Below are 108,868 nucleotides of genomic sequence, written 5' to 3' on the forward strand. Positions count from 1 at the left end.
GCGGCGCGCAGCGCGTCGTAGGTGCGCAGCATCACGTCGCGGTCGCCGTAGCGACCGATCTTGCTGATGGTGGGTTGCGGAATGCCGGTCCGTTTCTGGATCTGCTTCTGCGTAAGTCCCATGGCGCGAAGCGCCAGTACGAGCTCTTGTGGCTTCATGGCTGACTCCCTTTCGCCCATTCTAGAGTTGAGAGTGAATATTCCCTCACGCTTAAATTCGCGCCCATGGAAGATCCACTCGCGGCACGGGCGCTGGCGGCTCGCAAATACGCCAAATTGACTCAACGGCAAGCCGAGGAACTCTCGGGCGTGCGGCAATCCGACATCTCGAAGATCGAACGCGGAGAGACCGTACGGCCCTCGGGTCTGGTGCAACTCGCGCGAGCCTACGGCTGCGATCCGATCTGGCTGGTCACCGGCGAGTGCAGCGCGCCCTGGGAAGAAGCAGCCCTGCCGCGCTCGAACTACACCGCGAGCGAACGCGACGGCCCCTACCGCGTGACGCGCGTGCCGCCGCCGATCCCGTTCTACCGTCCCGGCACGCCCGGCACCGTGCCGTTGATCACCTGGGAGCAGGCCGCCACCTGGACCGGCCCGACCATCCCCGAACCGCCACCGCCGGCCCCGCCGCCGCTGCCACTGAACGTGCGCGAGCTGCGCAAGGGCAAGCTGCCGCCCGCGCCGCCGCCGCAACCGGTGCCGGCCGAGATGTGGATTCCCTGCGTGAGCCGCCACAGCGAGCTGGCCTATGCGGTTCGCGTGCGCGGCGACAGCATGACCGCGCCCAGCGGCCACCTCAAGAGCTATCCGGTCGACGCGATCATCTTCGTCGACCCGCAGCGCGTGCAGCCCATGGATGGCGAACGCATCGTCGCCAGGCTCGACGCCAGCGGCGAGGTCACCTTCAAGGCCTTCAAGCAGGAGGACGGCCGGCGCTGGCTGCAGCCGCTCAATCCCGCGCACGAGCCGATCCGGCTCGCCTTCACCGTGCTGGGCACGGTCATCGGCAAATGGGAAGACGAGGACTGAACCGGGCGCCGTCGCCACGAAGAATGAGCCCAGAATGAGCGCGCGCCTCAAAGGGCCAAACGGCGCGTACGGTCAGGTTGCATGCAGGTTCGGAGCGCACATTAAGGGCTCTCCCTGTGACCTGTACCTCTGATCCTCCCTCCTCCGCAGGTCACCTTCCAGCCCGCCTCGTGCGGGCTGTTTTTTTTGTGGCGCGACCCGATGCGAAATGCCAGGGCGCATCGCCCTACGCGCATGCGCGCCGCGTCGCCGCATACTCGGCGCATGAACGCAGCTTCCGACCGCGTGCGGCGCGTCTACCTCGCCGGCCCCGATGTCTTTCGCGCCGATGCCACCGAACGCCTGCAGCGCCTGGTCGAGGCCTGCGCGGCGCGCGGCTTCGAGGCGCTGCCGCCGGCCGAGGACGCGAGCGGCCCGGCCACGCCGCCGGCCGAGGTGGCGCAGGCGATCTACGACACCAACATGGCGCTCTTGCGCCGCGCCTCGGGCGTGATCGCGGACCTGTCGCCGTTCCGCGGCACCGAGCCCGATTCGGGCACGGTGTTCGAGGTCGGCGTGGCGATCGCGCTGGGCCTGCCGGTGGTGGGCTACGGCATTCCCGAGGGCAGCTACGCGGCACGCGTCGAAGCCGCGTTGCCCACGCGGCGCGATGCGAACGGCACGCTGCGCGACGCGAACGGCATGGCGGTCGAGGGCTTCGAGCTGCCGCTCAACCTGATGCTGGCCTGCTCGATCCGCATCGCGCGCACGGCCGAAGAAGCGCTCGAGCTGCTGCGCGAGCGGCTGGGCTGACTCAGCGCCCGCCCGCGGCGGTCGTGATCATGCGCTCCATCAGCGCGAGCAGCGGCTGCTCCATCATCGGCAGCACCAGCGCGATGCCGGCCAGGCCCGCGGTCAGCGTGACCGGGAAGCCGATGGCGTAGATGTTCATCTGCGGCGCCACGCGCGAGACGATGCCCAGCGTGAAGTTGACGAACAGCAGGAGCCCGATCATCGGCAGCGCGATCCACATCGCGCTCGCGAACAGGTCGGTGCCCAGCTCGTGCATGCGCGTGCGCGCCAGCGCCTGCAGCAGGCTGCCGCCGACCGGGAAGGCCTCGAAGCTGCGGATCACCGCCATCAGCACCGTGAGGTGGCCGTTGATCACCACGAAGAACAGCACCGCGATGTTGCCGAAGAAGCGCGACACGGCGCTGGTCTGGCCGCTGCTCACGGGGTCGAAGAAGGAGGCGAAGTTCAGCCCCATCTGCAGCCCGACCAGCTCGCCCGCGAACTCGACCGCCGCGAACACCATGCGCACCGAGAAGCCGATCGCCATGCCGATGCCCACCTGCTGCACCAGCGTGCCGAGCATCGCGGCATCGTTGAGGCCGATCATCGGCGGCGTGTCCAGCGTGGCCTGCGCGCACAGCGCGACCATGAAGGCCAGCCCGATGCGCGCGCGCACCGGAAAGGCACGCGAGGAGAAGACCGGTGCCGTGGTGAACACGCCCAGCACGCGCAGGAAGGGCCACAGCACGGGCGTGACCCAAGCCATGAGCTGGGCTTCGGTGAAGGTCAGCACGGCAACGGAAGAAGGCGCGCTACAGCACCATCTGCGGAATCGACTCGATCACGCGGCGGATGTAGTCGACCAGCGTGGCAAGCATCCACGGCCCGGCCAGCGCGAACACCGCCACGGCCGCCACCAGCTTGGGCACGAAGGCCAGCGTGGCCTCGTTGATCTGCGTGATGGCCTGGAAGATGCTCACCACCAGGCCCACGACCAGCACCACCAGCAGCACGGGCAGCGACACGGTCAGGAGCATGACCAGCGCCTCCTGCCCCATGGTCAGGACCATCTGCGCGTTCATGTGGCGAAGCTCGCGGCGAGCGAGCCGATCAGGAGGTTCCAGCCGTCCGCGAGCACGAACAGCATGAGCTTGAACGGCAGCGCGACCAGCACCGGCGACAGCATCATCATGCCGAGCGACATCAGCACGCTCGAGACCACGATGTCGATCACCAGGAACGGGATGAAGATCATGAAGCCGATCTGGAACGCCGACTTGAGCTCGCTGGTGGCGAAGGCCGGGATCAGCACGCGCATCGGCGCGGTCTCGGCCTTCACGTCGGCCGGCAGCTTGGCCAGCCGCGCGAACAGCGCGAAGTCGCTCTGGCGCGTCTGCTTGAGCATGAACTGGCGCATCGGCGTCTCGGCGCGCTTGAGCGCCTCCTCGAAGCCGATCGCATTGGTGCTGTAGGGCTTGTAGGCCTCGTCGTAGACGCGGTCCAGTGTGGGGCCCATCACGAACACCGTGAGGAACAGCGACAGGCCGATGATCACCTGGTTGGGCGGCGCCGATTGCGTGCCCAGCGCCTGGCGCAGCAGCGACAGCACGATCACGATGCGCGTGAAGCCGGTCATCATCAGCACGATGGCCGGCAGGAACGACAGCGCGGTGAAGAACAGCAAGGTCTGCACCGGCACCGAGAAGCTGGTGCCGCCGCTGCCCGAGCCCACCAGCAGCGGCAGCTGGCCGCCGGCCTCCTGCGCGAAGGCGAACGCGGGCGCGAGCAGCGCGACGGCCGCGAAGGCCTTAGCGCGGCAGTTGCGCATGCGGCACCTCGGAAGACGCGGCCGGCAGCGTGTGCAGGCAGGTGATCGACTGGCCGGTCACGCCCAGCACCAGCCAGGTCCGCGCGCCCTCGGGGCCGACCTCGACCGTCACCACGCGCTGCTGCGGCCCGACCGCCACCGCCGACAGCAGGCGCGAGGCGGAACCGCCCGCGCCGGCCGCACCGAGCCCGCGGCGCTGCTGCAGGCGGCGCAGCACGAAGGGCACGGCGCAGATCAGGCCGATGAAGACGACGATGGTGAGCAGGCTCTGCGTCATGGAGACAAACGGAGGGAAGGCCGCCTCAGACCCGGTTGAGCCGGCGCAGCCGCTCGGCCGGCGCGACCACGTCGGTCAGCCGGATGCCGAACTTGTTGTTGACCACCACCACCTCGCCCTGGGCGACCAGGTAGCCGTTGACCAGCACGTCCATCGGCTCGCTCGCGAGCGTGTCGAGCTCCACGATCGAGCCCTGGCCCAGCTGCAGGATCTGCTTGATCGGCACCTTCTTGCGGCCCAGCTCCACCGAGAGCTGCACCGGGATGTCGAGCACGCGCTGGATGTCCTGCAGCGGTGCCGCGCCCGCAGCGGCGGCGCCCGCGGGCACTTCCTCGAGCGCCTCGGCCCAGCCGCCGGCGGCGTTGTCGGGGGTGGCTTGATCAGTGGACATGTGAACCTCCAAGCCAGTGCGGGTCGTCGCCGCGCAGGCATTCGTCGATGCGCAAGGCGTAGCGCGCGTTGTGGGTGCCGTAGTGGCAGATGAAGACGGGGGCGCCCTCGACCGAGGCCACCAGCTGCGGCAGGCGGTCGAACTGGATGAAGTCGCCGGGCTTCATGCTCATGAGCTGCGCCACCGTGACCTCGGGATGGGCCAGCTCGGCCACCAGCGTGACCTCGGCGGCCTGGATCTCGCGCGTGAGCATGGTCACCCAGCGCCGGTCCTCGGCCATCTCGCGCGCCTGCTGCGCGCCGTAGAGCACCGAGCGGATCGGCTCCAGCGAGGCGTAAGGCAGGCAGACGTGGATGTGGCCCGTGACGCCCGCCACGCTGACCTTGATCAGGTTGACCAGCACCGTGTCGCCGGGCGCGGCCACGTCGACGAACTGCACGTGCGTCTCGGAGCGGTCGGGCACCAGCTTGAGCGGATACACGTCCTGCCAGGCGGTGTTGTAGGCCTGGCAGATCGCGCCGAGCGCGCGCTGGATCACGCGTTGCTCGGTCGGCGAGAAGTCGCGGCCCTCGATCGGCGCATGCACCGTGCCCGAGCCGCCGTACAGCGCATCGACCAGCGCCGAGATCAGCGTGGACTCGCAGACCACCAGCGCGCGGCCGCGCAGCGGCGGCATCGCCACGATGTTGAAGTTGGACGGCAGCGGCAAGGCACCGAGGAAATCGGAGAAGCGCAGCAGCTGCACCGGCTCGATGGCGATGTCGGCGCTGCGGCTCACGAGCTGGAACAGGCCCTGGCGCAGGTTGCGCGCGAAGCGGTCGTGCACCACGTCGAGCGTGGGCATGGGACGGCGCACCAGCCGCTCCTCGCCGGCCGTGATGTCGTAGTCGCGCGCGGCCGCGTCGGCCATGCGCTCGGCGGTGTCGGCGGGGGCCGCCGCCTCGGGCGCGGCCTCGGTGTCCTGTTCGCTGCTGCTCATGGGCGCGTCGGGCTCACTGCACGATGAAGCTGGAGAACAGCACGCCGCGCACCGGGCCGTTCGCGCGCGGCTTCCTGCGGCGCGGCGCCTCGTCGTCGTCGCCGCGTGCCGACTCGGGGTTGAGCACGCGCGTCACCTCGAGCATCACGTCCTCGGCCAGCTTCTCCTTGCCGTCGCGCTTGAGCAGTTCCTCGGAGGTGCGCTGCGACACCAGCATCAGCATCTTGCTGCGCACCACGGGCATCAGCGTCTTCAGGCGCGCGGCGGTCTTCTCGTCCTTCACGTCGAGCGTCATGCCGATCTGCGCCACGCGCTCGCCGCCCGGGTCGGCCAGGTTCACGATCAGGTTCTCGAGCGCCAGGTAGGTGGCATCGGCATGCTTGGCCTCGGGCTCGGGTTCCGCATCGGCGGCGGCGGCCGGTGCCGCGGCGCCGTTCTTGTTGAGGAAGAACCAGGTGCCGCCCGCGGCGGCGCCGCCGGCCAGCAGCACGGCGACGACGATGCCGAGCATGAGCTTCATCCTGCCCTTGGGCGGCGGCGCGGCATTGGCCATGGCGGGGTCGGCGGCTTTGGCGGACACGGTGGATTTCCTTGGGGGCACGGACGGCGGCCATCGCCATCCTCGTGCGGTCGATTATTCGATCGCGAGGGCCGCGGGAAGGGGCGGAAAAAAGGGGGGAAAACCGCTCAGACGTACAGATCGAGCGCACGCCCCGCCGGCAGCGGCGCACGCACGACCGCTGGCGCGGGCGCCGAGGCGGAGGCCGCACCGAGCCGCGCGACCCCGCGCACCACGCCACGCGCATCGGGCCGCCCTTCGCCCTCGCCGCGCTGCTGCGTGCCCGCGGACTGCGCATCCACGGTCACGCCCGACAGCAGCAGCCCCTCCTGCCCGAACAGGTCCTTGAGCTGCGCCGCGGCCTGGCCCAGCATCTGGCGCACCTCGGGCTGGTCGCTGCGGAACGCGATCTGCGCCTCGTTGCCCTGCACCTGCACGCTGAACGACACGGTCTGGCCCGGCGCGAGCTCGAGCGAGACATCGGCGCCCTGCGACTTCTGCGCCAGCCACCAGCTGACCTGCTCGGTCATGCGGTCGGCGAGCATGGCGCCGCCGGCCGAGGCGGCGGCGGAGGCCGCATCGACGGGCGCCATCCAGGCCGACGGTGCCGGGGCGGAGGAGGACGTGCCCGCCGTCGCGCTGCCGGGATCGGCGAGCGTGCCGGTGGAGCTGCCGCGCTCGGTGCTTTTCTCGGCGCGGCGCGGCGCGGCCACGGTGGCGACGGTTTCCGTCACCGCGGCCTGGATCGTTCGCGCCTGCGCGGACAACGAGGCGGCGGCGAGTTCCTCCTTCGGCGGCAGGGGCTGCGACGGCGCGGTGCGTGGCGGCGCGGCCGCGGCATCGGCCGCCGCCAGGTTCGCCAGGCGCTGCGCCGTGCCGCGCACGGTCGCCGTTGCATTCGGCTTGGCGGCGGGCGCGGCGAGCACATCGGCAGCGGCGTCCTGCGTGGTGCCAGGCGTCGTCGGCAACGCGGGCGTTCCCTTGGCGGGCTTCGGCCCCGCTCCGGCGCCGTCCACGGCATCGACAGCGGCCTCGGCCGTGGCGACGTGCACGTCCCCCGCCTTGCCCTCGCGGCTCACGAAGGCGCCCTGCGCCAGCAGCATCCAGGGCTCGACGGCCGGCTGCGTGGTTGCGGGCACGGGTGCGCCGGCAAGCACCTCGTCGGCCTTCTCGTCCTCTTTCGCCGTACCCGCGGCGGCTGTCTTCGCGGGCCTCGAAGCGCCCTCCTCGCCGGCCGCTTCCGCCGCCTCCGAGGCCTGTGATTCATTCGCGCCCTCGAGCGCCCGGTCGAAGGCATCGGCCGCGCCGCCTGGCCCGCGCGCTGCCGGCGCACGCGCGGGCAGCAAGGGATCGACGCTCGTGCGCGCGACTTCGACGCTCATCGCCATTCCTCCGACCGTTCGCCGTGCCGCCGATGCTGCAAGGCCGCCTGCTCGTCCGTCTGCTTCTGCGCGCGCCGATCGGCCTGCAGCTGGAGCTCGCGTTCGCGCGCCTGCACGAGTTGGCGCAGGCTCTCGAGCCGCGCCTCGGCCTCGCGCACCGGCACGGCCGCGCGCTCCACGCCCTGGCCGAGCTCGCGCACGATGCCGGTCTGCAGCGCGATCGCGTGATCGAGCCGCTCCATGAACTGGTAGTGGTGCCGCATCAGCTCGGGCGTGCAGTTGAGCGAGCGCGTGGCCCAGCGCGCGGTGCATTCCTGCGCGTAGCTCTCGAGCTGGTCGAGCTGCACCTGGCCCGCGAGCCACTTCTGGCGCGCCTGCGCGAGCACCTGTACCGCGGCGTCACGCCGGTCGCGCGCCATGTCGGCGGCTATCTCTAGGCCGCTCATGGCTGCCGTCCCTCGAGCACGTCGGCCATGCCGCCGAGGCTGACATCGAAGGGCGCGCTCTCGTGCATGCGCTGCTGCAGGAACGCGGTCATCGCGGGCTGCAGCCGGATGGCCTGATCAAGCGCCGGGTCGCTGCCCGCGGCATAGGCGCCCACGCGCACCAGGTCGCGGCTCTTGCGGTAGCGCGAATAGATGGCGCGGAAGTGGCGCGCGCATTCGAGGTGGCCGGCCGAGGCCACGTTGTGCATCACGCGCGAGGCCGACTGCTCGATGTCGATGGCCGGGAAATGCGCCTCCTCGGCCAGCGCGCGCGACAGCACGATGTGGCCGTCGAGGATGGCGCGCGCGGCGTCGGCGATCGGGTCCTGCTGGTCGTCGCCCTCCGACAGCACGGTGTAGAAGGCGGTGATCGAGCCCACGCCGTTGAGACCGTTGCCGCTGCGCTCCACCAGCCGCGGCAGCTTGGCGAAGCACGAGGGCGGATAGCCCTTGGTGGCCGGCGCCTCGCCGATCGCCAGCGCGATCTCGCGCTGCGCCATCGCATAGCGCGTGAGCGAGTCCATCAGCAGCAGCACGTGCAGCCCCTGGTCGCGGAAATGCTCGGCCACAGCGGTGGCATAGCTCGCGCCCTGCATGCGCAAGAGCGGCGGCGAATCGGCCGGCGCGGCCACCACCACCGAGCGCGCGCGGCCCTCGGGGCCGAGGATGTCCTCGATGAATTCCTTCACCTCGCGGCCGCGCTCGCCGATCAGGCCGACCACGATCACGTCGGCGGCGGTGTAGCGCGCCATCATCCCGAGCAGCACGCTCTTGCCCACGCCCGAGCCGGCGAACAGGCCGATGCGCTGGCCACGGCCGACGGTCAGCAAGGCATTGATCGCGCGCACGCCGGTATCGAGCGGCTCGCGCACCGGGTCGCGGTCCATCGCGTTGATCGGCGCGCGTTCCAGCGGCTCGGCGCTGACCTCCGTCAGCGGGCCCAGGTCGTCGAGCACATGGCCCTGCGGGTCGACCACGCGGCCCAGCAGGCCATCGCCCAGCGGCAGGCGCAGCGCGCCCACGCGCGGCGCGATGCCGGGATCGGCCTCGCCGAGCCGCGGCACCGGCACATAGGGGGCGGCGGGCACCACGCTGGCGCCGCTCGACAGGCCCTGCACCTCGCCGGCCGGCATCAGGAAGGCGCGGTCGTTCGAGAAACCCACCACCTCGGCCAGCACCGCGGGCTGGCTGCCCATGCGCACCAGGCACTGCGAGCCCACGGGCGCGCGGATGCCCGAGGCCTCGAGCACCAGGCCGGTGAGCCGGGTCAGCGTGCCGCGCGCCTCGAGGCCGGCGTCGTGCGCCAGCCGCGCCTGCGCGTCGGCCATGAACTGACGCCAGTCGAGCGGGTCAGCCAGCCGCATCCGGGTCCTTCGGCGCCGCGTCGTCCTGCCACGGCATCGCCAGGCCCAGCGCCGCGACCGCGCGCGACCAGCGCGTGGCCACGCCGCCATCGATGACGGTGCCAGCCGATTCGACCAGGCAGTCGCCGGGCGCGATGCCCGCGTCGGCCACCACGCTCACGGGCTGGCCCTCGAACTCGGCGCGCAGGGCAACGCCCAGCCTCTCGAAATCGGTGGGTGACAGCCGCACGGCGCTGGCCTTGCCATCGACCGCGAGCATCGCGAGCGCCTCGCGCACCACGGGCTCGAGCACGGCCGGCCGCGTCGCGATCTCCTGGCGCAGCACCTGGCGCGCGAGCGCGCAGGCGATCTCGAGCGTGCCGCGCGCGAGCTCCTGCTGCACCTCGGCCAGTTGCGCCTCGGCGCTTGCGAGCAAGGCGGCCACGCGCTGCGCGGCCTCCAGGCCCTCGTTGGCCTGGTAGGCCTCCATCTGTTCGCGCGCCTCGGCCTGCGCGGCGGCGCGGCCGGCCGCATAGCCTTCGTCGCGGCCCTGCTGGCGCGCCTCCTCGATCGCCTCGGGATCGACCACGCCGCCGAGCACGTTGCCCTCGGCACCGACGGCGGCGAACTGCCAGCGCGCGAAGCGCGCGACGTCCTCGCCGCGGATGAAGGCACCGCGGCTCACGCCCGGACCTCCGTCGTTTCAGCAAGCGTCATGCGCGCGCCCATCAGACGAACCCGCCATCGCCGCCGCCCAGCATGATCTGGCCTTCGTCGGCGAGCCGGCGCAGCGCCTTGAGGATTTCCTTCTGCTGCGCCTCGACCTCCGACAGCCGCAGCGGCCCGCGCGCCTCGAGGTCCTCGCGCAGCGCCTCGGCCGCGCGCGAGGACATGTTCGAGAGGAACTTGTCGCGCAGCGGCGGCGCCGCGCCCTTGAGCGCGACGATCAGCGTCTCGGACGCGATCTCCTTCATCACCAGCTGCAGCGACTTGTCGTCGAGCTTCATCACGTCGTCGAAGACGAAGGTCAGGTCGGCGATCTGCTGCGCCAGCTCGGCATCGTGGTTGCGGATCGCCGCGATGGCCTGCGCATCGGCGCCGCTGCCCAGCAGGTTGATCATGCCGGCGGCCGTGCGCGGGCCGCCCAGCGAAGGCTTGCGCACCTTGGCACCGCCCGAGAGCACGCGGAACATCACCTCGTTGAGGTCTTCGAGCGCGGCCGGCTGGATGCCCTCGAGCGTGGCGACGCGCAGCAGCACCTCGGCGCGCTGCAGGTCGGGCAGCTGCAGCAGGATCGCCGAGGCGTGCTCGGGCTCCAGGTGCACCAGGATCGCGGCCACGATCTGCGGATGCTCGAGCTTGAGCACCTCGGCCACCGAGGGCGCGTCCATCCACTTGAGGTTCTCGATGCCGCTGAGGTCGGCGGTCTGCAGGATGCGGTCGACCAGGATCGAGGCCTTCTCCTCGCCGAGCGCGTGGCGCATCACCGAGCGCACGTAGTCGCCCGTGTCGGCCGCGAACAGGCTCTGGCCCGCGGTGGCGGTGATGAAGCGGTCGGCCACCTCGCCGAGGCGCTCGCGCGACACCGCGCGGGTCTTGGCGATGGTCTCGCCGATCTTCTGCACCTCGCGCGGCGACAGGTGCCGCAGCACCTCGCCGGCTTCCTGTTCGCCGAGCGACATCAGCAGGATCGCCGCGTCGTTGAGTCCCTGTTCGTCCATCTGTCTGGTTTCCGCTCAGCCGTGGACCCAGGTCTTGACGATGTTCGCCACCGCCACCGGGTTCTGCCGCGCCATCTGGCGCGCGCCCTCCAGGCGCATCTGCTCGGGCACCTGTTCCTGCGGCGAGGGCACGGCCACCGCCTCGGGCGCGCCGAGCGCGGGCCGCTCGGGCGTGTCGGCCACCATCGCGTTGAGCTGGCTGCCGGTGGCGGGACCGCCGAGCGCCGGCGTGATGCTGCCGGGCAGCGGCTTGGCCGCGGCCATGGCCTTGAGGCCGGGGCGCACCATGCCCAGGAGCACGATCGCGCCGATCAGCACCAGCCCCACGGGCCAGGCGAAGCTGCGCGCCAGCTCGAGCGTTTCGGGGCGCTTCCACAGCGGCAGTTCGACCTGCACCGGCGCGTCGACCAGGAACGGCGTGTTCATCAGGTTCACCGAGTCGCCGCGTTCCTTGTTGAAGCCGATGCTCTCGCGCACCAGCGCCGTCATCTGCTCGACCTGCTGCGCCGACAGCGCGGTCGGCACCACCTTGCCCGCGGCATCGGCCACGCCCTGGTAGTTGACGACCACCGCCGCGCTGAGCCGGCGGATCTGGCCGGTGGCGCTGCGCACGGTCTTCACGGTCTTGTCGACCTCGTAGTTGATGGTGGACTCGCGCTTGCCCGGCGGGCGCTGCGCCGCGGCTCCCGCGGCCGCCGCACCGGCCGGCGCGAGCGCCGCGGCCGGGCCGTTGACCGGCGCCGACGAGGCACCGGGCGGCTGGTTCGAGGTCGCGCCCGGCACGCCCGCGGGCGGCGTGGCGCCGGCGCCGGTGGTCTCCACCGTCTGCTGGCTGCGCACGGCGCCGGCCTCGGCCGCCTGGTTCGGGCGGTGCTCCTCCATGGTCGCCTCGCTCTGCGAGAAGTCCACGTCGGCCGTGACCTGCGCCTTCACGTTCTGGCGCCCCACCACCGGCTCGAGGATGTCGAGGATGCGGCGCATGTACTGCTGCTCGATCTGCTGCACGTACTGCAGCTGCTGGCCCTCGCCGGCGCCCGCGCCGCCGGTGGCGCCGTCGCCGGTCTGCGACAGCAGCTTGCCGCTGTCGTCGACCACGCTCACGGCCGAGGGCGCGAGCTCGGGCACGCTGGAAGCCACCAGGTGCACGATGCCCGCGATCTGGCTGCGCTCGAGCGTGCGGCCCGGATGCAGCGTCAGCAACACCGAGGCCGAGGGCTTCTGCTGCTCGCGGAAGAAGCCGTTCTGGTTCGGCAGCGCCAGGTGCACGCGCGCGCTCTGCACCGAGGCCAGGCCCTGGATCGAGCGCGTGAGCTCGCCCTCGAGGCCGCGCTGGAAGCTCAGCTTCTCCTGGAACTGGGTCATGCCGAAGCGGTTGTTCTCCATCAGCTCGAAGCCGGCCACCGAGCCCTTGGGCAGGCCCAGCGAGGCCAGGCGCAGGCGCACGTCGTGCACCTTGTCGGCCGGCACCATCACGGCGCCGCCGCCCTCGGTGTACTTGTAGGGCACGTTCATCTGGGCGAGCTGGGCGACGATCGCGCCGCCGTCCTTGTCGCCGAGGTTGGCGTAGAGCACGCGCCAGTCGGCCTGGCGGCCCATCACGATGGCGGCCACGGCCAGCGCCACCAGCAGCGCGGCGCCGATCGCCAGCCGCAGGCGCTGGCGCCGGTCGAGCGACGCGAGGCGGCCCTGCCAGGCCGGGGCGGCAAGGGACGCGGACTGGGCGGCGGGAAGTTCGGCGACGGCGGTGGACATGGGCTCGGCGGTGCGGGTCGGTTCGCACGGCGCGGAAGGCGCTTCGTGCTCGCTGCGATTATTCGGGCCGCCCCCGTCCCACATAAGCCCGATAAAGGGCTGCTTTCCTGCCCATTTCCCCGCGATCGCGAACGGCCGAGCGCCCGTAGCATCGGTGCCCATGGACCTCCGACTCGCACCGCTGACTTCGCCCACCCCGGCGCAGGCCTTCGCGCGCACGGCGCGCACCGCGCCCTCGGCCGCCGAGGGCAGCGGCGGCGGCTTCGCCGGCGCGCTCTCGGGCGCGCTGCAGTCGGTGAGCGCCGCCCAGAACCAGGCCGGCGCGCTGCAGCGCGAGGTTCAGCTCGAGAACCCGAACGTCAGCCTGGAGCAGACCATGGTCGCGATCCAGAAGGCGCAGATCGGCTTCCAGGCCACGATGCACGTGCGCAACCGCATGGTGCAGGCCTACAGCGACATCATGAACATGCAGGTGTGAGGCGACGGGCGCCCTGCCCGCCTGTCTTGCCGGACCGTGCCGCCGCCTTGCCGGCGGTGTCGGACCTTCCTCTTCAGTGGATCAGCTGCAGCCGCGAATCGAACAGGTGGTCGAGGTCGGCGATCCACGGCTCGGCCAGCAGCCGGATCTCGGCGTCGTTGCGCAGGATGCGCTGCATCACGCGGGTCTTCTCGGCGCGGTCGGTGCGCGGCAGCTCGAGCGAGGTGGCCTTGAAGCGCAGCTGCTCGATCAGCACGGCGCAGGCGCCTTCGCAGCGCACCACGCCTTCCCAGTCTTCCATGCGGGCGGCCTCGAGCATCTGCTTGCTCGCGGCTTCGATCGCTTTGTAGTAGTCGAGCAGTCGCTCTTGCATGAAGGACTCCAAGGACGCCTCAGGCGGCCTGCGCGGGCTGGGACGGCCCGATCTGTTTCCAGCTCTGTGCGACCGGTGCGATCAGCGAGGCCACTTCCGCCAGGGCCGCCCCGTCGTTGCGGAGGTTGGCGACCGTCAGGCGGTTGATGCAATAGTCGTACAACGCGCGGAGTGTAACCGCGAGTTCTCCACCCCGGGCCTCGTCGAGCCCACCCTTGAGGCCCTCCTCGAGGAATCGCACCGCGCGCATGATCTGCTGGCCCTTGGCCGCGACGTCGCCGCGCGCCAGCGCGCCGCTGGCGGCATGGATGGCCTGCAGCAGGCCGTCGAACAGCAGCTCGATGAGCCGGTGCGGAGAGGTCGAGGCGTCCACGCCCGATTCGGCGCCCACTCTGGAGTAGGCCTGGGCGGCGCGGGCTGCGGGCGAGGTGTACATGGTGCGGCTTCCTGTTCCGGTGTCTATGCCTTCTTTATCGGCATTCCGGCGCGGAAGTTGAGGCCCGCGGGCCCGGCGCTTCAGCTGGTGGACTTGTTCCACTGCGCCACCTGCTGGGTGATGTAGGTGTTGAGCGCGGTCAGCGAGGCCATCTTGGTGTCCAGCGCCGTGTACTGGGCGCGCAGCCGCTTCTCGGTCAGGGTCAGCCGGTCGCTGAGGTTGTCCTGGCTCTTGTCGTTGTCCTTGCGCTGGGCCTTGAGCGACTGGGTGCGGGTGTCGAGCGTGCCGTCGGTGGCGATCGCGGCCTGGGTGAAGGCCGACAGCCGCGTGGCGAAGCCGGTGGCGCTGGAGTCCAGGGTGTTCTGCGGCGCGGCGAAGAACTGCTGCACGGCGGCCGGGTTCTTCAGTGCCGTGTCGAGCTTGGCGGTGTCGAGCGCGAGGTTGCCGGCGCCGTCCTTGGCGACCGTGATGCCGAGGTCGCTCAGGCGCTGGATCGCGCCGCCGCCCGAAGGCGCGCCGACCAGGCTGCGCAGCGCGTTCTGCAGGCTCACGGCGGTGGAATCGCCCTGCAGCAGCGCCGCGGTCTTGCTCGCCGCGTCGTAGGCGGTGGCCGAGTTCAGCGTCTGGTTCATCGTGTTGTAGGCCGTCACGAAGGCCTGGATCGTGCCGCGCAGGCCCGAGGTGTCGGTGGCCACGGCGACCTCGACCGGCGAAGTCGTCACCTGCGACAGCGTGAGGCTCACGCCGGGCACGGTGTCGGCCAGCACGTTGGTGGCCGAGCGGATCGTCACGCCGTTGATGGTGGCCTCGGCATTGCGCGCGTACTGCACCGGGTTGGCGCCCATGCCCTGCCCGGTGCCGTCGAAGGCCAGCAGGCCGAGATCGGCGCCGTCGCCCGAGCCCAGCGGCGTGGCCGTGACGCGGAAGCCCGCGGCCTCGCCGGTGCTGCTGGAGCGCAGCATCAGCCGCTCGCCCGAGAGGTCCTTGAGCACGGTGGCGCTCACGCCCGCGCCGGCCCCGTTGATCTTGGCCGCGATGGCCGAGAGGCTGTCGCCCTCGTTCACGCTGATGTCGATGGCCGGCTTGTCGCCGGCCGCGAAGTTCGGGCCGCCCGCGTCGGTGTCGTTCCAGTCGCCGAGCTGGATGCTCAGGGTGCCGAGCCCGAAGCCGGTGCCCGTGGCCACCGCGTTCGAGGACACGGCCTGCGCGCGCGCGAGCTGCGATACCTGCATGGTGAAGCTGCTGGCCACGGCGTCGCCGGCATTGGTGACGCTGGCGCTCAGCGCGGTCGCGTTCGAGCTCGAGGCGGTCTTGGCGTTCCAGGTCGCGGCGGCCGCCAGCTTGGTGGCCGCGTCGGACAGCGCCGAGAGCTGCGACTTGAGCGTGCCGAAGGCCGAGATCTTGCTGTCGAGCGTGCTCGCCGTGGTCTGCAGCGCGGTCAGCGGCTTCTTCTCGATCGCCATCAGCTGCGTGATGATGGATTCGACGTCGAGCTGGCTGCCGATGCCCGTCGATGTGATGCTGGCCATGTCTTTTCTCCGATGCTGGAATCGCTTGCCGCCCACGGAAAAAACGCGGGGCGGCGAACGGAATTGTCCGTTCGCCGCCCCGCGATGAAGCGTGCAGGAGGCCGGCCTTCGGCCCCCTGTTCCTGCCTTAGCCGCGCAGCAGCGACAGCACCGTCTGCGGCAGCTGGTTGGCCTGCGCCACCATCGCCGTGCCGGCCTGCTGCAGCACCTGGGCGCGCGACAGGTTGGCGGTTTCGGCCGCGAAGTCGGCGTCCTGGATGCGGCTGCGCGAAGCGGTCAGGTTCTCGGCCGAGGTCGAGAGGTTCGAGACCACCGATTCGAAGCGGTTCTGGATCGCGCCGAGGTCGGCGCGCGAGGAGTTCACGGCCTTCAGCGCGGCGTCCATCGCGAGGATCGCGTTGTCGGCGCCGTCCACCGTGTCCACCGTCAGGCCGGAGAAGCCGGTCTGCGCGCTGCCCGCGGCGGTGACGGTCGCGGCCGTCTGGCCGGCGGTCAGGCCGGTGTTGGTCAGCGTGCCGCCGACCGTGATGGCCGTGCTGCCGCTCGAGGTCAGCGTGATGGCGCCGCTGGCGGCGGCCGTCGCGACCACGCCGGTCTCGCTCGACTTCTTGTTGATGGCGGCCGCCACGTTGGCGCCCTGCGTCGCCGCGTCGGTGCCGGCATTGACCGCGCCGATGCCCACGCCGTTGATCGTGAAGGCGTTGGCGGTGATGCCGCCGAAGCCCGCGGGCGCCGCGCCGGTCACCGTGGCCGAGTAGGTGTCCACGCTGGTCCAGCTGCCCAGCGAGTTGATGCTGGCGTTGGCGATCGAGTCGATCGAGATGGTCTCGCCCTGGTTGGCGCCGACCTGGAACGACTGGGCGCTGAAGCTGCCGTCGAGCAGCTTGGTGCCGTTGAACGAGGTCTGCTTGGCGACGCGGTCGATTTCGCTCTTGAGCTGCGTGACTTCCTTCTGCAGCGAGGCGCGGTCCTCGGTCGAGTTGGTGGCGTTGCGCGACTGCACGGCCAGTTCGCGGATGCGCTGCAGGTTGTTGCCGATGGTGCTCAGCGCGCCTTCGGCCGTCTGCGCCAGCGAGATGCCGTCGTTGGCATTGCGGCCGGCTTGCGTCAGGCCGCGGATCTGGGCCGTCATGCGCTCGGAGATCGCGAGGCCGGCGGCGTCGTCCTTGGCGCTGTTGATGCGCAGGCCCGAGGACAGGCGCTGCATCGAGGTCGCCAGCGAGGATTGGCTGCCCGAGAGGTTGCGCTGCGCGGTGAGCGAACTGATGTTGGTGTTGATGATCGAGGCCATGAGAGCTCCTTCAAACTGATAAGTCGGGCATCGCTGCCAAAGTCGCGCCAGCGAAGCGCTGGCTGCCTGACGAACCCTGGTGCAAGGCCCGTTGCACTGGTTTTCGGTGGGTCCCCGCCGGCTCTTTAGCGATTTATTTTTGCGAGCGCACCCTCAAGATTTCCGAGCGGATGCAGACGGGTGCCACAGCGATTGCGCTGCCGGAGCCACCATGTTCCGCGTGTTACCCCCACGGAAACACGTAGCTTCCCCACCACGCAAGACAACTTCGCCCCCACGGGATTTCGTGGTCTGTGCACCACGGGCGGTCACACTCGTTAACAGCTTGTAAAGCGCGCGAGGAAAGCCATGAATGTCTTGATATCGATAGATTTATCTATCCCTGTCGAAATAAGTCTTTCGCCATGCGTGCCTTAGTATTCGTTTTGGTCGACAACGTCACAGTTTTGGGGCGCTGCGGTTGCAAGCACTTACCATCGGACAACGTCAGGCCAAAGTTTTTTTGTAGGAATCCACCTACTGCTGTACATTTTTAACAAATGTTTACTGAAGCTGACATTTGTGATTAAACTGAAAGTACACGGTCGCCAAGGGCACTTTTGCCCGCCTAGGAGGAGGCACTCATGACCAATGAACAGCTGCTCGCCGAGATCAAGGAAGCCAACCTCACCTACCTGATGCTGGCGCAGAGCCTCATCCGGGAAGACAAGGCACAGGCCCTGTTCCGGCTCGGCATTTCCGAGGAATCCGCGGACCTCATCGACACGCTGTCGCCGGCGCAGATCATGAAGCTGGCCTCCAGCAACATGCTGCTGTGCCGCTTCCGCGCCACCGACGACATGGTCTGGGGACTGCTCACCAACCACAACGTGCGCACCCGCACGGCCAACGACGAGACGCTGAAGCTGCACGCCAACATCGTCATGTCGAGCCGGTTCGCGGAAACCTCGTACTGAGGCGCCGCGTTCCGCGAGCTGACAAGGCATGGCCAATCCGAAGAGCGTGCTGGGCGAGTCCCGGCAGATCGAGCGCGCGGTCCATCTGATCGAGATGGGCGCCCGCCTGCAGGTGCTGGAGAGCGAGACCGAGCTGTCGTACGAACGGCTGCTGCGCCTCTACAAGGAAGTGGCGGGCAAGTCGCCGTCGAAGGGCCAGCTGCCCTTCTCGACCGACTGGTTCCTCACCTGGCAGCCGAACATCCACGCCTCGCTGTTCCACAACATCTACACCTACCTCCACAAGACCAGCGAGCTCGAGCCGGTCGACGCGCTGATCAAGGCCTACGGCCTGTACACCGAGCAGACCGGCGCCTGCGGCCTGGAGCCGCAGCTGTCGATCACGCGCGCCTGGCGGCTGGTGCGCTTCATGGAGAACCAGATGCTCGCCATGACGCCCTGCTCGCGCTGCGGCGGCCATTTCGTGACCGAGCCCTACGAGAACGCGCAGCACTTCGTCTGCGGCCTGTGCGAACCGCCGGCGCGCGCCGGCAAGGGTTCGGGCGCGGGCGGCATCCAGCTGCAGTGACGAACGCCGAGGCCGCCGCGGCAAACAGAAGATAAGGGCCCCCGCAGGGCCCTTTTTTCATGGAATGCGCGGGGCGTCTCCGAGGCCCAATAGGGGTTCCAGGAACTCGTCTCGCCCCATGTCCGTCATCCTCGGTTACCTCGTCGCGCTGGGCTGCATCTTCGGCGGCTACATCATCCATGGCGGCAACATCGGCGTGGTGCTGCACGCGCTGCCGATCGAGCTGATGGTGATCGGCGGCGGCGCGCTCGGCGCCTTCGTGGTGAACAACCAGCGCAAGGTGCTGATGGCCACGCTGAAGGCGCTGCCGACCGCGCTCAAGGGCTCCAAGTACACCAAGGCGCGCTACCTCGAGCTGATGGCGCTGCTCTACGACATCCTGCAGAAGGCGCGCAAGGAAGGCCTGATGTCGATCGAGAAGGACATCGAGGCGCCGCAGGATTCGCCGCTGTTCCAGAAGCACCCGAACGTGGCGAAGGACCACCACGTGGTCGAGTTCACCACCGACTACCTGCGCATGATGGCCTCGGGCAACCTCAACAGCCACGAGATCGAGTCGCTGATGGACAGCGAGATCGAGACCCACCACCAGGAATCGCATGCGCCCGTGGCCGCCATCGCGCGGCTGGCCGGCGGCCTGCCGGCCTTCGGCATCGTGGCCGCGGTGCTCGGCGTGGTGAACACCATGGGCTCGGTCGGCCAGCCGCCGGCGGTGCTCGGCGCCATGATCGGCTCGGCGCTGGTCGGCACCTTCCTGGGCATCCTGCTGGCCTACGCCATCGTCGAGCCGCTGGGCGGCCTGCTCGAGCAGAAGGCCGAGGAAGGCACCAAGGAACTGCAGTGCATCAAGACCACCCTGCTGGCGAGCATGCAGGGCTACAACCCCACGACCGCGATCGAGTTCGGCCGCAAGGTGCTGTTCTCGACCGACCGGCCGAGCTTCACCGAGCTCGAGACCCACGTGAAGAAGAAGTAGAGCGCCCAGCGCAAGAGGCAACGCCATGGCCACCACGCCCGGGACCCGCAAGCTCCAGCCGATCATCATCAAGCGGGTCAAGAAGACCACGCATGCGCACCACGGCGGCGCCTGGAAGATCGCCTACGCCGACTTCGTGACGGCCATGATGGCCTTCTTCCTGCTGATGTGGCTGCTGGGCTCGACCGCCAAGGGCGACCTGCAGGGCATCGCCTCCTACTTCAACTCGCCGATGAAGGTCGAGATGGCCGGCGGCTCGGGCGCGGGCAGCGCCTCGAGCGTGGTGCCCGGCGGCGGGCGCGACCTCACGCGCACCACCGGCGAGGTGCGGCGCACCGACGGCAGCACCATGGACCCGAAGAAGATCGGCCAGGACAACAGCCTCAAGCTCGAGCAGGCGCGCCAGGATGCGCGCCGCATGGCAGCGCTGCGCGCGCGCATCGAGGAGATGATCGAGAGCAATCCCAAGCTGCGCGAATTCCGCTCGCAGATCAAGCTCGAGGTGACCTCCGACGGCCTGGAGATCCAGATCGTCGACGCGCAGAACCGCCCGATGTTCGACACCGGCAGCGCGATCGTGAAGCCCTACATGCACGACATCCTGCGCGCGGTGGGCGGTGCGCTCAACGGCATCGAGAACCGCGTGAGCCTGGCCGGCCACACCGATGCCGCGCCCTACGGCAACGGCGACCGCGGCTACGGCAACTGGGAACTGTCGGCCGACCGCGCCAATGCCTCGCGCCGCGAGCTGGTGGCCGCCGGCATGCCCGACGACAAGCTGGTGCGCGTGGTCGGCCTGGCCGCGAGCGACCTGCTCGACAAGAAGAATGCGCTGGCCCCGCTGAACCGCCGCATCAGCATCGTGGTGCTCACGCGCGACGCCGAGTCGCGCCTGTTCGGCAACGCGCGCCTCGAGGGCAACGATGCGGTGAAGGCCATCGCCACCGAGCTCGCCAAGGAACAGAAGAAGCCCGAGGGCGCCGATGCGCCCGCCGCACCCGCCGGCGCGGCGCCCGCCGCCACCCCGGGCCGCACCCAGCCCTGAGCGAGCGCCACCGCCATGGAATCGAACAGCCAGGACCGCCAGCTCCCCGCCTCGCAGCGCAAGATCGACCAGGCGCGCCGCGACGGCCAGGTGCCGCGCTCGAAGGACCTGTCGCACCTCGCGGTGATGGGCACCGGCGCGGTCGCGCTGCTGCTGCTCGCGCCCACCGCCTTCGAGCAGATGCGCGGCACGCTCGCGCAGGCGCTGGTCTTCAACGCGGCCAGCGTGCAGGACCCGGCCGACATGCTGTCGCGGCTGTCGACCTTCGCCGGCCTGGGCCTGGTGGCCTGCGTGGTGTTCGCCGCCATCGTGCTGAGCGCGGCGGTCGCGGGCAGCCTCGCGGTCGGCGGCTGGGTCTCGAGCACCAAGGCGATCACGCCCGACCTCTCGCGCCTGAGCCCGTTCAAGGGCCTGGGCAATCTCTTCAGCCGCCAGCAGCTCGCGCAGGTGGCCAAGCTGGTGCTGCTGGCGGCCATCCTCGGTGCCATCGGCTGGTACTACGTGGCCGGCTCGATCGGCGAGGTGGTGCGCACGGTGCTGCAGCCCTCGCCTTCGGCGCTGCGCGCGCTCGGCGACTGGCTCGCCACCGGCGTGGGCCTGCTGCTGCTGGTGGTGTTCGCCACCGCCGTGATCGACGTGCCGCTGCAGCGCTTCTTCCACCTGTCGAAGCTCAAGATGTCGCACCAGGAAGTCAAGCAGGAGCACAAGGAATCCGACGGCGACCCGCATACCAAGGGCCGGCAGCGCAGCGCGGCGCGCGCGATCTCGCAGCGCGCCAGCATCACGGCCGTGCCGCGCGCCGACTTCGTGTTGATGAACCCGACCCACTACGCGGTGGCACTGCGCTACGACGAGGCCACCATGAACGCACCGCAGGTGGTGGCCAAGGGCGCCGACCTGCTCGCGATGAAGATCCGCGAGATCGCCAATGCCAACGGCATCCCGGTGGTGCAGTCGCCGATGCTCGCGCGCGCACTGTTCGCCCATGCCGAGATCGACCAGCCCATTCCCTCGAGCCTGTTCACCGCCGTGGCCCAGGTGCTGGCCTACGTCTACCGCCTGAAGGCCGCGCTGCGCGGCGAGGGCCCGATGCCGCAGGGCGTGCCCGATCCCTACGTGGCGCCCGAGCTCGACCCGCACCGCAAGCTGCCTGCAACGGCAGCCGCCGAACCCGTCGCCGGAGTGCGTCCATGAACCCGCTCGCCCTGCGCCAGTGGCTCGGCGAGCGCGGCGGCATGTTCCAGCGCGCGGCCGCGCCGCTGCTGGTGGTGGCCATCCTCGCGCTGATGGTGCTGCCGATCCCGCCCTGGCTGCTCGACGGCTTCTTCACGCTCAACATCGCGGTCGCGCTGATGGTGATGATGGTGGCGGCCTACATGGTGCGCCCGCTGGACTTCGCGGCCTTTCCCTCGGTGCTGCTCTTGACCACGCTGATGCGGCTGTCGCTCAACGTGGCCTCCACGCGCGTGGTGCTGCTCGAGGGCCACACCGGCCCGGGCGCCGCGGGCGCGGTGATCGAATCCTTCGGCCACTTCCTGATCGGCGGCAACTTCGCGGTCGGCCTGATCGTGTTCGCGATCCTGGTGGTGATCAACTTCGTGGTGGTCACCAAGGGCGCCGAGCGCATCGCCGAGGTGTCGGCGCGCTTCACGCTCGACGCCATGCCCGGCAAGCAGATGGCGGTCGACGCCGACCTCAACGCCGGCGTGATCGACGAGAAGGAAGCTCGCCGCCGCCGCGCCGAGGTGGCCGAGGAAGCCAACTTCTTCGGCTCGATGGACGGCGCCTCCAAGTTCGTGCGCGGCGATGCGATCGCCGGCATCCTGATCCTGGTGATCAGCATCGTCGGCGGCTTCGCCATCGGCGTGCTGCAGCACGGCCTGTCGGCCGGCAAGGCGGCCGACACCTACGTGCTGCTCGCGGTCGGCGACGCGCTGGTGGCGCAGGTGCCGGGCCTGCTGATCTCAGTCGCCGCGGCGATGGTGATCTCGCGCGTGGGCCGCGAGGACGACGTGGGCCGCCAGATCGTCGACCAGCTGCTGACCTCGCCGCGCGTGCTGGGCCTCACGGCCGGCATCCTGGGCCTGCTGGGCGTGATCCCGGGCATGCCGCACGTGGTGTTCCTCTCGATCGCCTCGCTGCTGGGCTGGGGCGCCTGGCGGCTGTCGCGCCGCCCGCCGCCGGCCGCGCCCGCGCCGCCGGCACCGCCCGCGCCCGATGCCGAGGCCAGCTGGGACGACCTGCAGCCGGTGGACCTGCTGGGCCTGGAACTCGGCTACCGCCTGATCGCGCTGGTCGACAAGAGCCGCCAGGGCGACCTGCTCACGCGCATCAAGGGCGTGCGCCGCAAGTTCGCGCAGGAGGTGGGCTTCCTGCCGCCCGCGGTGCACGTGCGCGACAACCTCGAGCTCAAGCCCAGCAGCTACCGCGTCACCCTGCGCGGCGTGGTGGTGGCCGAGGGCGAGGCGCATCCGGGCATGTACCTGGCGATCAATCCGGGCGGCATCACCACCCCGCTGATCGGCACGCCCACCACCGATCCGGCCTTCGGCCTGCCGGCGCACTGGATCGAGGAGCGGCAGCGGGAAGCCGCGCAAATGAGCGGTTTCACCGTCGTTGATTCGGAGACCGTGATGGCCACCCACCTGTCACATTTGATGCAGGTGCAGGCGGCGCGCCTGCTGAGCCGCACCGAAACCCAACAACTGGTCGAACACGTGAACAAACTGGCGCCCAAGCTGATCGAGGAAGTCGTGCCCAAGCTGGTGCCGCTGTCCACGTTCCAGAAGGTGCTGCAACTGCTGCTGGAAGAGTCGGTGCACATCCGCGACATCCGCACCATCGTCGAGACGCTGGCCGAACATGCCGGCAGCACCACCGACCCGGCCGAACTCGCGCGCCGCGTGCGCGTGGCGCTGGCGCCGGCCATCGTGCAGCAGATCTACGGCCCGGTGAAGGAGCTCGACGTGATCGCCATCGAGCCCGCCTTCGAGCGCCTGCTGATGCAGGCCCTGGGCAATGCCCAGGCGCCCGCGCTCGATCCGGGCGTGGTCGAGATCTTCACGCGCACCGCCGCCGAGGTCGCGCTCAAGCAGGAAGAGCAAGGCGTGCCGGCCTGCCTGCTGGTGCCCGACGCGATCCGCAACGCCATCGCGCGCATGGTGCGCCGCGCCGCGCCGCGCATGCAGGTGCTCGGCCACAGCGAAATCCCTGAAACCCACACGATCCGCATCGGCCCGATCCTGCGAGGAGCCTCCGCATGAACATCCAACGTTTCACCGCACCGACCGCCCGCGAAGCGATGGCGCTGGCGCGCAATGTCTTCGGCGACGGCACGCTGATCCTCTCGAACCGCCAGCTCGACGACGGCGTGGAAGTGGTGGCCGCGGCCGAGGACAGCCTGAGCGCGCTCGAAGCCGGCCGCGCGATCCTGCAAGGCACGCAGGGCACGCTGTCGGCGCCCGCGTGGACGCCGCCGAAGCCGGTGCCCGCGCCCGCCATCGCGCAACCGCAACCCGCCGCGCCGGCACCCGCACCGGCCCCGCTCGCGAGCGCCGAATCGCGCGCGATCGTCGAGGCCGACGTGGCCGAGCTCGGCATGAGCACGCTGTCGTTCCAGGACTACGTGCGCGAACGCATGCTGCGGCGCCAGCAGGAGGCCGCATCGCCGGCGCCCGTGCCCGCCACGCCCTCGGCAGCGCCGGCCCGCGCGGCCTTCGCGCCCACCGCCGCACCCGCCGCCACCGAAACGCCACGCCCCGCTCCCGTCGCCGCGCCGGCCCCCGTGACCGACACCGCGAGCGAAACGCAGCAGGCGCTGATGGCCGAACTGCAGGCCATGCGCACGCTGATGGAGAGCCGCTTCAACGCCCTCGCCTGGCTCGGCCCGGCGCGGCAGAACCCGGTGCATTCGAACCTGATGCTCAAGCTGCTGCGCGCCGGCTACTCGCCCGCGCTCGCGCGCAGCGTGCTCGAATCGATCGCGCTCGACAACGACGCGGCCGGCGCGGTGCGCCGCATGATGGGCGCGCTCGAGACCATGCTCGGCCTCGACCCCGCCGCGCCCACGCTGGCCGAGGAAGGCGGCGTCTACGCGCTGGTCGGCGCCACCGGCGTCGGCAAGACCACCACCGCCGCCAAGATCGCGGCCCAGTGCGTGCGACTGCACGGCCCGGCCAGCGTCGGCCTGATCACGCTCGACATGCACCGCGCGGGCGCGCACGAGCAGCTGCGCGCCCACGGCCGCGCCATGGGCGTGGTGGCGCATCTCGCGCACGACCGCGCCGCGCTGCAGGAGCTGCTCGCGCTGTTCCACGGCAAGCGCATGGTGCTGATCGACACCGCAGGCCTGGCGCCGCGCGATCCTCGCCGGCGCGACCTGCTGGACCTGCTCGACCTGCCCGGCGTGTCGCGCCTGATGGTGCTCAACGCCGGCGCGCACGGCGACACGCTCGACGAGATGGCCGCCAGCTTCAAGATCGGCGGCGCGCGCCAGGCCGTGCTGAGCAAGACCGACGAGGCCGTGAAGCTGGGCCCGGCGCTCGACACGCTGATCCGCCACCAGCTGGTGCTGCGCGGCGTGGCCCATGGCCCGCGCACCTCGCAGGACTGGAAGCCGGCGCTGGCCGCCGAGCTGGTGCGCGACTCGATGCGCGCGGCGCAGCGCTCGCCCTTCGATCCGCAGCCGGCCGACCTCGAACTGTTCTTCTCGCCCGGCGCGGGCGAACTCTGAGGAGCGTTCCGCCCCACGACACGACATGCAGGCCGCTTCCCCGCTCTCCCAGATGTACACGCCCAAGGGCCGGCTCGACCGCGATGCGCTGATCCGGCAGCACGTGCCGCTGGTGCGCCGGCTGGCGCATCACATGATCGCCAAGCTGCCGCCCAACGTCGAGCTCGACGACCTGATCCAGGTCGGAATGATCGGCCTGGCCGATGCGCTGTCGCGCTTCGAGGCCAGCCAGGGCGTGCAGTTCGAGACCTTCGCCACCCAGCGCATCCGCGGCGCCATGCTCGATGAGCTGCGCGACGGCGACTGGCTCTCGCGCGGCTCGCGCAAGAGCCAGAAGCAGATCGAGCAGGCCGTGCGCGCGCTCGAGCAGAAGCTGGGCCGCGCGCCCGCCGAGTCCGAGATCGCCGAGGCGCTCGAGATGCCGCTGGCCGACTACCAGAGCCTGCTGGGCCGCGTGCGCGGCACCCAGCTCGTGTACCTGGAGGACATGGGCGGCGGCACCGATGCCGAGGGCGAGTCGGGCTTCCTCGACCGCCACCTGGCCGATGCCGACGCCGACCCGATGAGCCTGCTCAAGGACCAACGGCTGCGCCAGGCGCTGGTGGGCGCCATCGACAGCCTGCCCGAGCGCGAGCGCCACATCATGGGCATGTACTACGAGCAGGACATGAACCTCAAGGAGATCGCGGCCGTGCTCGGCGTGACCGAGTCGCGCGTCTCGCAGCTGCACAGCCAGTCGATCGCGCGGCTGCGCGCGAAGATGCGCTCGCACTGACGCTCACCAGGCGCCGCGCCGCGGTGGTGCTTTTTTCATCGCGCGCCGAGGATCGCGGCGAGCTGGCTTTCGAGGCTTCGGCCGGGCGCCGGAAAGCACCCGTCGAGCGCCGCCGTGCCCACCGTGAAACCCGCGGCACCGCTGGCGCGGATCGCCGCGATGCGTTCGGGTGTGTCGATCGAGCCCGCCACGATCACCGGCTTGCCCGCGGCCGCGCACACCGCGCGCATCAGCCGCGGCACGTCGAGCGCGGCGCGGTAGGCCAGCAGGTCCAGCCCCGCCACGCCGGGCCGGCTCTCGATCGCGCGGGCGCTGGCCACGATCTCCTCGATCGAGCCGCCGAGCACGCTCGGATGCCCCGAGACCCGGCCCGCGAACGGGTAGTAGCGGATGCCCGTGCCCTCGAGCAGCGGCAGCACGTCGTCGACGTGCGTGCCGCCGAGCAGGTGGTCGACGCCGAGCCGGCACGCCATCTCGACCGAGGCGATCTCGCTGTCGCGGTCGAGCGAGACGACCTCGAGGTAGCTCGAGGCGCCGTGGTCGCGGATGCTTCTGTGCAGGCCCTCGAGCTCGGCCATCGGCAGCCCGATGTCCTTGAAGCCGATGTGGCGCACGCCGGCCGCGAGCGCCGTCGCCAGGTGCCGTGCCGCGTCGGCCACGGTGCGGTCGTGGCGCGTGAGCATGAAGATGAATTCGAAGCCGCTCATGGTCCGGTCTTTCTCGTGGTTCGGTGGGCAGCCGCCAGGCGCGCGGCCATGTCGAGCGCGGCCTCGAGGCTGGCGGCGTCGGCGATGCCGCACCCCGCGATGTCGAAGGCGGTGCCGTGGTCGGGGCTGGTGCGAACGAAAGGCAGGCCGAGCGTGATGTTCACGCCCTTGTCGAGCCCGAGGTACTTGACCGGGATCAACCCCTGGTCGTGGTACTGCGCCACCACCACGTCGAAGCGCCCCTGGCGCGCCTGCATGAACACCGTGTCGCCGGGCCAGGGTCCGCTGGCGTCGATGCCCTCGCGCCGCGCGGCGGCGATCGCGGGCGCGATGGTGCGTTGCTCCTCGTCGCCGAACAGACCGCCCTCGCCCGCATGCGGATTGAGCCCGGCCACCGCGATGCGCGGCGCCACGATGCCGAAGGCCCGGGCGCCCCGGTGCGCGAGCCGGATCGCCGACACCTGCGCCGCGAAGTCGGCGCGCTCGATGGCCTCGCGCAGCGCGCAATGGGCCGTCACGAGCACGGTGCGCAGTTCGTCGTTGGCCAGCATCATCGCGACCCTGCAGCCGGTGCGCTCGGCCAGGATCTCGGTGTGGCCCGGATAGCGCAGGCCGGCGGCGACCAGCGCTTCCTTGTGGATCGGCGCGGTGACGATGCCCGCGACGCGGCCCGCCTGCGCGAGATCGATCGCGGCCTCGACCGCGTCGAAAGCGGCCCGGCCACTGGCCGCATGCACGGCGCCCACGGGCGGCAGCGCCTCGAGCCGCGACGCGGCCAGCAGGTTGACCGTGCCGGGCGAGTGCGCCATGTCGTCTATCGACGCCGCCACGCGCAGCCTCGCGCCGGCATCCAGGGCCTCGAAGGCCTGGCGCATCACGCGCGGATCGCCGACCAGCACGCAGCGCCGGGCCCATTCGGCGTTCAACAAGGTACGGGCCACGATCTCGGGGCCGATGCCCGAGGGATCGCCCATCGTCAGTGCGAGCCGCTCGGGCTGGGTGAGTTGTGCTGACAGTTCCTGCATCATGGGGATCGGGTGGACGGCGGGGCCGGACGCTCAAATCTATGCAGAGACCCGCCCCAGGACAAACGATGATTGCTGACACCAACGGTGAGCCTGGCTCACAACAGAATTCCTCGCGCCTGCCTTCGCTGATGGCACTGCGCTGCTTCGCGGCCGCGGCCCGGACCCAGAACTTCAGCCAGGCGGCCGACAGCCTGCATCTGACCCATGGCGCGGTCAGCCGCGCCGTGCGCATGCTCGAGGACGACCTGGGCCTGGCCTTGTTCGAGCGGCGCAACCGCGGTGTCTTTCTCACCGAGGCCGGGCGCCGGCTCCAGCTCGCGGTGGACGAGGGCTTCGGCCTGATCGAGGAGGCCACGCGCGAGCTGCGGCACTCGGCGCGCGAGACGCCGCTCGTGCTCTCGTGCGAGCCGACCCTGCTGATGCGCTGGCTGATCCCGCGCTGGCCCGATTTCCAGGCGCGCCATCCCGAGGCCGCGGTGCATCTCGTGGCGGGTGGCGGGCCGTTCTCCTTCGACGACGGCATCGACCTCGCGATCCGGCGCAACGATTTCGCATGGCCCGCGAGCGTGCACGCGCAGCCGCTGTTCGAGGAGAAGATCGGCCCGGTGTGCAGCCCGGGCCGGGTCGACGCCTTCTTCGACACCGCCGGCGCGGGCCCCTCGCTGCGGAGCGACGCGGTGCGCCTGCACACGCGCACGCGGCCGCAGGCCTGGCCCTCGTGGACCCGGTTGCGGGGCGCCTCGGCCGGCGCCGGCGGCAGGGAACAGGTCTTCGAGCATTTCTATTTCAGCCTGCAGGCGGCGGTCGCCGGGCTCGGCGTGGCGATCGGGCCCTGGCACCTGGTTTGCGACGACCTCGAAAGCGGCGTGCTGGCGGCGCCGCTGGGCTTCGTCGCGGACGGCTCGGGCTATTTCCTGCTGTCGCCGCAGAAGCCGGCTGCGGGCCGGCAGCGCCAGTTGCTCGACTGGCTTCTCTCGGTGGTCTGAACGCTAGACTCCGCCCGCATGACCCGAGCCAGATCCCGCAAGACCCTGTTCCTGGCCATCGTGCTCGCATTCGGCGTGGCCTTCGGCTGGTACTTCAAGGTGCCCGCGCTCGGCTACTACTGGCTCAGCACCACGCTGGGCGCGGCGCAATGGGCGAACAATGCGCTGTGGCTGCCGGACTACCGCGTGGCGGTCGAGGGCTTGCCGATCCAGGGCCTGACGCGCAATGCCTCGGGCCTGACCTTCAACACCGAGACCGGCACCCTCTTCACGGTCATCAACCGCCCGCCGCAGATCGCCGAGCTCGACACCGAGGGCCGGCTGCTGCGCGTGATCGGGCTCGACGGGGTGAAGGATCCGGAGGGCATCACCTACGTGCAGGGCGACGGCTACGTGATCTCCGACGAGGACAGCCACCGCATGTACTGGGTGCGGATCGGGCGCGACACGCAGCGTGTGTCGGTGGCCGGCCGACCGAGCCTGGGCATCGGCATCGACCGGCTGCACAACAGCAGCTTCGAGGGCATCTCCTGGGACGGCGTGCACAGGCGCCTGTACGTGGTGCGCGAGAAGCTGCCGATGCGCGTGCTGGTGATCACCGGGCTCGATCCCGACGCGCCCTCCGCGAGCGGCTTCAACATCGACATCAGCGAATGGAAGTCCTCGCGCGCGGGCTCGCTGTTCATGAGCGACCTGTCCTCGGTCACGCTGCACGATGCGACCGGCCACCTGCTGCTGCTGAGCGACGAGTCGGCACTGGTGGTGGAGTACGCGAGCGATGGGCGCCCGGTCAGCATGCTGCCGCTGTGGCGCGGCTTCGGCGGCCTGCAGCGCAAGGTGCCGCAGCCCGAGGGCGTGGCGGTCGGGCCCGACGGGCGGCTCTACCTGCTGTCGGAACCCAACCTGTTCTACTGCTTCGAGCGCGCGCCGAAGCCTTCGTAGCCGTCGCGGTCAGTGCGCCGGCACGTGGGCCGAGCGCAGGCCCGCGAACATCCTGCGCTCGCCGGGCATGGTGTAGGTGGCATCGGGGCGCGGCCCCAGCAGCGAGGCCAGGCTGCGGTCGACGATGACGGTGCGGCGCGCGACGCTGTCGCGCTGGTTCGACAGCCGCTGGGCCACGGCCTCGACGCGGCGGCGGAATTCGGCGTCGAGCGCCTCGGCCGACAGCGCGGCCTCGAGGGCGCGCGCGAAACCGGTGGCGCAACGGCGCAGCTCGCCGCTGGCCTGCAGCAGGTCCGAGGGTTCGGCGCAGCGCAGGCCGGCATCGACCCGGTCGAGCTGGTCCTCGACCTCGCTCAGCAGCATCTCGGCGGAAGCACGGGTATCGGGCATGGCATCAGTTCCTTGCGCGGCTCAGGAATTCCTGGGCGTTGGCCAGGAGCTTGTCGGCGATGGCGCCGGAATCGACCTTGAAGCTGCCGTCGGCGATGGCGGCGCGCACCGCGGCCACCTTCGCCTCGTCGATGCCGTTGCCGGCCGTGGCGGCGGCCTCCAGCGTGCGGGCCGAGGCCGACACGCTGACCGGCGTGCCGGTGGCGTCGCCCGCATCGGCCACCGCGGGCGTGGCGCCCCGGCCGGTCTTCGCGGCCGCGGCCACGCCGGTGGCGGCCGCGACGGCGGGATCTTGCAACGGGTTGATCTTCATGGCGGCTCCTGGCCCCGGGCGGGGGCTTCGTCCCCAGGATTTCGACCGCCGTTCGACGGACTTGAGGACTTTTTCGAAGTTTTTTGCGCCGCGCCGGTCACATCGAGAGGCGCACGGTACGCGGATCCTGCACCACGCCGGTGGTGATGCGGCCATTCTCCATGCGGATGCGCACCATCTGGCCGACCACGCCCGGCGTCAGCGCCTGGGCCTCGGTGGCGATCTCGAAGCCCTGGCCCTGGGCCACCACGCGCACCTGGGTGCCGGCGGCGAAGGCCTGGGCCGGCTTCACCATCGACTGGCGCAGCGGCTGGCCGGCCTGCAGCGAGCGCGAGGCGACCTGCCCCACCCACTGGGTGGCGTCGGCCATCACGGGCGAGGGATCGGCGGCCCAGTCGGCCTCGGCCTCGACCGCGTCGGCCGCGCTCAGCACGGTGCCGGGCAGCACGTTGTCGCGCAGCACCCAGGCCGGCCCGAAGGCCTTGATGGTGACCGGCAGGAACACGTTCCAGCGCGCGCCACCCTCGACGCAGCGCAGCCCGAGCCGGGTGCGGCCCCACAGGCGCAGGCCGGTGGGGATGTAGGGTTCGACGCGGCTGCAGGGCGCCAGGCGCAGACGGTTGTCGAGCGCGCCGATGGCGACCTCCATGCGCAGCGGCGCGGGATTGGCCGACTGGGCCTGGGCCACGGCATCGTCGAGCCACTGGCGCGTGCTGGCGGCGAAGGCCTCGCCGGCCTCGGCGCCTTCGGACGGCGCCTGCTGGGCGAAGGCGCTGAAGGCTGTGCAGGCGGCGAGCAGCAGCGCGCCGGCGGCGAGAGGGAATGCGGGGATGGCCATGGGCTCCTCCGGGGGGTGTGCGGCAACGGAAATGCGGAACGCGCGCGCCTCGGCCCGGCGCACCGCGACCCGCACTGTAGGCAGTGCGCCCCGACCCCAAAGCCGCGATAAGGCCGAAAAAGCCGCCTTTCATCCGCGCTTCCGAAATCGGCGCGGCTCCCACAATTTCCGCACGGGCGCTCACGCCCACCCCCTTCGCGAGGACCCTGGCCCATGCTCGACAAACTGACGAACTCACTGGATTTCCAGGCGAAAGCGCTGGTGCTGCGTGCCGACCGCCAGCGCGACATCGCGAGCAACATCGCCAACGCCGACACGCCCGGCTACGCGGCGCGCGACTTCAGCTTCGCCGACGCGATGCGCGAGGCCACGGGCGGCGGCACGCCGCGCGCCGCCTCGGGTGCCAGCGCCGATGGCCGCACCGACGCACGCCACATCCCGCTGACTTCGGGCGGCGGAACCGGTGGCAGCGGCGCGAGCGGCGGCTACGCGGTCCAGACCCAGCCCTCGCTCGACGGCAACAGCGTCGACCTCGACCGCGAGCGCGCGGCCTTCGCCGACAACGCGGTGCGCTACGAAGCCACGCTGCGCTTCATCAACGGCCAGGGCAAGACGCTGCTCGCGGCCATCCAGGGGCAATAAGCCATGTCGATGTTCTCGATCTTCGGCATCTCCGGCAGCGCGGTCAGCGCGCAGTCGCAGCGCCTGAACGTGGTGGCCAGCAACCTGGCCAATGCCGACGCGGTGGCCGGCCCCGATGGCCAGCCCTACAAGGCGCGCCAGGTGGTGTTCCAGACCGTGGCGCTCGACGGCGAGACCGGCGCCGGCGTGCGCGTGGACTCGGTGACCGAGAACCAGACGCCCGGGCGCAAGGTGCACGAGCCCGCCAACCCGATGGCCGATGCCCAGGGCTACGTGACCCATTCGAACGTGAACGCGGTGGAGGAGATGGTCAACATGATCTCGGCCTCGCGCTCCTACCAGAACAACGTCGAGGTGATGAACACGGCCAAGAATCTGCTGCTCAAGACGCTGCAGATCGGCCAGTGAGCGCCACCCCACCGCACACCCTTCTTCCGGACGCCCGCGCATGACCTCCACCGCCGCCACCTCCAACCTCACCGGCACCACCTACGTGCCGAGCTCGAGCGCGGACAGCAAGTCGATCTCCGCCAGCGGCACCGCCGAGGCGCAGGACCGCTTCCTCAAGCTGCTGGTCGCCCAGCTCGCGAACCAGGATCCGATGAATCCGATGGACAACGCGCAGATGACCTCGCAGATCGCGCAGATCAACACGGTCACGGGCATCCAGCAGCTCAACGACACGATGAAGAACATGAACACCCAGATGTCGGCCATGCAGGTGCTGCAGGCCGGCAACCTGGTGGGCCGCGGCGTGCTGACCGAGGGCAACCAGCTGGCCTTCGACACCACGGCCAAGACCGCGGTGGGCGCGATCGAGCTGCCGGCCAAGGCCACCAGCGTGAAGATCCAGGTCACCACCGCCGGCGGCCAGGTCATCGACACCGTCTCGCTCGGCGAACTCGACGCGGGCCAGCACGGCTTCACGCTCGACTCCTCCACGTACCCGGCCGACACGCCGCTGCAGTTCAAGGTGATTGCCACCAACGGCAGCGACAAGGTCGACGCGGTCGCGCTGATGCGCGACAAAGTGGTGGCCGTGGGCAGCGATGCCAGCGGCGGCCTCTCGCTCACGCTGCTGACCGCGGGCAAGACGCCCTACGCCAACCTGCACGCCGTTCTCTGACAGACATCCCTTCCATCCAGCACACAGGAGCCACTCCATGAGCTTTCAACAGGCACTCTCGGGTCTCAACGCCGCCAGCCGCAGCCTCGACGTGATCGGCCACAACATCGCCAACGCGGGCACCACCGGCATGAAGTCCTCGCGCGCCGAGTTCGCCGAGATCTATGCCAGCTCGGCCGGCGCCATCGGCGGCACCAACGTGGGCCTGGGCGTGGGCGTGGCCGATGTCTCGCAGCAGTTCTCGCAGGGCTCGCTGTCGATCACCGGCAACGACCTCGACGTGGCGATCAACGGCGGCGGCTTCTTCCAGGTCAGGGCCCCCGACGGCACCACCGCCTACACCCGCGCCGGCAACTTCAAGCAGGACAAGGAAGGCAACATCATCACCAACAGCGGCGCGCAGGTGATGGGCTATGCCACCGACGCCAACGGCGTGCGCCAGAGCTACGACGCGATCCCGCTGAAGCTGCCCACCGGCGCGCCCATCCCCGCCAAGCAGACCACCAAGATGGCGGCCGAGATCACGCTCGACGCCAGCGCCGTGGTGGCTTCCACCGCCACGCCGCCGACGCCGATCCGTACCTACGGCACCTCGCTGACCGCCTACGACGCGCAGGGCCTCGAGGTGCCGGTCGGCCTGTACTTCCAGAAGACCGCCAACAACAGCTGGAACGTCTACACCAGCGTGAACGGCAGCGACCCCGCGGCCTCCACGCCGTTCCAGCTCAACTTCAACGCCGACGGCAGCCTGAACACCACCACCTCGACGGTGCCTCCGCTCACGCTGTCCTCGCCCAACGACCCGACGCGCACCTTCACCGCCTCGCTGGACCTGAGCCGGATGACCCAGGTCAACGCGCGCTTCGCGGTGTCCGACCTCACGCAGGACGGCTACACCGCCGGCCAGCTCACCGGCATCAAGATCGAGGACACCGGCGTCATCACCGCCACCTACTCGAACGGCCAGACCCAGGCCGCGGGCCAGGTCGCGCTGGTGAGCTTCCGCAACGCCCAGGGCCTGGCGCCCAGCGGCTCGGGCTACTGGGTCGAGACCGCGTCCTCGGGCCAGCCGGTGCGCGGCGCGCCCGGCGAAGGCACCTTCGGCCAGTTGCGCTCGGGCGCGCTGGAGGAATCGAACGTCGACCTCACGGCCGAACTGGTCAACATGATGAGCACGCAGCGCGCCTACCAGGCCAACGCGCAGACCATCAAGACGCAGGACCAGGTCATGTCCACGCTGATCAACCTGCGCTGATCGAACGCACCGGAAGCGACGCGCGATGGACCGCCTGATCTACACCGCCATGAGCGGCGCGAGCGCCGCAGCGCAGCGCCAGGGCGTGCTCGCCAACAACCTGGCGAACGCCTCGACCCAGGGCTTTCGCGCCGAGCTCTCGACCTTCCGCGCGGTGCCGCTGCGCGGCGACGGCGCCACCACGCGCGTGTTCGCGATGGAAGCCACCTCGGGCCACGACGACAAGCCCGGCGCGATCCAGCGCACCGGCCGCGCGCTCGACATGGTGGCGCAGGGCCGCAGCTGGTTCGCGGTGCAGGGCCTCGACGGCACCGAGGCCTACACCCGCGCCGGCGCCTTCCAGGTCTCGCCCGAAGGCACGCTGATGACCAGCTCGGGCCTGCCGCTGCTGTCCGACGGCGGCGCGCCGATCGACGTGCCGCCGGGCTCGGAGCTGTCGGTGGGCAGCGACGGCACGGTCAGCGCCAAGACCGGCGACCAGCCCTCCTCCACCCTGGGCCGCCTCAAGCTGGCCACGCCCACGGCCGACGACCCGCTGCGCCGCGGCGAGGACGGCCTGTTCCGCACCGCCTCGCAGGAGCCGCTGCCCTCGGACGCCACCGCGCGCGTGGAGACCGGCGCGCTCGAGGGCTCGAACGTGAACCCGATCGAGACCATGGTCGGAATGATCGCCGCCGCGCGCCAGTTCGACAGCCAGCTGCGCCTGCTGCAGTCCGCGCAGGACTCCGACAAGTCGGCCGCGCAGCTGCTCAACGTCCAGGGCTGATGCCCATCGCAAGAGAAAGACCCTCGCCATGATCAATTCGCTCTGGATCTCCAAGACCGGCATGGAAGCCCAGCAGACCCAGCTGGACGTGATTTCGCACAACCTCGCCAACGTCTCGACCACGGGCTACAAGCGCGCCAACGCGGTTTTCGAGGACCTGATGTACCAGAACCTGCGCCAGGTCGGCGCCAACAGCACCGAGCAGTCGCAGCTGCCCACCGGCCTGCAGCTGGGCCTGGGCGTGCGCACGGTCGCCACCAGCCGCTCGTTCTCGCAAGGCAGCATGCAGCAGACCAACAACCAGTTCGACCTCGCGATCAAGGGCAACGGCTTCTTCCAGGTCACGCAGCCCGACGGCACCATCGGCTACACGCGCGACGGCTCGTTCCAGGTCGACGCGCAGGGCCGGCTGGTCACCTCCTCGGGCCTGCCGGTGGCCAACGGCATCACGGTGCCCGCCACCGCGACCAGCGTCAGCATCTCGAGCGACGGCACGGTCTCGGCCACGCTGTCGGGCAATGCCACGCCGCAGAACATCGGCTCGCTGGCGATCGTCAACTTCATCAATCCGGCCGGCCTCGAGCCGCTGGGCGAGAACCTCTATGCCGAGACCGCCGCCTCGGGCCAGCCCAACGGCGGCACCGCGGGCACCAACGGCCTGGGCACGGTGATGCAGGGCTTCCTCGAGACCTCGAACGTGAACGTGGTGCAGGAGCTGGTCTCGATGATCCAGACGCAGCGCGCCTACGAGATGAACTCGAAGGCCATCCAGACCAGCGACCAGATGCTGCAGAAGCTGGGGCAGCTGTGAGACTTCCACTGTTTCGCGCGGCCTTCGCCGCCCTCGCCCTCGTCGTGGCCGGCGGCTGCACCACGCTGGCCAACACGCCGCAGGTCGAGATGCCCTCGACCGCGCCGCCGCCCGTGAGCGCCTCGCCGATGGCGGCCGTGCCGCGCCAGGCCACGGGCAGCCTGTTCCGCACCGCGAGCTACCGGCCGCTGTTCGAGGACCGGCGCGCGCGCATGATCGGCGACACGGTGACGATCTCGATCGTCGAGAACGTGAGCGCGAGCCAGAAGTCGACCTCGACCATCGGCAAGACCAGCAGCATCGACACCGGCATCTCGGCCCTGCCCTTCTTCGCCGCCAACTCCTTCGGCCGCGCCGGCGCCAATGCCGAGTCGGCCCACAACTTCGCGGGCAAGGGCGGCACCGAGAGCGCCAACACCTTCCAGGGCTCGATCACCGCGACGGTGATCGACGTGCAGCCCAACGGCCACCTGGTGGTGACCGGCGAGAAGCAGATCGGCGTGAACCAGAACGTGGACGTGCTGCGCTTCTCGGGCACCATCGATCCGCGCTCGATCCAGGCCGGCAGCAACGTGCTGTCGACGCAGGTGGCGAACGTGCGCATCGAGTCGCGCGGCCGCGGCGCGCAGCAGGAATCGCAGGTCATGCCCTGGCTGGGCCGCTTCTTCATGAGCGTGCTGCCGTTCTGAGGATGAACGACGCCATGTCCCTTTCACCGAAGCACCGCCTGCGCCGCCGGCTCGCCGCCTTCTCCTTCGGCGTGGCCGGCATGCTGCTGCTCGCGCTCGGTCCCGCGCAAAAGGCGCATGCGCTGCGCATCAAGGAAGTCGCCGCCGTGCAGGGCGTGCGCAGCAACCAGCTCACGGGCTACGGCCTGGTGGTCGGCCTCGACGGCACCGGCGACCAGACCACGCAGATGCCCTACACCACGCAGAGCGTGGCCAACTACCTGCAGCAGCTGGGCATCACGCTGCCCGACAACCGCGCCTCGCAGCTGCAATTGAAGAACGTGGCGGCGGTGATCGTCACGGCGCAGCTGCCGGCCTTCGCGCAGCCGGGCCAGCAGCTCGACGTCAACGTCTCCTCGATGGGCAATGCCAAGTCGCTCAAGGGCGGCACGCTGGTGGCCACGCCGCTGCGCGGCGCCGACGGCGAGATCTACGCGCTCGCGCAGGGCAACATGGTGGTCGGCGGCGCCGGCGCCGCGGCCGCGGGCAGCAAGGTGCAGATCAACCACCTGAGCGCGGGCCGGGTGCCCAACGGCGCGCAGGTGGAACGCAGCGTGCCCTCGCCGCTGCTCGACGGCGACAGCGTGAACCTCGACCTCAACGCGGTCGACTTCCAGACCGCGCGCCGCGTGGCCCAGGCCATCGACCGCAAGCTCGGCACCGGCACCGCGCGTGCCATGGACGGGCGCACGGTTCAGGTGCGCGCGCCCACCGACGCCAATGCGCGCGTGAACTTCATCGCCGAGCTCGAGGAGCTCACGCTCGAGGCCAGCACGCCCGCGGCCAAGGTGGTGATCAATGCGCGCACCGGCTCGATCGTGCTGAACCAGGCCGTGACGCTGGGCCCCTGCGCCATCGCGCACGGCAACCTGTCGGTCACGATCAGCTCGGCGCCGGTGATCAGCCAGCCCGCGCCGCTGTCGGGCGGACGCACCGTGGTGGCCGAGCAGGCCTCGATCCAGATCAAGCAGGAGCCCGGCACCATGATCCAGGTGCCGGCCGCGCCGCTGCTGGCCGACGTGGTGCGCGCCCTCAATTCGCTGGGCGCCACGCCGCAGGACCTGCTGGCGATCCTGCAGGCCATCAAGGCCTCGGGCGCGCTCAACGCGGAACTCGAGGTGATCTGATGTCGATGCAGACTTCGCTGTCCGCGATGTCCATCTCGCCGTCCACCGGCCAGGGGCTGGCGGCCGACGCGCGCTCGCTCGACGCGCTCAAGCTCGCGGCCAACGGCAACGACCCGAAGGCGGTGCGCGAGGCGGCCAAGCAGTTCGAGTCGCTGTTCATGCGCGAGCTGATCAAGAGCATGCGCGAGGCCACCATGAAATCGGGCCTGCTCGACAGCGACGGCGAGAAGCTCGGCACCGACCTGCTCGACCAGCAGTTCGCGGTGCAGCTCTCGGGCCTGCCCGGCGGCCTCACCGACGCGATCACGCGCCAGCTCACGCAGCAGATGAGCGGCGCCGCCAAGGCCCCGACCATCGCGCTGGGCGCCGAGGCCGCGCGCATCAAGCCGGCCGCCAACCAGCGCAGCTTCGTCGAGCAGCACGACGACGCGGCCGAGCGCGTGTCGCGCGAGACCGGCATTCCCGCCAGCTTCATGATCGGCCAGGCCGGCCACGAGACCGGCTGGGGCCGCAGCGAGATCCGCCACCGCGACGGCACCCCCTCCCACAACCTGTTCGGCATCAAGGCCGGCGGCAGCTGGACCGGCCCCACCGTGGCCGTGACCACCACCGAATACATCGGCGGCGAGCCGCGCAAGGTGACGGCGCGCTTTCGCGCCTACGACTCCTACGAGGAGTCGTTCCGCGACTACGCGCGCCTGATCGGCAACTCGCCGCGCTACGAGAAGGCGCGCGCCAGCGTGAGCTCGGTCAGCGCCTACGCGAGCGAGCTGCACCGCGCCGGCTATGCCACCGACCCGGCCTACGCGGCCAAGCTCAGCCGCGCGATCCACACCACGCTGAAGATCCAGCGCACCTGAAGCGCACAGGCCAGTCCTCGAGAAAGATCCCGCCATGAGTCTGCTCAACGTCGGCGCCCGCGCCCTGCTCGCGAACCAGGTCGCGCTGTCGACCACCGGCCACAACATCGCCAACGCCAGCACCGTCGGCTACTCGCGCCAGACCGCCGTGATGGGCCAGGTCGCGGGCCAATACACCGGCAGCGGCTACATCGGCAAGGGCGTCGAGGTCACGACCATCGAGCGCGCCCACAACGAGTTCCTCACGCGCCAGGCCGCGGCCGCGCAGTCGGTGCAGGCCATGGACGAGACGCGGGCGGCACGCCTGTCCTCGCTCGAGGACATCTTCAAGGGCGGCAAGACCGGCCTGGGCGCGGCCGTGTCGGACCTGCTCAACGCCTTCTCCGACATCGCGAGCACGCCGACCGACGTGACGGCGCGCAACGTGGTGATCACCCGCGCCGACGAGATGGCCGCGCGCATGCGCGACGCCCAGACCCGGCTCGACGACCTGCAGAAGGGCGTGAATTCGCAGCTCGGCGACGCGGTGCGCAGCATCAACGGCCTGGCCGCGCGGCTGGCCACGCTCAACGAGCAGATCGCGCGCGCCAGCGGCGGCGGCCAGAGCCCGAACGACCTGCTCGACCAGCGCGACCAGCTGCTGCGCGAGCTCAACCAGCAGGTGCAGACCACCACCGTGCAGGCCGACGACGGCTCGCTCAGCGTGTTCGTGGGCAGCCAGGCGCTGGTGCTGGGCAACAAGGCGGCGCAGGTCGCGATGAGCACCGACGACGCCAACCAGAGCAAGCTGACGCTGATGCGCAGCGGCTTGTCGACCACCATCGACGAGGCCACGCTCGGCGGCGGCGCGGTCGCGGGCCTGCTGCGCTTCCAGAACAGCGACCTGGCCGAGGCGCGCGACGGCCTGGGCCGCATGGCGCTCACCCTGACGACCGAGATCAATGCCCAGCACCGGCTCGGCGTGGACCTCGACGGCAACCCCGGCGGCGACTTCTTCAAGCCGATCGCGATCCCCGATGCCATGGGCGCCGCGAGCAACACGGGCAACGCGGTGATCGGCGCCACGGTATCGAACACCTCGGCGCTCTCGGCCTCGAGCTACCAGGTCAAGTTCGGCGCGGGCGGCAGCATCGAGGTGCAGCGGCTGTCGGACGGCAAGACCACCAGTTTCACGGGCCCGATGCCGATCGAGATCGACGGCCTCAAGCTCGACCTGAAGTCGGGCAGCGCGGCCGAGGGCGACAGCTTCGTGCTCAAGCCCTATGCCTCGGCCGCCGGCGACATGGCGACCGTGCTGCGCTCGGCGCGCGGGCTGGCCGCGGGCAGCCCGGTCGAGGCGCGCGTGGGCACCGGCAACACCGGCGGCATGGCGGTCGGCAGCCTGGCCGCGACCTCGGCCAATGCCAACCTCAGCCAGCCGGTCACGCTGACCTTCAACGGCGCGGGCGGCTTCGACGTGTCGGGCAACGGCACCGGCAACCCGACCAGCGTGCCCTACGTGGCGGGCCAGCCGATCAGCTACAACGGCTGGACCATCGTGCTGTCGGGCACGCCCAAGGCCGGCGACACGATCACCGTCCAGGCCGCCACCACCGCCTACGGCGGCAGCAACGCCGGCAATGCGCAGGCGCTCTTGGCCCTGCGCGACAAGACGGTGTTCGACGGCGCCCCCATGACCGACGGCTATGCCGCGCTGATGGCGCAGGTCGGCGTGCGTTCGCAGAGCGCGCAGTACGCGGCCGAGATCTCGGGCTCGATCGCCACCTCGCTCGAGACCGACCGCACCAGCCAGGCCGGCGTGAACCTCGACGAGGAAGCCGCCAAGCTGCTGCAGTACCAGCAGGCCTACCAGGCCTCGTCCAAGATGATCCAGATCGCGCAGAGCATCTTCGACTCGCTGCTGCAGAACATGAACTGACCCGGGAGACAGGAACAACCATGACAGCCACCCGCCTCGCCAGTGCCACCACCTACGACAACGCGGTGCGCCAGCTCACCACGCGCCAGTCCCAGCTCTCGAAGCTGCAGGAGCAGCTCAGCGCCAGCAAGAAGGTGCTGCGCCCCAGCGACGACCCGACCGGCGCCGCGCAGGCCGAGCGCGCCATCACGCGCATGGCGCGCGTCAGCACCGACCAGCGCGCGCTGGAGCTGCAGCGCAACGCGGTCTCGACGGCCGAGTCGACCCTGGGCAGCGCGACCGCGGCCATGGCCGAGTTCCGCACGCTGGTGGTGAACGCCGGCAATGCCACGCTGTCGGCGGCCGACCGCGCCACGATCGCGCAGCGCCTGACCACGCTGCGCGGCCAACTGCTCGGCTATGCCAATGCGCAGGACAGCAACGGCCAGTCGCTGTTCGGCGGCCTGGGCAGCACCGCGGCGCCCTTCGTCGACAACGGCAGCGGCGTGCGCTTCGACGGCATCGCGGGCCAGGCCGGCGCCGCCAGCGACACCGCCATCCCCTCGATGCTCGACGGCTACGCCACCTGGATGGACGTGCCCACCGGCAACGGCGTGTTCACCGTGGGCCAGGAAGCCGGCACGCGCAACGTCTACAGCGACGCCGGCAAGGTGGTCGATCCCTCGGCGCTGACCGGCCACGGCTACCGCGTCGCGTTCAGCGTCGCCAACGGCGTGACCACCTACGACGTGATCGACACCACCACGCAGGCCACGCTCAAATCGGGCCAGCCCTACACCGCGGGCCAGGCGATCGAGTTCGCCGGGATCTCGCTCACGGCCAGCGGCGTGCCGGCCGACGGCAATGCGCTGAGCGTCGCGCCCAGCGGCAAGACCAGCCTGTTCGGCGTGCTCGACCAGGCGATCGCGGGCGTGAAGGACGGCAGCAACAGCAGCGGCCAGCTGGCGCAGAACGTGGCGCAGTCGCTGGTGCAGATCGACGCCGCGAGCGCGCGGCTGTCGGCCTCGCGCGGCCGCGCGGGCGACCTGCTGAACCAGGTCGACAGCATCTCCGACCGCCAGTCCTCGCGCAGCCTGCAGCTCGAGGCCGACCGCTCGCGCGCCGAGGACCTCGACACGATCCAGGCGCTGTCCGACTTCAAGACCCAGCAGACCGCCTACTCCGCGGCCCTCGGCTCCTATGCCGAAATCCAGAAACTCTCGCTGTTCAACTTCATCGGCTGACGTGGCGTGACCGCCCTTTCGTTCCTTCTCTCCTTCTCGTCTTCATGTCTCAATCGGTACTCGGCAGCCTGACCTTCGGCTACCGCCCGTTCTGGAACCGTCCGCGCGCGCTCGCGGGTGTCCAGCTCTTCGTCCACGAGGACCGCCAACGCATCGACGGGCGCCACCTGCTGCGCACGCTGGCCGAGACCTGGAACGCCGATTCGCCGACCCTGCTGCTGTCGATCCAGACGCCCGAGTTCCTGCGCGACATCGCGAGCAACGCCGAGGCGGCCGGGCCGATGCTCGAGATTCCGCTCGGCTGGATGCAGGACGCCGGCCTGCGCCCCGCGGTGCGCGCCGCCGCCCGCCGCGGCGTGCGCATGGTCGCGAGCGGCGTGCCGACCCAGATCCCCGACGCCGAGGCAGCGCCCTGGTTCGAGCGCCGGCTGCTGCGGCTGGCACCGGAAGACGCGATGGACGCGCTGCGCCTGGCGCAGGTGGAGCGCGACACCACGGTGTTCGACCGCGGCATGACGCATCCCGGCGAAAGCAGCCCGGTGCGCCCCGATGCGCTGATCGACGGCGTGGCCAGCCGCGCGCTGGCCGAGCATGCGCTCGACCAGCAGAACGCCTGGGCCGTGGCCGGCTGGCCCAGCGAGGACGTGCTGCACGGCTACGGCGGCCAGCCGCTGCCGCCGACGCGGCGCGCCATCGTGCGCGTGATGAACGCGATCGACGCCGAGGAATCGCTCGAGCGCATCGACCAGCTCGTGAGCCGCGAGGCCGCGCTGGTCTACGCGCTCATGCTCTACCTGAACTCGCCGGGCCTGGGCCTGCCGAACCGCGTGGCCTCGCTGCGCCACGGCTTCATGATGATCGGCTTCCAGCGCCTGAGCACCTGGCTGTCGCAGCAGTTGCCGACCGCCAGCGAGGACGGCAACCTGCGCCCGCTCAACACCTCCATGGCGATGCGCGGCCACCTGGTCGCGCAGCTGATGGACGCCGGCATCGAGGACGACCTCAAGCGCGAGGTCTATCTGTGCGGCCTGTTCTCGCAGCTCGACCTGGTGATGGGCGAGCCGCTGCGCACCAGCTTCGGCCGCATCCCGCTGACCGACCGCATCGTGGCCGCGACCATCGCGCAGAACGGCCCTTATGCGCCCGCGCTGCAGCTCGCGACCGCGCTCGAATCGAGCAACCCGACCGCGCTGCGCAACCTGCGCCGCACCCATGCGGTCGATGCCGAGGAAGTCAACCGCGCGCTGCTGCGGATGATCGCCGCGGGCGGCTTCTAGGCCGGCCCTCCTCTATTGGGAGGAAGCCGCGCTTTTTTTGCCCGCCGGCCCCTTTTTCTCCTCAAGTCTTCCGCCGCCGCGCCGAAAAAGCGGACATGCGGTCCCGCGGGGCCGCGCCCAGGAACCGGAGAACACCATGTCGGGCATCCCGCAACGACTTTTCATCCACGGCCCCCGGGTCTGAAGGCCATCCGTGTCCAGCCTGGCACCGACTTTGGCCCGCGATTTCAACGCCCGTCCGCCGGGCTACTGCAGCGCCGCGCGCGCGCTGACCATCAACCGCCTCCAGCAGCCGGCCACCCAGGCCAGCAACGATGCCTCGGCCGTGCCCGACTTCGCCGCGAGCTGCCCGGCCTTCACCATGGCCTTCCAGCCGATCGTCGACGTCGACAAGGGCGAGGTCTACGCGCACGAGGCGCTGGTGCGCGGCATCCACGGCGAAGGCGCCGGACACATCCTCGGGCTGGTGCATGCGCGCCATCGCGTCGAGTTCGACCGCGCCTGCCGCGCCAAGGCGATCGAGCTCGCGGCCGGGCTGCGCATGGCTTCGCGGCTGAGCCTCAACGTGATGCCCAACGATGCCGGGCGCCAGGGCGAATGCTTCCAGAGCGCGGTCGAGACCGCCGAGCGCTTCGGCTTCCCGAAGGAGCGGCTGATCTTCGAGGTGACCGAGTCGGAGCGCGTCGAGGACCTGCCGCACCTGGTGCGGGCCTTCGAGATGCACCAGCAGCACGGTTTCTCCTCGGCCATCGACGACTTCGGCGCCGGCTTCGCGGGCTTCGAGCTGTTCGTGGCGCTCAAGCCGCACATCGTGAAGCTCGACATGGAGCTGATCCGCAACATCCACACCGACGGCGTGCGGCGCGCCGTGGTCAAGGGCTTCGTCTCGACCTGCGGCGAGCTCGGCATCCACGTGGTGGCCGAGGGCGTGGAGGTGATGGAAGAGGCGATGGCGCTGCGCGAGCTCGGCATCCGGCTGTTCCAGGGCTACCTGTTCGCGCGGCCGGTGGTCGAGACGCTGCCGGCCGTGAACTGGGAGTGGGAGAAGCGTTTCGACTAGGGCATGCCGGCCGCGAACCAGTCGCGCGCCGAGCGCCCCTGGTCCGGGCCCAGCATCGAGAAACCGCCGTCCACCGGAATGTCGGCGCCGGTCACGAAGCGTGCCGCGTCCGAGCACAGGAACAGCACCACCTGCGCCACGTCGTCGCCGTCGCCCGCGCGGCCCAGCGGATGCAGCGGCGCGGCCATGCGGTCGGCCTTGGTGCGGTCGCCGCCGGCCATGCGCGAGAGCGCGTCCGACCAGGTCCAGCCGGGCGACACCGAGTTCACGCGGATGCGCCGCGGCGCCAGGGTCGCGGCCTGGTTGCGCGTGAGCTGCAGGATCGCCGCCTTGGCCGCGGGATAGAGCGCGCGGTCGGCCGTGCCGAACTTGCCGCCCACGCTGCCCATGTTGACGATGGCTCCGCCCTGCGCGGCCAGCGCTTCGGTGGCCTTGTGCACGAGCAGCGCGCCCGAGACCAGGTTGACGTCGAGCGCGGCCAGCCATTCGGCGCGCTTCGCGCCCATGCCGCCGTCGTTGTAGACCACGGCGTTGTTGACCAGGCAGTCGAGGCGGCCCTCGATGCGCAGCGCATCGGCCACCAGCGCGTCGAGCGCCTCGTCGTTCGCGATGTCGCAGGCGGCGAAGCGGCAGGCCGCGCCGAGTTCGGTCGCCAGCGCCTGGCCGCGCGCCGCGTCGATGTCGACCGCGACCACGCGCGCGCCGGCCTGGGCCAGCGTGCGCACGATGGCGCTGCCCAGCATCGCGGCGGCGCCGGTGACGATCGCGACCTTGCCTTGCATGTTCATGAGATGTCCTTCATCGGTTCAGGGGCCCATCTGGGCGAGTGCGTCCTCGACGCCGATCACCTGCGCGAGCATCGACAGATTCTCCAGGCTCGCGGCATGCAGGTGCGGCTGCGCCGTGTTGCAGGCATCGGCCACCACCGCCACGTCGTAGCCCAGGTCGCTCGCATGGCGCGCGCCGTGCTCGACCACGTGGTTGGTCGCGATGCCCGCCACGTAGAGCCGGTCGGCGCCGGTGGCGCGCACCGCCTGCTCGAGCCCGCTGGCCCAGAAGGGGTTGTTGCGCTTGTGCGTGACCACGGCCTCGCCGGGCAGCGGCGCGAGCTCGTCGTAGAACTCGGCGCCCCAGCTGCCCTCCTGCACCGCGCCGCTCTGCGCGACGCGCCGGAACAGCGTGCAGTTGTCGAGGCAGTCGACGTAGCCGGGCGCGAAGGCGATGCGCACGAAGATCACCGGCACGCCGGCGGCGCGCGCCCCCGCGATCAGCCGGCCGGCCGAGGCGATCAGGCGCGGCCGCGCCGGATCGTCGGCCGCGACGCCCACGCGCACCTTGCCGTCGGCGTGCAGCACGTCGTTCTGGTAGTGCATCGCGAGCAGCGCGGCCTTCACACGAACACCTGCAGCGCTTCGTGCGCGGCGTCACAGTTGACCAGCTCGACGCGCTTGAGATGGATGCGCAGCTCGCCCTCGTGGCGGCGCAGCGTGTGCAGCACGCTGCCGCCGAACATGCGCTGCTCGGTCTTGCGCCATTCGAGCAGCACGAAGGTGGAGCGCACGGTGAGGCCGCCCAGCGCGCCCTCCTCGCGCGCCTCGATGCCGATATTGCCCACCACGTGCACCGTGCGCGTGGGCGGCTGCTGCGAATAGGCGCGCGCCTGCTCGAGCCGGCGCGCGCGCATCGAGCGCAGCAGCGCGTCCTCGCAGAACAGCGAGGCGTGGTTGAGGTGGTCGGCCTGGCCGTGCACCAGCGGCACCCAGTACAGGCCGTCGGGCGTGAACAGGCGCTGCCATTCGTCCCAGCGGTGCTCGTCGAGCAGCCGCGCCTCGTGGTGCAGGAACTGCGCGATCTCCTGCTGTTCGTTCCAGTCGAGGAAGTTCATGCGGCGCTCCCGGTGTCCACGCCCATGTACTTCGACCAGGCACCGAACATGTTGCGCGCCGGCATCTCGCTGTTGCCGTTGGAGGCGCGCCCGCCCGGCAGCGGCTGGTCGCGTCCCACGGCGCGGTGCATGCTGACCCAGTCGCCGCCGTCCGAACCCAGGCCCTCCTGCACCCGGTTGTAGGCCTCGAGGTCGTCGGGCATCACGTTCGACGAGGGCGAGTTGACGATGTTGGTGTATTTCAGCGTGCGCTGGAAGGTGGCCTCGGGCGCGCCCTTGAGCCGGAAGCTGAAGATCTCGACCAGCGTGCGGTCGACCGACAGCGGCCGGATCACGCGGATCTGCTGGAACGAGGTGTGGGGCGAGCAGCTCGGGTAGACGATGGTGTTGTGGCGGTTCACGCGCAGGATCTGGTCCGCGCGCTCGGCGCCCTGCGCCGCCTCGAGCGCGGCCACATAGGCCAGGCTCACCGGGTCGGTCGGCGGCACGAAGATGCCTTCCATGAAGCCGTGGCCGTTGTCGTAGCCCTTGAGCTCGAGCTTCTCCCAGAACTCGAGCGGCTCGCCGTTGCCGTCGACGATCACCACCTCGAAGGGCTTGCGCGTGCCGGCCGGCATGGCCTCGAACTCCTCCTTGGCCGCGCGCCACGACGACTCGTGCGTGGCCACCGCATGGATGGTGTCGTGCAGGTTCTCGAAGAAGATCTTCCAGTTGTTGCGCTGGATCACGCGCTGCACGCCGCCGGCCACCTCGACCTCGCCCTCGGGCGCGCGGTCGCAGAAGTTGTCGAGCGAGGTGGCGACGCCGCCGAGGAACTCCTCGAGCCCGGGTCCTTCCTTCGACAGGCTCGCGAACACGAAGCCGCGGTGCGTGGCGACGCGCGCCACGTTGCGCACGCCGTACTGCGGGTCCTTGAGGTCGAGCCCCGTGTCCTCGTAGCCGCTGCGCAGCGGCACCGACAGCAGGCTGCCGTCGCACTTGAAGGTCCAGCCGTGGTAGAGGCAGCGCAGGAACTTGCCGGCGCTGCCGCTGCCGTCGGGCACGATCTTGGCGCCCTTGTGCGGGCAGCGGTTGTACATCACCTGGATCCGGCCGTCGGTGTGGCGCACCATCACCACGGGCTCGCGGCCGAGCCGGGTGGTGAAGTAGTCGCCGGGCTTGGGCACCTGGCTCTCGTGGCCGACGTAGAGCCAGGCCTGGCCGAACACGCGGTCCATCTCGAGCTCGAAGATCGCGGGGTCGGTGTAGACGCGCTTGTGGACGCGGTCGGGCTGCACGAGGGACTGCAGGTCGATGGTCATGGATGGGTCTCCTGGAATCGTGGGATCAGAGGTCGAGTACCAGCTGCGGCGTCCTGGCGCGCGACACGCAGGTGCAGATGGTGCGCCCGTCGGCTTTCTCGCGCGGGCTCAGGTTGTGGTCGCGGTGGTCGGGCACGCCCTCGACCACGTCGACGGCGCACACGCCGCAGTCGCCCTGGCGGCAATCGTAGAGCGGGTCGAGCCCCGCGGCGATCAGCACGTCGAGCAGGCTCCGGCCCGGCGGCACCGTCAGCAGATGGCCCGAGCGCAGCGTGCGCACCTCGAAGGCGGCGTCGCCGGCCTGCGCGAGCGCGCCCGCGAACAGCTCGAAGTGCACGTGGTCGTCGCTCCAGCCCTGGGCGCGCGCGGTGTCGACCACCGCCTGCACCAGGCCGCGCGGACCGCAGACATGCAGATGGCGCCCGGGCACCGGCACGGCCAGCAGCGCGCGCAGGTCGAGGCCACGCGCGGGATCGCCGCCGTCGTGCACCACGCGGCCGCCGAGCGCGCGCACCTCCTCGAGATAGGCCGTGGCCTCGGGGCTGCGCGTGGCGTAGTGGAACTCGAAGGCCCGGCCCTCGGCCGCGAGCGCGCGCGCCATGCACAAGAGCGGCGTGATGCCGATGCCGCCCGCGATCAGCAGCGGCGCGGCCTCGCCCCGGCGCAGCGCGAAATCGTTGCGCGGCGCCTGCGCGAGCACGCGCGCGCCCTCGGCCAGGCCATGCATCCAGGCCGAGCCGCCCGCGCCGTCGGGCTCGTGCAGCACGGCGATCTCGTAGCGGTCCGAAGCGTCATGCGGCCGCGCGAGCGAATAGGCGCGCTGACCGGCCTGCCCGTTGGGTTGCATCACCTGCACGCCCAGGTGCGCGCCGGGTTCGAACGGCGGCAGCGCCTCGCCGTTCGCGCTGCGCAGCACGAAGGCCTTGATGGCCGGCGTGAGCGCGCTGGCCGAGGCCACCACCAGTTCGAGCATGGAAGGCGCGGCGTTCATCCGAGCGGCAGCGCCGGGTCGGCGATGGTCAGGGCCGTCGATTTGGCCCAGCGCGGCATCAGCGTGTTCGAGGGCAGCGTCTCGTCGACCAGCTTGCGCGCGGTCTCCACGCCGGCCACCGGCAGGCCCGTTGCATCGAGCAGGCCGATCTGCGCGAGCACGCTGGCCTGGTCCCAGTAGATGTGCTCGTGGTAGAGCTTGTCGCCGCGGAACTTGACGATGGCCACGAGCGGGATCTCCACCGGCCGGCCCGTGGGCGCGATGCCCGGCAGCATCCAGTCGATCTCGACCGTGTGGGTGAAGCAGAACAGCATCTCGTCGACGATCTGGGTGGCGCCCACGGTGCGCGAGATCGGCGTGAGCCGGGTGTCGGGCGGCGTGGTGGGAATGAAGTGGTGCTTGTAGAAGCGCGACAGCTCCTTCGCGCCCACGCCGCCGGTCATGGTGGGGATGTGGTTGACGTAGGGCTCGGCGACCATGGTGCCCATGGTGGCGACCACGTCGCGCGTGGCGAACTCGTACTCGCAGTGCTTGTCCCACAGCGCCGACAGGTCGTAGACCGGGCCGATCGCCTCCTTGAACAGCGCCATGGAACGCTGGTGCGCCATCAATGTCGAGGGCTTGTCGAAGTGGTCGCCGCCGGTGCGCGCGAAGGCATGGTCGACGCCGGGGTAGACGTACATCTGCGCGCCGGGCCGGCCCGCGAAGGCCTCGAGCACCTGGGCGCGCGCCTCGGGCGGGCAGAACTTGTCGAGCTCGGCGAAATGCAGCGCGATCGGGCACGCGATCTTCGGCACCAGCTCGAGCGCGCCCTCGATGCCGACACCGTAATAGCCGACCGCCGCGTCCACGCCCGAATGCGCGGCCGCGAGGTAGGCCAGCTTGCCGCCGAGGCAGAAGCCCAGCGCGCCGACCTTGCCGGTGCAGGCCGGGTGCGCGCGCAGCGTCTGCACGCTCGCGGTCACGTCGGCGATGCCGGCCTCGATGTCGAACTGCTGGAAGAAGCCGAAGGCGCGCTGCCAGTCCTCGGGCGAGTAGCCGAGCTCGACGCCGGGCTCCATGCGCCAGAACAGGTCGGGCGCGAGCACCACGTAGCCTTCCTCGGCATAGAGGTCGGCCACCTCGCGCACGTAGTCGTTGATGCCGAAGATCTCCTGGCACAGCACGATGCCGGGGCCGCGGCCCGAGGCCGGCAGGGCCAGGTAGCCGCGGAAGCTCTGCGCGCCGTCGCCGGCCGGGATGTCGATGTAGTGGCTCATCGGGGTGTCTCTCTCGAAGGGGTGGATCGGGATGGCGGCGATTCTGGAGACGACGCGTGGCGGCTGTCTGTCCATTTCGTGCAGCACGCCGCGCTGCACGAAACGGATAGCCGCGGCGCGCGGCGCTGCCAGACTGCGGCCTGCGACCGTTTGCCCGGTCTCTTTCGGCCACCCGCTTCCCACCCACGTTCGGCGTATCCATCGCCAGAGGAGTTTCTCGATGCCGCTCAGCCGCCCGCGCATGGCGACCGTCCCCTCGGTCCTTGCCCTCGCCGCCTTCTCCACCCTGCTGGCCCTGACGCCGCACGCCGATGCGCAGACCGTCAAGGTCGGCCTCGCGATGGACCTGTCGGGGCCCTTCGCGGTCGGCGGCGCCGAATCGAAGGCCGGCTTCGCGGTGGCGATCAAGCAGCTGGGCGGCAAGCTCGGCGGCGTGCCGGTCGAGTTCGTCGAAGCCGACACCGCGGGCAACCCCGAGACCGCGCGCCAGGTGGTCGAGCGCATGCTGATGCGCGACAAGATCGACCTGTTCACCGGGCCGGTCGGCTCGTCGGTGGCGCTGGCCGTGGCGCCGCCGCTGTTCGCGGCCAAGGTGCCCTACCTGTCGAGCAACACCGGGCCGAGCGACCTCTCGGGCGCGCGCTGCAATCCCTACTTCTTCGGCGCCTCGTACCCCAACGATGCGTACCACGAGGCGGCCGGCAAGTTCGCGGGCGACAAGGGCTTCAAGAAGGTGGCGCTGATCGCGCCCAGCTACCCGGGCGGCAAGGACGCCATCACCGGCTTCAAGCGCACCTACAAGGGCGGCACGGGCGACGAGCTCTACACCAAGCTGGGCCAGCTCGACTACTCGGCCGAGCTCGCGCAGATCCGGGCCTCGAAGCCCGATGCGCTCTACTTCTTCCTGCCGGGCGCGATGGGCGTGGCCTTCATCAAGCAGTTCGTGGGCGCGGGCCTGTCGAAGGACGTGGCGCTGATCTCCACCGCCTTCTCGGCCGACGAGGACATGATCCCCGCGGTCGGCGAGCCGATGCTCGGGCTGTTCAACACCGCGCACTGGTCCTTCGACCTCGACAACCCGGCCAACCAGCGCTTCGTGGCCGCGTTCCGGCAGCAGAACAACGGCCGCAACCCCTCGTTCTACGCGGGCCAGGCCTACGACGTGCTGATGGCGATGGACGCGGCAGTGCGCGACGTCGGCGGCAAGGTGGCCGACAAGCCGGCGCTGCTGAAGGCGATCAAGGCCGCCAACTACAAGTCGGTGCGCGGCGACTTCCGCTATGGCGCCAACAACTTCCCGGTGCAGAACTACTACTTGCGCGTGATCGCCAAGGACGGCAGCGGCCGCATCGCCAACAAGGTGATCGGCACCGTGCTGACCAACTACCAGGACACGACCGCGGCGCAGTGCGCGATGAAGCCGTCCTGATCCGGTGCCTCAATGCCGCGCGGTCTCGCGCGGCAGGTGGCCGAAGCGCTCGCGGTAGCAGGCCGCGAAGCGGCTCAGGTGCGAGAAGCCGCAGTTGAGCGCCACCTCGGTCACGCTGGCGCCGTCGTGGCGCGCGAGCTGCGCATGCGCCGCATCGAGCCGCATGTTGCGCAGCACCTCGCCGGGCGAGAGCTCGCGGTAGCGTCGGAACAGCAGCGCCAGCCCGCGCCGCGTGAGGCCGGCGGCGCGCGCCACCTCCTCGAGCGACAGCGGCGTGTCGAGCCGCTCCTGCATGAACTCCTCGGCGCGCCGCAACTGGCGCAGGCTCGCGGCCTCCGAGCCATGCCGCGCCTCGTCGTGCCGCTCGCGCACCGAGTTCGGCCGGTGGCACAGCAGGTAGAGCATCAGGTTGTCCTCGCAGTGCGAGAGCCAGCGCGCGTCGTAGCCGGCATCGCCCGCCGCGGGCAGCAGCGAGGCGAGGCTCGCCACCATGCGGCGCCATTGCGTGCCCGCCGTGTCGTCGAGCGAGAACGGCATCTCGAAGTCGATCTCGCCCACCGCATCGGCGCCGCGCAGCGGGAAGGCATGGCGCGCCACCTCCTGCAGCCGGCTCAACTCGATCTTGAGCATCAGCTGTTCGCAGTCGGCATGCCAGCGCAGCCGCACCGGCTTGTGGGCCGAGATCACCGCGCCCTGTCCCGGATGGATCTGCAGGCTGCCGCCCGCGTGATGGATGTCGGCATGGCCGCGCAGCGGCATCTGCACCAGCACGAAGTTGCCGAGCGCATCGGGCTCGATGTCCACGTCGCAGCCGTAGCGCAGGATGCACAGCGAGAGTGCGCTCAGCTCGGCGCGGCAGAAGATCGCATCGACGTCGCCGCGATGCCAGACGCTGCGGTGCGGCTTCAGCTCGCAGGCGATGCGCGCATGGGTTTCGTCCGCCGCGCGGGAACGGAAGACCTCGCGCCCGTACAGCGGCGAGAGTTGCTGGCTCGACCATGCTTCCACGGACACTCCTGCGATTTCAGGTGGGGGATCGGACGCTTGTTGTGCGCGCCAATCTACGGGCAATCGGCGCGAGCCGCCATGGCGGTTGCCCGGGGTGCGGGCGGCCCTGGTGCCGTGCAAGAAGCCTGCCCGCCGGGCCTCGTTCGCATAATGGCCGGCCGTCCATAGCCAGGGAGATCGTCGAATGAGGAAAACCACCGCCGTCGTGATGCTCGTGGCGTTGCTGCAGGCCGCCGTGCCTGTCGCGGCGCGGGCCGCCGCCGATCCAGGCACGTCGAGGAAGCAGGCGCAGCAGCCTCTCTACGACCTGAGGGTGTCGAGCGAGAAGCTGGCGTTCCGGGTGTACGTCAACGACCTGCCGATCTCGGTCCTCCCCACCAAACGCATCGGCACGATCGGCATGCCGCTCAATCCGGCGATCCTGCGCAGCGGTCCGCAGAAGCTCACGATCCGCCTGCTGCCCGCCACCGGCCAGCAGCGCTTGCCCGACACGGACGACCTGAAGGTGGAACTGGTCGTGCGCAGCAAGACCGAGCCGCCGCGCAACACCACGCTCTATGAGTTGCCCCCGCTGCGCGACGGCAGGCAGGCGCTGTTCACCGACCCGCAGGGCTTCAGCCAGACCGTGCAGTTCGAGGCCCAGGTGCCCTACAGCCTGGCCGGCTGGGAGCGCAGCGTGCCGCTGGATGCGGCCGACCCGAAGCTCGAAGCTGAAGCGCTCGAGGTCTATCGCCGGCTGATCGCCGACATCGGAAACAGGAAGGGCGAAGCCTTCATTGGCGCGCTGGCCAAGGCCCAGCGGCTGCTCTACCCCGCCATCTACCTCTCGTCCGCGGAGGCACGGGAGCGGGATGCCGAATGGGTGAGCTTCATCGACAAGGGCACCGGCACCGTCGCGCCGCTCGAGCACCATGCGCTCGAGATCCGCGGCGACGGCAAGCTGGTGCGGCTCAAGCGCACCGACCCGGCCAGCGTCGACGAGGGCGTGGTGCGCATCGCCTACAAGCGGGGGCCGCAGCCCCGCACCATCGTCTACGACATCTACCTGCACCGGCCCGCGCCCGGCGCGAGGCTGGAGCCGATCTGGTACTTCATGACCGACTTCAACTGAAGCGCCCCGCGGTGGCGGCGGCACCCACGGAGACCGGTAGCAATAAAACGAGAACCAAGGTACTATTTCCTGGCTTCGCAGGCCTCTGGTGCCTACGCTTGCCTTCCATGCAATCAGCGCACATCTCCGTCGACCTCCAGGATGGCTGGAACGGCTCCTTCTTCTGCAAGGAGACGATGCGCGGCAGCTATTCGGGCGTGGCCCGGATCACCTGGCGCGGCATTCCCAAGGGCGACCTCGTCGTGATGCGGCAGCCCTCGCTGGAGGCGGCCATCGAGCGCGTGCGGGTGCGCGGCGGCCAGTTCATCAAGGCACGCACCCAGCCCTGAGCCCGGCCTACGCGCCGTCTCGTCAGCCGAGGCTCGAGCGCTTGCAGTTGAACACCGTGCCGCCATCCACGCTGCGCAGCATGGGCACCTTGCCCACGATGCTCAGCGTGGCGCTGGTCAGGCGCCACTCGCCGGCCTTCGACAGCTTGAAGAGCGTGGTGGTCTCCACCTCGGAGGTCGGAATCGAATTGAAGACATAGACCGGCTCGCCCGACGACTCGTCCAGGCCGACGAGGTCCGCGCGCATCTTGCCCAGGGTCTCGGTCTCGCGCGTCTTCGAGCGCACCACGTCGAGGTTGACCGTGCGCGAGAACTCGTCGATCGCGATCCTGCGCACCGCGTTGAACGGCGCATTGCCCGCGGCCGGCCCCGGCGTGCAGACCATGGTGGCGGCCGATGCGGCCGTGCAGCAGGCCGCCAGCGCCAGGAGCAGGCAGGTTGGACGGCTTCGTCGGGTGGTCATGGATCGTCCCTGGTCTGTGTTTGCGGAGGAGGACCAATGTAGCGCGCGGCCATACCCCCGATCGTCGTGCGCTTCACCTTCCAGCACTTCTTCTCTTCCGAAGCCCCTTTCAACGGCCCCGCGGTAGCGCGGCACCGCTTCGCGCGTGGATCCTCCTCCCAACGGAGGAGAGATCGAACTCCCCTGCCGGCCCAGAATCGCGGCCAGCCCAAAGGAGTCATCGATGCTCGAGAACAAGACGCTGGTCACCGCCTGCCTTGCACGGGTCAGCGCCGGGGCGTGGCCCGAAGTCGAGGGACATCAACTCGAAGTGCTTCAGACCGCGGGGCTGATCGCGCTGGTCGATACGCCGTCGCTGCAGATTCAGGCGAGGCCCGCGCGGCGGTTCTCCTACCAGTTGACGCCGGCGGGCAAGGACCTGCTCTGGCCGCGCAAGAGATAGGCCCGCGACGCCCGGCTTCATCCGCTTGACCATCCGGACTCGGCGGACAAAGGCGGGCCGGCACGGTTATGGGTGTACATCCGGATGCATCCCGGCCATCGACATCCCCATGCGCATGCATATCTGGAACACCCGAAAACTCAGAGACGACCTGGTCCATGACAGGCTCGATGAAACCGATGGCCTGAAGTACATGCTGGCCGCGGCGCTGCTCTGGGTGATCCTCAACTATTCGGCGCTCTGGTTCGGTGGCTACAGGCACTGGACCTTGCTGTTCGAGGCCGGCCTCACTCTCGCCATCAGCCTCGTGGGCACGCACGAAGCATTCCTCGCGAACGGTGCGGCGTCCGGACGCGACTTCGTTCGCCGCTATTGCGTCATCGCGGTTCCGATCGGATTCAAGGTCCTGGCCCTCAATCTTCTGGTGGCGACCCTCATGTACTTCGGCCTGCCGCATGTGCTGACGAGCGGCACCTTTCGCGATCCCGCTTTCGTCTATCGCCTGCTCGTGTTCGCCACGTCGCTCGGCTACACCATCCTCTACTACACGCGAATTGCCCATCACCTGCGCAAGGTGGCGGTGGCGACCTCGACCCCGGCCTGAGAAGGATCGACCTGGGCCGCGCAGGGATGGCCCGCGGATGGCATCGTTCTTCATCGAGATGGGTCAGGGCATCCTGGCTCCCGAGCTCGAACACTCCGGAAGAGATCATGTTGAAGACCTCTCGCTGAGGCTATGACAGCGAGCTCGATGACCTGGATTGGTCTCTGGAGAATCCGTCGAACATCAAGAGGTTGCTCGAGCGCGCAAAAAAAATGCCCCAAGTGGCTGTTTCACTTGGGGCGGGTGGATCCATGTGGCTAGCCATGGATCTGGTTCTGGTAGGACGTACTGGATTCGAACCAGTGACCAACGGATTAAAAGTCCGCTGCTCTACCAACTGAGCTAACGTCCCGAATTCGGTTTTCCCTGGGCAGGGAGTTCCTCGTTCTTGTTTTTTTCTTGACGCTTCGCCGCTGTCAAATGCGGCAAAGCCAAAGATTATAGCGTGGTATTGACCGCCATCCGATCGAGCACCCACCCCGCCGCGCATTGCCCGAAGGTCGCGGTCACGCTGACCACCGACCCATAGCCATGGCAGTTGAGCGAACCATCGCCGCTCTCGATGGCGCACGAGGCATCGGGCGGGGCCACGCTCTCGCGGCTGAACACACAGGCGACGCCGATCTTGCGGCCCTCGCGCGGCGCGCCATGCGACTTGCGCAGGCGTTGCCGCAGCTGCGCGAGCAATGGGTCGTGCGTGACCTGCGAGAGGTCGTCGATGTCGACCTTGTGCGCGAGCCGCTTGCCGCCCGCCGCACCGACGGTGATGAAGTCGGTGCCACGCGCGACGCCGCGGGCCCAGGCGGCCATCGCGAGCTTGGCCTTCACCTGGTCGCAGGCGTCGATGACGGCATGCACGGGACCGTTGGCGGCCTGCGCGGCTTCGAGCAGCGCGGGCCAGTTGTCGGGCTCGACGAACTCGTCGACCGGCAGCACGCGGCACTCGGCGTTGATCTGCGCGATGCGCTCGCGCATGGCTTCGACCTTGGCCTGTCCGACGGTGCTGTCGAGCGCGTGGATCTGGCGATTGATGTTGGACTCGGACACGTGGTCGAGATCGACCAGCGTCAGGCGCCCCACCCCGCTGCGCGCCAGCGCCTCGACGGCCCACGAACCGACGCCGCCGATGCCCACGCAGAGCACGTGCGCGTTGCGGATGCGCGCGGCACCGCTCACGCCGTACAGGCGCTCGAGGCCGCCGAAGCGGCGCGCGAAATCAGGTGCCATGGCGTCGTCGCCAGACGCGACAAAACCGGCGGCTGCCTCGGGGGCAGTCGCCGGTTCGGTCGTGGAGACGGGCTCGTGAACAGCGCTCAAGCGGAGGGCTCCGCCGGCACTAGCGCAGTCGCGAGAGACGCTCGCGGCCGGCCTGCGCGGCTTCCGACTGCGGATAGGCCTTGGTCAGGTCTTCCAGCGTGCGGCGCGCGGCGCGCGTGTCCTTGAGCTCGATCTGGCAGTTCGCGATCGACAGCACGGCCTCGGGGGCCTTGGCATGGTCGGGCGCGAGCGAGAGCATCGAACGGAAGTTGGCGATGGCCTCGTTGTAGTTGCGCGTGGCGTACTGGGCATTGCCGAGCCAGAACAGGGCCGAGGCGTTGTAGCCGCTTTGCGGGTAGCGCTTGACGAACTCGGCGAAGGCGGTCTGGGCCTGCGCGAACTGGCCGGCGCGGAACACGCCGAGCGCGGCTTCGAAATCGGCCTTCTCGCGCGGATCGGCATTGAACTCGCGACCATCGACCGTGACCTTCGACGGCTCGTTCTGCTTGAGCCGGTCGTCGATGGTGGTCTGCTTGGACTGCAGCTCGCTCACGGCACGCGTGAGCTGTTCGTTCTGGCCGGTCATGCGCGCCAGGTCGCCACGCATCTGCTCGATCTGCGTCTGCAGGTCGAGCAGGCTGCGCCGCAGCTGGCCGTTCTCGTCGGTCAGGCGCTGATCGGTCTGCTGGCGCACGGCCTCCACGCGCTGGCGCAGATCGAGGATGGCCTTGCGGGCCTCGTCATCCTCAAACAGCGCGGCCTGCGATCCGGCCGAGGCGCACAACAGGGCGGCCGCCAGGGCCGCGCCACGCCACAGAGCGCGTTGGGCGGGCCGCATCACCGGGTGTAGCGGATTTCGGCGCGACGGTTCTGCGCCCAGACTTCTTCACCCGCGCCGGTCACGGCGGGCTTTTCCTTGCCGAAGCTCACGGCTTCGATCTGGCTGTCGTTCACGCCCAGCAGCGTGAGCGCGCGGCGCACGGCTTCCGAACGCTTCTGGCCCAGCGCGAGGTTGTACTCGCGGCCGCCGCGCTCGTCGGTGTGGCCTTCGATCGAGATGCGACGCTGCGGGTTGGCCTTGAGGAAACGGGCATGGCCGTCGATCAGCGACTGGAACTCCGGCTTGACCGTGTAGCTGTCGTAGTCGAAATACACGATGCGCTCGACGCCCATCGGACCTTGGGCGGTGCCGGCGTTGGGATCGATCGTGACGGGTGCCACGGCCGTGGCAGCGCCCTGGTTGCCAGCGCCACCGGCGGTACCGGTGCGGTCGGTCACGGGCGTTTCGTTGAGCTTGGTGCCCGACGAGCAGCCTGCGATCAGCGCCACGATGGCCAGCGAATAAATCGTACGTTTCAACATTTCGAACTCCTCAGATAAACCTAATCATTGCTTTTGAAACGGACCCCAGTCCGGTTCCCTGATGTCTCCTGCCTGACCCGCCAGCCGTGCCTTTATTTTTCCGTCCAGCGTGGTCGTCATGAGGGCCTCGCGACCTTGCAGTTGCGTGGCATAGACGATCAGCTTGCTATTGGGGGCAAAACTCGGACTCTCGTCCGCCGAGGTGTCGGTGATGGCGGTGACATTGCCGCTGGCCAACTCCATCACGTGGAGTTTGAACGCCCCGCCCACGCGGGAGATGTAGGCCAACCACCGGCCGTCGGCGCTGACGGAAGGAGAAATGTTGTAGGTACCGCTGAAGGTGACCCGGGTCGGGTTGCCGCCATTGGCGCCCATCTTGTAGATCTGCGGTGCGCCGCCGCGGTCGCTCACGAAGTAGATGGTGCTGCCATCGGCCGAGTAGACCGGTTCGGTGTCGATGCTCGCGCTCTGGGTCAGCCGGCGCGGCTCGCCGCCGCTGGCCGGGATGGTGTAGAGCTGCGAGCCGCCGTCGCGACTCAGCGTGACGGCGAGCGTGCTGCCGTCGGGCGCCCAGGCCGGCGCGCTGTTGGAGCCGCGGAAGTTGGCGACCAGCCGGCGCTGGCCGCTGGCCACGTTGTGCACATAGACGACGGGCTTGCGCGATTCGAAGGACACGTAGGCCAGTTGCTGGCCGTTGGACGACCAGACCGGCGAGATGATCGGCTCGGGACTGGCGAGCGCGGCCTGCGCGTTCTCGCCGTCGGCATCGGCCACCCACAGCGAGTAGCGGCTGCCGCCCTTGGTCACGTAGGCGATGCGGGTCGAGAAGATGCCCTTGTCGCCCGTGAGCTTCTCGTAGACGTAGTCGGCGATGCGGTGCGAGGCGAGCCGCAGGTCGCCCTGGGGAACGATGTAGCTCTGGCCACCGAGGTCACCGCCGTTCGGGCCACGCACCACGTCCCAGAGACGGAAGCGCACGTCGTAGCGGCCATCGGCCAGGCGCGTGACGCTGCCGACCACGAGCGAGTCGGCGGTGCGCTGGCGCCAGACGGAGAAATCGGGACGCGAGCCCTCGTCGAGCGCCTGGCCCGAGGCATCGACGCCGCGGAACTGGCCGCTGCGCTCGAGGTCGGCCTGCACGATCTCGGAGATCTTCTGCGGCGAGGAATCCTGGCCGCGGAACGGCACGAGCGCGATGGGCAACTGGGTCAGCCCCACGCCCGACACCTCGACCTTGAACTGGGCGAGTGCGGGCAAAACGGGGGAAGCTGCCAGGGCCGCGATGACCGTGCGGCGACCCAAAAGCGATGAAGAAGGAGTTGGAGAGAGGGCTTGCAACGGCTTGTTCATGCGGTTTCGGAGAGATCTCGGGTTGAAAAAGTTTCTCCCCTTGTAACGGGGCCACATGGTACACATTGCTTTGATGGGGCCATGGCAAAACGTTCCATGCGGCGCGGGGTCCTACACACAAAATGCTTCAGGAACGCGCCCTGGCACCCGGCCCCGGGCAGCCGAAAGGGCGTTCCGACCCGCCCCGTAGAATCCGCCGCCATGCAGACACCCCCCGGCAGCGAGACCGCACGCCCTCCCCTGATGCGCCGGCTGGCGCGGCTCATGACCTGGTTCGGCGGTTCGCGCCAATGGTGGGCGCTAGGGCTGATCGGCGCGATGCTCGCCGCCATCACCGAGCCGCTGATGGCGGCCCTCCTCAAGCCGCTGCTCGACCGCGGCTTCACGCGCGGCGAAATGCCTCTGTGGTTCGTGCCGGCCGCCGTGCTGCTGCTGTTCGCGGTGCGCGGCATCGCCCAGTTCATCTCGCAGTACGCGCTCTCGCGTATCGCCAACGAAGGCATGCAGCGGCTGCGCAAAGTGCTGTTCGACCGGCTGCTGGGCGCCGAGCTCGCGCTGTTCGCGCGCCAGTCGGCCAGCACGCTGTCGAACACCGTGGTCTATGAAGTGCAGACCGGCGCGATGCTGCTGGTGCAGGCGCTGCTGGGACTGTCGCGCGACGGCTTCACGCTGGTGGCGCTGCTGGGCTACCTGGTCTACCTGAACTGGAAGCTCACGCTGATCGTGGCCTTCCTGGTGCCGAGCATCTCCTGGATCATGAAGGTGTTCTCCAAGCGCCTCTACAAGCTGACGCAGCAGGGCCAGCAGGCCACCGACGAGCTGGCCTACGTGGTGGAAGAGAACGTGCTCGCCCACCGCATGGTGCGCCTGCATGGCGCCGAGACGGCCCAGGCCAGGCGCTTCGAGCAGTTGAGCCAGAAGCTCAACCGGCTGGCCGTGAAGTCCACCATCGCCCAGGCCGCGACCACCCCGCTGACGCAGATGATGGCCTCGCTGGCGCTGTCGGTGGTCGTGATGATCGCGCTCTGGCAGAGTGGCAAGCAGGGCTTCACGGTCGGCGGTTTCGTCGCCTACATCACGGCGATGCTGATGCTGATCGCGCCGATCCGGCGCCTCGCCGAAGTGGCCGGCCCGATCACGCGCGGCCTGGCGGCGCTCGAGCGCGGCCTGGCGCTGGTCGACGAGGTGCCGACCGAGCCGCAGGGCAGCTTCGGCATGGCGCATGCGCAGGGTCGCATCGAGTTCCGCGACACGCGCGTGAACTACCGCGGCGACGACGAGCGCCCCGCCCTCGACGGCGTGAGCCTCGTGATCGAGCCGGGCCAGAACGTGGCCTTCGTCGGCCCCTCGGGCTCGGGCAAGACCACGCTGATGAACCTGCTGCCGCGCTTCGTGCTGCCCAGCGGCGGCCAGGTGCTGCTCGACGGCCACGACATCTCGGAATGGGAGCTCAAGAGCCTGCGCTCGCAGTTCGCCATGGTGAGCCAGGACGTGGTGATGCTCAACGACACCCTGGCGGCCAACGTGGCGCTGGGCGCCGATGCCGAGATCGACCGCGACCGCGTGCTGGCCTGCATCGCGGCCGCCAACCTCAGCAGCCACGTCGAGGGCCTGCCCAACGGCATCGACACCGTGCTGGGCCACAACGCGACCCAGCTCTCGGGCGGCCAGCGCCAGCGCCTCGCGATCGCTCGCGCGCTCTACAAGGATGCGCCGGTGCTGCTGCTCGACGAGGCCACCTCGGCCCTCGACACCGAATCCGAGCGGCTGGTGCAGGACGCCCTGCAGCGCCTGATGCAGAACCGCACCACGCTGATCGTGGCGCACCGCCTGTCGACCATCCAGCATGCCGACCGCATCATCGTGATGGAACAGGGCCGCGTGGCCGAACAGGGGTCGCACGCGCAGCTGATGGCGCTCGACGGCCTCTATGCGCGGCTGCAGACGAACGCGGTGCGCAGCGCCGCCGCGGGTCAGGACCCGACGCTCTGATCCCGACCGCCGGGCGACGGCGGCCTTGAAGCGCCCTCCGCCACCAGCACGCCGGCCGAGAGGATGAACTCGGCCGCGCTGCGGATGTCGCCCTCGAGCGCGGCCCGGGCCTTGGCGCCGTCGCGCCGCTTCAACGCCGCGAGCAGCGCCGCGTGGTGCGCCACCGCCACCTTCTCGCCCACGCGGCGCGAACCGGCGCGCAGGTCGTAATTGAGGATCGGCCCGATGCGCAGCCACAGCGCCTCGATCATCTGCAGCAGCATCGGCATGTCGGCCGCGGCATAGACCGCGAAGTGGAATTCCTTGTTGAAGGTGACCAGCCTCGAGCCATCGGGACTCGCGGCCTTCATCTCGGCGACGAAGGCATCGTGGCACTCGGCGATCTCGCGCAGCGCCACGGTGCCGACCGCCGCGGCCGCCGCCTCGGTCGCCAGCCCCTCGAGGTTGGTGCGGATCACCGTGATCTCCTTGAACTGCGCGGCCGTCATGCGCGGCACGCGCAGGGTGCGGCTGGGCGTCAGCTCGAGCGCCTGCTCGGCCACCAGCCGCTGCATCGCCTCACGCACCGGCATCACGCTCACGCCCAGCGCCGCGGCGGCGCTGCGCAGCGATATCTGCTCGCCCGGCATCATCTGCCCGCTCATCACGAGATCGCGCAACTGGTCGTAGACGTTGGCGCTGAGCGTCTGGCGCTTGAGCGGGGTGACGAGATCGGAGAGCTCCATGCGGCGCAGTATACGTTTCAGGGTATACCCCATTAGATATCTGTGATCACAGATCTACGATGCCGACCATTCCCTGTCACACCCCAAGGAGCGATTCAGAAATGTGGAACGGCAATTCCCTCGCCGGCCAGCGCGTGCTCGTCACCGCCGGCGCCAGCGGCATCGGACTCGACATCGTGCGTGCCTTCGCCGCGGCCGGCGCCCGTGTCTTCGTCTGCGACGTGCAGTCCGAGAGCCTGGACCGGCTGTCGACCGAGCTGCCCGAGGTCGGCAGCTGCCTCGCCGATGTCTCGAACGAGGAACAGGTGGCGCGCCTCTTCGACGCCGCGGACCGCGAACTCGGCGGCCTCGACGTGCTGGTCAACAACGCCGGCGTGGCCGGCCCGACCGGCGGCGTCGAAACCCTCTCGCTCGACGACTGGAACCGCACGCTGGCCGTCAACATCACGGGCCAGTTCCTCTGCGCCCGGCTCGCGGTGCCGCGGCTGCGCCAGGGCCGCCATCCCTCGATCGTCAATCTCTCCTCGGCCGCCGGCCACCTCGGCATGCCGGGCCGCTCGCCCTACGCGGCCTCGAAATGGGCCGTGATCGGCTTCACCAAGACGCTCGCGCTCGAACTCGGCCCCGACGGCATCCGCGTCAACGCGATCCTGCCGGGCGCGGTCGACGGTCCGCGCATCCGCGCCGTGATCGCCGCCAAGGCCCAGGCGCTCGGCAAGCCCATCGAGGAGGTCACGCGCATCTACACCTCGCAGTCCGCGCTCAACCGCATGGTGACGGCCGGCGACATCGCGAACATGGTGCTGTTCGCCGCCAGCGACCTGGCCGCCAGCGTCACCGGCCAGGAGCTCGTGGTCGACGGCCACACCCAGGCGCTGAGCTGACCCGCCCTCTTCTTCTCTTTCCGACCTCACCCGAATCCCGACCATGGCCACCCGCACCAAAGCCATCATCACCTGCGCCCCCACCGGCGCGATCCACACGCCGAGCATGTCGCCGCACCTGCCGGTGACGGCCGACGAGATCGCCGCCGCCTCGATCGAGGCGGCGCGCGCCGGCGCCGCGATCCTGCACCTGCATGCGCGCGACCCGAAGGACGGCCGCCCCTCGCAGGACCCGGACCTGTTCCGGCCCTTCCTCTCGAGGATCAAGGCCGCCACCGATGCCGTGATCAACATCACCACCGGCGGCAGCCCGCACATGAGCGTCGAGGAACGCATGCGCCCGGCCACCACCTTCAAGCCCGAGCTGGCCTCGCTCAACATGGGCTCGATGAACTTCGGCCTGTTCCCCATGCTCGAGCGTTTCAAGTCCTTCGAGCACGAGTGGGAACGCGAGCACCTCGAGAACAGCCGCAACCTGATCTTCAAGAACACCTTCGCCGACATCGAGAACATCCTGCGCCTGGGCGAGGCCAACGGCACGCGCTTCGAGTTCGAGTGCTACGACGTCAGCCACCTCAACAACCTGCGCCACTTCATGGACCGCGGCCTGGTGCGCGCGCCGGTGTTCGTGCAGACGGTGTTCGGCATCCTCGGCGGCATCGGCGCCGACCCCGAGGACCTGATGCACATGCACCGCACCGCGGCGCGCCTGTTCGGCGACCGCTTCCAGTGGTCGATCCTCGGCACCGGCCGCAACCAGCTGCCGCTGGCCACCATCGGCGCGGCCATGGGCTCGCACGTGCGCGTCGGCCTCGAGGACTCGCTGTGGATCGGCCCGGGCCGGCTCGCCGCCTCGAGCGCCGAGCAGGTGCTGCGCATCCGCGCCGTGCTCGAGGCGCTGAACATCGACATCGCGACACCCGACGAGGCGCGCGAGATCCTCGGCCTCAAGGGCGCGGCCAAGGTCGACTTCTAGCCCTCGCATCCCCATCGCCCGCAGCGCCGTCGTCTCGCACGGCGCGCCGCTGCATTCCTTCACCAGAACAAGACTTCAGAGAGAGACACCGATGGCACACACCTCCATCCCCGGCGCCCGTCTCGGGCCCGCGGCCGACACGGCCACCACCGACGAGCAGGCCTCGCTCAATGCGCTGATCTTCCGCAAGCTGATGCCGCTGCTGGTGCTGGCCTACGTGATCAGCTTCATCGACCGCACGAACATCGCGCTCGCCAAGAGCCACATGGCGGTCGACATCGGCATCTCGGCCGCGGCCTACGGCCTGGGCGCGGGCCTGTTCTTCCTGAGCTACGCACTGCTCGAGGTGCCGAGCAACCTGGTGATGCACCGGGTGGGCGCGCGCTGGTGGATTGCGCGCATCATGATCACCTGGGGCCTGCTCTCTGCCGGCATGGCCTTCGTCACCGGCGAGACCTCGTTCTACGTGATGCGCGTGCTGCTCGGCGCGGCCGAGGCCGGCTTGTTCCCGGGCGTGATGCTCTACCTGAACTACTGGTTCGGCCGCAAGGACCGGGCACGCGCCACCGGCTACTTCCTGCTCGGCGTGTGCATCGCCAACATCCTCAGCGGCCCGGTCGGCGGCGCGCTGCTGCAGATGGACGGCCTGCTGGGCTGGCACGGCTGGCAATGGATGTTCGTGATCGAGGGCCTGCCGGCCGTGGCGCTGGCCTTCGTGGTCTGGCGCAAGCTGCCCGACGGGCCTGCCGATGCCAGCTGGCTCACGCCGGCGCAGGCGCGCGCCATCGAGCAAGGCCTCGCCGCAGAACGCGCCGAGGACGCGGCCCATGGCCAGGTCGGCGAATCGTTGCGCGCCTGCCTGGTCGACAAGCAGATCTGGCTCGCGATCTTCGTCTACTTCTGCCACCAGATCAGCATCTACACGGTGATCTTCTTCCTGCCGAGCATCATCGGCACCTACGGCAAGCTCACGCCGCTGCAGATCGGCGCGCTCAACTCGCTGCCCTGGGTCGCCGCCGCGGTCGGCGCGATCGCGCTGCCGCGGCTCGCGGTCACGCCGCAACGCGGGCGCCTGCTGCTGCTGATCGGGCTGGCCGCCATGGCCGTGGGGCTGTGCATCGCGGCCTTCGCGAGCCCGGCCGTCGCGCTCGCGGGCTTCTGCCTCACGGGCTCGATGTTCTTCGTGGTGCAGTCGGTGATCTTCCTGTTCGCCTCCTCGCGCCTGGCCGGCGTGGCGCTCGCGGGCGGGCTGGCGCTGGTCAACACCTGCGGCCTGCTGGGCGGCTTCATCGGGCCTTCGGTGATGGGATGGATCGAGCAGAGCACGGGCAGCACGACCAACGGCCTGCTCGCGATGGCCGTGCTGCTGGTGCTGGCGGCGCTCGCCAGCATCGGGATGCGCCAGGGCCGCGAATCGCGGCGTTGAAGGACTAGGGCCTCAGAGCAGCACGATGTCGTACTGCCCCTGCCCGATCGCCGGCTCGGACTGCAGCGAGATCGGCTTGCCGATGAAGTCGCTGAGCCCGGCCAGGTGCTGGCTCTCCTCGTCGAGGAACAGCTCGATCACCTGCGGCGACGAGACGATGCGGAACTCGCGCGGCGTGAACTGCCGCGCCTCGCGCAGGATCTCGCGCATCACGTCGTAGGCCACGCTGCGCGCGGTCTTCACGATGCCCTGGCCGCCGCAGGCCACGCAGGGCTCGCACAGCATGTGGGCCAGCGATTCGCGCGTGCGCTTGCGCGTCATCTCGACCAGGCCGAGCTGCGAGAAGCCGCCGGCCGTGGTCTTCACGCGGTCGCGCGCGAGCTGCTTGCGGAACTCGCCGAGCACCTGCTCGCGGTGGTCGTCGCGCGCCATGTCGATGAAGTCGACGATGATGATCCCGCCCAGGTTGCGCAGCCGCAGCTGGCGCGCGATGGCCTGCGCCGCCTCGAGGTTGGTCTTGAAGATGGTGTCGTCGAAGTTGCGCGCGCCGACGAAGCCGCCGGTGTTCACGTCGATGGTGGTCAGCGCCTCGGTCTGGTCGACCACGAGGTAGCCGCCCGACTTGAGATCGACCCGGCGACCCAGCGCGCGCGCGATCTCCTCGTCGACCGAATAGAGGTCGAAGATCGGTCGCTCGCCGCGGTAGTGCTGCAGCTTGCCGGACGCCTTGGGCATGAACTCCAGACCGAACTTCAGCAGCAGCTCGAACTGCTCGCGCGAATCGATGCGGATGGTCTGCGTGTCCTCGGTGGTGAGGTCGCGCAGCACGCGCTGCAGCAGGCTCAGGTCCTGGTGCAGCAGCGACATCGGTGGCAGCCGCGTCGAGGCCTCGCGGATGCGCGACCAGGTCTTGCGCAGGTAGGCGATGTCGTCGGCGAGCTCGGCGTCGGTGGAGTCCTCGCCGTTGGTGCGCAGGATGAAGCCGCCGGTGTTCTCGGGCACCACGCCGCCGCTGTCAGCCGCCGCGGCGGCCTCGATCAGCGCGAGCATGCGCGAACGCAGCGCATCGCGCAGGTCGGCCGGGATCTTCTGCGACACGCCGATGTGGTTGTCCTGCGGCAGGAACACGAGCAGCCGGCCCGCGATGCTGATCTGTGTCGACAGCCGCGCGCCCTTGGTGCCGATCGGGTCCTTGATGACCTGCACCAGCAGCGACTGGCCCTCGAACACCTGCTTCTCGATCGGCACCATGGCGCCGCCGTTGCGGTGGTCGCGTTCGGCCGGCGCGGCGCTCGGCCGCGAGCCCGGCGTGAAAGGCGCCACGATGTCGGCCACGTGCAGGAAGGCGGTGCGCTCCAGGCCGATGTCGATGAAGGCCGACTGCATGCCCGGCAGCACGCGCGAGACCTTGCCCAGGTAGATGTTGCCGACCAGCCCGCGCTCGAGCGTGCGCTCGACGTGCAGCTCCTGCACCGCGCCGTGCTCGACCACCGCCACGCGGGTCTCCTGCGGGGACCAGTTGATCAGGATGTCTTGCATGGAGTTCTCGGTTGTCTCGGTTGTCTCAAATGGGGAAACCGGCGCGCCGCAGCAGTTGCGCGGTCTCGAACATGGGGAGGCCCATGATGCCCGAATAGGAGCCGCTGATGTGCTCGACGAAGGCGGCCGCCGCGCCCTGGATGCCATAGGCGCCGGCCTTGCCCAGCGGCTCGCCGCCTTCGACGTAGCGGCGGATCTGCGCGCGGCTCGTGGGCGCGAAGCGCACGCGCGACACGCTCAGCGCGGCCTGCCGGCGCCGGCCCTGCTGCAGGGCCACGGCGGTCAGCACGCGGTGCGTGGTGCCCGACAGCAGCGCGAGCATGCGCTCGGCATCGCGCGCGTCCTCGGGCTTGCCGAGGATGGCGCGGCCCAGCGCCACGGTGGTGTCGGCGCACAGCACGGGCGCGTCGGCCAGGCCGCGGCGGCGCAGGCGCGCCACGGCGGCATCGAGCTTGAGCGCGGTCACGCGCTGCACGTAGGCTGTGGGCGATTCGCCGGGCAGCACGGTCTCGAGCGCCTCGGCGTCCTCGTCGTCGGCGGCCAGCAGCAGTTCATGGCGCACGCCGAGCTGGCCGAGCAACTGGGCGCGGCGCGGGCTCTGCGAGGCGAGATAGAGGAAGGTCGGGGTGGTCGGCACGGCGGTCGTTCCTGGGGTGCGGAAGAAAAGACGGAGTCGATGCGAGGACGTGGCGAGGCCCTCGCGCGCCGCTCATTCGCGGTGGTAGGGATGGCCCGCGTTGACCGACCATGCGCGGTAGAGCTGCTCCACCAGCAGCACGCGCGCCATCGCATGCGGCAGCGTCAGGTCGGACAGGCGGATGCGCTCGTGGGCCGCGGCCTTGAAGGCCGGGTCGAGCCCGTCGGGACCGCCGATCACCAGCGCGACGTCGTCGCCCTCGCCCTGCCAGCTCTGCAGCCGCGCGGCCAGGGCCTTGGTGGTCAGCGCGGTGCCGCGCTCGTCGAGCACCACGATGCGCATGCCGCGCGCGATGGCGGCCTCGATGCGTTCGCGTTCGGCGGCGTAGAGGGTCTCGAGCGACTTGGAACCGCGCGGCTCGGTCTTGACCGCGCGCAGTTCGAGCTTGAGTTCGGGCGGGAAACGCTTGGCGTAGTCGTCCCAGGCAGTCTGTGCCCAGTCGGGCATGCGCTGCCCGACTGCGACCACCAGCAGCTTCATGCGCTGCGCGAAGCGGTCTTGCGCGCGGGCGCCTTCTTCGCCGCGGGCTTGGCAACGGTCTTCTTGGCGGCGGCCTTCTTGGCCACCGGCTTGCCGACCACCACCACGGGCGCCTTCTTGGCCGGTGCCTTCTTCGCGGCGGTCTTGGCGGCGGTCTTGCCGGCCGCCTTCTTCGGCGCGGCCTTGGCTTCCTTGGCCTCGCGCTCGGCGGCACGGATCGCGGTCTTGGCGGCGCTCGCGCGGCGCAGCGAGGTCGGCGCCTTGGCGGCCGCGGGCTTGGTTTCCTTCTTGTCCTCGGAAGCGCGCGCGGGCTTGCTCGCGCCGAGCTTCAGGCGCACGGGCTTGTCGCCCCAGATTTCCTCGAGGTGGTAGTACTGGCGGATCGCCGGCTGCATGATGTGCGCGACGGCCTGGCCGCAGTCCACGATGATCCACTCGCCGTTTTCCTCGCCCTCCACGCGCGGCTTGCCGAAGCCGGCATCGCGCACCGCGTCGCGCACGCTCGCGGCCAGCGCCTTGGTCTGGCGGTTCGAGGTGCCCGAGGCCACGATCACGCGCTCGAACAGCGGCGAGAGATGCTCGGTGTCGAAAACCTGGATGTCCTGCGCCTTGACGTCTTCGAGCCCATCGATGATGGCTCGCTGGAGTTTCTGGGTGTCTTTCTTGGCGGCGGCTTCAGTGGTCATCAGGCAGGGCGATAGAGGAAGTGTTGGTCAATATAGCGTGCAACCGTGGGCGGAACCAGCGAGGAAATCTCCTCGCCCAGCGACGCACGCCGCCGGATGTCGGTGGCGCTGATGTCCATGGCAGGCAGTTCTAGCGCCTCGAAACGCGCGCCGGCGGGGAGGCCGGGCAGTGTATTCGGATCAAAACGGGCGGTGTCGGCCGTCGATAGTGCGCGATACGCTACAGAAATAGTAGCGACCGCGAGTATATCCTGCCAGCCGTGCCAGCTCGGCAGGGCCCGCGCCTGGTCGGCGCCCATGACCAGCACCAGCTCGGCATCGGGCCGCGCCTGCTGCAGTTCGCGCAGGGTGTCGATGGTGTAGGTGGGGCCGTCGCGCAGCATCTCGCGCGAATCGACGACCACGCCCGGGATGTCGCCGAACGCCAGCTGCGCCATCGCGAGGCGGTCTTTCGCCGGCGTGAGTTCGCGCACCTTGTGCCAGGCATGCCCGGTCGGGAACACGTAGAGCGCGGCGAGGCCCAGTTGCTCGAGCGCCGCCCGCGCGAGCGCCACGTGGGCGTTGTGCGGCGGATCGAAGGCGCCGCCGAACACGCCGATGCGCGGCGCGTTCCTCGAAGCGTTCACGGCAGCCACGCGCGACGCACGATGAAGTCGCTGTAGAGCGCCGCCTCGGGCGACCCCGGCTCGGGCTCGCGGCGATAGGCCCAGCTCGCCTGCGGCGGCATCGACAGCAGGATCGATTCGGTGCGGCCGCCCGACTGCAGCCCGAAGTGCGTGCCGCGGTCCCACACGAGGTTGAACTCGACGTAACGGCCGCGCCGGTAGAGCTGGAACGCGCGCTCGCGCTCGCCCCAGGCCATGCCGCGGCGGCGCTCCACCAGCGGCAGGTAGGCCGGCAGGAAGGCATCGCCCACCGAGCGGATCAGCGCGAAGCCGTTGTCGACCCCGCCCTCGGCGAAGTCGTCGAAGAAGATGCCGCCGATGCCGCGCTGCTCGTTGCGGTGCTTGAGGAAGAAATACTCGTCGCACCAGGTCTTGAAGCGCGGGTACTTGTCCTCGCCGAAGGGCGCGAGCGCATCGCGGCAGACGGTGTGGAAATGCACCGCGTCTTCCTCGAAGCCGTAGCAGGGCGTGAGGTCCATGCCGCCGCCGAACCAGCAGACCGGCTCGCCGCCGGCCGGCAGCGCCGCCAGCATGCGCACGTTCATGTGGACGATCGGCACGTAGGGGTTGCGCGGATGGAACACCAGCGACACGCCCATCGCCTCGAAGGGCGCGCCGGCCAGCTCGGGCCGGTTCTGCGTGGCCGAAGGCGGCAGCTTGGGGCCGCGGACCTGCGAGAAGCCGCAGCCCGCGCGCTCGAACAGCTCGCCGCCCTCGAGGATGCAGGTGAGCCCGCTGCCCTGCAGCGGCTCGTCGGGCGCCTTGTGCCAGGCATCGCGCACCGCGGTGCCGCCATCGGCCGCCTCGATCGCGGCGACGATGGCTTGCTGCAGCCCGCGCAGATAGTCGCCGACCGCCTGGGGATCGGAGGGTGGCCGCTGCATCAACCGTTGGTGCCGTGGCCGCGCGCCTGCACGGCGCGGAAACCGATGTCGCGGCGGTACTGGGCGCCGTCGAAGCGCACCCGCGCCGCCACCTCGTAGGCGCGCTGCTGCGCGAGCTTGACGCTGTCGGCCAGCACGGTCACGCAGAGCACGCGGCCGCCGCTGGTCTGGAGTTCGCCGTCCTTCACGGTGGTGCCGGCATGGAACACCACGGCATCGGGCGCCTCGGCGGGAATGCCGTCGATGCGGTCGCCCTTGCGCGGCGAGAGCGGGTAGCCGTGCGCGGCCATCACCACGCCGAGCGCGACGCGGCGGTCCCACTGCAGCTCGACCTGGTCGAGCGTGCCGTCGGTGGCGTGCCAGAACACCTCGAACAGGTCGGACTTCAGCCGCATCATGATCGGCTGGGTCTCGGGGTCGCCCATGCGGCAGTTGAACTCGAGCGTCTTGGGATGGCCCTGCGCATCGATCATCAGGCCGGCGTAGAGGAAGCCGGTGTAGGGAATGCCGTCCTTCTCCATGCCGCGGATGGTCGGCAGGATGATCTCGCGCATCGCGCGCGCATGCACCTCGGCCGTGACCACGGGCGCGGGCGAGTAGGCGCCCATGCCGCCGGTGTTGGGGCCCTCGTCGTTGTCGAGCAGGCGCTTGTGGTCCTGGCTGGTGGCCAGCGCGGTCACGTTCTTGCCGTCGCACAGCACGATGAAGCTGGCTTCCTCGCCCTGCAGGAACTCCTCGATCACGACGCGGGCGCCGCCCTCGTTGTGCGACACGCCGAACTTGTTGTCGACCAGCATGAAGTCGACCGCGTCGTGCGCTTCCTGCGCGGTCATGGCCACGACCACGCCCTTGCCGGCGGCCAGTCCGTCGGCCTTGACCACGATCGGCGCGCCCTTGGCGTCGATGTAGGCATGGGCCGCGGCGGCGTCGGTGAAGGCCTCGTACTCGGCCGTCGGGATCTTGTGGCGCTTCATGAAGGCCTTGGAGAAGGCCTTCGAGCTCTCGAGCTGGGCGGCGGCCTTGGTCGGGCCGAAGATGCGCAGGCCGTGCGCGCGGAATTCGTCGACCACGCCCGCGGCCAGCGGGGCCTCGGGGCCGACCACCGTCAGCGCGATCTTTTCCTTGAGCGCCCACTCGCGCAGCGCGGCGGGCTCGGTGATGTCGATGCCGTCGTAGCGCGGATCGGTGACCGTTCCGCCATTGCCGGGCGCCACGTAGATGCGGCTGACCCGCACGGCCTGCGCCAGCCGCCATGCCAGGGCGTGCTCGCGGCCCCCTCCCCCAATCACCAGTACCTTCATTCTCGGGCCTTCATACGCTGTGTTCTTTCCATCATTGCCGTTGCCGGGTGCCGGCCCTCATTCGGACAGCGAGGCGTTGTGATAGACATCCTGCACGTCGTCGAGGTCCTCGAGCACGTCGAGCAGCTTCTGCATCTTCGCGGCGTCCTCGCCGGTCACGTCGACGGTGTTCTCGGCCCGCATCGTGACCTCGGCCACCTCGGGCTTGAGGCCCGCCGCCTCGAGCGCGTTCTTCACCGCCTCGAAGTCGCCGGGCGCGGTGATCACCTCGATGGCGCCGTCGTCGTCGGTCACGACGTCTTCCGCGCCGGCCTCGAGCGCCACTTCCATCACCTTGTCTTCATCGGTGCCCGGGGCGAAGACGAACTGGCCGCAATGCTTGAACTGGAAGGCCACCGAGCCCTCGGTGCCCATGTTGCCGCCGTGCTTGGCGAAGGCGTGGCGCACTTCGGCCACGGTGCGCACGCGGTTGTCGGTCATGGTGTCGACGATGATCGCCGCGCCGCCGATGCCGTACCCTTCGTAACGAATCTCTTCGTAATTGACGCCTTCGAGATTGCCCGTGGCCTTGTCGATGTTGCGCTTGACGGTGTCGGCCGGCAGATTGACCGCCTTGGCCTTTTCGACCGCCAGCCGCAGGCGGGGGTTGGCGCTCAGGTCGCCGCCGCCGGCCCGGGCCGCCACCATGATTTCACGGATGGCGCGGGTCCAGAGCTTTCCTCTTTTTTCGTCCTGCCGGCCCTTCCGGTGCTGAATGTTTGCCCATTTGCTGTGTCCGGCCATGGCTTTTCTCTCGCTGTCCTGTGTTTTCGAAGCAGGTTGCGAGTTTACTGTCCGGCGCGCACAACGGACCGGCGCCGCGGCCGGGCGGACCGGTCAAACCTTTTGGTGATAATCCCTCGATGACGCCATTGCCTTTCGCCGGGTCGGGACATCCGACGCTGCCGCCCACCCGCCACGCGCCCCGCGCGACCGGGGCGGACCGCCCGCAGGCAGGCCCCGATCCCCTCGCAAAGGCTTCCTGATCGTGCGCTTCCAGGGCGAAACACCCTCTTCTTCCTCCTCCCTGCGCGTGGAGCGCCTGTCCTTCAGGGACAGCCTCGCGCTGGCCGCCGACGGGCCGGCACCCTTCGCCGCCATCGGCTACGGCACGCCCGAGCGCATCGACTGGATGCCGCCGGTCGACGCCAGCGTGCTGTCGGCACGCGGCGCCGTCGCCGACGTCTGGCATGCCACAGGGCCGGCCGTGCGGACCGGCCGCACCGGCCTCGTGCGCTGGCGCGCCGACGAGCACTGGCTGCTCGGCGCGATCGATCTCGACGAAAGCGTCGAGAAGCAGGGCCTGGCCGAACTGGCGCACCGGGCCTACCGCGACCTGTTCGCCACGCTCGACCAGAGCGGCATCGCCCATCCGCTGCGGATCTGGAACTACCTGCCGCAGATCAACGGCGACGGCGGCGGGCTCGAACGCTACCGCCAGTTCAACCTGGGCCGGCAGGACGCCTTCCTCGAGGCCGGCCGCGCCGCCTTCGAGGGCGCTCCGGCCGCCTGCGCGCTGGGCATCCACCGCGGCGCGCTGTCGGTCCGCTTCCTGGCCGGGCGCCGCGCACCGCTGCCGATCGAGAACCCGCGCCAGGTCTCGGCCTACCGCTATCCCTCGACCTACGGGCCGCGCGCGCCCACCTTCTCGCGCGCGGCGCTGGCCGACATCGGCGACGACCGCTGCGCGCTGTTCATCTCGGGCACCGCGAGCATCGTCGGCCACGAGACCGTGCACCGCGGCGACGTGCGCGAGCAGACCCGCGAGACGCTGCGCAACCTCGAGGCCGTGGTGAATGCCGCCAACGCGCAGGGATCGGCGCGCTTCTCGCTGGCCGCGCTCGACAGCGTGGTCTACGTGCGCCACCCGGCCGATCTGGAAGCCGTGCGCGGCGTGCTCGAAGACGCGCTCGGGTCCGACGCGCCGATGGTGCGCGGCGCGGTATACCTCGAGGCCGACATCTGCCGCGGCGACCTGCTGGTCGAGATCGAAGCCCATGCCACCGCCCCCGGGCGGCGGCGGGACTGACGCTCGAACGGCAGCCCCCACCCTTTCCCGATGATCCTCCGCGTGCTGCGCATTCTCACGGCCGTCCCGCTTGCGCTGATGCTCTATGCGCTGCTGCTGTTCCTCGGCCTGATCTCGCTGGTCTGGAACGCCTTCGCGATGCTGATCTACCCGGTGATGCCGGTGAAGCCGGCGCGCGCGCTGGGCCGCGCCACCATCGCATTCGCCTACCGCGCCTTCTGGGGCCTGGCCTCGGTCACCGGCATGATGCGCATCGACGCGAGCTGCCTCGACGCGCTGCGCGACGAGCCCGGCGTGATCTTCGTGGCCAACCACCCGACCATGCTCGACGCGCTGCTGCTGGTGGCGCGGCTGCCGCGCAGCGCCTGCATCATGAAGGCCGAGCTGCTGCACAACATCTTCCTGGGCGCGGGCGCGCGGCTGGCACGCTATATCAGCAACGAATCGGCACGCACCATGGTGCGGCTGGCGGTGGCCGACCTGCGCGAAGGCGGCCAGCTGGTGATCTTTCCCGAGGGCACGCGCACCGTCACGCCGCCGCTCAATCCGTTCCGCCCCGGCGTCACGCTGATCGCCAAGCTCGCGCAGGCACCGATCCAGACCGTGTTCATCGACACCGACTCGCCCTACCTCGGCAAGGGCTGGCCGATCTGGCGCGTGCCGCCGCTGCCGATCGTGTTCAAGCTGCGCCTGGGCCAGCGCTTCGCGCCGACGCAGGACAGCGACGTGTTGCAATCGGACCTCGAACAATATTTCCGCCACCAGCTCGAACGGCGCGCCGCCGACGCCGACTCTCCCGAATGCCAGACGCCTCGCGCACCCACCTTGTCCTGATCCCGAGCTACAACACGGGCGAGCGCCTGTTCTCCACCGTCGAGGCGGCGCTCGCGCAATGGAGCCCGGTATGGGTGGTGGTCGACGGCAGCGACGACGGCACCGGCGAGCGGCTGCAGCGGATGGCGGCCGACCGCCCCGGCCTGCGCGTGTGGCTGCTGCCCGAGAACCAGGGCAAGGGCGCGGCGGTGCTGCACGGGCTGCGCGCGGCGCGCGACGCGGGCTTCACGCACGCGCTCACCATGGATTCCGACGGCCAGCACCCGGCCCCGCTGATCCCGGCCTTCATGCAGGCCTCGCTGGCCCGGCCCGAGACCATGGTGCTGGGCCGCCCGGTGTTCGATGCCAGCGCGCCGCTGCTGCGCGTGCGCGGGCGCCGCGTCTCCAACGGCTGGACCCAGCTCGAGACGCTGTTCGCCGGCGTCGGCGATTCGCTCTACGGCTTTCGCGTCTACCCGGTGCAGGACCTGATCGCGGTGATGCAGCGCCAGCCCTGGATGCGCCGCTTCGACTTCGACACCGAGGCCGTGGTGCGGCTGGCCTGGCGCGGCGTGAAGCCGGTGAACATCGACGCGCCGGTCAAGTACCTGACGGCCGAGGAAGGTGGGGTTTCGCACTTCCGCTACGGACGCGACAACGTGCTTTTGACCTGGATGCACACGCGGCTCATGGTGGAGTTCGTGCTGCGGCTGCCGGGCCTGCTCTGGCGCAAGCTGCGCGGCGCGCCGCCGTTCCAGCCCTGACGAATCACTCCAGCGGCCCGCCACCGAGCGCCTTGTAGAGCGTCATGGTCGCGTTGAGCTGGTTGACCCGGTTCTGCGCCAGCGACACCTCGGCCGCGCGCCGCCGGTCCTTCGCATCGAGCACCGGCTGCAGCGCGGTCGCGCCCGCGCGGTAGCGCACCTCCGACAGCCGCTCGGCGCGCTGCGCCAGCTCCAGCGCCACCGCCAGCTTCGCGCTCTCGTCGCGCAGTTGCGTGCGCGACGAGAGCGCGTTCTCCACCTCCGACAACGACGTGTACAGCGCCTGGCGGAAGCCCACCACCGCTTCCTCGTACTGGCTCTGCGACACCGCCACCGTCAGCCGCGCCGTGTTCCATTGCAGGAACGGCAGCGCCAGCCCCGCGCCCAGCGTCGCGACCGGATTGCGCAGCAGCTCGCCCAGTGCCGTGCTCGAAGTGCCGAGCGAGCCCGTGAGGCTCAGCGCCGGATAGAAGCCGGTGCGCGTCGCGTCGACATTGGCGACCGCGCCGCGCAGCCGCTGCTCGGCCGCGCGCAGGTCGGGACGCCGGCCCAGCAGGCTGGCGGGCAGGCCCGCTTCGATGGCGGGCAGCGCCACGTCGGGCAGGCTCGCGGGCTCCTCGGCCGCCACCTCGGGCGGACGATCGAACAGGATCGCGAGCGCGTTGCGCGTTTCCACGCGCTGCTGCAGCAGCTGCGTGTGCGCCGCCTCCTGGCTCGCGAGGTTCTGGCCGGCCTGCGCCACATCGAGGCCAGACACAGCGCCGGCCTCGTAGCGCGCGCGCACCAGCGCCACGATGCGCCGCGCGTCCTCCATGCCGGCCTCGCTCAGCGCGATGCGCTGGTTCAGGTAGCCGGTCTGCCAGTAGAGATTGGCGGTGGTGGCGACCAGCGCCAGCGCCGCGGCCTGCCGGTCGGACTGGGTCGCCTTCAGTTCCCAGTCGGCCGCGCTGCGCACCGCCGCGAGCCGGCCCCAGAGGTCGAGCTCGTAGCTCAGCGTCACGAGCGAACTCGAGCTCGAGCCCGCGACGCCGCCGCGCTTGAGGTCGTAGCCGCGGCTGGTGGCAGCCTGCCCGACCACGCCGGGCGTGAGGTTGGTGTCGGCCAGGCCGGCCTGCAGCTGCGCGCGCTGCACCCGGATGCCGGCGGCCGCGAGGTCGTTGTTGACCCGCAGCGCCTGGTCGACCAGCGCATCGAGCCGCGGATCGCCGAAGGCCGACCACCACTTCGCCGGGAACACCGCCGCCGCGCTGGCCGTGCCCGGCTGCGGCTGCTGCCAGGCCGCGGGCAGCGCGAGCGGTTTCTCGGGCCGGCGCTCGGGCTGGAACGCGGTGCAGCCGGCCGCGAGCAGCGCGGCCACGAGGGCCAGGGGGAGCAGGCGCGCCTTACTCACGGGCCAGTGCCTCGATGGGATCGAGCCGCGCCGCATTGCGCGCCGGCAGGTAGCCGAACAGCACGCCGATCAGCGAGGCGCAGAAGAAGGCCGACAGCACGGCACCGAGCGAGAAGATCATCTGCCATTGCTTCACGAACAGGGAGAACAGGAAGCTGATGCCATAGGACAGCAGCACGCCGATCAGCCCGCCGACCAGGCACACCAGCACGGCCTCGGTCAGGAACTGCTGCAGCACGTCGCTCTGGCGCGCGCCCACCGCCATGCGGATGCCGATCTCGCGCGTGCGCTCGGTCACAGACACCAGCATGATGTTCATCACGCCGATGCCGCCCACCACCAGCGAGATCACCGCGATCAGCGACAGCAGCAGGGTCAGCGACTGGCTGGTGCGCTCGGCCGTCTTCACGATGCTGTCCATGTTGAAGGTGAAGAAGTCCTTGCCGCCGTGGCGCAGGGTCAGCAGCTTCACGATGCCGTCCTCGGCCGCCTTGGTCGGCTGCTCGTCGCGGATGCGCACCGTGATGCCGTCGAAGTGCTGCTGGCCGAACAGCCGGCTCGCCGCCGTGCTGTAGGGCAGCCAGATGTTGAGCTGCTTGTTCTCGCCGAACATGCTCTTCTTCTCCTGCGCCACGCCGATCACGGTGCACGGCAGGCTGCCGACCAGGATGATCTTGCCGAGCGGATCCACGCCCTCGGGGAACAGCTTGCGGCGCGTGTTCTGGTCGATCACCACCACCTGCGACTGGTGCCGCACGTCGTTGGCGTTGAAGGCGATGCCGCTGGCCATCTGCACGTCGCGCACGGCGAAGTAGTTGTCGCTCACGCCGTTGACGTTGCCGTTGATGTCGATGCTGCGGTAGCGCAGCCGCAGGCTGCGCATGGTGGCCGGCGTCACGCTGTGGACGAAGGGCTGCGCCGCGATCGCCTGCAGGTCGGCCGGCACCAGGGTGCGGATGCTCTGCGCCTTGTCGTCGCCGAAGTCGCGGCCCGGATAGATGTCGAGCGTGTTGGTGCCGATGGCGCGGATGTCGGACAGCACGAAGCGCTTGGCGCCCTCCCCGATCGCCACGATCGAGACCACCGAGGTGATGCCGATCACGATGCCCAGCATGGTGAGCGCGGTGCGCATGCGGTGCGACATCATCGAGCGCCAGGCCATGCGGAAGGCCTCGGCGAAGCGCGACCAGCCGGTGCTCAGCCGGCCGCCCGTGGCGGGCCGGGTCACGGGCCGCGGTACCTCGGCGGCGCCGGTGGCTTCGGGCGCGGCCACGGTCGGCACGTTGGGCCGGTCGCCCACGATGCGGCCGTCGGCGATCTCGATGATGCGCTCGGTGCAGCTCGCCACCTGCATGTCGTGGGTCACGATGATGATGGTGTGGCCCTGCGCATGCAGCTCGCGCAGGATCGCGATCACCTCCTGGCCGCTGCGGCTGTCGAGCGCGCCCGTGGGCTCGTCGGCCAGGATCACCTCGCCGCCGTTCATCAGCGCGCGCGCGATGCTCACGCGCTGCTGCTGGCCGCCCGAGAGCTGGCTCGGCCGGTGGTCGCCGCGGTCGTCCAGGCCCAGGCGCGCGAGCAGCTGCCGCGCCCTCGCCTCGCGCGCCGCGCCGTCGGTGCCCGCGTACACCGCCGGCACCTCGACGTTGCCGGTGGCCGTCAGGTGCTGCATCAGGTGGTAGCGCTGGAAGATGAAGCCGAAGTGCTCGCGCCGCAGCTCGGCCAGCGCGTCGCTGTCGAGCGTGCCCACGTCGTGGCCCGAGACCGTGTAGCTGCCGCTGCTGGGCCGGTCGAGGCAGCCCAGGATGTTCATCAGCGTCGACTTGCCCGAGCCCGAGGCGCCGACGATCGCGAGCATCTCGCCGTGGCCGATGTCGAGGTTCACGTCCTCGAGCACCTGCACCCGCGTCTCGCCCGAGGGGAAGCTGCGCCCGATGCCGCGCAGCGACAGCAGGGCCTGCCGTGGCGGCTGCGTCATGGGCCCTTGCCGCGGCGCTCGCCGCCGTTGGCCTCGCCCTCGCGCGGCTCCACGGCCGAGGCGTCGCCGGTGATGACCTGGTCGCCTTCCTTCAGCCCCTCGAGCACCTGGGCCTGGAAGTTGTTGGTGATGCCGGTGCGCACCTTGCGCGTCTCGGGCGTGTGGTCGGCCTTGAGCACGCGCACCTCGTAGCGGCCCTCCTTGTCGCGGTTGCCGAGCGCGGTCAGCGGCACGGTCAGCGCCTGCTTCGCCTCGCCGAGCATGATCGCGACCTGGGCCGTCATGTCCACGCGCAGGGTGCGGTCGGGGTTCGGCACGTCGAACAGCGCGTTGAAGAACACCGCGTTGTTGATCTTCTCGGGCGAGGGCTGCACCGCGCGCAGGGTGCCGTGGTAGCGCTTGTCGGGGTCGCCGAGGATGGTGAAGTAGACCGGCAGCCCGGCGCGCACGCGCACCACGTCGGCTTCGGACACCTGGGCCTTGATCGTCATCGTCGACAGGTCGGCCAGTGTCATCAGCGTGGGCACCTGGAACGAAGCGACCACGGTCTGGCCCTCGAGCGTCTTGATCGAGATCACGTCGCCGTCGATGGGCGCGATGATGCGGGTGTACGAGAGGTTGGTCTGGGCCGAGGACACGGCCAGGCGCTGCCGGCGGATCTGCGCGTCGAGCGACACCGCGTCGGCGCGCAGCGCGCGCAGTTCGGCGTCGGCGCTCTCCATGTCCTGCCGCGCCGAGGCGTCCTGCGCCAGCATCTCGCGCTGGCGCGCCCAGGCCAGCTCCGCCTGCCTGACGCGCACTTCCTTCGCCACCTTCTGGGCCTGCAGGTTGTCGAGCCGGGCCTGTTCCTGCGCCAGCGTGTTCTGCGAGATCGCGGGATCGATCTCGGCCAGCCAGTCGCCCTTCTTCACGGTCTGGCCCAGCGACACCTTGAGCGACTTGAGCTGGCCCGTGACCTGCGCGCCCACCTCCACCTGCTTGAGCGCCTGCAGCACGCCGGTGGCCAGCACCGCGTTCTCGAGGTCGGCGCGCTGCACCGTCGCCGTCAGGTATTCGGGTTTCTTGGCCGGCGTGAGCACGATCGCGGCCGCGATGCCGAGCACGACGAGGGCCAGGATGCCGTAGAGGAGCTTGCGCGAACGCCGGGGCGGAGTCTGGGGCATGCAGCGGGAAGGGAGTGGAACGGGCGGGGGATGCATTCGCCGGGCTCTGCGGCCGGGTCGCGATGCATGAGGGATGGGGTCATCCTAGTCCCGCTGTCTGAAGCGTTCCTAAAGGCGGAGTTCCGCCGCGGGGTTACTCCGCCCTCACCGCCTACATCACCGTGACGGGCGCCACAAAGACGAAAGGCGGACCCGCGGTCCGCCTTGGGAGGCCGATGCGGCGAATGCCGCGCTCAGCGCGCCGGACGCCGGCGCAACAGCAGCACCAGCAGCAGGACCGACAGCACCGTGAAGGCGATGAAGGACCAGTTCGCCAGCGTGAGGCCGAACAGCGACCAGTCGATCTTCGAGCAGTCGCCGCCGCCGCGGAAGATCATCGGCAGCGCCCGCTTGAGCGGGAAGGTCTCGATCATGCCGTAGAGGTCGCGCCCGCACGACACCACCTCGGGCGGATACCACTGCAGCCAGCTCTGCGAGGCGGCCGTGTAGGCACCGCCGATGGCGGCCAGCAGCGCCAGGAAGCCGCCGCCGAGTTGCAGCGCGCGGCCGCGGAAGGCCCCGGCCAACCCGGTGAACAGCGCCACCAGCACCAGCGCATAACGCTGGACGATGCACATGGGACAGGGCTCGAGCCCCACCACGTGCTGCAGGTAGAGCCCGAAGGCCAGCATGAGCACACAGGCCAGGCAGATCAGGCCGTAAGCGCGGCGCGGCGCGCCGAAGTACCAATCGATCAAGGAGACACCCAATCCTCTTCTACGAACACCCTGGCCTTGCGCGGCGTGGCGACCACGGTGTCGCCCTCCTTCAAGCCCAGGTCACGGAACTGTTGCGCAGGGAGTTGCGCCTCGATGATGGTTCCGGAGCCCGGATTGTCTGGATTCGTGTCGACGGGTTCAAGTTCCAGCCGCGCGATCGGACCGACGACGATCGCGCGCGCCAGCGTGGCGACGATGCCGCTCGTCGCGCCCGGCACGTGGCGTGTCACATCCAGGTCATGCGGACGGACGTAGGCCAGCGCCTTGGCGTCGCGCGCGCCGCTGTGCTCGGGCGAATCGAGGCGCAGGTCGCCCAGCTGCACCGAGCCATTGTCGGCGCGGCCGTGGAACAGGTTCACGTCGCCGAGGAAACCATAGACGAACGGGCTCGCGGGCTGGTCCCAGACCTCCTGCGGCGAGCCGACCTGCTCGATGTGGCCCTTGTTGATGACCACCACGCGGTCGGCCACCTCGAGCGCCTCCTCCTGGTCGTGGGTGACGAAGATCGAGGTGACGTGCAGCTCGTCGTGCAGCCGGCGCAGCCAGCGGCGCAGTTCCTTGCGCACCTTGGCGTCGAGCGCGCCGAAGGGCTCGTCGAGCAGCAGCACCTTGGGCTCGACGGCGAGCGCACGGGCCAGCGCGATGCGCTGGCGCTGGCCGCCAGAGAGCTGCGGCGGATAGCGGTCGGCCAGCCAGTCGAGCTGCACGAGCTTGAGCAGCTCGGTCACCTTGGACTTGATCTGGGCCTCGCTCGGGCGCTCCTTGCGCGGCTTCACGCGCAGGCCGAAGGCCACGTTCTCGAACACGGTCATGTGGCGGAACAGCGCGTAGTGCTGGAACACGAAGCCGACCTGGCGCTCGCGCACGTGCACGTCGGTGGTGTCCTCGCCCGAGAACAGGATGCTGCCGGCATCGGCCGTTTCCAGCCCGGCGATGATGCGCAGCAGCGTGGTCTTGCCGCAGCCCGAGGGGCCGAGCAGCGCGACGAGCTCGCCCGACTCGACGTTCAGGTTGACGTCGTTCAAGGCCCGGAAGGTGCCGAACTGCTTGCTGATGTTGCGGATTTCGATGCTCATGAAATTCTTTCTTCCTAGGCCGCCGTCGGCCGCTCCGGCGGCAACTCGGCGATCGCCTTCATCTCGCGCTCGTGGCGCCACTCGATCACCGACTTGATCACCAGCGTCACCAGCGCCAGGATCGCCAGCAGCGAGGCCACCGCGAAGGCGGCCACCGACTGGTATTCGTTGTAGAGCACTTCCACGTGCAGCGGCATGGTGTTGGTCTGGCCGCGGATGTGGCCCGAGACCACCGACACCGCGCCGAACTCGCCCATGGCGCGCGCATTGCACAGGATCACCCCGTACAGCAGGCCCCACTTGATGTTGGGCAGGGTCACGCGCCAGAAGGTCTGCCAGCCGTTCGCGCCGAGCACGATCGCGGCCTGTTCCTCGTCGGTGCCCTGCGCCTGCATCAGCGGGATCAGCTCGCGCGCGATGAACGGGAAGGTCACGAACACCGTGGCCAGCACGATGCCGGGCACGGCGAAGATGATCTTGATGTCGTGCGCGGCCAGCCACGGGCCGAACCAGCCCTGGGCGCCGAACACCAGCACGTAGATCAGGCCCGCCACCACCGGCGACACCGCGAACGGCAGGTCGATCAGCGTGGTGAGGAAAGCCTTGCCGCGGAACTCGAACTTGGCGATGGCCCAGGCCGCGGCCACGCCGAACACCAGGTTCAGCGGCACCGCGATGGCGGCCGTGATCAAGGTCAGGCGGATCGCGCTCCAGGCGTCGGGTTCCTTCAGCGCCTCGAGATAGGCGTCGAGGCCCTTGCGCAGCGCCTCGGTCGCCACGGCCGCCAGGGGCAGCACGAGGAACAGGAACATGAAGACCAGCGCGAGGCCGATCAGCAGCCAGCGGACCCAGGCGGCTTCGGTGGTGCCGGCCTGGGTGCGGCGGATGACTTTGGTAGGTGCGCTCATCTCAAGCTCCCGCGCGGCGACGCTGCCATGCCTGCAGGCCGTTGATGACCAAGAGCAGCAGGAACGAGATCACCAGCATCACCAGCGCGACCGCCGTGGCGCCCGCGTAGTCGTACTGCTCGAGCTTGCCGATGATGATCAGCGGCGTGATCTCCGAGATCATCGGCATGTTGCCGGCGATGAAGATCACCGAGCCGTACTCGCCGATCGCGCGCGCGAAGGCCATGGCGAAGCCCGTGAGCAGCGCCGGCGCGATCGAGGGGAAGATCACCTTGGTGAAGGTCTGCAGCCGCGTCGCGCCCAGCGAGGTGGCGGCTTCCTCGAGTTCCTTCTCGGCGTCTTCGAGCACCGGCTGCACCGTGCGCACCACGAAGGGCAGCCCGATGAAGATCAGCGCGATCACCACGCCCGCGGGCGTGAACGCGAGCTTGATGCCGTGCGGCTCGAGGTACTGCCCGACCCAGCCGTTGCCGGCCAGCAGCGCAGTCAGCGAGATGCCGGCCACGGCCGTGGGCAGCGCGAACGGCAGGTCGACCAGCGCATCGACGATGCGCTTGCCCGGGAACTTGTAGCGCACCAGCACCCAGGCCACGAGCAGCCCGAACACCAGGTTCACCAGCGCCGCGAGCAGCGAGGCGCCGAAGGTCAGCCGGTACGAGGCCAGCACGCGCGGCGCGGTCACGGCGACCCAGAACTGGTCCCAGTTCAGCGTGAAGGTCTTGAAGACCAGCGCCGACAGCGGGATCAGCACGATCAGGCAGAGGTAGAAGACCGCGAAACCCAGCGTCATCGAGAAGCCGGGCAGCACGCGCTTGGCGCCACCAGCGCCGACCGCACGCGAAAACGGCGCTGCCGGTGAGGACAGCGCCGAGGAGCTTGCCCCGCTCATTTACCGGGCGCCGGGCGTGTAGAGCTTGTCGAACTGGCCGCCGTCGTTGAAGTGCACCTTCTGCGCTTCGCCGAGGCTGCCGAACAGCTCCTGCACCGTGAACAGCTGCAGCGGCTTGAAGGTCGCGGCGTACTTCTTGAGCACGGTCTGCGAACGCGGGCGCAGCGCGTGCTTGGCGGCGATTTCCTGCGCTTCTTCGGAGTACAGCCAGTCGAGGTAGGCCTTGGCGAGTTCGCCGGTGCCCTTCTTGGCGACGGTGCGCTCGACCACGGCCACGGGGTTCTCGGCCACGATGCTGATCGACGGGTAGACCGAGTCGACCTTGCCGGTGCCGAATTCGCGGTCGATCGAGACCACTTCGGATTCGAAGGTGATCAGCGCGTCGCCGATGTTGCGTTGCAGGAAGGCGGTGGTGGCATCGCGGCCGCCGCGCGCCAGCACCGGCGTGTTCTTGAACAGCTTGCCGACGAATTCGGCCGCCTGGGCGTCGGTGCCGCCCTTCTTCTTGACGTAGCCCCAGGCCGCCAGGTAGGCGTAGCGGCCGTTGCCGCCGGTCTTGGGGTTGACGATCACGACCTGGATGCCGGGCTTGACGAGGTCGTCCCAGTCCTTGATGCCCTTGGGATTGCCGTTGCGCACCAGGAACAGCATGGTCGAGGTGGTCGGCGATGCGTTCTCGGGGAATTTCTTGGTCCAGTCCTTGGCGACCACGCCGGCGTTGGCCAGGAAGTCGATGTCGGTCGAGGTGTTCATGGTCACCACGTCGGCATCGAGGCCGTCGGCCACCGCGCGCGCCTGGGCGCTGGAGCCGCCGTGCGACTGGTCGATCTTGACGTCCTTGCCGGTGGCCTTCTTGTAGTGCGCCGTGAAGGCCGCGTTGTAGTCCTTGTAGAACTCGCGCGCCACGTCGTACGAGGCGTTCAGCAGGCCGGTGCCCTGGGCCAGGGCGCTGCTGCCGGCGAGTGCGGAGGACGCCAGCGCGAGCACGGCGGCGAAGGTCTTGATTCTGGAAGTCATGTGGTTGCCAAGGTTTCTGAAAAATCACGGCCCGCCGGTCAGGCGGCGGGCTCGTCGGTCAGCGACTGGAGCAGGGCCAGGCCGAGCGGCCATTCCCCGTGCCCCGAGTCGACGTTGATGTGGCCCGCATTCTGCATGCGAACGAACTCGCTGCCCCAGGCGCGCGAATATGCGCCCGCAAGGCGGATCGGGCAGAAGGGATCGTTGCTGCTGGCCACAACGATGCTGCGGTACGGCAGCGCCGCATAGGGCACGGGCGCGAAGTCCGACAGCACGGCGCGGCGCTCCGGGTCGGCCGGGGCCACCAGCAGCGCGCCCTGGATCCGGGCCGCGGCCTCCGCCGGCAGGTGCGCCGTGGCGATGCAGCCCAGGCTGTGCGCCGCGATCACCACCGGCTGCGGCGATGCGAGCACCAGCCGCGCCAGCGTCGACACCCAGGCCTCGCGCCGCGGCGAGGCCCAGTCGTCCTGCTGCACGCGCGCGGCGCCCGGAATGCGCTCCTGCCACAGGCTCTGCCAGTGGCCGGGGCCGGAGTCGCGCCAGCCGGGAACGATGACGATGCGGGTCTGCATGCGAAGGTGACGGGCCTGGGCCGATGCCGCCGGCTTACTTGTTCGGCTGCGGCGTCAGGCGCAGGTAGGGGCGCACCGCCTTGTAGCCCTTGGGGAAGCGCTGGGCGATCTCGGCCGGGTCCTGCAGGCTCGGGATGATGACCACGTCGTCGCCGTCCTTCCAGTTCACGGGCGTCGCCACCTTGTGGCTGTCGGTGAGCTGCAGCGAGTCGATGACGCGCAGGATCTCGTCGAAGTTGCGGCCGGTCGAGGCCGGGTAGGTGATGATGGTGCGGATCGCCTTCTTCGGATCGATGATGAACACGCTGCGCACCGTGGCGGTGGCCGAGGCGTTCGGGTGGATCAGGTCGTAGAGGTCCGACACCTTGCGGTCGGCGTCGGCCACGATCGGGAAGTTGACCGTGGTGTTCTGCGTGTCGTTGATGTCGCCGATCCATTCCTTGTGCTTGTCGGCCGGGTCCACGCTCAGCGCGATCGGCTTCACGCCGCGCTTCTGGAATTCGCCCGACAGGGCCGCCGTCTTGCCGAGTTCGGTGGTGCACACGGGCGTGAAGTCGGCCGGGTGCGAGAAGAACACGACCCACGAATCGCCGGCCCATTCATGGAATTTGATCGGGCCTTCGCTGGAATCCTGGGTGAAATCGGGGGCGGTGTCGCCGAGACGGAGGGTTGCCATGGTCGTTCCTCGGATGGAATGGAAGACCTGGATTGTCCGAACCCCGCCAAGGATGCCAAACGAATATCTGATTGTTTGGTTATGACGTTTTTTGCATAACGAGGCGATCCGGGACCTTGAAGCCGCCTAGAACATGCGGTGCGCCCCATGCTCCAGGTGCTCGACCAGGAAGTCGATCAGCCGCCGCACCGCCGGCACCAGCGCGCGCCGCGCCGGAAACACCATGTGCGCGATCACCGGCGCCGGTCCCCAGTCGCACAGCACCCGGGTCAGCCGGCCCTCGTTGAGGTCGGCGCGGCACATGTAGTCGGGCAGCAGGGTCGCGCCCACCCCGGCCAGCGCGGCGTACTGCAGCGTCGCGAGGTCGTCGGCCACGTAGCGCGGCGTGTGGGAATGCACGTGGATCCGGCCCTTGGGCCCCTCGAGCCGCCATTCGCTGCGCCCTTCCCCATTGACCGACATCGCCGCCGTCGGCAGCTTCGCGAGATCGTCCGGCCCCTCGATCGGCCCGAGCCGCCGCACCAGCTCGGGCGTGGCCACCAGCACGCCGCGGCTGGTGCCGAAGGTGCGCGCCACCAGCGTCGCGCTGTCCTCGATCTGGGGCCGCACGCGCAGTGCGATGTCGATGCCCTCCTCGATCAGGTCGACGGGCCGGTTGATCACCCGCATGTCGATGCGCACCGCCGGATAGCGCTCGAGGAAGCTCGGCAGCACCTGCGCCAGCCCGCTGTGCGAGATCGTGACCGGGCAGCTGAGCCGCACCAGGCCGCTGGGCTCGGTCTGCACCTGGGCCACCGCCTCCGAGGCCGCGCGCGCCGCGTCGCGCACCGAGGCCGCGTGGCGCAGGTAGATCTCGCCGGCCGGCGTGAGCGACAGCCGCCGCGTGCTGCGCTGCATCAGCTGCACGCCGAGCTGCTCCTCGAGCTCGGCCACGCGCCGCGACAGCCGCGACTTCGGAATGCCCAGCGCCCGGCTCGCGGCCGCGAAGCCGCCGCGCTCGGCCACTTCGGCGAAGAACACCATGTCGTTGAGGTCCTGCATGGCTTTACTGTCCTGTTTTTGAAACGATGTGGCTTATTTTTACCTACTTATCACCCACTCGCACCAAAAATAGAATTCTGACCACGCCGGCCACTTTTGAGCGCCGACATCGAAAGAAAGAAAGCGATCAACACCATGAAGCTGCTCCACATCGACTCCAGCATCCTCAGCGGCAACTCCACCTCGCGCCTGCTGACGGCCGAAACCGTGGCCGCCTGGCGCGCCGCCCATCCCGACACCACGGTCGAGTACCTCGACCTCGCGGTCGACACCCCCTCCCACTTCAGCGCCGACGCGCTCGGCATCAAGACCGGCGTGCAGGCCCAGCCGACCGAGGCCCAGCAGCGCGAGAACACGCTGTCCGAGAAGCTGGTGAGCCAGTTCCTCGCCGCCGACGTGGTGGTCGTGGGCGCCCCGCTCTACAACTTCACCATTCCGAGCCAGCTCAAGGCCTGGATCGACCGCCTCGCGCAGGCCGGCCGCACCTTCAAGTACACCGACAAGGGCCCGGTCGGTCTCGCCGGCGGCAAGACCGTGATCGTGGCCTCGAGCCGCGGCGGCATCTACTCGACCACCGAAGGCGGCCAGGCCACCGAGCACCAGGAGAGCTACCTGAAGGTGATCTTCGGCTTCTTCGGCATCACCGACGTGCGCTTCGTGCGCGCCGAGGGCCTCGGCATGGGCGACGCGGTCAAGAACGCCGCGCTGGCCTCGGCCCGCGGCGACATCGGCACGGCGACCGCCGAAGCCGCGAACCAGAGCGTCGCGGCCCTCGCGGCCTGATGGCGGCGCGCCGTTCGCGGCGCACCCAACGACGAGCCGGCCGAAGCGCCGGCTTTTTTGTGGGCGACATCACGGCTGACATAGGCGCTTCGGCCAATGGCTGGCGCGCGGCGCGCTCGACAGAATCGCCGGATGCCCGCAGCCCGCCTTCCGGCTTCCCGCATCCCTCTTCTTCCCGCGACCGAGCCCATGGCGGCGGTCGCGCTGCTGGCGCTGTGCCTCGCCGCCTGGGCCGCCGGGCTGGCCGGCGGCTTCCAGTACGACGACCTGCCCAACATCGTGCTCGACCCGGCCACGGCCGGCGGCGAGGCCCTGCGCGAGCGGCTGGCCAACGGCTTCCGGCCGCTGCTGCGGCTGAGCTACGTCGCCGACCATGCGTTGTGGGGCTTCGAGGGCACCGGCTTCCTGGCCACCAACCTCGCGCTGCACACGGCCACCGTGCTGGCCGTGTGGCGGCTGGCCCTCGGCCGGCTGGCCGATCCGCTGGCAGCCTTCCTGGCCGCCGCGCTGTTCGCGCTGCAGCCCGCGCACGCGGCGGTGGTGAGCTTCGCGAGCGGACGTTCCACCGGCCTGATGACGCTGGGGCTGGTGCTGGCGCTGCTGGCCCATGAACATGCCTGGCGCGAGGGCCTGGTCCTGGCGCGCCGCGCCGTCTTCGAGGCGCTGTCGCTCTTCGCATTCGCGCTCGCGGTGTCGGCCAAGGAAGTGGCACTGGTCTATCCGCTGCTGCTGACGCTCTGGGAAGCGACCCGGCCCGGCTCCACGGCCGGCCGCATCGCGCGGCGCGTGGCCTGGCCCGCGTTCGCCGCGCTCGCCGGCGCCGCGCTGCTCTGGACCTTCGGCCCCCGGCTGCGCGAGCTGGCCGGCTACTCGCTCGCGCTGGCCGATCCCTTCGAGGCCCTGGCCCGGCATGCCGCCGCGCTGCCGCTGTCGCTCGCGCTGTGGCTGCGGCCGTGGGCGCTGTCGGTCGAGCACCCGGCGCCCGGGGCGAATGCGATGCTGCCGGGCGCTCTCGCGCTCGCGGGCCTGCTGCTCGCCGCGCTCGCGCTGCGCCGGCGCTGGCCGCTCGCGACTTTGGCGCTGCTGTGGCCGCTGGCCATGCTCGCGCCGACGCACACGCTGATCGCGCGGCTCGACTGGATCGTGGAAAAGCCGCTGTACCCCGCCTGGATCGGTCCGTCGCTCGCGCTGGGCGCCATGCTCGCGGCCTGGCTGCGCCGACCCGATCGCGCGCGATGGGGCCTCGTGCTGCTGGCCGCGCTCACGGCCACCTGCGCCTGGCGCGCCGCCACCTGGGCCGACCCACCTGCCCTCTGGCGCGAGGCCACCGAACGCGCGCCGCTGTCGCCGCGCGCCTGGCACAACCGCGCGCTGGCCGAATCCGCCGCGGGCCGCGATGCCGAGGCGCGTCGCAGTGTCGAAACCGCCCTGGCCCTCGATGCCGACGCGCCGCGCACCCAGGCACTGGCGCTCGCGATCTCGCTGGCGGCCAGCGACGAAGCGCCGTCCCCCTCCCTTCCCTCCAGGAGCTCCCCACCGTGAAGCTGCTTCCACGCCCCTCGCGCGCGCTGGCCGCGCTGGCGCTCGCGCTCGGCTGCGCCGCCGCCCAGGCCGCGCCCGACTGCGACCGCTGCCAGGACCTGCCGCGGCTGTACCGCGAAATGCTCGAGCAGGAGTTCCTGCGCGCCAAGTTCCAGAGCTGGATCGCCCAGGCCTACTACCCGCTGAGCATCGAGGCGATGCAGACACAGGCCACCAACGCGCTCACCACGGCGATGCAGGGCAACCTGTACGGCGTGCTCGCGCCGCCGGCCGGCGACGCCGGCGCGGCCGGGGCCGCGGCGCCCTCCTTCGGCACGGTGATCAGCGGCGGCAGTTGCCAGCTCGTGGAGTACGTTCCGCGCCCGGGCCAGTCGCCGGCCACACGGCCGGTGACCGAGCAGCAGATCCGGCAGAAGCTGTGCAAGCCGCTGGCCGAATTCACCATCGAGCACGAGAACACGCACATCAAGGCCTGCACGGCGGCCTACAAGGCCGGCGACAAGTCGGTCGAGTCGGTCGAATGGTTCGTGCAGAGCGACGCCCAGGCCTACGACGCCGGCGTGCGCGTGCTGCGCGACGCCATCGCGGCGCTGGCGCGCAAGTGCCAGTGGGCCGGTTCGACCAACGTGCGCAAGCCCGACAACAGCATGGTGGTGCCGACGCCCGAGGAGATCGTCACCCTGACGAAGAACGTCAAGGCCAAGGGCAGCGCGATGCGCCGCGCCACCCAATGAGCCCACATCCGGAGTCATCGCCATGAACGAAGCCCTGTTGCTGAGCGCCGCGCTGCTGATCGGCGGCCCGCGCACCGAGATCCCGCCCGAGCAGGTGCTGCCGCGCTTCGAGGCCCAGTGCGTCGACGGCCGCTGGAACGCCGCCTGCCCCGGCCTGCGCGCCGAGCTCGAACTGGCGCTCTACGGCGAACTGCAGGTGCTGCAGTCGCGCGGCGAGATCGACCGCGAGGTGCTGCGCAGCGCCGCGCGCGCCCGCTTCCCGATGCTGGCCGAGCTGGGCCTGCGCCGGCTGGCCAAGATCGGCTCGCCCGAGGACCGCGAGGCGGTGCTGGCCGCGCTCGACCACACCTCGCCCGGCGTGCGCGCGATCGCGCGCCAGATGCTCGAGGTGCAGGACGATCGCTTCCGCAAGGGCCTGGCACCGTGGATGCGCGCCGGCCAGCGCAACGGCTTCGGCGCGCTGGTGCCCGACGAGCAACCCGACGCCACGCGGCTGGGCCTGGCCGGCGCGGTCGGCGCGAAGGACGCGGCCACGCTGCGCTGGCGCCCGTTCGCGAGCGACGCGCGCGAGGGCCGCGCGGTCTTCACCACGCGGCTGTCGCCCGAGCAGGTGCTGCAGCTGGTGGCCAAGGGCCAGAAGAGCTTCGACGGCTCGCAGGTGCCCGGCCGCAAGCAGCAGGAGGCGGCGATGAAGTCGATGGATTCGATCAAGCAGGAGCTGCAGGCCGCGGCGGCGCGCGGCGACCTCAAGGCGCTGCAGGAACTCTCGCAGCGCGTGAACCAGCAGATGCAGGCGGTGGCGCCGCCGCCCGGCGCCACCTCGCTGCGCGCGGTGGCCGAGTTCGCCGCCGCGCCGGCGCAGGTGCGCTATGTGCAGTTGAACGCGACGCTGCCGCCCCGGACCAAGGACGGCAAGGCGGTCAGCAAGCCGGTCACGGCCGCCGTGGCCCGCGACGAGGCCTTCGGCGGCGAGACCGTGCTGGTGATCCTCTATTGAGGAGCCAGCCGGCCGGCCGTGCTCAGGCCGCCTTGTGGCTCTTGATCCAGCCCACGTACTTGTCCATCCAGCCCTGCAGGAACTTCTTCGAGCCTTCGTTGCCGATGTGGCCCTTGTCGTCGAACAGGTCGTCCTTGGTCTGCAGGAACACCTCGGGCGCGCCGAGCGTGGGCACGTCGAGGTAGGCCAGCACGTTGCGCAGGTGCTGCTGCGCCAGCGCGGTACCGATGGCGCCGACCGAGATGCCGACCACGCCGGCCGGCTTGCCGGCCCAGGCGCTCTGGCCGTAGGGGCGCGAGGCATGGTCGATCGCGTTCTTCAGCACGCCGGGCACCGAGCGGTTGTATTCGGGCGTGACGAACAGCAGGCCGTCGGCCGCCGCGATCTCGGTCTTCAGGCGCTTGACCGACGCCGCCTGGTTGCCGTCGTCGTCCTGGTTGTACAGCGGCAGGTCGTCGATGCGCACGTGCTCGAAGGTGAAGTCCTCGGGCGCCAGCTTGGCCAGCGCGAGCGCCAGCTTCTGGTTGAACGAGTCCTTGCGCAGGCTGCCGACGATGACGGCGATCCGGGTCTGGGCCATGAATGAAGCTCCTTGAATGAGAGAGTCGTAGTGACGGAGTGTCGAATGACGCTGGCGATTATGCGAAGCGTTCAAGACCTTTTATCAAAAAGCCCATGGCGCGGGGACCGCACCGGCCGGCGCATGAGCAAATGCGAAAAGCTTCGTCGCGCGCCGCGCTCGCCGGCCGTAGAGTCGCCGCCCTTTCAGCTCTCGCCATTCACCCATGACCTCCCTCCTCTCGCGCCGCGCCATGCTGCGTACCGGCGCGGCCGCCGTCGCCATCGCGGCCGCCACGCCGCTGTTCGCCCAGACCCACGCCAAGACGCTGCGCATCGGCTACCAGAAGTTCAACACGCTCAACATCCTCAAGGGCACGGGCCGGCTCGAACAGGCGCTCGCGCCCGCGGGCGTGAAGGTGGAATGGGCCGAGTTCCTCGGCGGTGCGCAGCTGTCGGAAGCGCTGGCCGCCGGTGCCATCGACTTCGGCCATGCCTCCGACGGCATCGGCGTGTTCCAGCAGGCCAGCGGCAAGGGCCTGGTCTACCTCGCGGCCGAGAGCCCCTACCCCGGCGGCGTCGGCTTCCTGGTGCCACGCGATTCGCCGATCCGCTCCGTGCGCGACCTCAAGGGCCAGAAGGTGGTCACGGGCCGCGGCTACAACACGCAGTACGTGCTGATCCGTGCGCTCGAGGCCGCCGGCCTGCGCTACGAGGACATCGAGCCGGTCTACATCGTCACCGCCTCCGACACGGTGGCGGCCTACCAGTCGGGCAGCGTGGCGGCCATCGGCCTGTGGGACCCGTTCCTCGCCGGCGCGCAGCAGGCCACCGAATCGCGCCTGCTGTTCGACGGCACCGGCCTCAGCGGCAACCGCACCTACCACTTCGCGCAGCCCGGGTTCGCGCGCGCCAATGCCGAGCTGCTGCGCACCGTGTTCGCCGAGCTGCGCAAGACCAACGACTGGGCCCAGGCCCATCCCGCCGAGGTGGTGGCCACCTTGGCGCCGCAGCTCAAGGTCGAGCCCAAGGTGCTGGCGCTCGCGACCGAACGGCGTCAATATGGCGTGGTCGCGCTCACGCCGGCCATCGCCCGCGAACAGCAGGGGCTGGCCGACGTGTTCGCGCAGCTCAAGCTCATTCCCAAACCGATCGAGGTGAAGGACGCCTTCCTGGACCTGAACCTCGTCTGACACCGCTGCCCTCTTGACTTCCAGCTCCCACCACGACGTCATCGTCATCGGCCTCGGCGCCCTCGGCGCCGCCACGCTCCACCAGCTCTCGCAACGCGGCGCGCGCGTGCTCGGCATCGACCAGTTCGCGCCGCCGCACGAGCTCGGCTCCTCGCATGGCGATTCGCGCATCACGCGGCTCGCGATCGGCGAAGGCGACGAGTGCGTGCCCTTCGTGCAGCGCTCGCACGCCATCTGGCGCGAGCTCGAGGCGCGCACCGGCAAGTCGTTGATGACCACCACCGGCGGCCTGGTGCTGGCACCGCAGGGCCGGGTGGCCGAGCACCACGGCAAGCCCGACTTCGTGCGCCGCACCATCGCCTGCGCCGAGCGTTTCGGCATCGCGCACGAGGTGCTCGACGCGGCCGGCATCCGCGCGCGCTTCCCGCAGTTCCAGCTGCAGGGCGACGAGATCGGCTATCACGAGGGCGAGGCCGGCTTCGTGCGGCCCGAGGCGGCGATCGAGGCCCAGCTCGCGGTGGCGCGCGCCGCGGGCGCGCAGGTGCGCACCGGAGAGAAGGTGCTGGCCGTCGAGCCCGTGGGCAACGGCGACACCGTGCGCGTGCGCACCCAAACAGCGAGCTTCGAGGCCGGGCGCGTCGTGGTCGCGGCCGGTGCCTGGCTGCCCGAGTTCCTGGGCCGGCAGGCGCGCGCCGACTGGCAGCGCGACTTCTCGGTGCACCGCCAGGTCATGCACTGGTTCGACACCGGCGCGGCCGCCGCCGACTTCGCGCCCGGCCGCTTCCCGGTCTTCATCTGGATGTTCGGCGACGGGCCCGAGGACTACATGTACGGCTTTCCCTCCTCCGACCCCGCGCAGCCCGCGCTCAAGGTCGCGACCGAGCAGTACGTGGAGGCCACCACGCCCGACGCCATCGACCGCAGCGTGCGGCCCGAGGAAAGCGCCGCGATGTTCCGCGAGCGCGTGGCCGGGCGCTTCCCGCAGATCGAGGGCCGCGCGCTCAAGGCCCGCGCCTGCATGTACACCGTGACGCCCGACCGCCGCTTCGTCATCGACGCGCTCGACGGCCTGCCCGGCGTGCTGGTGGTCTCGGCCTGCTCGGGCCATGGCTTCAAGCACTCGGCCGGTCTCGGCGACGCCATCGCCGATCATGTGCTGGGCCGCGCGAGCACGCTCGACCTCTCGCCCTTTGCCCGCCAGCGCCTGCTGGAGAAGCCAGGAGCGTAGAGCAGCCTCGCGCGATCTTCGGCATCATCGCCGCCGGTTCTTTGTCTGATTCAGGAGCAAGCGCGATGAGATTTCTGGTGGTGGGTGCCGGCGCACTCGGTGGTTATTTCGGTGGCCGCCTGCTGGCGGCGGGACGCGACGTCACTTTCCTGCTGCGCGCGCGGCGCGCGGCGCAGATCGCGGCCACCGGCCTCGTGATCCAGAGCCCGCAGGGCAACCTGCACATTCCCTCGCCGCCCCACGTGTCGGCCGAGAACATCGGCGGCCCCTACGACGTGGTCGTGGTCGGCAGCAAGGCCTACGACCTGGCATCGACCATGGACTCGTTCGCGCCCGCCGTCGGCCCCGAGACGGTGATCCTGCCGCTGCTCAACGGCATGCAGCACATCGATGCCCTGGTCGAGCGTTTCGGCGAGGCGCGCGTGCTCGGCGGCCTGTGCCTGATCTCGGCCACGCTCGACGACGAGGGCCGGGTGCTGCACCTCAACGACTCGCACGGCCTCACCTACGGCGACCGCGCCGGCGGCATCCCGCCGCGCATCCAGGCGATCCAGCAGCAGTTCGAGGGTGCCGGCTTCGAGGCCAAGGCCAGCGACAACGTGCTGCAGGACATGTGGGAGAAGTGGGTCTTCATCGCCTCGATCGCCGGCCTCACGAGCCTGATGCGCGGCTCCATCGGCGACGTGGTCGCCGCGGGCGGCCAGGACGTGGCGCTGGCCCTGTTCGACGAATGCGCCGCCATCGCCGCGCACAACGGCTTCACGGTGCGCCCCGGCGCCGTCGAGCGCGGCCACGCCTTCATGACCGCGGCTGGCTCGCCGATCACCGCCTCGATGTACAAGGACCTCGCGCGCGGCGGTGCCGTCGAGGCCGACCACATCCTCGGCGACCTGCTGAGCCGCGCACCGCAGCCGGCACCCGCCGTGCCCTCGGTGCTGCGCGTGGCCTATGTGCACCTCAAGGCCTACGAGGTGCAGCGCGCCCGCGCGCAGGCAGCGAACTGAGCCTTTGGCCGGCGCGCGCCGAGTATCTATTCACGAATCCATTCAGCTTCCCGGGTTTCCCCTGCGAAAACCCGCGTGAAGTCGCGCGATTTATCTATTCACCTTGCTATTCACGGGGCCGCCCCGCTGAATGGCAAAGGCGAGCGCGCGCCCCGTCAATCCGACTTGAGGATCGTCTCCCCCTTCAACATCCCCATGTCCCGGATGTTGTCGCGGTGCCGCTTCCAGCCGGCCCAGGTGCGGCGCGGGTGCATCGCCGAGATGAAGTAGTACAGCAGCTTGAACATCCGCAGCGCGCCCCAGAACGGCGTGCCGCGGTAGATGTCGCCGGCCAGCAGCGACATCAGGCCCTCCTTCACGCGGAAGGGGTTGCCCGGGTACATGAACATCTCGCGGATGGTCGGGTTGGTCACGCGGTAGATGAACCACGAGTACTCGCGCGGGCCCTTGCGCATCATGGCTTCGAAGTCGGCGCGCGCGCCCGCGTACTCCATCGGGCGGTCGAGCGCCTTGGCCACGGCCTCGGCGCCGTCGAAGGCGCTGTGCATCGCGAGGTAGACGCCCGAGGAGAACATCGGGTCGATGAAGGTGAAGGCGTCGCCGAGCATCAGGTAGCGGTCGCCGGTGGCGTGGGTGCTCGAATACGAGAAGTTGCCCGTGGCATGCACCGCGTCGTCGACCAGCTCGGCGTCCTTCAGTCGCTCGACCAGCACCGGGCACAGCGCGATGGTGTCGTAGAAGAAGTCCTTGAGCGGCTTGTCGCGCGACTTCAGGTAGTAGGGCCAGCAGACCGCGCCTACGCTGGTGGTGCCGTCGGCCAGCGGAATGAACCAGAACCAGCCGTGCGGGAACCAGCAGATGCTGATGTTGCCTTCCTTGCGGCCCTCGAGCCGCTTCGCGTTGCGGAAATGGCCGAACAGCGCGGTGCTGTTGTGCTCGGGGTTCTTCTGCTTGCAGCGGAACTGGTTGGCCAGCAGGGTGTCGCGGCCGGTCGCATCGACCACGAAGCGCGCGCGCCAGCTGCGGCGCTCGCCGTCGTCCATCTGGGCGCGCACCGTGGCGCCGTCGGCATCGAAGCGCACGTCGCGCACCTTGCAGCCCTCGAGCGCCTCGGCGCCGCGCGCCGCCGCGTTGCGGAACAGGATCTCGTCGAGGTCGGAGCGGCGCACCTGCCAGGCCGAGTCGAGCGACTTGTCCCAGCCCTCGGCGAAATCGACGTAGCTGCGGTGCTCGTGGTCGGGCGAGACGAACTCGATGCCGAACTTCGGCATGCCGATCTTCTCGACCTGGTCGCGCACCCCGAGCTTCTCGAACAGCTCGACGTTGCCCGGCAGCAGCGATTCGCCGATGTGGAAGCGCGGATGGTGCTCCTTCTCGAGCAGCACCACCTTGCGGCCCTGCCGGGCCAGCAGCGCGGCGATGGTGGAGCCGGCCGGACCGCCACCCACGACGAGCACGTCGCAGGATTCATCGGTGGCCGGGGAGGCGGAAGCGGGGGCGGGAGACTGGGACATGCGAGGGGCGGGCTGCGTTGTCGACGACCGCAAAGCATAGCCTGTGCGTCGCTGACTCCGCAAAGTCGGCTAAGCGGCGGCCGCCGCCCGGCGGCACACTGCGGGGCATGACCGCACCCCGCGCCGAACACGACTACCGCGAACGCGCGGCGCGCGCCGTCGCGGCCATCGTGGCCGACCCGATGGCGGACCACCGGCTCGAGGACCTGGCGGCGCTCGCGCATTTCTCGCCCTTCCACTTCCACCGCATCTACCAGAGCATCGCGGGCGAGACCGTGGCCGCCACGGTGCGGCGCGTGCGCCTCGCCATGGCCACGCGGCTGCTGGCGCGCGGCGGTCAGAGCATCACGGACGTGGCGCTGGCCGTGGGCTACGAGAGCCCGCAGGCCTTCACGCGTGCCTTCGGCCAGTTCACCGGGCAATCGCCGCGCGAATTCCAGCAGCAGATGCACGCGGTGGTGCTCGATGCGATGCCCGTGGCACGGAACCGGAGCGACGAGACGCCGCCCGCCGTGCGGATCGTCGAGCGCCCGGCGCAGCCAGTGCAGGCGCTGCGCCACCACGGGCCGGCCTCCACCATCCCGCACACGCACCGGCGGCTGCGCGCCCGGCTGGGTCCGCGCCGCGTGTCGGGCTGGTTCGGCATCTCCTGCGGCAATCCCGAGGCGCGGCCGGATTTCCGCTACTACGTGGCGGCGGCCTCGCCCGATCCCTGGCCGACCGGCGACGCGGAGATCGAGGCCTTCGACCTGCCGGGCGGCCTCTACGCGGTGCACACGCTCGCCGGGCCCTATACGCGCATCAACGCCGCCGTCTACGCGCTCTACGCACGCTGGCTGCCCGGCAGCGGCTACGAGCCCGACGACCGGCCCACGCTCGAGCACTACCTGAACTCGCCGCGCCAGGTCGCGCCGGCAGCGTTGCGCACCGACCTGCTGATTCCGATCCGTCCCGCCGGCCGATCCCGGCCTTCACTGCCGCCATGAACCTCCTTCGCTTCCTGCTTCCCCTCGCGCTGGGCCTGAGAGTGGCCTGCGCCCAGGCCGCGGGCTTCAGCCCCCTCGAGATACCGGCCGATGCCGATGGCCCGGCGCTGCGCGGCGCGGTATGGACGCCCTGCGCCGCACCCGACGGCCAGATCCAGCTCGAGCGCGCCACGCTGCCCGGCGTGCGCGACTGCCCGATCGCGGGCGACCGGCTGCCGCTGGTGGTGCTGTCGCACGGCTACGGCGGCTCCTTCCTCGGCCATCACGACACGGCCGAGGCCCTCGCGAACGCGGGCCTCGTCGTCGCCGCGATCAACCACTCGGACGACAACTTCCGCATCCGCGGCGGCCCCGAGGACAGCATCGTGGCGCTCGCGACGCGCACCACCGACATCCGCCGCCTGGTCGACCACATGCTCGCGCGCTGGCCCTCGCATGCGAAGCTCGCGGCCGGCAAGGTCGGCTTCTACGGCTTCTCGCGCGGCGGCTACACGGGGCTGGTGCTGATCGGCGCGCGGCCCGATTTCGAGAAGCTGCCGCCGCTGCCCGGCTCGCCCTGCAGCGCGGCGCCGCAGGGCCCGGAATGCACGGCCATGCGGCAGCGCTTCCGCGCGCTGCTCGCTGCACCTCTGGCGCACGACGAACGCATCCGGGCCGCGGTGATCTCCGATCCGCTCAGCACGCTGTTCGATGCCGAGGGCCTGAAACAGGTGAAGGTGCCGGTGCAGCTCTGGGCCTCGGCTTATGGCGGCGATGGCGTCACGCCCGACAACGTGGCGGCCGTACGGCGCAACCTGCCGACGGCCCCGGACTGGCGCGTGGCCGACAAGGCCGGCCACTTCGGCTTTCTCGCGCCCTGCTCCACCATGCAGCTCGCATCGAACCCGGAAATCTGCCGCGACGGTCCGGACTTCGACCGCGCGGCCTTCCATGCGGCCTTCAACGCCGAGGTTCAGGCCTTCTTCAGGCAGCACCTCGGGTCGTCGAACTAGCCTGAGCGCCGCCGGCCCGCGAGCCGCCGCACCACCGCCACGAGCCGGTCGATCTCGTCGAAGGTGTTGTAGAAGGCCAGCGAGGGCCGCACCGTGGTCTCGACGCCGCAGCGGCGCAGGATCGGCTGCGCGCAATGGTGGCCGGTGCGCACCGCGATGCCTTCCTCGTTGAGCGCCTGGCCCACCTCCTCGGTGCTGTAGCCGTCGAGCACGAAGGACATCACGCTGGCCTTGTCGGCCGCGGTGCCGATCAGCCGCACGCCTGGAATCGCGCCGAGCTGCGCCATGCCGTAGACCAGCAGGTCGTGCTCGTAGCGCGCGATGTTCTCGATGCCGACCTTGTTGACGTAGTCGATCGCCGCGCCCAGGCCCACCGCGTCGGCGATGTTGCCGGTGCCGGCTTCGAACTTGTTCGGGATCGGCTGGAACACGGTCTTCTCGAAGGTCACGTCGGCGATCATGTTGCCACCGCCCTGCCATGGCGGCATGTCCTCGAGCACCTCGCGCCTGCCCCACACCACGCCGATGCCGGTGGGCCCGAACACCTTGTGGCCCGAGAACACGAAGAAGTCGGCGCCGATGTCCTGCACGTCCACGCGCATGTGCGAGACCGACTGCGCGCCGTCGACCAGCGCCTTCGCACCCACGCGGTGCGCCAGCTCGACGATCTCCTTCACCGGCACCACGGTGCCCAGCGCGTTCGAGACCTGCGTGACGGCGACGATCTTCGTACGGTCGTTGAGCAGCTTGCGGTACTCGTCGAGCAGCACCTGGCCCGAGTCGTCGACCGGGATCACGCGCAGCTTCGCGCCCTTGGCGGCGGCGAGCTGCTGCCACGGCACGATGTTGGCGTGGTGCTCGAGGTTCGAGACGACGATCTCGTCGCCCTCGCCCACGTGCTGGCCGCCCCAGCTCCTGGCCACCAGGTTGATGGCCTCGGTGGTGCCGCGCACGAAGATCACTTCCTCGACCTCGGGCGCGTTGATGAACTTGCGCACGCGCTCCCGCGCGCCTTCGTAGGCGTCGGTGGCGCGCGCGGCCAGCTCGTGCGCCGCGCGGTGGATGTTCGAGTTCTCGTGCGCGTAGAAGTAGGCGATGCGGTCGATCACCGACTGCGGCTTGTGCGTGGTGGCCGCGTTGTCGAACCACACGAGCTGCTTGCCGTTCACGCGCTCCTGCAGGATCGGGAAGTCGCGCCGCACGGCGTCGACGTCGAACGGCGGATGCTGGCCGCTGCCGGCCAGCGACACCGCCTCGGGCCCGCGCGGATCGGCCTTGGCCGGCGTGACGAAGCCGCTGGGCAGCCGCACCGCGTCGACGAAGTAGAACTGCGCGTCGCGGCCGTTGACGGGCACGGGCACGGGCGGTGCCGACGGTGGCGCGGCAGGTTCGCGCGACAAGGCCAGCGCCGCGAGGTCGGCGAAGGGATCATGCACCGCGAAGCCGCCGGCACCGGCCGGCTGGCCATGGTTGCCGCCGAGGAAGTAGTACGGCGAGGCGCCGCTCGATGCGGCCTGCGAGGGCTGCACCGGCGGCACGCCGAGCACGTGGCCACCCGAGCGCGGCTCGAAGGCCGGCGCCACCGACAGCACCGTGTCGGGCACGCCGTTGCCGGCCACCGCATGCGGCAGCAGCGCGGGCGCGCGGTTCGCGAGCGAAGGCAGTTGCGTGGGCGAGGCCGGCAGCAGGTTGGTGCCCGGCACCTGCCCCTGCGGGATCGGCGTGCCCGGCACGCCGGGCCCGAAGCCGGCCGGGCTCACGAGCGGCGAACCTGGCGGCGCGATGTTGGCGGGGAACTGCGCGCCCGGCAGCGAAGCCGGCGGCGTGCCCGGCAGCGCCGCGAACATCGCGCTCGCCATGCGCGCGAGGATCGCCGGATCGAACGGCGCCTCGCCCGGAGTCGTGGGAGTGTTCACCGCGGCTTACTTGTAGGTGTCGGGATAGTCGTGGTACTTACCGATCTCGACGTCGTCGAGCACCGCCAGCGCATCGGTAGTCAGCACCGCGAGCGAGCAGTACAGCGAGATCAGGTACGACGCGATCGCATGGTTGTTGATGCCCATGAAGCGCACCGACAGGCCCGGGCTCTGTTCGCCCGCGAGGCCCGGCTGGAACAGGCCGACCACGCCCTGGCGCTTGTCGCCCACGCGCAGCAGCAGGATCTTGCTCTTGCCGTCGGCCACCGGCACCTTGTTCGACGGGATCAGCGGAATGCCGCGCCAGGTGATGAACTGCGAGCCGAACAGGCTCACGGTCGGCGGCGGCGTGCCGCGGCGCGTGGCTTCGCGGCCGAAGGCGGCGATCGCCAGCGGGTGCGTGAGGAAGAAGGCCGGCTCCTTCCAGACCTTGGTCAGCAGCTCGTCGAGGTCGTCGGGCGTGGGCGCGCCGGTCAGCGGGAAGATGCGCTGCTCTTCGCTGACCTGGGCCAGCAGGCCGTAGTCGGGGTTGTTGATGAGCTCGCTCTCCTGGTTCTCCTTGATCGTCTCGATCGTCAGGCGCAGCTGTTCCTTGATCTGGTCGTGCGGGCTGCTGTAGAGGTCGGAGATGCGGGTATGCACGTCGAGCACGGTGCTCACGGCATTGAGGTAGTGCTCGCGCGGGTTCTCCTCGTAGTCGACGAAGGTGCGCGGCAGCTGGTTCTCTTCCTCGCGCGAGGTGCAGGTGACCTTGATGGCCTCGGGGTTCCTGACCTTGTTGACGCGGTAGATGCCCGCCTCCACCGGCACCCATTGCAGCAGGTGCGTGAGCCAGCGCGGGCTGATGGTCTCGAGCTGGGGAACGGTCTTGGTGGCATTGGCCAGCTGCCTGGCGGCGTTGTCGCCGAGCGCGGTGGTTCCACCGACGGTTGCGGTCATGAAGAAAGCTCCGATGTGATCAGGCCCACCGGGTCACCGCGAGCGGTGCCGGCGACTCCGAAAGGCCGTGGGAATGAAGAAAAGGGACGAACGCGACTGACGGCGGGAGTGTCCCGGCGCCAAGGGTTTCCCCTCAACAGGCTATAGCCGCCAAGTTGATCCGGCGTGCCAGGCGCGACTGGCCGAGCTGCTCGCAGCGTGACAGCAGATGCACGATGTTGATCTCGAGCGCGGTGGCGAGCTTGTGCGCGGTGACGATCGAGGGGATCACGCGGCCGCGCTCCACCTCGCCCACGTAGGAGCGGTTGAGGTCCGAGCGCTCCGCGAGCTGCTCCTGCGACCAGCCATGGGCCTCGCGCAACTGGCGCACGGCCACTCCGAAATCTTCGACGAATGCATTCATGGTGTGTTCACCCCCTCGGTGCGTTGTTCTTCTGCAGGCTGGCCTGCGTGACGCTCGCGCCCGGCGGCACGTCGTCGGTGATCCAGACATTGCCGCCGATGACGGCGCCCTTGCCGAGCGTGACGCGCCCGAGGATGGTGGCGCCGGCGTAGATCACGACGTCGTCCTCCACCACCGGATGGCGCGGCAGGCCCTTCTGCAGGTTGCCCTCGGTGTCGGTCGGAAAGCGCTTGGCGCCCAGCGTCACGGCCTGGTAGAGCCGCACGCGCTTGCCGATGACCGCGGTCTCGCCGATCACGACACCGGTGCCGTGGTCGATGAAGAAGCCGGCATCGATGCGCGCGCCCGGATGGATGTCGATGCCGGTCTGCCCGTGCGCGAGTTCGGCCACGATGCGCGCCAGCAGCGGCAGGTCGAGGCTGTAGAGCTCGTGCGCGAGCCGGTGATGGATCATCGCGAGCACGCCCGGATAGCACAGCAGCACCTCGTCGACGCTGCGCGCGGCCGGGTCGCCCTGGTAGGCCGCGAGCACGTCGCTGTCGAGCAGCCGGCGCAGCTCGGGCAGGCGGTTCGCGAAGCTGCGCACCGCCGCGGTGGCGGCCTCGTCGATCTCGCTGGCGCTGCGCGGTGCATGGCGCGCGTTGAAATGCAGCTCCAGCCGCGCCTGCGACAGCAGCGCCTGCAAGGCGGCGTCGAGCGTATGACCGACATAGAAATCCTCGCTCTCGTGGCGCAGGTCGTGCGGGCCGAGCCGCATCGGAAACAGCGCGCCCTTGAGCGATTCCACGATATGGGCCAGTGCGTCGCGCGAGGGGAACTCGCGCGCGCCGGGTTCGCGCGAGCGGCGCTGCAGGTCGCGCCATTCGTTGCGCACCGCATGCAGCGCGGCAACGATCTCCGCGACTTCGAAATGGGCCATGGGCCGTTCTTCCTTCCGTGCGTGGGGAGAAATCAGTCCTGCACCCACGGCAGGCCATGGAAGCGCCAGCCGTCGGCGCCGCCGCGATGCTGCTGCGCGTCGATCTCGCCCTCGAAGCCCTCGAGCACGTTGTAGACCTGCAAGAAGCCGGCCTTGGCGGCGGCCTCGGCCGCGAGCGCCGAGCGCTTGCCGCTGCGGCACAGCAGCAGCACCACGGCATCCTTGCCGCCGTCCTTCGCGAGCCTGGCCTCGAGTTCGCGCACAAAGCGCGGATTGCGCGTGAGCGCGGTACCGGTGGCCCAGGCCACGTGCAGGCTCTCGGGCACGTGGCCGACGAACTTGCGTTCCTCGCCCGAGCGCACGTCGACCAGTACCGCCTTGCCTTGCTGCACCAGTTGCCAGGCCACGGGCGGCGTCACGCCGCCCGCATGGGGCCAGCCGGCTTCGGCGGCATGGGCGCGCGCCTTCTCGAGCGCTTCGGGCAGGACGAGGTCTTCAACTTCCACGGACATGGTGTGCGAGCTCCTGGTGTGCGTTGCTGTATGGATGCATGCGCCGCTGGTGGCGATGACCATCACTGTAGGAGCGGGCCCGCGATCCTCAAACGACTGAAAAGTCGGTTCCTAACAACCGAGCGTTCTAAGCCTCATTCGGGGTGCTGAAGGAAAGCTGAAGCCACCGCGCGCGACCCGCGCTAGAGTCGCCACCCCACCGCTTCGGGAGTGCCTTCATGCAACGCAGATCCCTCTGGCCACTGGCCCCGCTGGCCCTGCTGTCGGGCATCGCCGGGCTGCCCGGCGGCGCGTTCGCCGTGCGCGCGATGTCGAACATCGCCTACGTCGTGGCCGGCCCCGATGGTGTCTTCTATGCCCGATGCATACCCGACTCCGACACGGGCGACGCCGGCACGACCACGGTCTACCGGGTCCGCAGGAACGGCGACGAAGCCGTCGACCGCTATCCCTGGTTCAACCCGGGCCGCCTGCTGCTGGCATGGAGCCCCATCGCGGGCCAGGTCGCGCTGATGCGGCTCGACCGGGAGCTGGAGCCTTCGTCCGCGGACCCGCAGGCCGCGTTCGGCTTCTACCTCGGCGGCCGGTTGCTGAAGACCTGGACCACGCGCGAGCTGATCGCGCGGGGCGCCGAGTTCGGGCCCACCTACGAGGTGCCCTCGGGACGCGCCGGTTACAAGGTGCTCGGCGCGCGCCAGCAGGGGCTGACAAACGATTACGTCTTCGTGATCCGGATCGGCGAGACCGAGCACGCCTTCGATATCCTGACGGGCCTGCCCTGGCGCGCCAGCAGGACCACCTCCTGAACCCCGACGACCTCCTCCCCCGACGCATGCGCAGATTCCTCTCGACCACCCTCGCCCTGGCCGCCGGCTGCACTGCCGCCGCCCTCGCCTGGGCCGACGAACCCAAGCTCCCTGTGAAGACCGACGACGGCACCATCCTCTACGTGGCGCCCAAGATCGCGCCCACCGAGAAATCGGCCGACACCCTCGGCGCCACCATCGGCGTGCAGCGCCCGAGCGGCGCCACGGCCTATGGCGGCATGGACACCTCGGGCTCGCGCCCGATCTACTCGGTGGGCGGCAGCACCGGCGGCAACACCTCGTTCTCGGCCGGCGTCGAGTCCGACGGCAAGCAGAACAACGGCGTGAAGGCCGGCATCACGATCAAGTACTGAAAAAAAGCCCGGCGCCATCGCTGGCGCCGGGCCGAGGGGGAATGCGCCACGCGCACTCCAGGGGATTCAGAGCTTGGCGATCGACACTTCGGTGGACTTCACCAGCGCGACGACGTCGGAGCCGACCTTGAGCTGCAGCTCGTCGATCGAGCGCGTGGTGATGACCGAGGTCACGATGCCCCAGGCGGTCTCGACATCGACTTCGGAGACGACGTCGCCGCGGATGATCTCGCGGACCTTGCCCTTGAACTGGTTGCGCACGTTGATGGCCTGGATGGACATGATGGTTCCCTTTGCTTGGATGGTGTGGATGGATGGGTCGGTGAAGGAAGGACGTGACTCTCAGGCGATCTCGGCCACGTCGTCGAACGCGAGCCGCGGCCCGCGCTCGAAGGTGCCGGCGTGGTCGGCCACGCCGAGGTTGACGAGGAAGTTGGCGCGCCAGCGGCCGTCGGGGAAGAAGGCCTTGTCGACCAGCTCGGCGTTGAAGCCCGACTGCGGCCCGGCATCGAGGCCCAGCGCGCGCGCCGCGAGGATCAGGTAGGCGCCCTGCAGGCTGCTGTTGCGAAACGCCGTCGCCTGCGCCGCCTCGGCGCTCTTCTCGAAGAAGGGCTTGGCGTCGTAGGCCGGGAACAGCACCGGCAGGTGGTCGTAGAAGCGCGTGTCGTGCGCCACGATCACGGTCACGCCCGCGGCCAACGTCTGCGCGGTGTTGCCCGACGACAGCGCGGGCTTGAGCTTCGCCTTGGCCTCCTCGCTGCGCACGAACACGTAGCGAGCGGGCTGGGCGTTGTAGGCCGTCGGGCCCCACTTCAGCAGCTCGTAGAGCTGGCGGATGGTCTCGTCGCTCACGGGCACCGGCTTGAAGGCATGCACGGTGCGCGCCTTGCGAAACAGCTGGTCGAGCGCGGCGTCGGGAATGGATTGCAGTGTTGTCATGGTTCTGCTTTCGCGCCTGCCTCAGGCCGCGGCCGCGGCCAGCGCCTGGTCGAGGTCGGCGCGCAGGTCGTCGATGTGCTCGATGCCGACCGACAGGCGCACGGTCTCCTCGCTCACGCCGGCGCGCGCGAGTTCCTCGGGCGACAGCTGGCGGTGCGTGGTCGAGGCCGGATGGGTGGCGAGCGAGCGCACGTCGCCGATGTTGACGAGGCGCGTGAACAGCTTCAGCGCGTCGAGGAACTTGGCGCCCGCCTCGCGGCCGCCCTCGATGCCGAAGGTCAGCACGCCGCTGGCCTTGCCGCCCAGGTACTTCCGCGCCAGCGCATGGTCGGGATGGTCCTCGAGCGCCGCGTAGTTGACCCACTTCACCGACTTGTTCGCCTTCAGGTGCCGTGCCACGGCCAGCGCGTTGTCGCTGATGCGCTCCACGCGCAGCGACAGCGTCTCGATGCCCTGCAGGATCAGGAAGGCGTTGAACGGCGAGATCGCGGCGCCGGTGTTGCGCAGCGGCACCACGCGCGCGCGGCCGATGTAGGCGGCCGGGCCGAGCGCGTCGGTGTAGACCACGCCGTGGTAGCTCACGTCGGGTTCGTTCAGGCGCTTGAAGCGCTGCTTGTGCTGCGCCCACGGGAACTTGCCCGAATCGACGATCGCGCCGCCGATGCTGGTGCCGTGGCCGCCGAGGTACTTGGTCAGCGAGTGCACCACGATGTCGGCGCCATGCTCGATCGGCCGGCTCAGGTAGGGCGAAGGCACGGTGTTGTCGACGATCAGCGGCACGCCATGGTGGTGCGCGATCTCGGCGATGGCCGCGATGTCGGTCACGTTGCCGGCCGGGTTGCCGAGCGACTCGACGAACACCGCCTTGGTCTTCTCGTCGAACAGCTTTTCGAAACTCTTCGGATCGCGGTGATCGGCGAAGCGCGTGGTGATGCCGAACTGCGGCAGCGTGTGGGCGAACAGGTTGTAAGTGCCGCCGTAGAGCGCCGTGCTGCTGATGATGTTGTCGCCGGCTTCCGCGATGGTCTGGATCGCGTAGGTCACGGCCGCCTGGCCCGAGGCCAGCGCCAGCGCGGCGATGCCGCCCTCGAGCGCGGCGATGCGCTGCTCGAGCACGTCCTGCGTCGGGTTGTTGATGCGGGTGTAGATGTTGCCCGGCACCTTGAGGTCGAACAGGTCGGCGCCGTGCTGCGCGCTGTCGAAGGCGTAGGCCACCGTCTGGTAGATCGGCGGCGCCACGGCGCGCGTGGTCGGGTCGGGCGAATAGCCGGCGTGCACCGACAGGGTCTCGAATTTCCAGTGTTGCGACATGCGAAGCCTTTCAGATGGGAGGAAGGAACGCTCAGATCGCCCAGCGCAGTTCGTGCGCGGGCTTGCCGAGCCAGCTTGCTTCGGCGCCGCTTTCAGCCTCTTCGGTTGCCCCGGGCTTTTGCAGCACCCTGTCGAGGATGCGTTTTTCGATGGCCGCGAAGGCCGGGTCGCCCTGCGAGCGCGGACGCGCCAGGGCGATGTTCTCGTCGAGCGCGATGCGCCCGTCTTCGATCAGGATCACGCGGTCGGCCAGCGCCACCGCTTCCTGCACGTCGTGCGTGACCAGGAGCGCGGTGAAGCGGTGGCGCTGCCACAGGTTCTCGATCAGCCGGTGCATCTCGATGCGCGTGAGCGCGTCGAGCGCGCCCAGCGGCTCGTCGAGCAGCAGGAGCCGCGGGTGGTGCACCAGCGCGCGCGCCAGGGCCACGCGCTGGCGCTGGCCGCCCGACAGGCGTGCCGGCCACTCGTTCTCGCGGTCGGCCAGGCCGACCTGCGCCAGCACTTCCTTGCCGCGCGCCCTGGCGTCCTTCGACAGGCCCAGCGTCACGTTGTCGAGCACGCGGCGCCAGGGCAGCAGGCGCGCCTCCTGGAACATGATCCGGGTGTCGTCGTGCAGGCCGCTGACCGGCTTGCCGTCGGTGTAGAGCGCGCCGGACGAGGCGTCCTCGAGGCCGGCGATCAGGCGCAGCAGCGTGCTCTTGCCGCAGCCGCTGCGGCCCACGATGGCGATGAACTGGCCCGGCTCGATCGCGAGCTGCGTGTTGCGCAGCACCTCGCGTTCGCCGTAGTGCTTGTGCAGGCCGCGCACTTCCAGGCGCACGCCGCCGGGGATCGCCAGCGGCACGTCGTTCTGCGGTCGGTCGAGGACGGCACTCATCTCAGGCTCCAGGCTTGAACAGCGCCACGTCGAGCGCATTGATTTTCTTGGGCAGCAGCTTCTCGGCCAGGAAGGCGTCGGCGATGCGCTGCTGCTCGCCGAGCACCTCGGGCACCACCGGCCGCACCGCGTAGCTGCGGCGGCCGTTGGCCTGCTCGATGGTGGCGGCGTCGAGACCCCACACGGGCGACAGCAGCGCGGCCGCCTCCCTGGGGTTCTGCTTGACCCACCTGCCGGTCTTCTCGAGCTCGGCATAGACCACGCGCAGCACGTCGGGCCGCGCCTTCGCGAACTTGGTGCTCGCGAGGTAGTAGCGCTGGTAGGACGCGATGCCCGCGCCGTCGGCCAGCACGCGCACCTTCGACTGGCGCTGCGCGGCGGCGAGGAACGGGTCCCACACCACCCAGGCGTCGATCGCACCCTTCTCGAACGCGGCGCGGCCGTCGGCCGGCGTCAGGTAGGCGGGCTCGATGTCCTTGAACGAGAGGCCGGCCTTGTCGAGCGCGGCGATCAGCAGGTAGTGCGCGCCGGCCGCCTTGGCGAAGCCGACCTTCCTGCCTTTGAGGTCGGTCACGGTCCTGAGCGGCGAGTCCTCGCGCACCAGGATCGCCTGCGCCGCGGGCGACGGCGCTTCCTGCGCGATGAAGGTCAGCTCGGCACCGGCCGCCTGCGCGAACACCGGCACGGTGTCGGCCACGTCGGCGCTGATGTCGAGGTTGTCGAGGTTCAGCGCCTCGAGCAGCGGCAGGCCGCTGGTGAACTCGTGCCAGCTCAGGGTGGCGTTGAGCGGCGCGAGCTGCTTCTCGAGCACGCCCTGCGCCTTGAGCACGGCGATCAGCGTCGAGGACTTCTGGTAGCCCAGGCGCACGGTGGCGGGCCGCGCGGCCGTGCCCTGCGCGAAGGCGGCGGGCGTGCCCGCCAGGCCGAGCACGCCGGCTGCGCCGAGCGTCGCGATCGCCTGGCGGCGGGAGATGGTCGTGTGCGTCATTCCCCTGCCCTCACTTCGTCGTCTTCTTCTGGTAGCCCGGATGCCAGCGCAACCACCATTGCTCGAGGCCGCGCGCGAACAGGTCGGCCAGCTTGCCGAGCAGCGCGTACAGCAGGATGCCCACCAGCACGATGTCGGTCTGCAGGAACTCGCGCGCGTTCATCGTCAGGTAGCCGATGCCGGCCTGCGCCGAGATGGTCTCGGCCACGATCAGGATCACCCACATCAGGCCCAGCGAGAAGCGCAGGCCGACCAGGATCGAGGACAGCGCGCCCGGCAGGATCACCTCGCGGTAGAGCTGCCAGCGCGTGAGGCCGTAGGTGCGGCCCATCTCGATCAGCTGCGGGTCGACGTTGCGGATGCCGTGGAAGGTGTTGAGGTAGATCGGGAAGAACACCGACACCGAGATCAGGAACAGCTTGGCCGACTCGTCGATGCCGAACCACAGGATCACCAGCGGGATCAGCGCCAGCGCCGGGATGTTGCGCACCATCTGGATGGTGGAATCGAGCAGCGTCTCGAAGAACTTCACCGAGCCCGTGAGCAGGCCCAGCGCCAGCCCGGCGCCGCCGCCGATGGCCAGCCCCGCGAGCGCGCGGCCCGCGCTGACCTTCACGTGCGTCCACAGCTCGCCCGACACCGTGAGGTTCCACGCGGCCTTCACCACGTCGACCGGCGCCGGCAGTACGCGGGTGCTGAGCCAGCCCAGCGACGACGCGATCTGCCACACCACGATCAGCCCCACGGGCACCAGCCACGGCACCAGCCGCCTGGCGACATTGAGGCCGAAGCCCCGCAGCGCGGAGCCCGCGCCCTCGGCCGGCGCGACCGCCGGCAGTTCCTGAACCTGTTCCGTCATGGCGTGTCCTTCAGCTTTGCGAGACGAGGCGCGAAGGCGCGTCGAGGTTGGCGACGACCTCGCCGAAGGGCCCGCTCAGCGAACCGCCGGCCAGCCGGGCCTTGGCCTTGCGCGAGAGCAGCGGGAACACCAGCTCGGCGAAGCGGTAGGCCTCCTCGAGGTGCGGGTAGCCCGAGAGGATGAAGCGGTCGAGCCCGAGCGCGGCGTATTCCTCGATGCGCGCGGCCACGGTCTTCGCGTCGCCTACCAGCGCCGTGCCGGCGCCGCCGCGCACCAGCCCCACGCCGGCCCAGAGGTTGGGTGCGATCTCGAGTTCGGCGCGCGTGCGCCTGGCGCCGCCCGCATGCAGCGCGGCCATGCGGCGCTGGCCTTCGGAGTCCATGCGCGCGAAGGCGGCCTGGGCGCGGATCACGGTCTCGTCGTCGACGCGGCTGATCAGGTCCTCGGCGGCCTTCCAGGCGGCCTCTTCGGTTTCGCGCACGATCACGTGCAGGCGGATGCCGAACTGCACCTGGCGGCCCTGGCGCTCGGCGCGCGCGCGCACGTCGGCGAGCTTCTTCGCCACCTCGGCCGGCGGTTCGCCCCACGTGAGATAGGCATCGACCTGCTCGGCCGCGAGCTCATGGGCCGCGGCCGACGAGCCGCCGAACCACACCGGCGGAT

Annotated in this window: 118 protein-coding genes and 1 tRNA gene (2 of these 119 only partly in view); 49 read left to right on the plus strand and 70 right to left on the minus strand. The window is 70.0% G+C overall.

The window, feature by feature from the left end:
* On the minus strand, positions 1-158 hold the start of the coding sequence (locus KV106_RS01920) for a helix-turn-helix domain-containing protein (RefSeq protein WP_261205861.1). It extends 244 nt beyond the left edge of the window; only the first 158 of its 402 coding nucleotides appear in the window; the start codon lies at positions 156-158; its stop codon lies off the left edge, out of view.
* Between the two features lie 66 nt (positions 159-224).
* Between KV106_RS01920 and KV106_RS01925 the strand changes: the two genes are divergently transcribed.
* The gene (locus tag KV106_RS01925; protein ID WP_261205862.1) at positions 225-1,028 is read left to right on the plus strand and encodes a helix-turn-helix domain-containing protein; all 804 of its coding nucleotides are present in this window, start codon (positions 225-227) and stop codon (positions 1,026-1,028) included.
* 264 nt (positions 1,029-1,292) lie between these two features.
* Complete coding sequence (locus tag KV106_RS01930; RefSeq protein WP_261205863.1) at positions 1,293-1,820, plus strand: nucleoside 2-deoxyribosyltransferase; 528 nt, start codon at positions 1,293-1,295, stop codon at positions 1,818-1,820.
* Position 1,821: 1 nt separating this feature from the next.
* Here KV106_RS01930 and fliR read toward each other — a convergent pair whose 3' ends face one another.
* The 13 genes from fliR to fliF form a co-directional block, all read right to left on the minus strand.
* A complete protein-coding gene (gene fliR / locus KV106_RS01935) occupies positions 1,822-2,592 on the minus strand; it encodes a flagellar biosynthetic protein FliR (protein WP_057591753.1) in 771 nt (256 codons plus the stop codon).
* 19 nt (positions 2,593-2,611) lie between these two features.
* Positions 2,612-2,881 carry a flagellar biosynthesis protein FliQ gene (gene fliQ, locus KV106_RS01940; protein WP_057591754.1) on the minus strand — a complete coding sequence of 90 codons (270 nt, stop codon included), beginning with the start codon at positions 2,879-2,881 and terminating at the stop codon, positions 2,612-2,614.
* Complete coding sequence (fliP, locus tag KV106_RS01945; RefSeq protein ID WP_057591755.1) at positions 2,878-3,627, minus strand: flagellar type III secretion system pore protein FliP; 750 nt, start codon at positions 3,625-3,627, stop codon at positions 2,878-2,880. Before fliP ends, fliQ begins: the two co-directional genes overlap by 4 nt.
* Complete coding sequence (locus KV106_RS01950; protein WP_057591756.1) at positions 3,608-3,904, minus strand: FliO/MopB family protein; 297 nt, start codon at positions 3,902-3,904, stop codon at positions 3,608-3,610. Before KV106_RS01950 ends, fliP begins: the two co-directional genes overlap by 20 nt.
* 25 nt (positions 3,905-3,929) lie before the next feature.
* The gene (gene fliN, locus KV106_RS01955) at positions 3,930-4,295 is read right to left on the minus strand and encodes a flagellar motor switch protein FliN (RefSeq protein ID WP_057591757.1); all 366 of its coding nucleotides are present in this window, start codon (positions 4,293-4,295) and stop codon (positions 3,930-3,932) included.
* Complete coding sequence (gene fliM, locus KV106_RS01960) at positions 4,285-5,274, minus strand: flagellar motor switch protein FliM (protein WP_261205864.1); 990 nt, start codon at positions 5,272-5,274, stop codon at positions 4,285-4,287. The genes fliN and fliM overlap by 11 nt, the downstream gene beginning before the upstream one ends.
* A 13-nt stretch (positions 5,275-5,287) precedes the next feature.
* On the minus strand, positions 5,288-5,854 hold the full coding sequence (locus tag KV106_RS01965; protein WP_057607213.1) for a flagellar basal body-associated FliL family protein: 567 nt from the start codon (positions 5,852-5,854) through the stop codon (positions 5,288-5,290).
* Positions 5,855-5,961: 107 nt separating this feature from the next.
* Positions 5,962-7,215, minus strand: a complete 1,254-nt coding sequence (locus KV106_RS01970) for a flagellar hook-length control protein FliK (protein ID WP_261205865.1) — start codon at positions 7,213-7,215, stop codon at positions 5,962-5,964.
* On the minus strand, positions 7,212-7,661 hold the full coding sequence (locus KV106_RS01975) for a flagellar export protein FliJ (RefSeq protein ID WP_057591761.1): 450 nt from the start codon (positions 7,659-7,661) through the stop codon (positions 7,212-7,214). Before KV106_RS01975 ends, KV106_RS01970 begins: the two co-directional genes overlap by 4 nt.
* Positions 7,658-9,064 (minus strand): flagellar protein export ATPase FliI, encoded by a 1,407-nt coding sequence (fliI, locus tag KV106_RS01980; protein ID WP_057591762.1) that lies wholly within the window; start codon positions 9,062-9,064, stop codon positions 7,658-7,660. The genes KV106_RS01975 and fliI overlap by 4 nt, the downstream gene beginning before the upstream one ends.
* On the minus strand, positions 9,051-9,728 hold the full coding sequence (locus tag KV106_RS01985; protein ID WP_057591763.1) for a FliH/SctL family protein: 678 nt from the start codon (positions 9,726-9,728) through the stop codon (positions 9,051-9,053). The genes fliI and KV106_RS01985 overlap by 14 nt, the downstream gene beginning before the upstream one ends.
* A gap of 43 nt (positions 9,729-9,771) precedes the next feature.
* Positions 9,772-10,764 carry a flagellar motor switch protein FliG gene (fliG, locus tag KV106_RS01990; protein WP_057591764.1) on the minus strand — a complete coding sequence of 331 codons (993 nt, stop codon included), beginning with the start codon at positions 10,762-10,764 and terminating at the stop codon, positions 9,772-9,774.
* Between the two features lie 15 nt (positions 10,765-10,779).
* Positions 10,780-12,516 (minus strand): flagellar basal-body MS-ring/collar protein FliF, encoded by a 1,737-nt coding sequence (gene fliF, locus KV106_RS01995; protein WP_057598317.1) that lies wholly within the window; start codon positions 12,514-12,516, stop codon positions 10,780-10,782.
* A 160-nt stretch (positions 12,517-12,676) separates the two neighbouring features.
* Between fliF and fliE the strand changes: the two genes are divergently transcribed.
* Entirely contained in the window at positions 12,677-12,994 is a 318-nt protein-coding gene (gene fliE / locus KV106_RS02000; RefSeq protein ID WP_093341675.1) for a flagellar hook-basal body complex protein FliE, read from the plus strand.
* Positions 12,995-13,067: 73 nt separating this feature from the next.
* Here the strand turns inward: fliE and KV106_RS02005 are convergent, their stop codons facing one another.
* The 4 genes from KV106_RS02005 to KV106_RS02020 form a co-directional block, all read right to left on the minus strand.
* Positions 13,068-13,367 (minus strand): flagellar protein FliT, encoded by a 300-nt coding sequence (locus tag KV106_RS02005; protein ID WP_057591767.1) that lies wholly within the window; start codon positions 13,365-13,367, stop codon positions 13,068-13,070.
* Positions 13,368-13,386: 19 nt separating this feature from the next.
* Positions 13,387-13,803, minus strand: a complete 417-nt coding sequence (fliS, locus tag KV106_RS02010) for a flagellar export chaperone FliS (RefSeq protein WP_261205867.1) — start codon at positions 13,801-13,803, stop codon at positions 13,387-13,389.
* 80 nt (positions 13,804-13,883) lie between these two features.
* Positions 13,884-15,332 (minus strand): flagellar filament capping protein FliD, encoded by a 1,449-nt coding sequence (fliD, locus tag KV106_RS02015; RefSeq protein WP_057591769.1) that lies wholly within the window; start codon positions 15,330-15,332, stop codon positions 13,884-13,886.
* Positions 15,333-15,459: 127 nt separating this feature from the next.
* Complete coding sequence (locus KV106_RS02020; RefSeq protein ID WP_057591770.1) at positions 15,460-16,623, minus strand: flagellin; 1,164 nt, start codon at positions 16,621-16,623, stop codon at positions 15,460-15,462.
* A 623-nt stretch (positions 16,624-17,246) separates the two neighbouring features.
* Here KV106_RS02020 and flhD point away from each other — a divergent pair.
* From flhD to KV106_RS02060, 8 genes are all read left to right on the plus strand, one after another.
* Positions 17,247-17,579 (plus strand): flagellar transcriptional regulator FlhD, encoded by a 333-nt coding sequence (gene flhD, locus KV106_RS02025; protein WP_057591771.1) that lies wholly within the window; start codon positions 17,247-17,249, stop codon positions 17,577-17,579.
* 28 nt (positions 17,580-17,607) lie between these two features.
* Positions 17,608-18,147 carry a flagellar transcriptional regulator FlhC gene (flhC, locus tag KV106_RS02030; RefSeq protein WP_057591772.1) on the plus strand — a complete coding sequence of 180 codons (540 nt, stop codon included), beginning with the start codon at positions 17,608-17,610 and terminating at the stop codon, positions 18,145-18,147.
* Between the two features lie 118 nt (positions 18,148-18,265).
* Complete coding sequence (motA, locus tag KV106_RS02035) at positions 18,266-19,123, plus strand: flagellar motor stator protein MotA (RefSeq protein ID WP_057591773.1); 858 nt, start codon at positions 18,266-18,268, stop codon at positions 19,121-19,123.
* Between the two features lie 25 nt (positions 19,124-19,148).
* On the plus strand, positions 19,149-20,168 hold the full coding sequence (motB, locus tag KV106_RS02040) for a flagellar motor protein MotB (RefSeq protein ID WP_082321545.1): 1,020 nt from the start codon (positions 19,149-19,151) through the stop codon (positions 20,166-20,168).
* 15 nt (positions 20,169-20,183) lie between these two features.
* Positions 20,184-21,362 carry an EscU/YscU/HrcU family type III secretion system export apparatus switch protein gene (locus KV106_RS02045; RefSeq protein WP_057591774.1) on the plus strand — a complete coding sequence of 393 codons (1,179 nt, stop codon included), beginning with the start codon at positions 20,184-20,186 and terminating at the stop codon, positions 21,360-21,362.
* Positions 21,359-23,431 carry a flagellar biosynthesis protein FlhA gene (gene flhA, locus KV106_RS02050; protein ID WP_082321543.1) on the plus strand — a complete coding sequence of 691 codons (2,073 nt, stop codon included), beginning with the start codon at positions 21,359-21,361 and terminating at the stop codon, positions 23,429-23,431. The genes KV106_RS02045 and flhA overlap by 4 nt, the downstream gene beginning before the upstream one ends.
* Positions 23,428-24,900: a flagellar biosynthesis protein FlhF gene (flhF, locus tag KV106_RS02055; RefSeq protein ID WP_261205868.1), complete on the plus strand. Its 1,473-nt coding sequence runs from the start codon at positions 23,428-23,430 to the stop codon at positions 24,898-24,900. The genes flhA and flhF overlap by 4 nt, the downstream gene beginning before the upstream one ends.
* Before the next feature lie 52 nt (positions 24,901-24,952).
* Positions 24,953-25,675 carry an RNA polymerase sigma factor FliA gene (locus KV106_RS02060; protein WP_261205972.1) on the plus strand — a complete coding sequence of 241 codons (723 nt, stop codon included), beginning with the start codon at positions 24,953-24,955 and terminating at the stop codon, positions 25,673-25,675.
* Between the two features lie 35 nt (positions 25,676-25,710).
* On the opposite strand, the gene KV106_RS02065 is transcribed toward KV106_RS02060, so the two are convergent.
* Both KV106_RS02065 and pdxA read right to left on the minus strand, forming a co-directional pair.
* Positions 25,711-26,382 (minus strand): 4-hydroxythreonine-4-phosphate dehydrogenase, encoded by a 672-nt coding sequence (locus KV106_RS02065; protein ID WP_261205870.1) that lies wholly within the window; start codon positions 26,380-26,382, stop codon positions 25,711-25,713.
* On the minus strand, positions 26,379-27,410 hold the full coding sequence (gene pdxA / locus KV106_RS02070; protein ID WP_261205871.1) for a 4-hydroxythreonine-4-phosphate dehydrogenase PdxA: 1,032 nt from the start codon (positions 27,408-27,410) through the stop codon (positions 26,379-26,381). The genes KV106_RS02065 and pdxA overlap by 4 nt, the downstream gene beginning before the upstream one ends.
* A 65-nt stretch (positions 27,411-27,475) precedes the next feature.
* Here pdxA and KV106_RS02075 point away from each other — a divergent pair, with 65 nt between their 5' ends.
* Positions 27,476-28,396 (plus strand): LysR family transcriptional regulator, encoded by a 921-nt coding sequence (locus KV106_RS02075; RefSeq protein WP_261205872.1) that lies wholly within the window; start codon positions 27,476-27,478, stop codon positions 28,394-28,396.
* A gap of 18 nt (positions 28,397-28,414) precedes the next feature.
* Positions 28,415-29,338: an SdiA-regulated domain-containing protein gene (locus KV106_RS02080; protein ID WP_261205873.1), complete on the plus strand. Its 924-nt coding sequence runs from the start codon at positions 28,415-28,417 to the stop codon at positions 29,336-29,338.
* Between the two features lie 9 nt (positions 29,339-29,347).
* On the opposite strand, the gene KV106_RS02085 is transcribed toward KV106_RS02080, so the two are convergent.
* The 3 genes from KV106_RS02085 to flgA form a co-directional block, all read right to left on the minus strand.
* Positions 29,348-29,728: a hypothetical protein gene (locus tag KV106_RS02085; protein ID WP_057595356.1), complete on the minus strand. Its 381-nt coding sequence runs from the start codon at positions 29,726-29,728 to the stop codon at positions 29,348-29,350.
* 4 nt (positions 29,729-29,732) lie between these two features.
* Positions 29,733-30,041, minus strand: coding sequence for a flagellar biosynthesis anti-sigma factor FlgM (flgM, locus tag KV106_RS02090; RefSeq protein WP_057595355.1), 309 nt, complete (start codon positions 30,039-30,041; stop codon positions 29,733-29,735).
* A gap of 97 nt (positions 30,042-30,138) precedes the next feature.
* Positions 30,139-30,879, minus strand: coding sequence for a flagellar basal body P-ring formation chaperone FlgA (gene flgA / locus KV106_RS02095; protein WP_057595354.1), 741 nt, complete (start codon positions 30,877-30,879; stop codon positions 30,139-30,141).
* 213 nt (positions 30,880-31,092) lie between these two features.
* On the opposite strand from flgA, the gene flgB reads away from it, so the two are divergent.
* From flgB to KV106_RS02160, 13 genes are all read left to right on the plus strand, one after another.
* Positions 31,093-31,521: a flagellar basal body rod protein FlgB gene (flgB, locus tag KV106_RS02100; RefSeq protein WP_261205874.1), complete on the plus strand. Its 429-nt coding sequence runs from the start codon at positions 31,093-31,095 to the stop codon at positions 31,519-31,521.
* Positions 31,522-31,524: 3 nt separating this feature from the next.
* Complete coding sequence (flgC, locus tag KV106_RS02105; RefSeq protein WP_057595352.1) at positions 31,525-31,929, plus strand: flagellar basal body rod protein FlgC; 405 nt, start codon at positions 31,525-31,527, stop codon at positions 31,927-31,929.
* 40 nt (positions 31,930-31,969) lie between these two features.
* Positions 31,970-32,647, plus strand: a complete 678-nt coding sequence (locus KV106_RS02110) for a flagellar hook assembly protein FlgD (protein WP_261205875.1) — start codon at positions 31,970-31,972, stop codon at positions 32,645-32,647.
* Positions 32,648-32,684: 37 nt separating this feature from the next.
* Positions 32,685-33,902, plus strand: coding sequence for a flagellar hook protein FlgE (flgE, locus tag KV106_RS02115; RefSeq protein ID WP_057595350.1), 1,218 nt, complete (start codon positions 32,685-32,687; stop codon positions 33,900-33,902).
* 25 nt (positions 33,903-33,927) lie between these two features.
* Complete coding sequence (gene flgF, locus KV106_RS02120; RefSeq protein ID WP_057595349.1) at positions 33,928-34,668, plus strand: flagellar basal-body rod protein FlgF; 741 nt, start codon at positions 33,928-33,930, stop codon at positions 34,666-34,668.
* Positions 34,669-34,696: 28 nt separating this feature from the next.
* Entirely contained in the window at positions 34,697-35,479 is a 783-nt protein-coding gene (flgG, locus tag KV106_RS02125; RefSeq protein ID WP_057595348.1) for a flagellar basal-body rod protein FlgG, read from the plus strand.
* The gene (locus KV106_RS02130) at positions 35,476-36,168 is read left to right on the plus strand and encodes a flagellar basal body L-ring protein FlgH (RefSeq protein ID WP_057595347.1); all 693 of its coding nucleotides are present in this window, start codon (positions 35,476-35,478) and stop codon (positions 36,166-36,168) included. The genes flgG and KV106_RS02130 overlap by 4 nt, the downstream gene beginning before the upstream one ends.
* Before the next feature lie 14 nt (positions 36,169-36,182).
* Entirely contained in the window at positions 36,183-37,334 is a 1,152-nt protein-coding gene (locus KV106_RS02135; RefSeq protein WP_057595366.1) for a flagellar basal body P-ring protein FlgI, read from the plus strand.
* Between the two features lie 5 nt (positions 37,335-37,339).
* The gene (flgJ, locus tag KV106_RS02140; RefSeq protein ID WP_261205973.1) at positions 37,340-38,194 is read left to right on the plus strand and encodes a flagellar assembly peptidoglycan hydrolase FlgJ; all 855 of its coding nucleotides are present in this window, start codon (positions 37,340-37,342) and stop codon (positions 38,192-38,194) included.
* 34 nt (positions 38,195-38,228) lie between these two features.
* Positions 38,229-40,112, plus strand: a complete 1,884-nt coding sequence (flgK, locus tag KV106_RS02145) for a flagellar hook-associated protein FlgK (RefSeq protein ID WP_261205877.1) — start codon at positions 38,229-38,231, stop codon at positions 40,110-40,112.
* A gap of 20 nt (positions 40,113-40,132) precedes the next feature.
* On the plus strand, positions 40,133-41,335 hold the full coding sequence (gene flgL / locus KV106_RS02150; protein WP_261205879.1) for a flagellar hook-associated protein FlgL: 1,203 nt from the start codon (positions 40,133-40,135) through the stop codon (positions 41,333-41,335).
* A gap of 44 nt (positions 41,336-41,379) precedes the next feature.
* The gene (locus KV106_RS02155) at positions 41,380-42,612 is read left to right on the plus strand and encodes an HDOD domain-containing protein (RefSeq protein WP_057595344.1); all 1,233 of its coding nucleotides are present in this window, start codon (positions 41,380-41,382) and stop codon (positions 42,610-42,612) included.
* Positions 42,613-42,805: 193 nt separating this feature from the next.
* The gene (locus KV106_RS02160; protein WP_261205880.1) at positions 42,806-43,672 is read left to right on the plus strand and encodes an EAL domain-containing protein; all 867 of its coding nucleotides are present in this window, start codon (positions 42,806-42,808) and stop codon (positions 43,670-43,672) included.
* On the opposite strand, the gene KV106_RS02165 is transcribed toward KV106_RS02160, so the two are convergent.
* The 6 genes from KV106_RS02165 to KV106_RS02190 are packed head-to-tail and all read right to left on the minus strand — an operon-like array spanning position 43,669 to position 49,108.
* Positions 43,669-44,460 carry an SDR family oxidoreductase gene (locus KV106_RS02165; RefSeq protein ID WP_261205881.1) on the minus strand — a complete coding sequence of 264 codons (792 nt, stop codon included), beginning with the start codon at positions 44,458-44,460 and terminating at the stop codon, positions 43,669-43,671. The genes KV106_RS02160 and KV106_RS02165 overlap by 4 nt on opposite strands.
* A gap of 18 nt (positions 44,461-44,478) precedes the next feature.
* The gene (locus tag KV106_RS02170) at positions 44,479-45,066 is read right to left on the minus strand and encodes a cysteine hydrolase family protein (protein WP_057595342.1); all 588 of its coding nucleotides are present in this window, start codon (positions 45,064-45,066) and stop codon (positions 44,479-44,481) included.
* Positions 45,063-45,557, minus strand: coding sequence for an aromatic-ring-hydroxylating dioxygenase subunit beta (locus tag KV106_RS02175; protein WP_261205882.1), 495 nt, complete (start codon positions 45,555-45,557; stop codon positions 45,063-45,065). Before KV106_RS02175 ends, KV106_RS02170 begins: the two co-directional genes overlap by 4 nt.
* Positions 45,554-46,858 (minus strand): aromatic ring-hydroxylating dioxygenase subunit alpha, encoded by a 1,305-nt coding sequence (locus KV106_RS02180; RefSeq protein WP_261205883.1) that lies wholly within the window; start codon positions 46,856-46,858, stop codon positions 45,554-45,556. The genes KV106_RS02175 and KV106_RS02180 overlap by 4 nt, the downstream gene beginning before the upstream one ends.
* 25 nt (positions 46,859-46,883) lie before the next feature.
* On the minus strand, positions 46,884-47,849 hold the full coding sequence (locus KV106_RS02185; protein WP_261205884.1) for a PDR/VanB family oxidoreductase: 966 nt from the start codon (positions 47,847-47,849) through the stop codon (positions 46,884-46,886).
* Positions 47,846-49,108 carry a dienelactone hydrolase family protein gene (locus tag KV106_RS02190; RefSeq protein WP_261205885.1) on the minus strand — a complete coding sequence of 421 codons (1,263 nt, stop codon included), beginning with the start codon at positions 49,106-49,108 and terminating at the stop codon, positions 47,846-47,848. Before KV106_RS02190 ends, KV106_RS02185 begins: the two co-directional genes overlap by 4 nt.
* Before the next feature lie 220 nt (positions 49,109-49,328).
* Between KV106_RS02190 and KV106_RS02195 the strand changes: the two genes are divergently transcribed.
* A complete protein-coding gene (locus KV106_RS02195; RefSeq protein ID WP_409976470.1) occupies positions 49,329-50,537 on the plus strand; it encodes an ABC transporter substrate-binding protein in 1,209 nt (402 codons plus the stop codon).
* 9 nt (positions 50,538-50,546) lie between these two features.
* Here the strand turns inward: KV106_RS02195 and KV106_RS02200 are convergent, their stop codons facing one another.
* A complete protein-coding gene (locus KV106_RS02200) occupies positions 50,547-51,545 on the minus strand; it encodes an AraC family transcriptional regulator (protein ID WP_057595362.1) in 999 nt (332 codons plus the stop codon).
* A 184-nt stretch (positions 51,546-51,729) separates the two neighbouring features.
* On the opposite strand from KV106_RS02200, the gene KV106_RS02205 reads away from it, so the two are divergent.
* Complete coding sequence (locus KV106_RS02205; RefSeq protein ID WP_261205886.1) at positions 51,730-52,656, plus strand: hypothetical protein; 927 nt, start codon at positions 51,730-51,732, stop codon at positions 52,654-52,656.
* A 107-nt stretch (positions 52,657-52,763) separates the two neighbouring features.
* Positions 52,764-52,985 (plus strand): hypothetical protein, encoded by a 222-nt coding sequence (locus tag KV106_RS02210; RefSeq protein ID WP_057595336.1) that lies wholly within the window; start codon positions 52,764-52,766, stop codon positions 52,983-52,985.
* A 22-nt stretch (positions 52,986-53,007) separates the two neighbouring features.
* On the opposite strand, the gene KV106_RS02215 is transcribed toward KV106_RS02210, so the two are convergent.
* Positions 53,008-53,448, minus strand: a complete 441-nt coding sequence (locus tag KV106_RS02215; protein WP_057595335.1) for a hypothetical protein — start codon at positions 53,446-53,448, stop codon at positions 53,008-53,010.
* Positions 53,449-53,671: 223 nt separating this feature from the next.
* Here KV106_RS02215 and KV106_RS02220 point away from each other — a divergent pair, with 223 nt between their 5' ends.
* Positions 53,672-53,890, plus strand: a complete 219-nt coding sequence (locus KV106_RS02220) for a hypothetical protein (RefSeq protein WP_057595334.1) — start codon at positions 53,672-53,674, stop codon at positions 53,888-53,890.
* Between the two features lie 109 nt (positions 53,891-53,999).
* Positions 54,000-54,494 carry a hypothetical protein gene (locus tag KV106_RS02225; protein ID WP_057595333.1) on the plus strand — a complete coding sequence of 165 codons (495 nt, stop codon included), beginning with the start codon at positions 54,000-54,002 and terminating at the stop codon, positions 54,492-54,494.
* A 276-nt stretch (positions 54,495-54,770) separates the two neighbouring features.
* On the opposite strand, the gene KV106_RS02230 is transcribed toward KV106_RS02225, so the two are convergent.
* From KV106_RS02230 to tolB, 5 genes are all read right to left on the minus strand, one after another.
* Positions 54,771-54,846, minus strand: a tRNA-Lys gene (locus KV106_RS02230).
* A gap of 86 nt (positions 54,847-54,932) precedes the next feature.
* Positions 54,933-55,721, minus strand: a complete 789-nt coding sequence (locus KV106_RS02235) for a tRNA threonylcarbamoyladenosine dehydratase (RefSeq protein WP_261205890.1) — start codon at positions 55,719-55,721, stop codon at positions 54,933-54,935.
* Between the two features lie 109 nt (positions 55,722-55,830).
* The gene (ybgF, locus tag KV106_RS02240) at positions 55,831-56,589 is read right to left on the minus strand and encodes a tol-pal system protein YbgF (RefSeq protein ID WP_057597624.1); all 759 of its coding nucleotides are present in this window, start codon (positions 56,587-56,589) and stop codon (positions 55,831-55,833) included.
* A complete protein-coding gene (pal, locus tag KV106_RS02245; RefSeq protein WP_057597625.1) occupies positions 56,589-57,113 on the minus strand; it encodes a peptidoglycan-associated lipoprotein Pal in 525 nt (174 codons plus the stop codon). The genes ybgF and pal overlap by 1 nt, the downstream gene beginning before the upstream one ends.
* A gap of 24 nt (positions 57,114-57,137) precedes the next feature.
* Positions 57,138-58,463: a Tol-Pal system beta propeller repeat protein TolB gene (gene tolB / locus KV106_RS02250; RefSeq protein WP_172705446.1), complete on the minus strand. Its 1,326-nt coding sequence runs from the start codon at positions 58,461-58,463 to the stop codon at positions 57,138-57,140.
* 201 nt (positions 58,464-58,664) lie between these two features.
* Here tolB and msbA point away from each other — a divergent pair, with 201 nt between their 5' ends.
* Complete coding sequence (gene msbA, locus KV106_RS02255; protein WP_057598627.1) at positions 58,665-60,455, plus strand: lipid A export permease/ATP-binding protein MsbA; 1,791 nt, start codon at positions 58,665-58,667, stop codon at positions 60,453-60,455.
* Here msbA and KV106_RS02260 read toward each other — a convergent pair.
* Positions 60,437-61,180 (minus strand): GntR family transcriptional regulator, encoded by a 744-nt coding sequence (locus tag KV106_RS02260; protein ID WP_082322118.1) that lies wholly within the window; start codon positions 61,178-61,180, stop codon positions 60,437-60,439. The genes msbA and KV106_RS02260 overlap by 19 nt on opposite strands.
* 101 nt (positions 61,181-61,281) lie before the next feature.
* On the opposite strand from KV106_RS02260, the gene KV106_RS02265 reads away from it, so the two are divergent.
* The 3 genes from KV106_RS02265 (at position 61,282) to KV106_RS02275 (ending at position 64,466) form a co-directional block, all read left to right on the plus strand.
* Positions 61,282-62,064, plus strand: a complete 783-nt coding sequence (locus KV106_RS02265; protein ID WP_057593337.1) for an SDR family oxidoreductase — start codon at positions 61,282-61,284, stop codon at positions 62,062-62,064.
* Between the two features lie 43 nt (positions 62,065-62,107).
* Positions 62,108-63,040, plus strand: a complete 933-nt coding sequence (gene kce, locus KV106_RS02270) for a 3,5-dioxohexanoate:acetyl-CoA acetone transferase (RefSeq protein ID WP_057593339.1) — start codon at positions 62,108-62,110, stop codon at positions 63,038-63,040.
* 91 nt (positions 63,041-63,131) lie between these two features.
* Complete coding sequence (locus KV106_RS02275; RefSeq protein WP_261205893.1) at positions 63,132-64,466, plus strand: MFS transporter; 1,335 nt, start codon at positions 63,132-63,134, stop codon at positions 64,464-64,466.
* A 12-nt stretch (positions 64,467-64,478) separates the two neighbouring features.
* On the opposite strand, the gene rng is transcribed toward KV106_RS02275, so the two are convergent.
* The 8 genes from rng to KV106_RS02315 all read right to left on the minus strand — a co-directional run bounded on the left by rng (position 64,479) and on the right by KV106_RS02315 (position 71,501).
* Positions 64,479-66,005 carry a ribonuclease G gene (rng, locus tag KV106_RS02280; protein ID WP_261205894.1) on the minus strand — a complete coding sequence of 509 codons (1,527 nt, stop codon included), beginning with the start codon at positions 66,003-66,005 and terminating at the stop codon, positions 64,479-64,481.
* 25 nt (positions 66,006-66,030) lie between these two features.
* On the minus strand, positions 66,031-66,642 hold the full coding sequence (locus KV106_RS02285) for a Maf family protein (protein ID WP_261205895.1): 612 nt from the start codon (positions 66,640-66,642) through the stop codon (positions 66,031-66,033).
* A gap of 72 nt (positions 66,643-66,714) precedes the next feature.
* Positions 66,715-67,182, minus strand: a complete 468-nt coding sequence (gene rlmH / locus KV106_RS02290; protein WP_057593347.1) for a 23S rRNA (pseudouridine(1915)-N(3))-methyltransferase RlmH — start codon at positions 67,180-67,182, stop codon at positions 66,715-66,717.
* A complete protein-coding gene (gene rsfS / locus KV106_RS02295) occupies positions 67,179-67,868 on the minus strand; it encodes a ribosome silencing factor (protein ID WP_261205896.1) in 690 nt (229 codons plus the stop codon). The genes rlmH and rsfS overlap by 4 nt, the downstream gene beginning before the upstream one ends.
* Positions 67,868-68,494, minus strand: coding sequence for a nicotinate (nicotinamide) nucleotide adenylyltransferase (gene nadD, locus KV106_RS02300; protein ID WP_261205897.1), 627 nt, complete (start codon positions 68,492-68,494; stop codon positions 67,868-67,870). Before nadD ends, rsfS begins: the two co-directional genes overlap by 1 nt.
* Positions 68,491-69,417: an oxygen-dependent coproporphyrinogen oxidase gene (gene hemF, locus KV106_RS02305; RefSeq protein ID WP_261205899.1), complete on the minus strand. Its 927-nt coding sequence runs from the start codon at positions 69,415-69,417 to the stop codon at positions 68,491-68,493. Before hemF ends, nadD begins: the two co-directional genes overlap by 4 nt.
* Complete coding sequence (gene purD, locus KV106_RS02310; protein WP_261205900.1) at positions 69,417-70,718, minus strand: phosphoribosylamine--glycine ligase; 1,302 nt, start codon at positions 70,716-70,718, stop codon at positions 69,417-69,419. Before purD ends, hemF begins: the two co-directional genes overlap by 1 nt.
* A 57-nt stretch (positions 70,719-70,775) precedes the next feature.
* The gene (locus KV106_RS02315) at positions 70,776-71,501 is read right to left on the minus strand and encodes a YebC/PmpR family DNA-binding transcriptional regulator (protein WP_261205901.1); all 726 of its coding nucleotides are present in this window, start codon (positions 71,499-71,501) and stop codon (positions 70,776-70,778) included.
* A gap of 244 nt (positions 71,502-71,745) precedes the next feature.
* On the opposite strand from KV106_RS02315, the gene KV106_RS02320 reads away from it, so the two are divergent.
* From KV106_RS02320 to KV106_RS02330, 3 genes are read left to right on the plus strand one after another with little or no spacing between them, the layout of a single operon-like run.
* The gene (locus KV106_RS02320; RefSeq protein ID WP_261205902.1) at positions 71,746-72,786 is read left to right on the plus strand and encodes a chorismate transformation FkbO/Hyg5 family protein; all 1,041 of its coding nucleotides are present in this window, start codon (positions 71,746-71,748) and stop codon (positions 72,784-72,786) included.
* A gap of 30 nt (positions 72,787-72,816) precedes the next feature.
* The gene (locus tag KV106_RS02325) at positions 72,817-73,620 is read left to right on the plus strand and encodes a lysophospholipid acyltransferase family protein (protein ID WP_261205903.1); all 804 of its coding nucleotides are present in this window, start codon (positions 72,817-72,819) and stop codon (positions 73,618-73,620) included.
* Positions 73,587-74,363 (plus strand): glycosyltransferase family 2 protein, encoded by a 777-nt coding sequence (locus KV106_RS02330; RefSeq protein WP_057593356.1) that lies wholly within the window; start codon positions 73,587-73,589, stop codon positions 74,361-74,363. The genes KV106_RS02325 and KV106_RS02330 overlap by 34 nt, the downstream gene beginning before the upstream one ends.
* Positions 74,364-74,367: 4 nt before the next feature.
* Here the strand turns inward: KV106_RS02330 and KV106_RS02335 are convergent, their stop codons facing one another.
* The 11 genes from KV106_RS02335 to KV106_RS02385 form a co-directional block, all read right to left on the minus strand.
* The gene (locus KV106_RS02335) at positions 74,368-75,789 is read right to left on the minus strand and encodes an efflux transporter outer membrane subunit (RefSeq protein WP_409976471.1); all 1,422 of its coding nucleotides are present in this window, start codon (positions 75,787-75,789) and stop codon (positions 74,368-74,370) included.
* Positions 75,746-77,731 (minus strand): macrolide ABC transporter ATP-binding protein/permease MacB, encoded by a 1,986-nt coding sequence (gene macB, locus KV106_RS02340; protein WP_261205905.1) that lies wholly within the window; start codon positions 77,729-77,731, stop codon positions 75,746-75,748. Before macB ends, KV106_RS02335 begins: the two co-directional genes overlap by 44 nt.
* A complete protein-coding gene (gene macA, locus KV106_RS02345) occupies positions 77,728-78,894 on the minus strand; it encodes a macrolide transporter subunit MacA (protein WP_261205907.1) in 1,167 nt (388 codons plus the stop codon). Before macA ends, macB begins: the two co-directional genes overlap by 4 nt.
* Before the next feature lie 233 nt (positions 78,895-79,127).
* Positions 79,128-79,631, minus strand: coding sequence for a disulfide bond formation protein B (locus KV106_RS02350; protein ID WP_261205909.1), 504 nt, complete (start codon positions 79,629-79,631; stop codon positions 79,128-79,130).
* Positions 79,628-80,728, minus strand: a complete 1,101-nt coding sequence (locus tag KV106_RS02355; RefSeq protein WP_057593361.1) for a sulfate/molybdate ABC transporter ATP-binding protein — start codon at positions 80,726-80,728, stop codon at positions 79,628-79,630. Before KV106_RS02355 ends, KV106_RS02350 begins: the two co-directional genes overlap by 4 nt.
* Positions 80,729-80,742: 14 nt before the next feature.
* A complete protein-coding gene (gene cysW / locus KV106_RS02360; RefSeq protein WP_261205910.1) occupies positions 80,743-81,636 on the minus strand; it encodes a sulfate ABC transporter permease subunit CysW in 894 nt (297 codons plus the stop codon).
* 1 nt (position 81,637) lies between these two features.
* Positions 81,638-82,525 (minus strand): sulfate ABC transporter permease subunit CysT, encoded by an 888-nt coding sequence (cysT, locus tag KV106_RS02365; protein WP_261205911.1) that lies wholly within the window; start codon positions 82,523-82,525, stop codon positions 81,638-81,640.
* Complete coding sequence (locus KV106_RS02370; RefSeq protein WP_057593364.1) at positions 82,526-83,542, minus strand: sulfate ABC transporter substrate-binding protein; 1,017 nt, start codon at positions 83,540-83,542, stop codon at positions 82,526-82,528.
* A gap of 38 nt (positions 83,543-83,580) precedes the next feature.
* On the minus strand, positions 83,581-84,114 hold the full coding sequence (locus tag KV106_RS02375) for an RBBP9/YdeN family alpha/beta hydrolase (RefSeq protein ID WP_261205912.1): 534 nt from the start codon (positions 84,112-84,114) through the stop codon (positions 83,581-83,583).
* Between the two features lie 34 nt (positions 84,115-84,148).
* The gene (locus tag KV106_RS02380; RefSeq protein WP_057593366.1) at positions 84,149-84,790 is read right to left on the minus strand and encodes a peroxiredoxin; all 642 of its coding nucleotides are present in this window, start codon (positions 84,788-84,790) and stop codon (positions 84,149-84,151) included.
* Positions 84,791-84,916: 126 nt separating this feature from the next.
* Entirely contained in the window at positions 84,917-85,831 is a 915-nt protein-coding gene (locus tag KV106_RS02385) for a LysR family transcriptional regulator (RefSeq protein WP_057593367.1), read from the minus strand.
* Between the two features lie 135 nt (positions 85,832-85,966).
* Here KV106_RS02385 and KV106_RS02390 point away from each other — a divergent pair, with 135 nt between their 5' ends.
* From KV106_RS02390 to KV106_RS02405, 4 genes are all read left to right on the plus strand, one after another.
* Entirely contained in the window at positions 85,967-86,614 is a 648-nt protein-coding gene (locus tag KV106_RS02390; RefSeq protein WP_203205853.1) for an FMN-dependent NADH-azoreductase, read from the plus strand.
* Positions 86,615-86,746: 132 nt separating this feature from the next.
* Positions 86,747-88,156 (plus strand): hypothetical protein, encoded by a 1,410-nt coding sequence (locus KV106_RS02395; RefSeq protein WP_261205913.1) that lies wholly within the window; start codon positions 86,747-86,749, stop codon positions 88,154-88,156.
* Positions 88,153-88,890, plus strand: a complete 738-nt coding sequence (locus KV106_RS02400) for a hypothetical protein (RefSeq protein ID WP_057593369.1) — start codon at positions 88,153-88,155, stop codon at positions 88,888-88,890. The genes KV106_RS02395 and KV106_RS02400 overlap by 4 nt, the downstream gene beginning before the upstream one ends.
* A 22-nt stretch (positions 88,891-88,912) precedes the next feature.
* Entirely contained in the window at positions 88,913-89,887 is a 975-nt protein-coding gene (locus tag KV106_RS02405) for a hypothetical protein (RefSeq protein WP_261205914.1), read from the plus strand.
* A gap of 22 nt (positions 89,888-89,909) precedes the next feature.
* On the opposite strand, the gene KV106_RS02410 is transcribed toward KV106_RS02405, so the two are convergent.
* The gene (locus KV106_RS02410; protein ID WP_057593371.1) at positions 89,910-90,467 is read right to left on the minus strand and encodes an NADPH-dependent FMN reductase; all 558 of its coding nucleotides are present in this window, start codon (positions 90,465-90,467) and stop codon (positions 89,910-89,912) included.
* Positions 90,468-90,672: 205 nt separating this feature from the next.
* Between KV106_RS02410 and KV106_RS02415 the strand changes: the two genes are divergently transcribed.
* The 3 genes from KV106_RS02415 to KV106_RS02425 all read left to right on the plus strand — a co-directional run bounded on the left by KV106_RS02415 (position 90,673) and on the right by KV106_RS02425 (position 93,870).
* Entirely contained in the window at positions 90,673-91,638 is a 966-nt protein-coding gene (locus tag KV106_RS02415) for an aliphatic sulfonate ABC transporter substrate-binding protein (protein ID WP_261205915.1), read from the plus strand.
* A gap of 13 nt (positions 91,639-91,651) precedes the next feature.
* Positions 91,652-92,866 carry an N-methyl-L-tryptophan oxidase gene (solA, locus tag KV106_RS02420; RefSeq protein WP_261205916.1) on the plus strand — a complete coding sequence of 405 codons (1,215 nt, stop codon included), beginning with the start codon at positions 91,652-91,654 and terminating at the stop codon, positions 92,864-92,866.
* Between the two features lie 65 nt (positions 92,867-92,931).
* Entirely contained in the window at positions 92,932-93,870 is a 939-nt protein-coding gene (locus KV106_RS02425; protein WP_261205917.1) for a ketopantoate reductase family protein, read from the plus strand.
* Positions 93,871-94,025: 155 nt separating this feature from the next.
* On the opposite strand, the gene KV106_RS02430 is transcribed toward KV106_RS02425, so the two are convergent.
* A complete protein-coding gene (locus KV106_RS02430) occupies positions 94,026-95,384 on the minus strand; it encodes an NAD(P)/FAD-dependent oxidoreductase (protein WP_057593375.1) in 1,359 nt (452 codons plus the stop codon).
* 107 nt (positions 95,385-95,491) lie between these two features.
* Between KV106_RS02430 and KV106_RS02435 the strand changes: the two genes are divergently transcribed.
* Together KV106_RS02435 and KV106_RS02440 are read left to right on the plus strand one after the other, a co-directional pair.
* Complete coding sequence (locus KV106_RS02435) at positions 95,492-96,370, plus strand: AraC family transcriptional regulator (protein ID WP_261205918.1); 879 nt, start codon at positions 95,492-95,494, stop codon at positions 96,368-96,370.
* On the plus strand, positions 96,367-97,362 hold the full coding sequence (locus KV106_RS02440; protein WP_261205919.1) for an alpha/beta hydrolase family protein: 996 nt from the start codon (positions 96,367-96,369) through the stop codon (positions 97,360-97,362). The genes KV106_RS02435 and KV106_RS02440 overlap by 4 nt, the downstream gene beginning before the upstream one ends.
* Here the strand turns inward: KV106_RS02440 and KV106_RS02445 are convergent.
* The 5 genes from KV106_RS02445 to KV106_RS02465 form a co-directional block, all read right to left on the minus strand.
* Positions 97,359-99,221, minus strand: coding sequence for a family 2A encapsulin nanocompartment cargo protein cysteine desulfurase (locus tag KV106_RS02445; RefSeq protein ID WP_261205975.1), 1,863 nt, complete (start codon positions 99,219-99,221; stop codon positions 97,359-97,361). The two genes, KV106_RS02440 and KV106_RS02445, sit on opposite strands and share 4 nt — an antisense overlap.
* A 63-nt stretch (positions 99,222-99,284) precedes the next feature.
* A complete protein-coding gene (locus KV106_RS02450; RefSeq protein ID WP_057593378.1) occupies positions 99,285-100,217 on the minus strand; it encodes a family 2A encapsulin nanocompartment shell protein in 933 nt (310 codons plus the stop codon).
* A gap of 133 nt (positions 100,218-100,350) precedes the next feature.
* Positions 100,351-100,620, minus strand: a complete 270-nt coding sequence (locus KV106_RS02455) for a helix-turn-helix domain-containing protein (RefSeq protein WP_057593379.1) — start codon at positions 100,618-100,620, stop codon at positions 100,351-100,353.
* Positions 100,621-100,627: 7 nt separating this feature from the next.
* Positions 100,628-101,539, minus strand: coding sequence for a serine O-acetyltransferase EpsC (gene epsC / locus KV106_RS02460; protein ID WP_261205920.1), 912 nt, complete (start codon positions 101,537-101,539; stop codon positions 100,628-100,630).
* A gap of 32 nt (positions 101,540-101,571) precedes the next feature.
* Positions 101,572-102,051: a rhodanese-like domain-containing protein gene (locus KV106_RS02465; protein WP_261205921.1), complete on the minus strand. Its 480-nt coding sequence runs from the start codon at positions 102,049-102,051 to the stop codon at positions 101,572-101,574.
* A 218-nt stretch (positions 102,052-102,269) separates the two neighbouring features.
* Between KV106_RS02465 and KV106_RS02470 the strand changes: the two genes are divergently transcribed.
* A complete protein-coding gene (locus KV106_RS02470) occupies positions 102,270-102,857 on the plus strand; it encodes a hypothetical protein (protein WP_261205922.1) in 588 nt (195 codons plus the stop codon).
* A gap of 26 nt (positions 102,858-102,883) precedes the next feature.
* Positions 102,884-103,231, plus strand: coding sequence for a hypothetical protein (locus KV106_RS02475; RefSeq protein WP_057593383.1), 348 nt, complete (start codon positions 102,884-102,886; stop codon positions 103,229-103,231).
* A gap of 66 nt (positions 103,232-103,297) precedes the next feature.
* Here KV106_RS02475 and KV106_RS02480 read toward each other — a convergent pair whose 3' ends face one another.
* The 7 genes in view from KV106_RS02480 to ssuD are tightly spaced (at most 60 nt apart) and all read right to left on the minus strand, a layout consistent with a single transcriptional unit that may run on beyond the window.
* Complete coding sequence (locus tag KV106_RS02480; RefSeq protein ID WP_042579699.1) at positions 103,298-103,513, minus strand: TOBE domain-containing protein; 216 nt, start codon at positions 103,511-103,513, stop codon at positions 103,298-103,300.
* Positions 103,514-103,573: 60 nt separating this feature from the next.
* Positions 103,574-104,170, minus strand: coding sequence for a malonic semialdehyde reductase (locus KV106_RS02485; RefSeq protein WP_261205924.1), 597 nt, complete (start codon positions 104,168-104,170; stop codon positions 103,574-103,576).
* A gap of 21 nt (positions 104,171-104,191) precedes the next feature.
* Positions 104,192-105,481, minus strand: a complete 1,290-nt coding sequence (locus KV106_RS02490) for an O-acetylhomoserine aminocarboxypropyltransferase/cysteine synthase family protein (RefSeq protein WP_057593385.1) — start codon at positions 105,479-105,481, stop codon at positions 104,192-104,194.
* 31 nt (positions 105,482-105,512) lie between these two features.
* Positions 105,513-106,358 carry an ATP-binding cassette domain-containing protein gene (locus KV106_RS02495; RefSeq protein ID WP_261205926.1) on the minus strand — a complete coding sequence of 282 codons (846 nt, stop codon included), beginning with the start codon at positions 106,356-106,358 and terminating at the stop codon, positions 105,513-105,515.
* A 1-nt stretch (position 106,359) separates the two neighbouring features.
* Positions 106,360-107,346 carry an aliphatic sulfonate ABC transporter substrate-binding protein gene (locus tag KV106_RS02500; protein ID WP_261205927.1) on the minus strand — a complete coding sequence of 329 codons (987 nt, stop codon included), beginning with the start codon at positions 107,344-107,346 and terminating at the stop codon, positions 106,360-106,362.
* A 10-nt stretch (positions 107,347-107,356) separates the two neighbouring features.
* Complete coding sequence (ssuC, locus tag KV106_RS02505) at positions 107,357-108,205, minus strand: aliphatic sulfonate ABC transporter permease SsuC (RefSeq protein WP_057593388.1); 849 nt, start codon at positions 108,203-108,205, stop codon at positions 107,357-107,359.
* 10 nt (positions 108,206-108,215) lie between these two features.
* Positions 108,216-108,868 carry the 3' portion of an FMNH2-dependent alkanesulfonate monooxygenase gene (gene ssuD, locus KV106_RS02510; RefSeq protein WP_093341529.1) on the minus strand. 517 nt of this gene lie beyond the right edge of the window, so only the last 653 of its 1,170 coding nucleotides appear in the window; its start codon lies beyond the right edge, outside the window; the stop codon is at positions 108,216-108,218.

The sequence above is a fragment of the Variovorax endophyticus genome, from assembly GCF_025376855.1.
GTDB lineage: Bacteria > Pseudomonadota > Gammaproteobacteria > Burkholderiales > Burkholderiaceae_C > Variovorax.

What these genes read in the sequence shown, in the direction of transcription:
- KV106_RS01925 (WP_261205862.1), top strand. Translation starts at nt 225, where the DNA reads ATGGAAGATCCACTCGCGGCACGGGCGCTGGCGGCTCGCAAATACGCC.
- KV106_RS01930 (WP_261205863.1), top strand. Translation starts at nt 1,293, where the DNA reads ATGAACGCAGCTTCCGACCGCGTGCGGCGCGTCTACCTCGCCGGCCCC.
- fliQ (WP_057591754.1), bottom strand. Translation starts at nt 2,881, where the DNA reads ATGAACGCGCAGATGGTCCTGACCATGGGGCAGGAGGCGCTGGTCATG.
- fliP (WP_057591755.1), bottom strand. Translation starts at nt 3,627, where the DNA reads ATGCGCAACTGCCGCGCTAAGGCCTTCGCGGCCGTCGCGCTGCTCGCG.
- KV106_RS01950 (WP_057591756.1), bottom strand. Translation starts at nt 3,904, where the DNA reads ATGACGCAGAGCCTGCTCACCATCGTCGTCTTCATCGGCCTGATCTGC.
- fliN (WP_057591757.1), bottom strand. Translation starts at nt 4,295, where the DNA reads ATGTCCACTGATCAAGCCACCCCCGACAACGCCGCCGGCGGCTGGGCC.
- fliM (WP_261205864.1), bottom strand. Translation starts at nt 5,274, where the DNA reads ATGAGCAGCAGCGAACAGGACACCGAGGCCGCGCCCGAGGCGGCGGCC.
- KV106_RS01970 (WP_261205865.1), bottom strand. Translation starts at nt 7,215, where the DNA reads ATGAGCGTCGAAGTCGCGCGCACGAGCGTCGATCCCTTGCTGCCCGCG.
- KV106_RS01975 (WP_057591761.1), bottom strand. Translation starts at nt 7,661, where the DNA reads ATGAGCGGCCTAGAGATAGCCGCCGACATGGCGCGCGACCGGCGTGAC.
- fliI (WP_057591762.1), bottom strand. Translation starts at nt 9,064, where the DNA reads ATGCGGCTGGCTGACCCGCTCGACTGGCGTCAGTTCATGGCCGACGCG.
- fliG (WP_057591764.1), bottom strand. Translation starts at nt 10,764, where the DNA reads ATGGACGAACAGGGACTCAACGACGCGGCGATCCTGCTGATGTCGCTC.
- fliF (WP_057598317.1), bottom strand. Translation starts at nt 12,516, where the DNA reads ATGTCCACCGCCGTCGCCGAACTTCCCGCCGCCCAGTCCGCGTCCCTT.
- fliE (WP_093341675.1), top strand. Translation starts at nt 12,677, where the DNA reads ATGGACCTCCGACTCGCACCGCTGACTTCGCCCACCCCGGCGCAGGCC.
- KV106_RS02005 (WP_057591767.1), bottom strand. Translation starts at nt 13,367, where the DNA reads ATGCAAGAGCGACTGCTCGACTACTACAAAGCGATCGAAGCCGCGAGC.
- fliS (WP_261205867.1), bottom strand. Translation starts at nt 13,803, where the DNA reads ATGTACACCTCGCCCGCAGCCCGCGCCGCCCAGGCCTACTCCAGAGTG.
- fliD (WP_057591769.1), bottom strand. Translation starts at nt 15,332, where the DNA reads ATGGCCAGCATCACATCGACGGGCATCGGCAGCCAGCTCGACGTCGAA.
- KV106_RS02020 (WP_057591770.1), bottom strand. Translation starts at nt 16,623, where the DNA reads ATGGCCTCGATCATCAACACCAACATCAGTTCGCTCACCGCGCAGCGC.
- flhD (WP_057591771.1), top strand. Translation starts at nt 17,247, where the DNA reads ATGACCAATGAACAGCTGCTCGCCGAGATCAAGGAAGCCAACCTCACC.
- flhC (WP_057591772.1), top strand. Translation starts at nt 17,608, where the DNA reads ATGGCCAATCCGAAGAGCGTGCTGGGCGAGTCCCGGCAGATCGAGCGC.
- motA (WP_057591773.1), top strand. Translation starts at nt 18,266, where the DNA reads ATGTCCGTCATCCTCGGTTACCTCGTCGCGCTGGGCTGCATCTTCGGC.
- motB (WP_082321545.1), top strand. Translation starts at nt 19,149, where the DNA reads ATGGCCACCACGCCCGGGACCCGCAAGCTCCAGCCGATCATCATCAAG.
- KV106_RS02045 (WP_057591774.1), top strand. Translation starts at nt 20,184, where the DNA reads ATGGAATCGAACAGCCAGGACCGCCAGCTCCCCGCCTCGCAGCGCAAG.
- flhA (WP_082321543.1), top strand. Translation starts at nt 21,359, where the DNA reads ATGAACCCGCTCGCCCTGCGCCAGTGGCTCGGCGAGCGCGGCGGCATG.
- flhF (WP_261205868.1), top strand. Translation starts at nt 23,428, where the DNA reads ATGAACATCCAACGTTTCACCGCACCGACCGCCCGCGAAGCGATGGCG.
- KV106_RS02060 (WP_261205972.1), top strand. Translation starts at nt 24,953, where the DNA reads ATGTACACGCCCAAGGGCCGGCTCGACCGCGATGCGCTGATCCGGCAG.
- KV106_RS02065 (WP_261205870.1), bottom strand. Translation starts at nt 26,382, where the DNA reads ATGAGCGGCTTCGAATTCATCTTCATGCTCACGCGCCACGACCGCACC.
- pdxA (WP_261205871.1), bottom strand. Translation starts at nt 27,410, where the DNA reads ATGATGCAGGAACTGTCAGCACAACTCACCCAGCCCGAGCGGCTCGCA.
- KV106_RS02075 (WP_261205872.1), top strand. Translation starts at nt 27,476, where the DNA reads ATGATTGCTGACACCAACGGTGAGCCTGGCTCACAACAGAATTCCTCG.
- KV106_RS02080 (WP_261205873.1), top strand. Translation starts at nt 28,415, where the DNA reads ATGACCCGAGCCAGATCCCGCAAGACCCTGTTCCTGGCCATCGTGCTC.
- KV106_RS02085 (WP_057595356.1), bottom strand. Translation starts at nt 29,728, where the DNA reads ATGCCCGATACCCGTGCTTCCGCCGAGATGCTGCTGAGCGAGGTCGAG.
- flgM (WP_057595355.1), bottom strand. Translation starts at nt 30,041, where the DNA reads ATGAAGATCAACCCGTTGCAAGATCCCGCCGTCGCGGCCGCCACCGGC.
- flgA (WP_057595354.1), bottom strand. Translation starts at nt 30,879, where the DNA reads ATGGCCATCCCCGCATTCCCTCTCGCCGCCGGCGCGCTGCTGCTCGCC.
- flgB (WP_261205874.1), top strand. Translation starts at nt 31,093, where the DNA reads ATGCTCGACAAACTGACGAACTCACTGGATTTCCAGGCGAAAGCGCTG.
- flgC (WP_057595352.1), top strand. Translation starts at nt 31,525, where the DNA reads ATGTCGATGTTCTCGATCTTCGGCATCTCCGGCAGCGCGGTCAGCGCG.
- KV106_RS02110 (WP_261205875.1), top strand. Translation starts at nt 31,970, where the DNA reads ATGACCTCCACCGCCGCCACCTCCAACCTCACCGGCACCACCTACGTG.
- flgE (WP_057595350.1), top strand. Translation starts at nt 32,685, where the DNA reads ATGAGCTTTCAACAGGCACTCTCGGGTCTCAACGCCGCCAGCCGCAGC.
- flgF (WP_057595349.1), top strand. Translation starts at nt 33,928, where the DNA reads ATGGACCGCCTGATCTACACCGCCATGAGCGGCGCGAGCGCCGCAGCG.
- flgG (WP_057595348.1), top strand. Translation starts at nt 34,697, where the DNA reads ATGATCAATTCGCTCTGGATCTCCAAGACCGGCATGGAAGCCCAGCAG.
- KV106_RS02135 (WP_057595366.1), top strand. Translation starts at nt 36,183, where the DNA reads ATGTCCCTTTCACCGAAGCACCGCCTGCGCCGCCGGCTCGCCGCCTTC.
- flgJ (WP_261205973.1), top strand. Translation starts at nt 37,340, where the DNA reads ATGCAGACTTCGCTGTCCGCGATGTCCATCTCGCCGTCCACCGGCCAG.
- flgK (WP_261205877.1), top strand. Translation starts at nt 38,229, where the DNA reads ATGAGTCTGCTCAACGTCGGCGCCCGCGCCCTGCTCGCGAACCAGGTC.
- flgL (WP_261205879.1), top strand. Translation starts at nt 40,133, where the DNA reads ATGACAGCCACCCGCCTCGCCAGTGCCACCACCTACGACAACGCGGTG.
- KV106_RS02155 (WP_057595344.1), top strand. Translation starts at nt 41,380, where the DNA reads ATGTCTCAATCGGTACTCGGCAGCCTGACCTTCGGCTACCGCCCGTTC.
- KV106_RS02165 (WP_261205881.1), bottom strand. Translation starts at nt 44,460, where the DNA reads ATGAACATGCAAGGCAAGGTCGCGATCGTCACCGGCGCCGCCGCGATG.
- KV106_RS02175 (WP_261205882.1), bottom strand. Translation starts at nt 45,557, where the DNA reads ATGAACTTCCTCGACTGGAACGAACAGCAGGAGATCGCGCAGTTCCTG.
- KV106_RS02180 (WP_261205883.1), bottom strand. Translation starts at nt 46,858, where the DNA reads ATGACCATCGACCTGCAGTCCCTCGTGCAGCCCGACCGCGTCCACAAG.
- KV106_RS02185 (WP_261205884.1), bottom strand. Translation starts at nt 47,849, where the DNA reads ATGAACGCCGCGCCTTCCATGCTCGAACTGGTGGTGGCCTCGGCCAGC.
- KV106_RS02190 (WP_261205885.1), bottom strand. Translation starts at nt 49,108, where the DNA reads ATGAGCCACTACATCGACATCCCGGCCGGCGACGGCGCGCAGAGCTTC.
- KV106_RS02195 (WP_409976470.1), top strand. Translation starts at nt 49,329, where the DNA reads ATGCCGCTCAGCCGCCCGCGCATGGCGACCGTCCCCTCGGTCCTTGCC.
- KV106_RS02205 (WP_261205886.1), top strand. Translation starts at nt 51,730, where the DNA reads ATGAGGAAAACCACCGCCGTCGTGATGCTCGTGGCGTTGCTGCAGGCC.
- KV106_RS02210 (WP_057595336.1), top strand. Translation starts at nt 52,764, where the DNA reads ATGCAATCAGCGCACATCTCCGTCGACCTCCAGGATGGCTGGAACGGC.
- KV106_RS02215 (WP_057595335.1), bottom strand. Translation starts at nt 53,448, where the DNA reads ATGACCACCCGACGAAGCCGTCCAACCTGCCTGCTCCTGGCGCTGGCG.
- KV106_RS02220 (WP_057595334.1), top strand. Translation starts at nt 53,672, where the DNA reads ATGCTCGAGAACAAGACGCTGGTCACCGCCTGCCTTGCACGGGTCAGC.
- KV106_RS02225 (WP_057595333.1), top strand. Translation starts at nt 54,000, where the DNA reads ATGCGCATGCATATCTGGAACACCCGAAAACTCAGAGACGACCTGGTC.
- KV106_RS02235 (WP_261205890.1), bottom strand. Translation starts at nt 55,721, where the DNA reads ATGGCACCTGATTTCGCGCGCCGCTTCGGCGGCCTCGAGCGCCTGTAC.
- ybgF (WP_057597624.1), bottom strand. Translation starts at nt 56,589, where the DNA reads ATGCGGCCCGCCCAACGCGCTCTGTGGCGTGGCGCGGCCCTGGCGGCC.
- pal (WP_057597625.1), bottom strand. Translation starts at nt 57,113, where the DNA reads ATGTTGAAACGTACGATTTATTCGCTGGCCATCGTGGCGCTGATCGCA.
- tolB (WP_172705446.1), bottom strand. Translation starts at nt 58,463, where the DNA reads ATGAACAAGCCGTTGCAAGCCCTCTCTCCAACTCCTTCTTCATCGCTT.
- msbA (WP_057598627.1), top strand. Translation starts at nt 58,665, where the DNA reads ATGCAGACACCCCCCGGCAGCGAGACCGCACGCCCTCCCCTGATGCGC.
- KV106_RS02260 (WP_082322118.1), bottom strand. Translation starts at nt 61,180, where the DNA reads ATGGAGCTCTCCGATCTCGTCACCCCGCTCAAGCGCCAGACGCTCAGC.
- KV106_RS02265 (WP_057593337.1), top strand. Translation starts at nt 61,282, where the DNA reads ATGTGGAACGGCAATTCCCTCGCCGGCCAGCGCGTGCTCGTCACCGCC.
- kce (WP_057593339.1), top strand. Translation starts at nt 62,108, where the DNA reads ATGGCCACCCGCACCAAAGCCATCATCACCTGCGCCCCCACCGGCGCG.
- KV106_RS02275 (WP_261205893.1), top strand. Translation starts at nt 63,132, where the DNA reads ATGGCACACACCTCCATCCCCGGCGCCCGTCTCGGGCCCGCGGCCGAC.
- rng (WP_261205894.1), bottom strand. Translation starts at nt 66,005, where the DNA reads ATGCAAGACATCCTGATCAACTGGTCCCCGCAGGAGACCCGCGTGGCG.
- rlmH (WP_057593347.1), bottom strand. Translation starts at nt 67,182, where the DNA reads ATGAAGCTGCTGGTGGTCGCAGTCGGGCAGCGCATGCCCGACTGGGCA.
- rsfS (WP_261205896.1), bottom strand. Translation starts at nt 67,868, where the DNA reads ATGACCACTGAAGCCGCCGCCAAGAAAGACACCCAGAAACTCCAGCGA.
- hemF (WP_261205899.1), bottom strand. Translation starts at nt 69,417, where the DNA reads ATGCAGCGGCCACCCTCCGATCCCCAGGCGGTCGGCGACTATCTGCGC.
- purD (WP_261205900.1), bottom strand. Translation starts at nt 70,718, where the DNA reads ATGAAGGTACTGGTGATTGGGGGAGGGGGCCGCGAGCACGCCCTGGCA.
- KV106_RS02315 (WP_261205901.1), bottom strand. Translation starts at nt 71,501, where the DNA reads ATGGCCGGACACAGCAAATGGGCAAACATTCAGCACCGGAAGGGCCGG.
- KV106_RS02325 (WP_261205903.1), top strand. Translation starts at nt 72,817, where the DNA reads ATGATCCTCCGCGTGCTGCGCATTCTCACGGCCGTCCCGCTTGCGCTG.
- KV106_RS02330 (WP_057593356.1), top strand. Translation starts at nt 73,587, where the DNA reads ATGCCAGACGCCTCGCGCACCCACCTTGTCCTGATCCCGAGCTACAAC.
- KV106_RS02335 (WP_409976471.1), bottom strand. Translation starts at nt 75,789, where the DNA reads ATGCGGCGCGGCTCGATCCCATCGAGGCACTGGCCCGTGAGTAAGGCG.
- macB (WP_261205905.1), bottom strand. Translation starts at nt 77,731, where the DNA reads ATGACGCAGCCGCCACGGCAGGCCCTGCTGTCGCTGCGCGGCATCGGG.
- macA (WP_261205907.1), bottom strand. Translation starts at nt 78,894, where the DNA reads ATGCCCCAGACTCCGCCCCGGCGTTCGCGCAAGCTCCTCTACGGCATC.
- KV106_RS02355 (WP_057593361.1), bottom strand. Translation starts at nt 80,728, where the DNA reads ATGAGCATCGAAATCCGCAACATCAGCAAGCAGTTCGGCACCTTCCGG.
- cysW (WP_261205910.1), bottom strand. Translation starts at nt 81,636, where the DNA reads ATGAGCGCACCTACCAAAGTCATCCGCCGCACCCAGGCCGGCACCACC.
- cysT (WP_261205911.1), bottom strand. Translation starts at nt 82,525, where the DNA reads ATGAGCGGGGCAAGCTCCTCGGCGCTGTCCTCACCGGCAGCGCCGTTT.
- KV106_RS02370 (WP_057593364.1), bottom strand. Translation starts at nt 83,542, where the DNA reads ATGACTTCCAGAATCAAGACCTTCGCCGCCGTGCTCGCGCTGGCGTCC.
- KV106_RS02375 (WP_261205912.1), bottom strand. Translation starts at nt 84,114, where the DNA reads ATGCAGACCCGCATCGTCATCGTTCCCGGCTGGCGCGACTCCGGCCCC.
- KV106_RS02380 (WP_057593366.1), bottom strand. Translation starts at nt 84,790, where the DNA reads ATGGCAACCCTCCGTCTCGGCGACACCGCCCCCGATTTCACCCAGGAT.
- KV106_RS02385 (WP_057593367.1), bottom strand. Translation starts at nt 85,831, where the DNA reads ATGCAGGACCTCAACGACATGGTGTTCTTCGCCGAAGTGGCCGAGCGC.
- KV106_RS02390 (WP_203205853.1), top strand. Translation starts at nt 85,967, where the DNA reads ATGAAGCTGCTCCACATCGACTCCAGCATCCTCAGCGGCAACTCCACC.
- KV106_RS02395 (WP_261205913.1), top strand. Translation starts at nt 86,747, where the DNA reads ATGCCCGCAGCCCGCCTTCCGGCTTCCCGCATCCCTCTTCTTCCCGCG.
- KV106_RS02405 (WP_261205914.1), top strand. Translation starts at nt 88,913, where the DNA reads ATGAACGAAGCCCTGTTGCTGAGCGCCGCGCTGCTGATCGGCGGCCCG.
- KV106_RS02410 (WP_057593371.1), bottom strand. Translation starts at nt 90,467, where the DNA reads ATGGCCCAGACCCGGATCGCCGTCATCGTCGGCAGCCTGCGCAAGGAC.
- KV106_RS02415 (WP_261205915.1), top strand. Translation starts at nt 90,673, where the DNA reads ATGACCTCCCTCCTCTCGCGCCGCGCCATGCTGCGTACCGGCGCGGCC.
- KV106_RS02425 (WP_261205917.1), top strand. Translation starts at nt 92,932, where the DNA reads ATGAGATTTCTGGTGGTGGGTGCCGGCGCACTCGGTGGTTATTTCGGT.
- KV106_RS02430 (WP_057593375.1), bottom strand. Translation starts at nt 95,384, where the DNA reads ATGTCCCAGTCTCCCGCCCCCGCTTCCGCCTCCCCGGCCACCGATGAA.
- KV106_RS02435 (WP_261205918.1), top strand. Translation starts at nt 95,492, where the DNA reads ATGACCGCACCCCGCGCCGAACACGACTACCGCGAACGCGCGGCGCGC.
- KV106_RS02440 (WP_261205919.1), top strand. Translation starts at nt 96,367, where the DNA reads ATGAACCTCCTTCGCTTCCTGCTTCCCCTCGCGCTGGGCCTGAGAGTG.
- KV106_RS02445 (WP_261205975.1), bottom strand. Translation starts at nt 99,221, where the DNA reads ATGGCGAGCGCGATGTTCGCGGCGCTGCCGGGCACGCCGCCGGCTTCG.
- KV106_RS02450 (WP_057593378.1), bottom strand. Translation starts at nt 100,217, where the DNA reads ATGACCGCAACCGTCGGTGGAACCACCGCGCTCGGCGACAACGCCGCC.
- KV106_RS02455 (WP_057593379.1), bottom strand. Translation starts at nt 100,620, where the DNA reads ATGAATGCATTCGTCGAAGATTTCGGAGTGGCCGTGCGCCAGTTGCGC.
- epsC (WP_261205920.1), bottom strand. Translation starts at nt 101,539, where the DNA reads ATGGCCCATTTCGAAGTCGCGGAGATCGTTGCCGCGCTGCATGCGGTG.
- KV106_RS02465 (WP_261205921.1), bottom strand. Translation starts at nt 102,051, where the DNA reads ATGTCCGTGGAAGTTGAAGACCTCGTCCTGCCCGAAGCGCTCGAGAAG.
- KV106_RS02470 (WP_261205922.1), top strand. Translation starts at nt 102,270, where the DNA reads ATGCAACGCAGATCCCTCTGGCCACTGGCCCCGCTGGCCCTGCTGTCG.
- KV106_RS02475 (WP_057593383.1), top strand. Translation starts at nt 102,884, where the DNA reads ATGCGCAGATTCCTCTCGACCACCCTCGCCCTGGCCGCCGGCTGCACT.
- KV106_RS02480 (WP_042579699.1), bottom strand. Translation starts at nt 103,513, where the DNA reads ATGTCCATCCAGGCCATCAACGTGCGCAACCAGTTCAAGGGCAAGGTC.
- KV106_RS02485 (WP_261205924.1), bottom strand. Translation starts at nt 104,170, where the DNA reads ATGACAACACTGCAATCCATTCCCGACGCCGCGCTCGACCAGCTGTTT.
- KV106_RS02490 (WP_057593385.1), bottom strand. Translation starts at nt 105,481, where the DNA reads ATGTCGCAACACTGGAAATTCGAGACCCTGTCGGTGCACGCCGGCTAT.
- KV106_RS02495 (WP_261205926.1), bottom strand. Translation starts at nt 106,358, where the DNA reads ATGAGTGCCGTCCTCGACCGACCGCAGAACGACGTGCCGCTGGCGATC.
- KV106_RS02500 (WP_261205927.1), bottom strand. Translation starts at nt 107,346, where the DNA reads ATGACGCACACGACCATCTCCCGCCGCCAGGCGATCGCGACGCTCGGC.
- ssuC (WP_057593388.1), bottom strand. Translation starts at nt 108,205, where the DNA reads ATGACGGAACAGGTTCAGGAACTGCCGGCGGTCGCGCCGGCCGAGGGC.